Annotated in this window: 87 protein-coding genes and 1 tRNA gene (1 of these 88 running past the window's edge); 38 read left to right on the top strand and 50 right to left on the bottom strand. The window is 69.7% G+C overall.

Translation table 11 applies throughout. The features are described 5' to 3' along the window. The 4 genes in view from GGD89_RS10255 to GGD89_RS10240 are tightly spaced (each overlapping or abutting the next) and all read right to left on the bottom strand, a layout consistent with a single transcriptional unit that may run on beyond the window. Nucleotides 1-749 carry the beginning of a glycosyltransferase gene (locus tag GGD89_RS10255; protein ID WP_184044852.1) on the bottom strand. The gene continues 2035 nt to the left of window position 1, outside the view, so only the first 749 of its 2784 coding nucleotides appear in the window; its start codon is at nucleotides 747-749; the stop codon falls past the left edge of the window. Beyond that, nucleotides 746-1762, bottom strand: a complete 1017-nt coding sequence (locus GGD89_RS10250) for a glycosyltransferase family 2 protein (protein ID WP_184044850.1) — start codon at nucleotides 1760-1762, stop codon at nucleotides 746-748. The genes GGD89_RS10255 and GGD89_RS10250 overlap by 4 nt, the downstream gene beginning before the upstream one ends. After that, a complete protein-coding gene (locus GGD89_RS10245) occupies nucleotides 1759-2670 on the bottom strand; it encodes a hypothetical protein (RefSeq protein ID WP_184044848.1) in 912 nt (303 codons plus the stop codon). The genes GGD89_RS10250 and GGD89_RS10245 overlap by 4 nt, the downstream gene beginning before the upstream one ends. After that, nucleotides 2667-7277 (bottom strand): FkbM family methyltransferase, encoded by a 4611-nt coding sequence (locus GGD89_RS10240; protein ID WP_184044846.1) that lies wholly within the window; start codon nucleotides 7275-7277, stop codon nucleotides 2667-2669. The genes GGD89_RS10245 and GGD89_RS10240 overlap by 4 nt, the downstream gene beginning before the upstream one ends. Nucleotides 7278-7378: 101 nt before the next feature. Here GGD89_RS10240 and GGD89_RS10235 point away from each other — a divergent pair, with 101 nt between their 5' ends. Further along, nucleotides 7379-9523 (top strand): tetratricopeptide repeat protein, encoded by a 2145-nt coding sequence (locus GGD89_RS10235; protein ID WP_184044843.1) that lies wholly within the window; start codon nucleotides 7379-7381, stop codon nucleotides 9521-9523. A 58-nt stretch (nucleotides 9524-9581) separates the two neighbouring features. Here the strand turns inward: GGD89_RS10235 and GGD89_RS10230 are convergent, their stop codons facing one another. Then, entirely contained in the window at nucleotides 9582-10151 is a 570-nt protein-coding gene (locus GGD89_RS10230) for a TetR/AcrR family transcriptional regulator (RefSeq protein WP_425503030.1), read from the bottom strand. Nucleotides 10152-10418: 267 nt separating this feature from the next. Between GGD89_RS10230 and GGD89_RS10225 the strand changes: the two genes are divergently transcribed. Beyond that, nucleotides 10419-10802: a flagellar biosynthetic protein FliO gene (locus tag GGD89_RS10225; RefSeq protein ID WP_184044839.1), complete on the top strand. Its 384-nt coding sequence runs from the start codon at nucleotides 10419-10421 to the stop codon at nucleotides 10800-10802. Between the two features lie 4 nt (nucleotides 10803-10806). Continuing rightward, nucleotides 10807-11592: a flagellar type III secretion system pore protein FliP gene (fliP, locus tag GGD89_RS10220; RefSeq protein WP_184044837.1), complete on the top strand. Its 786-nt coding sequence runs from the start codon at nucleotides 10807-10809 to the stop codon at nucleotides 11590-11592. A gap of 25 nt (nucleotides 11593-11617) precedes the next feature. Here fliP and GGD89_RS10215 read toward each other — a convergent pair whose 3' ends face one another. The 3 genes from GGD89_RS10215 to GGD89_RS10205 form a co-directional block, all read right to left on the bottom strand. Next, complete coding sequence (locus tag GGD89_RS10215; protein ID WP_184044835.1) at nucleotides 11618-12265, bottom strand: protein-methionine-sulfoxide reductase heme-binding subunit MsrQ; 648 nt, start codon at nucleotides 12263-12265, stop codon at nucleotides 11618-11620. 29 nt (nucleotides 12266-12294) lie between these two features. Continuing rightward, nucleotides 12295-13257 carry a protein-methionine-sulfoxide reductase catalytic subunit MsrP gene (msrP, locus tag GGD89_RS10210; protein ID WP_184044833.1) on the bottom strand — a complete coding sequence of 321 codons (963 nt, stop codon included), beginning with the start codon at nucleotides 13255-13257 and terminating at the stop codon, nucleotides 12295-12297. 110 nt (nucleotides 13258-13367) lie between these two features. Then, entirely contained in the window at nucleotides 13368-16637 is a 3270-nt protein-coding gene (locus GGD89_RS10205; protein WP_184044831.1) for a PAS domain-containing protein, read from the bottom strand. A gap of 576 nt (nucleotides 16638-17213) precedes the next feature. On the opposite strand from GGD89_RS10205, the gene rpmI reads away from it, so the two are divergent. The 5 genes from rpmI (at nucleotide 17214) to GGD89_RS10180 (ending at nucleotide 22044) form a co-directional block, all read left to right on the top strand. Next, nucleotides 17214-17417: a 50S ribosomal protein L35 gene (gene rpmI, locus GGD89_RS10200; protein WP_184044829.1), complete on the top strand. Its 204-nt coding sequence runs from the start codon at nucleotides 17214-17216 to the stop codon at nucleotides 17415-17417. A gap of 78 nt (nucleotides 17418-17495) precedes the next feature. Continuing rightward, the gene (rplT, locus tag GGD89_RS10195; protein ID WP_184044827.1) at nucleotides 17496-17852 is read left to right on the top strand and encodes a 50S ribosomal protein L20; all 357 of its coding nucleotides are present in this window, start codon (nucleotides 17496-17498) and stop codon (nucleotides 17850-17852) included. A gap of 248 nt (nucleotides 17853-18100) precedes the next feature. Continuing rightward, nucleotides 18101-19177, top strand: coding sequence for a phenylalanine--tRNA ligase subunit alpha (gene pheS / locus GGD89_RS10190; protein WP_184044824.1), 1077 nt, complete (start codon nucleotides 18101-18103; stop codon nucleotides 19175-19177). Continuing rightward, nucleotides 19174-21582, top strand: a complete 2409-nt coding sequence (pheT, locus tag GGD89_RS10185; protein WP_184044821.1) for a phenylalanine--tRNA ligase subunit beta — start codon at nucleotides 19174-19176, stop codon at nucleotides 21580-21582. The genes pheS and pheT overlap by 4 nt, the downstream gene beginning before the upstream one ends. A 51-nt stretch (nucleotides 21583-21633) precedes the next feature. Continuing rightward, the gene (locus tag GGD89_RS10180) at nucleotides 21634-22044 is read left to right on the top strand and encodes a carboxymuconolactone decarboxylase family protein (protein WP_184044818.1); all 411 of its coding nucleotides are present in this window, start codon (nucleotides 21634-21636) and stop codon (nucleotides 22042-22044) included. Here GGD89_RS10180 and GGD89_RS10175 read toward each other — a convergent pair. Both GGD89_RS10175 and pncA read right to left on the bottom strand, forming a co-directional pair. After that, entirely contained in the window at nucleotides 22020-22553 is a 534-nt protein-coding gene (locus GGD89_RS10175) for a GNAT family N-acetyltransferase (RefSeq protein WP_184044815.1), read from the bottom strand. The genes GGD89_RS10180 and GGD89_RS10175 overlap by 25 nt on opposite strands. A 2-nt stretch (nucleotides 22554-22555) precedes the next feature. Then, complete coding sequence (pncA, locus tag GGD89_RS10170; protein WP_184044812.1) at nucleotides 22556-23188, bottom strand: bifunctional nicotinamidase/pyrazinamidase; 633 nt, start codon at nucleotides 23186-23188, stop codon at nucleotides 22556-22558. A 1132-nt stretch (nucleotides 23189-24320) separates the two neighbouring features. Between pncA and GGD89_RS10165 the strand changes: the two genes are divergently transcribed. Continuing rightward, nucleotides 24321-28928, top strand: coding sequence for a 2-oxoacid:acceptor oxidoreductase family protein (locus GGD89_RS10165; RefSeq protein ID WP_184044809.1), 4608 nt, complete (start codon nucleotides 24321-24323; stop codon nucleotides 28926-28928). A gap of 145 nt (nucleotides 28929-29073) precedes the next feature. Here GGD89_RS10165 and GGD89_RS10160 read toward each other — a convergent pair whose 3' ends face one another. From GGD89_RS10160 to GGD89_RS10125, 8 genes are all read right to left on the bottom strand, one after another. Further along, the gene (locus tag GGD89_RS10160; RefSeq protein WP_221238406.1) at nucleotides 29074-29766 is read right to left on the bottom strand and encodes a phosphoadenylyl-sulfate reductase; all 693 of its coding nucleotides are present in this window, start codon (nucleotides 29764-29766) and stop codon (nucleotides 29074-29076) included. Between the two features lie 71 nt (nucleotides 29767-29837). Then, on the bottom strand, nucleotides 29838-30368 hold the full coding sequence (locus tag GGD89_RS10155) for a DUF934 domain-containing protein (RefSeq protein ID WP_184044804.1): 531 nt from the start codon (nucleotides 30366-30368) through the stop codon (nucleotides 29838-29840). Then, nucleotides 30355-32007 (bottom strand): nitrite/sulfite reductase, encoded by a 1653-nt coding sequence (locus tag GGD89_RS10150; RefSeq protein WP_184044800.1) that lies wholly within the window; start codon nucleotides 32005-32007, stop codon nucleotides 30355-30357. Before GGD89_RS10150 ends, GGD89_RS10155 begins: the two co-directional genes overlap by 14 nt. A 20-nt stretch (nucleotides 32008-32027) precedes the next feature. Next, nucleotides 32028-32363, bottom strand: coding sequence for a DUF2849 domain-containing protein (locus tag GGD89_RS10145; RefSeq protein WP_184044797.1), 336 nt, complete (start codon nucleotides 32361-32363; stop codon nucleotides 32028-32030). A 4-nt stretch (nucleotides 32364-32367) separates the two neighbouring features. Then, nucleotides 32368-33789: a siroheme synthase CysG gene (gene cysG, locus GGD89_RS10140; protein WP_184044794.1), complete on the bottom strand. Its 1422-nt coding sequence runs from the start codon at nucleotides 33787-33789 to the stop codon at nucleotides 32368-32370. A 189-nt stretch (nucleotides 33790-33978) separates the two neighbouring features. Next, nucleotides 33979-34686 (bottom strand): SDR family NAD(P)-dependent oxidoreductase, encoded by a 708-nt coding sequence (locus tag GGD89_RS10135; protein ID WP_184044791.1) that lies wholly within the window; start codon nucleotides 34684-34686, stop codon nucleotides 33979-33981. A 206-nt stretch (nucleotides 34687-34892) separates the two neighbouring features. Next, entirely contained in the window at nucleotides 34893-36110 is a 1218-nt protein-coding gene (gene hemA, locus GGD89_RS10130; RefSeq protein WP_184044789.1) for a 5-aminolevulinate synthase, read from the bottom strand. Nucleotides 36111-36351: 241 nt separating this feature from the next. Beyond that, the gene (locus GGD89_RS10125) at nucleotides 36352-37743 is read right to left on the bottom strand and encodes an aspartate aminotransferase family protein (protein ID WP_221238405.1); all 1392 of its coding nucleotides are present in this window, start codon (nucleotides 37741-37743) and stop codon (nucleotides 36352-36354) included. A gap of 326 nt (nucleotides 37744-38069) precedes the next feature. Between GGD89_RS10125 and GGD89_RS10120 the strand changes: the two genes are divergently transcribed. After that, nucleotides 38070-39110 (top strand): Fe(3+) ABC transporter substrate-binding protein, encoded by a 1041-nt coding sequence (locus tag GGD89_RS10120; RefSeq protein ID WP_184044786.1) that lies wholly within the window; start codon nucleotides 38070-38072, stop codon nucleotides 39108-39110. 154 nt (nucleotides 39111-39264) lie between these two features. Then, nucleotides 39265-41355, top strand: coding sequence for an aminopeptidase P family protein (locus tag GGD89_RS10115; protein WP_343058579.1), 2091 nt, complete (start codon nucleotides 39265-39267; stop codon nucleotides 41353-41355). Between the two features lie 15 nt (nucleotides 41356-41370). Here GGD89_RS10115 and GGD89_RS10110 read toward each other — a convergent pair whose 3' ends face one another. The 4 genes from GGD89_RS10110 to GGD89_RS10095 all read right to left on the bottom strand — a co-directional run bounded on the left by GGD89_RS10110 (nucleotide 41371) and on the right by GGD89_RS10095 (nucleotide 43708). Beyond that, nucleotides 41371-41634, bottom strand: a complete 264-nt coding sequence (locus GGD89_RS10110; RefSeq protein ID WP_184044783.1) for a hypothetical protein — start codon at nucleotides 41632-41634, stop codon at nucleotides 41371-41373. A gap of 92 nt (nucleotides 41635-41726) precedes the next feature. Further along, nucleotides 41727-42551: an alpha/beta fold hydrolase gene (locus GGD89_RS10105; protein ID WP_184044781.1), complete on the bottom strand. Its 825-nt coding sequence runs from the start codon at nucleotides 42549-42551 to the stop codon at nucleotides 41727-41729. A 42-nt stretch (nucleotides 42552-42593) separates the two neighbouring features. After that, nucleotides 42594-42932 (bottom strand): AzlD domain-containing protein, encoded by a 339-nt coding sequence (locus GGD89_RS10100; RefSeq protein ID WP_246423031.1) that lies wholly within the window; start codon nucleotides 42930-42932, stop codon nucleotides 42594-42596. Then, the gene (locus GGD89_RS10095; RefSeq protein WP_184044778.1) at nucleotides 42932-43708 is read right to left on the bottom strand and encodes an AzlC family ABC transporter permease; all 777 of its coding nucleotides are present in this window, start codon (nucleotides 43706-43708) and stop codon (nucleotides 42932-42934) included. The genes GGD89_RS10100 and GGD89_RS10095 overlap by 1 nt, the downstream gene beginning before the upstream one ends. Nucleotides 43709-43958: 250 nt before the next feature. On the opposite strand from GGD89_RS10095, the gene GGD89_RS10090 reads away from it, so the two are divergent. Continuing rightward, nucleotides 43959-44597 (top strand): MBL fold metallo-hydrolase, encoded by a 639-nt coding sequence (locus GGD89_RS10090; protein ID WP_184044774.1) that lies wholly within the window; start codon nucleotides 43959-43961, stop codon nucleotides 44595-44597. 32 nt (nucleotides 44598-44629) lie between these two features. Here GGD89_RS10090 and parA read toward each other — a convergent pair whose 3' ends face one another. The 4 genes from parA to GGD89_RS10070 all read right to left on the bottom strand — a co-directional run bounded on the left by parA (nucleotide 44630) and on the right by GGD89_RS10070 (nucleotide 48418). Then, nucleotides 44630-45283, bottom strand: a complete 654-nt coding sequence (gene parA, locus GGD89_RS10085) for a ParA family partition ATPase (RefSeq protein WP_184044771.1) — start codon at nucleotides 45281-45283, stop codon at nucleotides 44630-44632. A 290-nt stretch (nucleotides 45284-45573) separates the two neighbouring features. Then, complete coding sequence (locus tag GGD89_RS10080) at nucleotides 45574-46491, bottom strand: DUF1848 family protein (protein ID WP_184044768.1); 918 nt, start codon at nucleotides 46489-46491, stop codon at nucleotides 45574-45576. Next, nucleotides 46488-47801, bottom strand: a complete 1314-nt coding sequence (locus tag GGD89_RS10075) for an MFS transporter (protein WP_184044765.1) — start codon at nucleotides 47799-47801, stop codon at nucleotides 46488-46490. Before GGD89_RS10075 ends, GGD89_RS10080 begins: the two co-directional genes overlap by 4 nt. Further along, a complete protein-coding gene (locus GGD89_RS10070) occupies nucleotides 47798-48418 on the bottom strand; it encodes an SH3 domain-containing protein (protein ID WP_246423025.1) in 621 nt (206 codons plus the stop codon). Before GGD89_RS10070 ends, GGD89_RS10075 begins: the two co-directional genes overlap by 4 nt. A gap of 382 nt (nucleotides 48419-48800) precedes the next feature. Between GGD89_RS10070 and GGD89_RS10065 the strand changes: the two genes are divergently transcribed. Beyond that, nucleotides 48801-49787 carry a 2-hydroxyacid dehydrogenase gene (locus GGD89_RS10065; protein WP_184044762.1) on the top strand — a complete coding sequence of 329 codons (987 nt, stop codon included), beginning with the start codon at nucleotides 48801-48803 and terminating at the stop codon, nucleotides 49785-49787. A 69-nt stretch (nucleotides 49788-49856) separates the two neighbouring features. Here the strand turns inward: GGD89_RS10065 and GGD89_RS10060 are convergent, their stop codons facing one another. From GGD89_RS10060 to GGD89_RS10040, 5 genes are all read right to left on the bottom strand, one after another. After that, complete coding sequence (locus GGD89_RS10060) at nucleotides 49857-50723, bottom strand: ABC transporter permease subunit (RefSeq protein WP_184044760.1); 867 nt, start codon at nucleotides 50721-50723, stop codon at nucleotides 49857-49859. 1 nt (nucleotide 50724) lies between these two features. Then, nucleotides 50725-51639 (bottom strand): ABC transporter permease subunit, encoded by a 915-nt coding sequence (locus GGD89_RS10055; protein WP_221238411.1) that lies wholly within the window; start codon nucleotides 51637-51639, stop codon nucleotides 50725-50727. Between the two features lie 92 nt (nucleotides 51640-51731). Beyond that, nucleotides 51732-52841 (bottom strand): ABC transporter ATP-binding protein, encoded by a 1110-nt coding sequence (locus GGD89_RS10050; protein ID WP_184044908.1) that lies wholly within the window; start codon nucleotides 52839-52841, stop codon nucleotides 51732-51734. Between the two features lie 183 nt (nucleotides 52842-53024). Continuing rightward, entirely contained in the window at nucleotides 53025-54143 is a 1119-nt protein-coding gene (locus GGD89_RS10045; RefSeq protein ID WP_184044757.1) for a polyamine ABC transporter substrate-binding protein, read from the bottom strand. 70 nt (nucleotides 54144-54213) lie between these two features. After that, nucleotides 54214-55659 carry an aspartate aminotransferase family protein gene (locus GGD89_RS10040; RefSeq protein ID WP_184044754.1) on the bottom strand — a complete coding sequence of 482 codons (1446 nt, stop codon included), beginning with the start codon at nucleotides 55657-55659 and terminating at the stop codon, nucleotides 54214-54216. A 210-nt stretch (nucleotides 55660-55869) separates the two neighbouring features. Between GGD89_RS10040 and GGD89_RS10035 the strand changes: the two genes are divergently transcribed. The 4 genes from GGD89_RS10035 (at nucleotide 55870) to GGD89_RS10020 (ending at nucleotide 60647) form a co-directional block, all read left to right on the top strand. Continuing rightward, nucleotides 55870-56826, top strand: coding sequence for a DMT family transporter (locus GGD89_RS10035; protein WP_246423024.1), 957 nt, complete (start codon nucleotides 55870-55872; stop codon nucleotides 56824-56826). Continuing rightward, entirely contained in the window at nucleotides 56823-57992 is a 1170-nt protein-coding gene (gene ada, locus GGD89_RS10030; RefSeq protein WP_184044751.1) for a bifunctional DNA-binding transcriptional regulator/O6-methylguanine-DNA methyltransferase Ada, read from the top strand. The genes GGD89_RS10035 and ada overlap by 4 nt, the downstream gene beginning before the upstream one ends. Nucleotides 57993-58030: 38 nt before the next feature. After that, entirely contained in the window at nucleotides 58031-59353 is a 1323-nt protein-coding gene (locus GGD89_RS10025) for a phenylacetate--CoA ligase family protein (protein ID WP_184044749.1), read from the top strand. Nucleotides 59354-59609: 256 nt separating this feature from the next. Then, nucleotides 59610-60647: a LacI family DNA-binding transcriptional regulator gene (locus GGD89_RS10020; protein ID WP_184044746.1), complete on the top strand. Its 1038-nt coding sequence runs from the start codon at nucleotides 59610-59612 to the stop codon at nucleotides 60645-60647. A 26-nt stretch (nucleotides 60648-60673) separates the two neighbouring features. On the opposite strand, the gene GGD89_RS10015 is transcribed toward GGD89_RS10020, so the two are convergent. From GGD89_RS10015 to GGD89_RS09990, 6 genes are all read right to left on the bottom strand, one after another. After that, on the bottom strand, nucleotides 60674-61507 hold the full coding sequence (locus GGD89_RS10015) for a class II fructose-bisphosphate aldolase (RefSeq protein ID WP_184044743.1): 834 nt from the start codon (nucleotides 61505-61507) through the stop codon (nucleotides 60674-60676). Nucleotides 61508-61610: 103 nt separating this feature from the next. After that, the gene (locus tag GGD89_RS10010) at nucleotides 61611-62570 is read right to left on the bottom strand and encodes an ABC transporter permease (protein WP_221238403.1); all 960 of its coding nucleotides are present in this window, start codon (nucleotides 62568-62570) and stop codon (nucleotides 61611-61613) included. Further along, nucleotides 62570-64180, bottom strand: a complete 1611-nt coding sequence (locus GGD89_RS20535; RefSeq protein ID WP_184044741.1) for an ATP-binding cassette domain-containing protein — start codon at nucleotides 64178-64180, stop codon at nucleotides 62570-62572. The genes GGD89_RS10010 and GGD89_RS20535 overlap by 1 nt, the downstream gene beginning before the upstream one ends. After that, complete coding sequence (locus GGD89_RS10000; RefSeq protein WP_184044738.1) at nucleotides 64170-65459, bottom strand: D-tagatose-bisphosphate aldolase, class II, non-catalytic subunit; 1290 nt, start codon at nucleotides 65457-65459, stop codon at nucleotides 64170-64172. The genes GGD89_RS20535 and GGD89_RS10000 overlap by 11 nt, the downstream gene beginning before the upstream one ends. A 211-nt stretch (nucleotides 65460-65670) precedes the next feature. Beyond that, complete coding sequence (locus GGD89_RS09995) at nucleotides 65671-66672, bottom strand: alcohol dehydrogenase catalytic domain-containing protein (protein WP_184044735.1); 1002 nt, start codon at nucleotides 66670-66672, stop codon at nucleotides 65671-65673. 101 nt (nucleotides 66673-66773) lie between these two features. Beyond that, a complete protein-coding gene (locus tag GGD89_RS09990; RefSeq protein ID WP_221238402.1) occupies nucleotides 66774-67757 on the bottom strand; it encodes a substrate-binding domain-containing protein in 984 nt (327 codons plus the stop codon). Between the two features lie 606 nt (nucleotides 67758-68363). Here GGD89_RS09990 and GGD89_RS09985 point away from each other — a divergent pair. The 3 genes from GGD89_RS09985 to GGD89_RS09975 all read left to right on the top strand — a co-directional run bounded on the left by GGD89_RS09985 (nucleotide 68364) and on the right by GGD89_RS09975 (nucleotide 71211). Then, nucleotides 68364-69356: a tagatose kinase gene (locus GGD89_RS09985; RefSeq protein ID WP_184044732.1), complete on the top strand. Its 993-nt coding sequence runs from the start codon at nucleotides 68364-68366 to the stop codon at nucleotides 69354-69356. Beyond that, entirely contained in the window at nucleotides 69353-70360 is a 1008-nt protein-coding gene (locus tag GGD89_RS09980; protein ID WP_184044730.1) for an aldose epimerase family protein, read from the top strand. Before GGD89_RS09985 ends, GGD89_RS09980 begins: the two co-directional genes overlap by 4 nt. Nucleotides 70361-70440: 80 nt before the next feature. Beyond that, nucleotides 70441-71211, top strand: coding sequence for an L-iditol 2-dehydrogenase (locus GGD89_RS09975; RefSeq protein ID WP_184044728.1), 771 nt, complete (start codon nucleotides 70441-70443; stop codon nucleotides 71209-71211). 46 nt (nucleotides 71212-71257) lie between these two features. Here the strand turns inward: GGD89_RS09975 and GGD89_RS09970 are convergent, their stop codons facing one another. Next, on the bottom strand, nucleotides 71258-74632 hold the full coding sequence (locus GGD89_RS09970) for a PAS domain S-box protein (protein WP_184044725.1): 3375 nt from the start codon (nucleotides 74630-74632) through the stop codon (nucleotides 71258-71260). A 732-nt stretch (nucleotides 74633-75364) separates the two neighbouring features. Between GGD89_RS09970 and leuA the strand changes: the two genes are divergently transcribed. After that, complete coding sequence (gene leuA / locus GGD89_RS09965; RefSeq protein WP_184044722.1) at nucleotides 75365-77059, top strand: 2-isopropylmalate synthase; 1695 nt, start codon at nucleotides 75365-75367, stop codon at nucleotides 77057-77059. A 60-nt stretch (nucleotides 77060-77119) separates the two neighbouring features. Here the strand turns inward: leuA and GGD89_RS09960 are convergent. Both GGD89_RS09960 and gph read right to left on the bottom strand, forming a co-directional pair. Further along, nucleotides 77120-77194: transfer RNA gene (locus GGD89_RS09960), tRNA-Val, on the bottom strand. A 71-nt stretch (nucleotides 77195-77265) separates the two neighbouring features. Then, on the bottom strand, nucleotides 77266-77976 hold the full coding sequence (gene gph / locus GGD89_RS09955) for a phosphoglycolate phosphatase (RefSeq protein WP_221238401.1): 711 nt from the start codon (nucleotides 77974-77976) through the stop codon (nucleotides 77266-77268). Nucleotides 77977-78154: 178 nt separating this feature from the next. On the opposite strand from gph, the gene glmU reads away from it, so the two are divergent. Both glmU and glmS read left to right on the top strand, forming a co-directional pair. Then, nucleotides 78155-79519, top strand: coding sequence for a bifunctional UDP-N-acetylglucosamine diphosphorylase/glucosamine-1-phosphate N-acetyltransferase GlmU (gene glmU / locus GGD89_RS09950; protein ID WP_184044717.1), 1365 nt, complete (start codon nucleotides 78155-78157; stop codon nucleotides 79517-79519). Between the two features lie 20 nt (nucleotides 79520-79539). Next, nucleotides 79540-81366: a glutamine--fructose-6-phosphate transaminase (isomerizing) gene (gene glmS, locus GGD89_RS09945; protein WP_184044714.1), complete on the top strand. Its 1827-nt coding sequence runs from the start codon at nucleotides 79540-79542 to the stop codon at nucleotides 81364-81366. Between the two features lie 76 nt (nucleotides 81367-81442). Here the strand turns inward: glmS and GGD89_RS09940 are convergent, their stop codons facing one another. Then, nucleotides 81443-82045 carry a class I SAM-dependent DNA methyltransferase gene (locus GGD89_RS09940; protein ID WP_184044710.1) on the bottom strand — a complete coding sequence of 201 codons (603 nt, stop codon included), beginning with the start codon at nucleotides 82043-82045 and terminating at the stop codon, nucleotides 81443-81445. Between the two features lie 294 nt (nucleotides 82046-82339). On the opposite strand from GGD89_RS09940, the gene GGD89_RS09935 reads away from it, so the two are divergent. The 5 genes from GGD89_RS09935 (at nucleotide 82340) to GGD89_RS09915 (ending at nucleotide 92508) form a co-directional block, all read left to right on the top strand. Next, on the top strand, nucleotides 82340-82996 hold the full coding sequence (locus GGD89_RS09935; protein WP_184044707.1) for a CC0125/CC1285 family lipoprotein: 657 nt from the start codon (nucleotides 82340-82342) through the stop codon (nucleotides 82994-82996). Nucleotides 82997-83286: 290 nt separating this feature from the next. After that, entirely contained in the window at nucleotides 83287-85533 is a 2247-nt protein-coding gene (glgX, locus tag GGD89_RS09930; RefSeq protein WP_246423023.1) for a glycogen debranching protein GlgX, read from the top strand. A 135-nt stretch (nucleotides 85534-85668) separates the two neighbouring features. Then, a complete protein-coding gene (gene treZ, locus GGD89_RS09925) occupies nucleotides 85669-87516 on the top strand; it encodes a malto-oligosyltrehalose trehalohydrolase (RefSeq protein WP_221238400.1) in 1848 nt (615 codons plus the stop codon). A gap of 125 nt (nucleotides 87517-87641) precedes the next feature. After that, nucleotides 87642-90773: a malto-oligosyltrehalose synthase gene (treY, locus tag GGD89_RS09920; protein ID WP_184044701.1), complete on the top strand. Its 3132-nt coding sequence runs from the start codon at nucleotides 87642-87644 to the stop codon at nucleotides 90771-90773. 118 nt (nucleotides 90774-90891) lie between these two features. Next, on the top strand, nucleotides 90892-92508 hold the full coding sequence (locus tag GGD89_RS09915; protein ID WP_184044699.1) for a diguanylate cyclase: 1617 nt from the start codon (nucleotides 90892-90894) through the stop codon (nucleotides 92506-92508). Nucleotides 92509-92555: 47 nt separating this feature from the next. On the opposite strand, the gene GGD89_RS09910 is transcribed toward GGD89_RS09915, so the two are convergent. Continuing rightward, on the bottom strand, nucleotides 92556-93506 hold the full coding sequence (locus GGD89_RS09910; RefSeq protein WP_184044697.1) for a DMT family transporter: 951 nt from the start codon (nucleotides 93504-93506) through the stop codon (nucleotides 92556-92558). Nucleotides 93507-93768: 262 nt separating this feature from the next. On the opposite strand from GGD89_RS09910, the gene trpB reads away from it, so the two are divergent. From trpB to GGD89_RS09890, 4 genes are read left to right on the top strand one after another with little or no spacing between them, the layout of a single operon-like run. Continuing rightward, entirely contained in the window at nucleotides 93769-95022 is a 1254-nt protein-coding gene (gene trpB / locus GGD89_RS09905) for a tryptophan synthase subunit beta (protein WP_184044694.1), read from the top strand. Next, nucleotides 95022-95855: a tryptophan synthase subunit alpha gene (trpA, locus tag GGD89_RS09900; RefSeq protein WP_184044690.1), complete on the top strand. Its 834-nt coding sequence runs from the start codon at nucleotides 95022-95024 to the stop codon at nucleotides 95853-95855. The genes trpB and trpA overlap by 1 nt, the downstream gene beginning before the upstream one ends. A 57-nt stretch (nucleotides 95856-95912) precedes the next feature. Next, the gene (gene accD / locus GGD89_RS09895) at nucleotides 95913-97025 is read left to right on the top strand and encodes an acetyl-CoA carboxylase, carboxyltransferase subunit beta (RefSeq protein ID WP_184044687.1); all 1113 of its coding nucleotides are present in this window, start codon (nucleotides 95913-95915) and stop codon (nucleotides 97023-97025) included. Then, complete coding sequence (locus GGD89_RS09890; RefSeq protein WP_425503028.1) at nucleotides 97022-98353, top strand: bifunctional folylpolyglutamate synthase/dihydrofolate synthase; 1332 nt, start codon at nucleotides 97022-97024, stop codon at nucleotides 98351-98353. The genes accD and GGD89_RS09890 overlap by 4 nt, the downstream gene beginning before the upstream one ends. Before the next feature lie 19 nt (nucleotides 98354-98372). On the opposite strand, the gene GGD89_RS09885 is transcribed toward GGD89_RS09890, so the two are convergent. From GGD89_RS09885 to GGD89_RS09865, 5 genes are all read right to left on the bottom strand, one after another. Then, nucleotides 98373-98702: a hypothetical protein gene (locus tag GGD89_RS09885; RefSeq protein ID WP_184044684.1), complete on the bottom strand. Its 330-nt coding sequence runs from the start codon at nucleotides 98700-98702 to the stop codon at nucleotides 98373-98375. Between the two features lie 101 nt (nucleotides 98703-98803). Beyond that, nucleotides 98804-100297, bottom strand: a complete 1494-nt coding sequence (locus GGD89_RS09880) for a TadE/TadG family type IV pilus assembly protein (protein WP_184044681.1) — start codon at nucleotides 100295-100297, stop codon at nucleotides 98804-98806. After that, nucleotides 100294-100839, bottom strand: coding sequence for a TadE/TadG family type IV pilus assembly protein (locus GGD89_RS09875; protein WP_184044679.1), 546 nt, complete (start codon nucleotides 100837-100839; stop codon nucleotides 100294-100296). The genes GGD89_RS09880 and GGD89_RS09875 overlap by 4 nt, the downstream gene beginning before the upstream one ends. After that, nucleotides 100830-101378: a TadE/TadG family type IV pilus assembly protein gene (locus tag GGD89_RS09870; protein WP_184044676.1), complete on the bottom strand. Its 549-nt coding sequence runs from the start codon at nucleotides 101376-101378 to the stop codon at nucleotides 100830-100832. The genes GGD89_RS09875 and GGD89_RS09870 overlap by 10 nt, the downstream gene beginning before the upstream one ends. 340 nt (nucleotides 101379-101718) lie before the next feature. Continuing rightward, nucleotides 101719-103107: a glutamine synthetase family protein gene (locus GGD89_RS09865; protein ID WP_184044673.1), complete on the bottom strand. Its 1389-nt coding sequence runs from the start codon at nucleotides 103105-103107 to the stop codon at nucleotides 101719-101721. A gap of 179 nt (nucleotides 103108-103286) precedes the next feature. Between GGD89_RS09865 and GGD89_RS09860 the strand changes: the two genes are divergently transcribed. The 3 genes from GGD89_RS09860 (at nucleotide 103287) to GGD89_RS09850 (ending at nucleotide 106998) form a co-directional block, all read left to right on the top strand. Continuing rightward, complete coding sequence (locus tag GGD89_RS09860; protein WP_184044671.1) at nucleotides 103287-103817, top strand: hypothetical protein; 531 nt, start codon at nucleotides 103287-103289, stop codon at nucleotides 103815-103817. 86 nt (nucleotides 103818-103903) lie between these two features. Beyond that, a complete protein-coding gene (locus tag GGD89_RS09855) occupies nucleotides 103904-104785 on the top strand; it encodes a transporter substrate-binding domain-containing protein (protein WP_184044669.1) in 882 nt (293 codons plus the stop codon). Then, the gene (locus GGD89_RS09850; protein WP_184044667.1) at nucleotides 104782-106998 is read left to right on the top strand and encodes a hypothetical protein; all 2217 of its coding nucleotides are present in this window, start codon (nucleotides 104782-104784) and stop codon (nucleotides 106996-106998) included. The genes GGD89_RS09855 and GGD89_RS09850 overlap by 4 nt, the downstream gene beginning before the upstream one ends. 47 nt (nucleotides 106999-107045) lie before the next feature. Here GGD89_RS09850 and GGD89_RS09845 read toward each other — a convergent pair whose 3' ends face one another. Then, the gene (locus tag GGD89_RS09845; RefSeq protein ID WP_184044665.1) at nucleotides 107046-107930 is read right to left on the bottom strand and encodes a thermonuclease family protein; all 885 of its coding nucleotides are present in this window, start codon (nucleotides 107928-107930) and stop codon (nucleotides 107046-107048) included. Further along, nucleotides 107917-109857 (bottom strand): ATP-binding protein, encoded by a 1941-nt coding sequence (locus GGD89_RS09840; protein ID WP_184044663.1) that lies wholly within the window; start codon nucleotides 109855-109857, stop codon nucleotides 107917-107919. Before GGD89_RS09840 ends, GGD89_RS09845 begins: the two co-directional genes overlap by 14 nt. A gap of 291 nt (nucleotides 109858-110148) precedes the next feature. On the opposite strand from GGD89_RS09840, the gene GGD89_RS09835 reads away from it, so the two are divergent. Together GGD89_RS09835 and GGD89_RS09830 are read left to right on the top strand one after the other, a co-directional pair. Further along, the gene (locus GGD89_RS09835) at nucleotides 110149-110988 is read left to right on the top strand and encodes a dienelactone hydrolase family protein (protein ID WP_281396700.1); all 840 of its coding nucleotides are present in this window, start codon (nucleotides 110149-110151) and stop codon (nucleotides 110986-110988) included. A 121-nt stretch (nucleotides 110989-111109) separates the two neighbouring features. Next, the gene (locus GGD89_RS09830) at nucleotides 111110-112600 is read left to right on the top strand and encodes a BCCT family transporter (protein ID WP_184044661.1); all 1491 of its coding nucleotides are present in this window, start codon (nucleotides 111110-111112) and stop codon (nucleotides 112598-112600) included. Nucleotides 112601-112728: 128 nt separating this feature from the next. Here GGD89_RS09830 and recG read toward each other — a convergent pair whose 3' ends face one another. Then, on the bottom strand, nucleotides 112729-114825 hold the full coding sequence (gene recG / locus GGD89_RS09825) for an ATP-dependent DNA helicase RecG (RefSeq protein ID WP_184044658.1): 2097 nt from the start codon (nucleotides 114823-114825) through the stop codon (nucleotides 112729-112731). A gap of 182 nt (nucleotides 114826-115007) precedes the next feature. Here recG and GGD89_RS09820 point away from each other — a divergent pair, with 182 nt between their 5' ends. Further along, nucleotides 115008-115262: a hypothetical protein gene (locus GGD89_RS09820; protein ID WP_184044655.1), complete on the top strand. Its 255-nt coding sequence runs from the start codon at nucleotides 115008-115010 to the stop codon at nucleotides 115260-115262. Nucleotides 115263-115343 lie beyond the last annotated feature (81 nt).

Raw genomic sequence — 115343 nt, 5'->3', positions numbered from 1 at the left:
CGGTCCGGGGCCAGGTTGCGCAGGCCCGCCACCGCGCGCGGCACGCCCAGCACCGCCGCCGCCGTGGCCGCCAGGATCGCCGTGCCCTCCAGCCAGCCGTGCACGGCGCGCGGCCTTAGGGCGGCGATCCAGCCGGCGAGCCCCAGCAGGTCCGCCGCCAGGGCATCGGGCAGGCCGGCCGTGGCGCGCTCCAGGGCGGCCAGCGCGGGCGTGTCCTGGGGGGGCGGGTCCGTCCAGACGTGCACCAGCACGCCCAAACGCTCGACGTCGGGTCGCAACGCCGCTGCGCCCGGCCGGTCGTGGAGATGCTTGACCAGCACGTGCACCGGCCAGCCGCGCGCCCGCAACCCGGCGATCAGCGCCAGGGCCTGACGCTCCGCGCCGTTGCCGGCCAGCGAGGGCAGCGCCAGCACCAGCGGTCCCTCGGCGCGTCCGGCCGGTGGCAGGGGCGTCGCCAGCACCCGCGCCCAAGCCCGGTCCGCCGCCTCCGGGGCCACGGCCGCCAGCCGCCGCCGCAGGCGCGCCAGAAGCAGGACGGCCGGCGTGGTCTCCCGCCAGCCGCCGCCCGCGTCACGCACGGCCACCGTCCGCACCCCCTGGCGCAGCGCCGCCCAGAGCACCGAGGCCGTCAGCGACCGCTCCTCTCCCGGGGCTTCCAGCCGGTTCCCCGGCGGCAGCCGCAAGGCCCAGTCGCGCGGGTCGCCGGGCCGGTGGTGGATATCCCGGCCCAGGATCAGGGGGCGGCTCATGGTGGGCGGATCCGGTCGCGGCGCGGCGCGCGGGCCAGAAAGCGGCGCGGGTCCCAGGTCATGGCCGCCGCCAGCCGCCACCATGGCGCGGTTCGGGCGCGCTGGACGGCCCGGCGCTGGCGCCAGACCCGGGGCAGGCCGGCCAGCCCGGCGACCAGTCCGCGTACCTCGATCCGCCCCCGCCCGCGCGCCATGCCCCGCGCCAGCAGCAGCAGACCCGTCGCCACGAACGCCGGCAGCATCCCCCAGAACAGCGGCCCGGGCATGGCCTTCACGTACAGCCAGAGGCGGTTGCGCGCCGTGTGAAAGCGGATGAAGTCGCTGTCCTCGCCATTGGTGGCGGAGCCCACGTGGTGGACCCGGGCACCGGGCACGAACACCACCGACCCGCCCCGCAGGCGCAGGCGAAAGCACAGATCCACGTCATCCAGGTAGCAGAAGAACGCGCCGTCGAAGCCGCCCACGGTGTCCCAGGCGGCGCGGCGATACAGCGCGGCGGCGGCGCAGGCGGAGAAGCACGGTCCCTCCACCAGCCGGTCCCGGGGCGGCACCGGGTGGCGGATGCCGCCGCGCCAAACCAGGCAGACCGGCGCCATCTCGTCGCCCAGGCCGTCACACAGGGCCGGGGCGCGATCCAGCACCTGAAGGCTGGCGAAGGCGCTGGCTTCTGAATGGCGGCGAACGGCGGTCTTCAACGCCACCAGCCAGTCGGGGTCCGGGAAGGCGTCCGGGTTCAGGGTGGCGATGAAGGCCGGGGGCGGGCGCCCGGTCTCATGGTTGGCGCCGACGTTGTTCGCGGCGGAATAGCCGATGTTGGTGGGCAGGCGGAGCACATGGACGCGGGGGTCGTCGGGCAGCACGGGGTCGAGGATCGCCGGGTCGGCGCCGTTGGCCACCACCACCACCTCGAACGCCGGGTCCGTCTGAGCCAGCAGGGCGCCCAGGCACCGTCCCAGCAACGGTCCTTCGGTCATGGTGACCACGACCACCCGGACCCATGGCGTTGTCGTCATTCCGCCGCGACCTCCGGCGTGGCCAGGGCGCGCCTGCGGGCGAAGGCGCGGTCGCAGGCCTCGGTGCAGGCGGTGTCGCAGCGGCTCTCGCCGGTCCGCCAGGCGAAGGTGCCGTCGAACAGGGTGCCCAGCGACAGTCGGTCGCGGGAGCAGCGCCAGGCGGCGCCCATGGGGTCGATATGGCAATAGAACCGCCCGGCGTCACACAGCTTGGGGTGGTTGGTGGCGTGGACGTCCTGGCCGGCCCGGTCATGGCTCATGGGGATGCCGCTGGCCCGCAGGCGCGCCAGCTCACGGGCCGTGTAGGTGGGCGCCGGGTCGCCGGCCGGCCGGTTCAGGTATTGCCCCCGGGCCTCCAGCCCCAGGGCACGCAGGCGGGCAATCCAGCCGGGCAGGGCGTCGATCCAGCGGGGATCGGCGACGATGGTGCAGGTCAGGCGCGGGCGCAGCGCCGGCCGGCGGTCGAACAGCGCGCGCAGGCGGGCGGCCCGATCCGCGAAGCCGGCGAAATCCGTATGGTCCGGGTGAAAGGATAGGGTGACGTACTCGAACCGCTCCCAGAAGCCGGGCGGCCAGTCCTCGGGCGGGCGCCACAGGTTGGTGGTCATGCGCAGCGGCGCCGGATAGCCCAGCACGAAGTCGGCGAAGCCCTTCAGGACCGTCGGTTCGCCCCCCGCCACGTGGACCAGCGGCACGCCGATGGCCATGAGGGCGTCGCGCCAGTCGGACAGGGGGCGCTCACCGGGCTGGCGGCGCTTGGCCTTGATGCGGCAATAGGGGCAGTCATACTGGCACAGCAGCGACGGCAGGATCACCGCCAGCCGTCGCCCCCTCGGACCGATGGGCTCGACAGGACGGCCTTGGAGAGGACGGCCCTGGGGACCGTGGTGTTGGGGCGCGCGGGTCATCGGATGGCATCCCGGCGCAGGACCGCCGTGCCCCAGTCGTCGCCCAGCAGGGTGACGCCCGGGGTGCGCGCGGCCACGTGGGCGACGAAGGGCGCCACATCGGGCCAGGCGGCGGCGCCGTGGTCGTCGATCAGGGCCAGCCCGCCGGGGCGCAGCAGGGGGGCGTAATGGGTCCAGTCGGCGGTCAGGCCGGCGTGGTCGTGGCGGCCGTCCAGGATCAGCAGGCCCAGGCCCGCCGGTCCCGCCCAGCGGCGGGCGCGGGCCACGGCCAGCGGGTCGGCGCTGGACCGGCGGATCAGGGTGACCGCGCGGCGCGGCAGGCCCAGGCGCGCCAGGATGCGCCGCACCCGCGCCGGGGTCACGCGGGCGCCGGTGACGGGATCGTCGGGTGCGCCATAGGCGCCGCCGTCCAGGGGATCGATGCCCAGCAGGCGGGGGCGGCGGCCCGGCTGATCCTCGATGGCGACCGCCAGCACGCCCAGGCCGAGGCCGAACAGCACCCCCACCTCCAGCGCCCTCAAGGTGTCCGCCCCGGGTGCCGCGCGGGCCGCCAGTGCCCGCAGCAGCGCCGCCGGCAGGGAGCAGGCCAGCCGCCCGCCGCCCTGGCGCTCCAGCGCGAGCAGGCGGTCGGCCAGATGCCCGAGGGCGCGGGGGTCCAGCGCCGGCAGGCCCAGGGTCGGCGGCCATCGAGTCCGCAGGCGGTCCATGTCGGCGTCGGTCAGGGCGCGGGCGAAGGGCTGGAAGCGGTCGGCGCCCAGGGCGCCGGCGCGGATCAGGCGGTCTTCCAGTGTGTCCAGGCGATGGCCCGGCGGCGGCTCGCCCAGCCCCCCGCGCAGGTGCGCGAGGGAGGCGGCGGCGCGCTGGCGGTCCTCGGCGAGGCGCTGGGTCAGCGTGGCGGACAGGGCACGGTCGGCCCGGGCCGCCGTCCGCTCGGCGTCGTCCACGGCGGCCTGCCAGGCGGCATCACGGGCGGCGTTCTCCCGGGACAGGTCGGCGCGCAGTTCCGCCACGGTCTCGGCCAGCCCTCGGGTATCGCGCGCGAGGCGATCGGCCAGGGTGTCGGCGCGGGTGGCGAGGTCGGCCGACAGCCGGTCCAGCGCTTGTCCATGCGCCGCGACCCGGGTGTCCGCCAAGGCCAGCCGTCGCGTTGTTTCGGCGAGATCCGTGGCGGTCCGGTCCAGGGTCGCGGCGGTGTCGTCCAGGCGCCGGGTCAGCGCCGTTTCCTGGGCGGTCGCGGCGGCCACGCGGGCGCTGTGTTCCTCGCCGAGGGCGGCGCGCAGGGCCGCGGCGTCCGCGTCGAGCGTGCGCAGGCGGGCCGCGAGGTCATCGCCCAGGGCCGCCATGTCGCCGCGCACCCAGCCGATGTGGCGCTTGAAGCGGGCTTCCAGGGCGTGTTTGCGGATATCCTCGGCCTCGGCGGCCAGGCGCAGGGCGCGCACCGGGGCGTAGGCCGCCAGAGCCAGCAGCCCGGCGGTCAGCAGGAGCAGTCCCAGAGAGGATCCCGGCGCCGGCAGCCAGGGCAGGGCGGCGGCCAGGGCCAGCAAGCCCAGGGCCACGGGCGCCCGCCAGCCGCTGAGCATCGCCAGCATGGCCCGGGCCAGGCGCAGTCCGCGCGCGAGCCGGCTGTCGCGCGGTGGCGCCGGCGGCGGGGGGGCGGGGGGTGGCGCCGGGTCGGGGGCGGACGGCGCCGGTCGCGCCGCCGGGCGGGGCGGGGTGGCTGGCTCGGGTGCATCGCGGGGGGCCACCGTCAGGGCCGCGCGCGCCATGGCCGCCAGCGCGTCATCGTTCGGGAGGCCGGCCTCCGGGTCCAGGGCGATCAGGTTGCCCCAGCCGTCCGGATCGTGCAGCGGCTCGTCGTCGCCCGGTGGCCAGCCGGTCAGGCGGCGCCAGTCGTGGCGGCTGCCGTAGCGCAGCACCGGATGCCATTCGCTGACCCAGACGACATAGCCGCGCCCCTCCAGCAGGGCCACCAGATCGCCCATGGAGTGGCCCAGCCGCAGGGTCTTGGCGTTCTCGAACTCCACCATCACCAGGCGCGGGCGCCAGCGGCCCCAGTCCAGGCCCAGCAGCACCCGCAGGTCCCAGCCCTCGGTGTCCACCTTCAGCACGTCGACGGTGTCGAGGCCGTGACGGTCGAGGACGTCGGTCAGGGTGTCCACGCGCACCCGGTCGGTCTCCCGGTGGCTGTCCAGGAAGGGCGACAGGGCGGCGACGCCCGTGCTGTCCGGCGCGGTGAACAGGGCGGCACCCTCGGCCGGGGCATCGGACAGCGCCAGGCGCTCCACCGTCACCAGCGGCCAGGCGGCGGCGCGGCCGGCCAGGGCGGCGTGGTTGGCGGCCTCGGGCTCCAGCGCCAGCACCGACCAGCCGGCCTCGGCGAAGGGGGCCAGAAAGCCGCCCCGATGCGCGCCCACGTCCACCAGGCGCCCGGGGGCGGTGGTCTGGAAGCGGGCCAGGGCCAGCAACAGGGCCGATTCGTCCAGGCGGGCGCCATCGGCGCGCGAGTGATCGGCGGAGATCACGGAGCGTTCGGCGGCGGCCGTGCGCACAAGGGCCTCCAGGCGGCGTTGGCGCGGCGCCAGGGCGAAGGCATTGAGCGCGTATGCTCGCCCGCGCGCGCCCAGGCGCGCCGCCAGGGCCGGGTCGCCGGCAAGCCGCGCGAGGGCGGTCCCGAGGGCCGCCGGATCGGGCTCGGTGACCAGCATGGCGACGTCGCCCGCCGCCGCCAGCGTGGCCAGGGTCGCCTGCTCCTCCGGGCCGTGGGCCAGTATGGCGGCGCCACTGGCCAGGGCCTCGGGGAGGGTGTTGGCGATCGAGTGGCGCGTATGCCGACGGCTGTCCGGCTCGAACCCGACGGCCAGCAGTACCCCGTCGGCGCGGCGCAGCCGGGCGCGATAGGCCGCCGGGTCGGGATCGTCGGCGATACTGACCGCGACGCCCGACAGGCCCTCGGCCAGGTCGCGGGCGGCCTTGGTCCAGGGGGGAAGCACCCACAGCGTCAGGGCCATGCGCGGCCCGTCCGGTGATCGGTTCAGCGCATCCACCGCGCGCGCCACGGCGGCCACCGCGTCGCGGTTCATGGTGGCCGACAGGGACCCGGCGTACACGAGGTCGAAGGACCGGGTGGGGCAGCCGGCGCCCGCCGGGCTGTCGCGGTCGGGCCAGTCGGTCGGGTCGATGCCGTTGGCCAGCGCCTGCCAGGTGCCGCCACCGTAGCGGTCCGAGAGGGTTGAGGCCATGCTGTCGCCGATGCCCAGGCGCACGCCCGCCCGCCTGGCCAGCCAGCGCAGGTCCTGGTCCCAGACCCCGTGGGCGAGGGGATCGGTCCGGGCCAGCAGCGCCGGCCAGTCGTCCAGCAGATGCAGGATCAAGGGCCACCGGCCATGGTGGATCAGGTCCAGGGCGAGGGGGTGGAGGTGGCCGCGCGACGGTTGTGGGCGGTAGTACACCGCCTCGGGGGCGAAGGCCCGCGCCCGCGCGGCGGCGGTGCCGGCATCCACGTCCGCCTCGACGCGTCCGTCGGGATGATGGACCACGAAACGGTCCGGCGCGGCCTCCGGACAGACGGCCATCAGCCGTCCGCCCCGCCAGGGCGCCATCAGGGCGGCTTTCATCTGGCCGCTGGCCGACAGCCCGCCTACCGGGGTCAGGTCCAGCACCAGCAGGCGCGGCGGCGGCGCGCTCTCGCCCGCCAGCACCGCCGCCAGCGGGCGGCGCGGCACCAGGTCCAGGCGCCCGCCCGGGGTGGCGTTGATCAGCCGCACGCCCATGGCGCCCAGCACGTCCCGGGCGCTGGCGAAGGCCCGGCCCATGTTGTCCACCTGGGGATCGTGCCAGCGCTTGCCCTTGCCGAAGTAGTCGGGGTGGAAGTGGTTTGGGTCGTCGCTGGCCATGTCCAGGACGCCGACTCCCCCGCCGTGGGGCTTCTGGCGGGTCACGTCGGCGGGCAGGCGATAGTCCAGGTCGATCCCCAGGAGCACGATCTCCCGCGCGCCCAGGAAGACCGCGAGCTGGAGGCAGGTGAAGGCCACCGTGCAGCCGGCGTAGGTGACCGCCAGCGCGTCCAGGGAGACATCGAAGCGGTCCGGATAGCCCGGCCGGGGCCGGTGGTCGAACCAGACGACACCCGGTCCCTCGTCCAGGACATAGGCGAGGTTGATGGGAAACAGTCGAGTGATGCCCGGCGGCAGGGCGTTGATCTCGGCGGCCCGGTCCTCGGCGACCAGGTGGTCCTCGACCACATGGTACGTGGGTCGGAACCGCGTTTCCGGAAAGGCCAGGAACAGGCCGTTGACGCCCACGGTGATCTCGCCGGCCAGGGTGTCCAGGTCCACCCGGCCCAGGCTGGGGCCGTTGCCCAGGATGAAGATGCGCCGGCCCTTGTGGCGGTCGCGCAAGGCGGCCAGGCGGGAGCGGTGCTCGGCGGCCCAGCGACCCTCGTACAGGGCGAGCACCCGACGCAAGCCCGCCACGCGATCGGCCAGGGGCTGGCGGTCGGTGGGCAGGAAGATGGGCGCCGGCAGGGGGTGGCGACGGATCAGGGCCCGTTCCTCCGCCTCCAGGGCGTCGACCAGATCCGTCTTCCGTGCCGCCGCCGCGCCCGTCATGGCTTCGCCCTGGTCTCTTCCCGTCCGCAATGGTATACCCGAACATTGAGTGCAGAGGCCAGGGTTTTGCACGTATTATGACGATCGGTGAGGGGGCGATCATGCGCGGCGTCCCGCGAGGGAGGTGTGCGGGTCTGGCCATCCCGACGGCGACCCAGGTCGAACGTCCGGGGGCGATCGGGCGCGCGCTGGCCCCCGTTCTGGCCGTTCTCATCCTGGCCGGATGTTCCGGGGCGCCGGACGGCTTCGTGGCGCGGGGTTTGTCGGGGTACCACTACCTTCAGGGCTCGCGGCACAAGCTGCACGGCGACATGACGGCCGCCGTCGATGCCTGGACCAGGGCCGCCGCCGCCGGCCATGTGAAGGCGCAGTATCAGCTTGCGCATGTGCACGGCTCCGACCTGCTGGGGCCGCGCGACCAGGAGGCGGCGCTGGCGCTCGCGCGGCGCGCGGCGGCGGCGGGTTACGCGCCGGCGGCGCACTACGTGGGCATGTCGCTTCTGTACGGCTGGGGCGGGATCGACCGCGATCCGGCGACGGCGGAGCGCTATCTCCGGCAGGCGGTGGCGGACGACGTGCCCCGGGCGCGGGCCGACCTGGGAACGCTGCTGCTGCGCCGGGCCAGGGATCGGGAGGGCCGCCCCGGGGCGGTGGCCGCCGGGGCCGAGGGGTGGGTGCTGCTGGAGGCGGCGGCCGACGATGGCGAGCCGCTGGCCCGGCTGCGCCTGGGCGAGGCGCTGCTGGACGAGGATCACGGTCGCCACGACCCCGACCGCGCCGCCGTGCTGTTGGCCGAGGCCCTGGACGACGGCGAGATCGCCGCCGCCCTGCCCCTGGCCCGCCTGATGCTGACGCCCGGTCTGGGACGGCCCGTGGACCGGGCCGGGGCCGAGGCGCTGCTGGACCGGATCGAACGCCAGGCGCCGGCCCATGTGCTGGTGGACCTGGGGCTCGCCCTGCTGGACGCGGACGCCGAACCGCCGTTGCCGGGAGGCGTGATCCGGGCGCGCCGCGTTCTGGAGCGCGGGGCGGAGGCCGGCCGGGCGCGGGCGCACACGGCGCTGGGAAAGCTGCTGGCCGAGGGCCGGTCCGGCGAGATGCCGCCCGATCCGGCGGCGGCCGTCGCCCACCTGCGCGCCGCCGCCGAGGCCGGCCACGGCGAGGCCACCCGGGCCATGGGGCTCCTGCTGCGGGATCAGGGGCGCGCCGGCGATGCTCTGGACTGGTTCGTCAAGGCCGCCGCCCAGGGGCACGCCCAGGCCGCCGTGGAGGCCGCGCGGCTGCTGGTGGCGCGCGGTGACCCGGCGTCGGTGGCGCGGGCCATCGCCCTGTTGCGGGCCGAGGCGGAGCACCATGTGCCGGCGGCCATCGACCTCGCGCGGCTGGCGCGGGACGGCGTGCCCGGGGTGATGGCGGCGGACCCGGCGCGGGCGCGCCAGTGGCTGCGCCATGCCGTCGAGCATGGATCCGGGCTGGCGGCGGCCCAGGCGGCCACCGACCTCGCGCGGTTGCTGGCGCGCGGCCAGGGTGGCGCGGCCGATCCCGGCGCGGCCCGGGCGTTGCTGGAGCGGGCGGCGGCCGGCGGCCATGCCTGGGCCGCGCTTGATCTGGCGCGTCTGTACGAACGGGGCGCCGGTGCCGCGATGCCGCCGGATCCGGCGCGGGCCTGGCGGTGGTACGGGGTCGCGGCATCCCGGGACCTGGCCCAGGCGCACACGGCGCTGGGGCGCATGACGGTGGCCCGGGGGCAGGGGGTTGGAGCGATCCACCGGGCCTTCGAGCACTTCTCACGGGCCGCCGCGATGGGGCACGACCAGGCGCTCTATGAGGCCGGACGGGTCGCGGAAAAGGGGGCCGCCGGTCTGCACGGCGATCCGCGGGCGGCCCTGGCCTGGTACCGCCGGGCCGCCGCCCAGGGCGTCCCGGCCGCCCATGGCGCCATCGCCAGCCTGTACGAACGGGGCCTGGGAGTCCCGCGCGATCCCGTCCGGGCGCTGGCGTTCTACCGGCTGGGCGCCGAGGCCGGCAACGCCTGGGCTGCCTACAAGGTCGGGCGGGCGCTGGCCGAGGGCCGGGGCACGATGGCCGATCCCCGGGCCGCGCGGCCCTGGCTGGCGCGCGCCCGGGCCGAGGGCGTGGATCAGGCCGTCGAGGTCCTGGCGCGCCTGGACGCGGCGGCGGTCGAGGCCGGCACCGGCGGCCCCTTGCGCATCGAAGTGCGCCCCCTGGGGGTCGGCGAACCCTGACCGGGCGCGGGTGGCGATATCCTCGGCGGGCGGGACGTGTCCACCCGCGCCGCGCCGGTCACCGGCCACACCCCCCCAGCAGGATCGCGGTGATCCTATCTTTCTGGCGCTCGGCCTCGGCGGCGTTGGTGCTGGGCGACAGCAGGTTCTGACCGAACACATAGGCGTAGAACAGGCGGGCGCGGGCCTGCGCCTCGTCGACGTCCAGGCCGAGGGCCTCGAACAGCGGCACCACACGGCTCAGGCGCTCGTGATCCACGGCGGCCACGGCCTCGGCGGCCTCGGCGTCGTGACGCGCCCAGTCACGCACTCCCATCTCGATGGCCGCGCCACGCGGGTTGGGGTGGTTCAGGTAGCGCGCCAGGAGGCGCCGCAGCACGTCTTCGGCGGTTTCGTCCGGCCCCGGTTGGGCATGTCGGGTGATGACCTCGGCGCGTCCGTCGCGCCAGCGGACCAGCATCACCGCCAGCAGGTCGGCGCGGTCCTTGAAGTGCCAGTAGAACCCCCCCTTGGTCACCTTCAGACGTCGCGCCAGCGGCTCGACGCGAACATTGTCCACGCCGCCCTCGGCCAGCATGGCGAAGGCGGCGTCAAGCCAGGCGTCCCGGTGTGTCTTGGCTTCGCGCAGGGGAGGGATCCGTGGCGAGGTGAGGGGTGGCGAGGGTGTCCCGGCCTGATCCGGGGACGGTGTTCTGCCCTCGGGGGAGCGGACGAGCCGCAATCTAGCCCAAAAGCCCGGCCGAGGGAAACAGGGCTTGGGACGCCGGCGGGGCACGGGCGCCGGCATGGGGTCGCCATTAAGCCAAAGTTAGGCGATGCGGTGCTATCCAGGTCCGTCGTCGGGCGGTTCCGTGGCCGTGGCCCTCCTGCCCCACCTCGCCGGGATCCGCGGTCCATGGACATCGACAGCTACATACGCCTGGTGCTCTCCCTGGTCCTGGTGATCGGGTTGATCCTGCTGCTGGCGGTGGGCCTGCGGCGCTGGGGCGCGCGCCTGGGCGTGCCCGCCGCCGCCGGGGGGCGCGCGCGACGCCTGCGGGTGGTCGAGGCGACGGTGGTCGATACCCGCCGCCGGCTGGTGCTGGTGCGGCGCGACGAAACCGAACACCTGTTGCTGGTGGGGGGCCTGAACGACGTGGTCGTGGAACAGGACATTCCCGTGCCGCCGGACACCGACCCGCCGGCGGAACCGCTGGCGCCGGGATCGTTCCGGTCGGTCCTGAAGCGCCGGGGCGGCACGGCGAAGGACGGCGCGGCCGGCGATGAGACGAGGCGGTGATACCATGAGGACCACGCACGCGATCCGGGTCCTGGTGGCGATGGCGGCGGCCGGGGCGCTGGTCATGCTGGCCGGGCCGGCCCTCGCGCAGACCTTCAGCCTCGACCTGGGCGGCGGCGAGGGCACGGTCACCGGGCGCATCATCCAGATGGTGGCGCTGATCACCGTGCTGTCCGTGGCCCCCAGCATCTTGTTGATGGCCACCTCGTTCACGCGTCTTGTGGTGGTCTTCTCGATCCTGCGTCACGCCATGGGCACGCAGTCCACGCCGCCCAACATGGTCCTGATCAGCCTGTCCATGTTCATGACGGCGTTCATCATGGCGCCCACGGTCCAGCAGTCCTGGGAGGCGGGCATCGCGCCCCTGATCAACGAGCAGGTCGAGGAGCTGGAGGCGTTCGAACGGGCGGTCGAGCCGTTCCGGGCCTTCATGCTGCGCCACACCCGGGGCAAGGACCTCGAACTGATGCTGACCCTGTCGGAGGCCCCGGTCGAGACCTCGTCGGAGGACGCCTCGCTGCTCGCCGTGGTGCCGGCCTTCATGATCAGCGAGTTGCGGCGCGCCTTCGAGATCGGCTTCCTGATCTACGTGCCGTTCATCGTCATCGACATGGTGATCGCCTCGGTGCTCATGTCGATGGGCATGATGATGCTGCCACCGATGATGCTGGCCTTGCCCTTCAAGCTGGTGTTCTTCGTGCTGGTGGACGGCTGGTACCTGGTGGTGGGTAGCCTGGTGCAAAGCTTCGGCGAGGGTGGCGAGGTGGTCGTGGTGCCCAGCGGCGGGTAGCGGGGCGGGGCAGTGGCCGGTGCCGTTACACCGGACGGCCGGTCAGCCAGCGCGTGACGCGGGCCCCCAGAAGCACCACCAGCAGGAAGATGTAGACCATCGGGTCGGTGATGTCCGCCTTGACCATCATCAGGTAGTGGGTCGCGGCCAGGATCCCTGCCAGGTAGACCAGCCGGTGCAGGCGTCGCCAGGCCCGGCCCCCCAGGCGGCGCACCATGCCTTGGGTGGAGGTGACCGCCAGGGGAATCAGCGTCAGTAGCGCGCCCATGCCGACCATGATGTAGGGGCGCTTGGTCAGGTCGTCGATCAGCGTCGGGCCGTGCAGGCCGACGTCCAGCACCGCATAGGCGCTCACGTGCAGGACGGCATAGGCGAAGGCCCACAGGCCGACCATGCGGCGGTGGCGCACCCAGCGCGTGGACCCGGTCAGATGCCGAAGCGGCGTCAGCGCCAGGGTCAGCACCAGCAGCCGTAAGGCCCAGTCGCCCAGGTGGCGCACGATGGTCTCGATGGGATTGACGCCCAGGTCGCCGGTGACCGTCCAGGCCGCCAGGGTCAGCAGCGGCAGGGCGCAGGCCAGGAACACGCCGACCCGCCAGACGCGGTCCCGCCGGCGCCCGCCGGAGGGAGACCGGACGCGCGGGCGTGTGGACGCGGATGGGGCGACGGTCATGGCGGGGTCATGAGTCGGATCGGCCACGGTCAGAACCGCTTCCGCAAGTCCATCCCGGCGTACAGCGACGCCACCTGCTCGGCGTAGCCGTTGAACATCAGCGTGTCGCGCCGGCCCCACTCGCCGATGCGCCGCTCGCGCGCCTGACTCCAGCGGGGATGGTCCACCGTCGGATTGACGTTGGCATAAAAGCCGTACTCATGGGCCGCCGACTGGTTCCAACTCGTGGGCGGTTCGTCGGGGGTGAAGGTGATGCGCACGATCGACTTGATGGACTTGAAGCCGTACTTCCAGGGCACCACCAGGCGGACCGGCGCGCCGTTCTGGTTGGGCATCACCCGGCCGTAAAGGCCCACCGCCAGGATGGTCAGGGGATGCAGGGCCTCGTCGAGGCGCAGGCCCTCGCGATATGGCCAGTCGAGCACGCGGCTGCGCTGTCCCGGCATCTGGCGGGGATCGTGCAGCGTCTCGAAGGCCACGTAGCGGGCGTCGCCGGTGGGCTCGAATCGTGACAGCACGGTGGACAGCGGGATCCCCACCCAGGGCACCACCATGGACCATGCCTCGACGCAACGCAGGCGATAGATCCGCTCTTCCAGGTCGGAGCGGGTGGTCAGGGTCCCGGCATCCAAGGTTCCGGGCTTGGCGCAGGCGCCGTCCACCCGAACGGTCCACGGGTCCGTGACCAGCGCCTTGGCGGCGTGGGCCGGGTCGTCCTTGCCGGTGCCGAACTCATAGAAGTTGTTGTAGGTGGTGATCTGCTTGAAGGAGTTGGGGTCCTCGGCGGTGGACAGCGCGCTCGGCCGCGCCGGCGGCAGTGGCGCGAACGCGTCCGGGGACGCGGCGCCGGCCGCGCGCGGTGCCGCCCCCATAAGTCCGGCCAGGGCCAGACCGGCGCCACCCGCCAGGAACCGGCGGCGATCGTGCCATGTGGCCTCGGGCGTGATCTCCGAGGGGCGGGGCGCGGTGGGGTCGCGAAACCGGATCAGCATGGCTGGACCTCGGGACTCGGAGTGGGCGGGACTCGGAGTGGGCGAATCAAGGAGTGGGAAGGGTGGGGCCGGAACCGTGCGCCACCCCGGCCTGGCCGGGACCTGCGGTCTCACGCGCGCTCGCCACGCCCACCATGTTTTTCCTTGAATGTGTCCAAATTGCGGGACGCCGGCCGTTGATGCGGACCGGTCGGCCACAGCCGATCGGCGGGCAGCGTCAGGATCACGCGCGTGCCCCGGCCTTTCTCGCTCTCGATGGTCAGGGCGCCGCCGTGCAGGGTCATCAGCGCCCGCGACAGCGGCAACCCCAGGCCGGTGCCCTCCTGACGGCGGGTGAGGCCGGTCTCCACCTGTCCGAAGGGTGTCAGGGCGAGGGCGACCTCGTCCGGCGCCATGCCGATCCCCGTGTCGGAGACGGTCAGCATCATCGATCGGTCGGATCGCACACGGCCGGTGACCGTGATGCGGCCGCCGCGTGGCGTGAACTTCACGGCGTTGGACAGCAGGTTGAGCAGCACCTGTTTGATGCGGCGTCCGTCCGCGTGAATCGGCGGCAGCGCCGCCAGGTCGGCGACGTCGAGGGTGATGCCGGCCAGATCGGCGCGTTCGCGGATCAGACGCACGGAGGCATCCAGGAGGTCGGCGACGCTGGCCGGTTCCTCGACCAGATCCAGGCGCCCGGCCTCGATCTTGGAGACGTCGAGGATGTCGTTGATGATGTCCAGCAGATGCCGTCCGGAGGCATGGATGTCGCCCAGGTAGTCCTTGTAGGTGGGATTGGGGATGGGTCCCAGCACCTCCTGCAGCATCACATCGGAGAAGCCGATGATGGCGTTCAATGGCGTGCGCAGTTCATGACTCATGTTGGCCAGGAACTCGCTCTTGGTGCGGTTGGCGGTTTCGGCCTGCTCCTTGGCCAGACGCAGTTCCTCGGCGCTCCGGTCCCGTGACAGGAGGCCCGCGACCCACTGGGCCATCAGCTTCAGGAGTTCCTGCTCGGTGGTGCCGAAGGTCGGCATGCCGGGCGCCGGCGAGAAGAACGCCAGGATCAGCGTATGGCCCATCACCTCCAGGCGTTCGGCCACAAGCGCGGTGATGGGCCGGGTGTCGCCATGGGCCGACATCGCGGCCGGTCGGAACAGGTCGCGCCCGTCCTGGACCACCAGGGGTTCCTCGCCCTTCAGGGCGGCTTCCAGCGGCGAGCCTTGTAGCGGCAGCACCGCGCCCGGGGGTGGTCCCCAGCCGGGGTGAACGCTGTCGTCCACCACCAGCGCCTGGCCCCGGACCCGCATCAGCGCGCCGCCCCCGAGTCCGAAATGCTCGGCGCCGAACCGCAGCATCGCGGATACCTGGGCTCGCGCGTCCCGTCGCGGGTCGGCGGTGATGCGATGCAACTCCCGCAGTCCCGTCGCGCTCTTGCGCAGCGCCAGTTCGGTGCGCTTGCGGTGGGTGATGTCGGTGAACAGGGTGGCCGTGCCACCGTCCTGGGTGCGCCGTTCGGTGATCATCAGCCAGAAATCGTTGGCCGGATCGTGCAACTCCATCACACAGGCGGTCCTTCGGTGGGCCTCGAGGCGACGCTCTCTCAGGGCATCGGTGTCGCCGGTGATCCGTTCGCCGTCCAGGTACATGGTCATGGCGGGCAACAGGGGCGAGGCGTTGATGACGTCCTCGAACGTGTTGCCGGGGATCAGCCAGGCGTCGAGCTTGGAGAATCCGGGCAGCGACGCCGTGTTCTTCAGAACCAGCCGGTCATTGGCGTCCCACAAGGTCAATCCGTCGGCGATGCTGTCCAGGGCCGCCATCAGGTGGGTTTCCGCCTGCTGGGCGCGGGCCTCGGTGGCCTTCTGGGCGGTGACGTCGGCGGCGACGCCCCGATAGCCCAGAAACCGTCCATCATCGTCGAAGATGGGCTTGCCGGAGGTCTTGACGGCCAGGCGCTGGCCCGTCCGCGTGTCCGTCCAGGCGTACTCCAGGTCGCGGAACGGGCGCCGGGCCAGCAGGTCGTCCTGGTGGCGATCGGCCAGCGCCGGGTCGCCGCGGGCGACGATCTCGTGCCGGGTCCGTCCCATGGACTGCGCCAGATCAATTCCCGACATGTCGGAGGTGCGGCGATCCAGCGAAACCCAGGCCATGCGCAGGTCGGAGTCGCATTCCCAGAACCAGTCGGAACTGGCCTCGGCGAAATCGCGGAACCGCTGTTCGCTGGCCTGAAGTTCTCGTGTGCGCACCTCCACCAGGTGTTCGGTGCGGGCCTGCGTCTCGCGAAGCTTTCGCTCCAGGCCCTTCAGGTCCGAGATATCGTTGGCCAGCGACACGTATCCGCGCACGGCGCCGGTCTCGTCACGGTCCGGGGTGAAGTCCAGCCGGACATGACGCGGCCCGCCGAGGGTTTCCAATGTGGCCTCGAAGGTGAGGGCCTCGCCGGCCAGGACCCGGTCGATCTGGTCGCGCAGGGCCGCGAAGTTGCGTTCTCCTATCAACTCCGGGACCCGGCGTCCGGGAATGTCCGTGCGCGGGACGCCGTACCAGTCCTCATAGCGCGCGTTGTTGAACCGGTACCGAAGGTCCCGGTCGACGTAGGTCAACAGCGCCGGCAGGCTGTCGGTCACGATACGCAACAGGCGCTCGCGGTCCGCCAGTTCGGCGGCGATGCTGCGGCGCCGCTCCACCTCGGCGCGGACACGGGCCTGCTCCGCGCGGACCCGCGCCTGTTCCTGGTCCACCAGCAGGGACGCACGACGCACGGCCACATGGAGCATCAGGTAGATCAGGCCCAGGACGGAGGTGCCGGCCAGCAGGAACGCGCCGTGGCGGCGCGTCACGTCGGCCAGCATTGCCCGCGTATCCAGGGACAGGCCGAGGACGCCGATCACGGCGCCGTCGGGCGCGCGCAAGGGAACCCGCACCGCATGGCGCGTGGGTCCGGTCAGCGGCCCCAGCGGCTGGGTGCCGTCCGGCCCACCGCCGCCTTCATGCCACGTTTGCCCGGACAGGGCTTCGCTCAGGCCGGCGCGGGTGGCGATGGGCATGCCGATCTCTTGCTGGTCGACCGAGGCCAGGATTCGGCCCTGACGGTCCAGCACGCGGATCTCGGCGACCGGCAGGTCGTCGACCAGGCGCGTCACCTTGCCCTGAAGGGCGTGGATCACCGGGCTGCTCAACAAGGTGTGCCGGTCGGTGTCCGCCAGATCCGGAAGGTGCGGGAGGTCCATCTCCAGCATGTTGATCAGGGCCTGCGCCATCACCTCGGCCTGCGCGCGGGCGGCGTCGCCAAGGTCGGCCAGACCGAAGACGCGATGCGCGACGCCGAAGACCAGCGCCGCGACGACGATGATGGCCAGGCTGGTGACGGAGACGAGGCGACGGGTGGTCTTCACGGTCGAGCCTGGGGTCCGGGTGTGGGGTGGACCGGGCGAGCACGCCGATGATGTCCTGGGGCGGGGTCGGCCGGATCGCGAAGTCTAACCATGGTCGGGGGAGATTGACCATTGTCTTAGCACTGGCGTAGGCCCGATCCCCTGGGTTACTGGACGGCGATTGCCTGTTATTCGAACCAGGATCCTTAACGTCTTGCGCATAACTCAGGAAAATTTATTCAACTTATAGTGCTTTTATCCCTAAGAATACGGCGCTCTCGCGAGGGGCGGACCCACATCCGGTGGCAGGATGGCCCCGCATGCCGGCGGACGGGGAAACAACAGGGATCCATGGAGCCTGACCCGCTGGCGCCTTGCGTCGCGGCCGCCGTGTTGGCCTTGCGTCCCATCCCGCGAGCCGCTATAAGCCCAGGCTTCACCGTCAAGGAACGGCGTGGCGCGGCGCGTTCGCACCCGGGTCCCACCGGGAGGCGCGCCAGGGCATGCCCGACCGTTTCAGGAACTCCCCGCCGGGTGACGGGGCGCGGTCTCTGGAGCGCGCCGCGAGTCGGCCCGGCCCGCACAAGGACCAATCAAATGCCCAAGATGAAGACCAAGAGCGCGGCGAAGAAGCGCTTTCGGCTGACCGGCACCGGCAAGGTGCGGGCCAATGTGGCCTACAAGCGGCACATGCTCCGCAACAAGCCGCAGAAGATGAAGCGGCAGGCGCGCGGCACGATGATTCTGTGCGACGCGGACACGACCATCATCAAGCGCAACTTCCTGCCGTACGGCCGCTAAGCGCGCGTTGATCCGACCGACGGCGCCCCGCGCCTCGGTCCCGTTCCGGTTTGTTCGTTTCGTCAGGAGTAGAGCGCCATGTCCCGCGTCAAGGGCGGCACCACCAGCCATGCCCGCCACAAGAAGATCCTGAAGCTGGCCAAGGGCTACCGCGGCCGCCATTCCACCAACTACCGCATCGCCATCGAGAAGGTCGAAAAGGGCCTTCAGTACGCCTATCGCGACCGCCGCCAGAAGAAGCGTGACTTCCGCAGCCTGTGGATCCAGCGCATCAATGCCGGCGCGCGCCAGCATGGCATGACCTACAGCCGCTTGATCGACGGTCTCAAGAAGGCCGGCATCGATCTCGACCGCAAGGTTCTGGCCGACCTGGCGGTGCACGAGCCGGACGCGTTTGGCAAGCTGTGTGAGCAGGCCCAGGCGGCGCGCGACTGACGCAGTCCCCCCTTCGGAGCAGCCCGGCCCTGTCGTGACGGGGCCAGGGTCGCCCGCCGTTTCGCGAGGGCCGCCCCGGTGACGAGGCGGCCTTCATGCGTCCGATGCATCTCTCTCATGCGAAGGGCGCGGCACGGCTCGGCGCCGCGCCTTGTTCTCGGCGAGGGCCGAGTGCTATCCGACGCCCGGGTCCGGGTCTCGCGCGACCCGTATCCCCCGCACCCCTATCGCCGTTGACGGGAGTATCCATGGAAGACCTGGAGACATTGCGCGCCGAGGTGGTCGCCGCCATCGCCGCCGCGCCCGACCTGGCCGCCCTGGAGGAGACCCGTGTCGCGGCCCTTGGCAAGAAGGGGCGCGTCACCGCCCTGATGAAGTCCCTGGGCGGCATGGATCCGGAAACCCGCAAGGCGGCCGGACAGCAGATGAACCGGGTCAAGGACGCCATCGTCCAGACCATCGAGGGCCGCCGCGCCGCCCTGGAGGCGGCCGAGCTGGAGGCCCGCCTGGGCCGCGAGCGCGTCGATGTCACACTGCCCGCGCGGCCGGCGCGGAGCGGGGCCGTCCATCCCATCAGCCAGACCTGGGACGAGGTCGTGGCCATCTTCGGACAGATGGGCTTCGCGGTGGCCGAGGGACCGGACATCGAGGATGACTTCCACAACTTCACCGCCCTGAACTTTCCGCCCGGCCATCCGGCGCGGGAGATGCACGACACCTTCTTCCTGCCGGAGCGGGCGGATGGCACGCGTCACGTGCTCCGCACCCACACTTCTCCGGTGCAGGTGCGCACCATGCTCAACCAGGCGCCGCCGATCCGTATCCTGGCGCCGGGGCGCACCTACCGCAGCGATTCCGACATGACGCACACGCCCATGTTCCATCAGTTCGAGGGTCTGGTGCTCGACCAGACCACGCACATGGGGCACCTGAAGGGCTGCCTGCAAGAGTTCGTGCAGGCGTACTTCGAGGTCGATGACGTCCCCATGCGCTTCCGGCCGTCGTTCTTTCCGTTCACGGAGCCCTCCGCGGAGGTGGACATTCGCTGTTCCCGCAAGGGTGGCGAACTGCGCATCGGCGTCGGCGACGACTGGCTGGAGATCCTGGGGTGCGGGATGGTGCATCCCAATGTGTTGCGCGCCTGTGGGCTGGACCCGGAGGAGGTGCAGGGCTTCGCCTTCGGCGTCGGCCTGGAACGCATCGCCATGCTGAAGTACGGCATTCCCGACCTGCGGACCTTCTTCGACTCCGATCTTCGGTGGTTGCGCCATTACGGGTTCGCGGCGCTCGACGTGCCGACGTTGCATGGAGGGCTGGCCCGATGAAGTTCACCCTGTCCTGGCTCAAGGAGCATCTGGAAACCGACGCGCCGCTGGAGGCCATCGCCGACCGCCTCACCATGCTGGGCCTGGAGGTGGAGGAGGTCACCGACCTGCGCACCGTGCTCGCGCCGTTCACGGTGGCCGAGGTGGTGACCGCCGAGAAGCATCCCGACGCCGACCGGCTGAAGGTGTGCACCGTGCGCACCGGCGATGGCGGCCGGGACCTGCGCATCGTCTGCGGGGCGCCCAACGCCCGCGCCGGCCTCAAGGGGGTGCTGGCGCGCCCGGGCATGACCATCCCCGAGAGCGGCCAGGTGCTGAAGACCGGCCGCATCCGGGGCGTGGACAGCGAGGGCATGCTGTGTTCGTCCCGGGAACTGGGCCTGGGAGACGATCACAGCGGCATCATCGAACTGCCCGCCGACGCGCCCCTGGGCATGAGTGTCGCCGACGTGCTGCCGCTGGACCCGGTCATCGACATCGCCATCACCCCCAACCGGGCCGACTGCCTGGGGGTGCGCGGTGTGGCCCGGGATCTCGCGGCCTCCGGCCTGGGCACCCTGAAACCGCTGACCGTCGAGCCCGTGCCCGGAACCTTCGACAGCCCGGTGCGGATCAGCCATGGCTTTGACAAGGCCGATCGCGAGGCCTGTCCGCTGTTCGTGGGGCGCTTCATCCGGGGCGTGACGAACGGCGAGAGCCCGCAGTGGGTCAAGGACCGGCTGACGGCCGTCGGCCTGCGGCCCATCTCGGCGCTGGTGGATGTGACCAACCTCATCTCCTTGCAGTTCGGCCGGCCGCTGCATGTGTTCGACGCCGACAGGCTGACCGGCGACATGCATCCCCGCTTCGCGCGGTCCGGCGAGACCATGGTGGCGCTGGACGAGAAGACGTACTCGCTGACGTCCGCCGACGTGGTCATCGCCGACGACGCCGGTCCCCAGGCCCTTGGTGGTGTCATGGGCGGCCTGCACAGCGGTTGCACCGGGGAGACCGTCAATGTCTTCCTGGAGAGCGCCCTGTTCGACGCTCGCCGCGTCGCCGCCACCGGCCGCCGCTTGGGGCTGGAGAGCGATGCCCGCTACCGGTTCGAGCGTGGCGTGGACCCGGAAAGCGCCATCATGGGCGCCGAGATGGGCACGCGCTTGATCCTGGACTGGTGTGGCGGTGAGGCGTCGCATCTGGTGATCGAGGGCGCCGTGCCGGCCTGGCGCACCGAGGTGTCGCTGAATCCCATGCGGGTGCGGCGGCTGTGCGGGCTGTCGGTGACCGGGGCCGAGTGCCGGCGGATCCTCGAGGACCTCGGCTGCGAGGTCCTGGCCGAGAACGAGGATGGCGCGCTGACCGTGATCGTGCCCTCTTGGCGGATGGACATCACCGGCGAGCACGACTTGGTGGAGGAGGTGGCCCGCGTCTACGGGTTCGACCGCATTTCCACCGTGTCGCTGCCCCGTGATCCCATGCCCAAGCCGGTGCTGACCGGGGCGCAGGTCCGGCGCGTGGCCACCCGGCGGACGCTGGCCGCGCGCGGCCTGGACGAATGCGTGACCTGGTCGTTCTTGCCCAGGGGCCACGCGGCGGCGTTCGGGGGCGGCCAGCCGGCGCTGGACCTGGCCAATCCCATCAGCAGCGAGTTGGACGCCATGCGGCCGTCGATGCTGCCCAATCTGGCGACGGCGGCGCAGCGCAACGCCGATCGCGGTATCCCCAACGCTGCGCTGTTCGAGGTGGGGCCGCAGTTCCACGGCGGTGAGCCGGGCGAGCAGGCCATGGTCGCCGCCGGCCTGCGCGCCGGGGTCAGCGGCCCGCGTCACTGGGACGTGGCGCCGCGCGCCGTGGACGCCTTCGACGCCAAGGCCGACGCCCTGGCCGCGCTGGAGGCGGCGGGCGCGCCGGTGGCCAGCCTGCAATGCGTGGCGGAGGCGCCGGCCTGGTACCATCCGGGACGGTCCGGCGCGTTGAAGCTGGGACCGACGGTGCTGGCCTGGTTCGGCGACCTGCATCCCGGCGTGCTCAAGACGCTGGACGTGAAGGGGCCGATGACCGCGTTCGAGGTGTTCCTGGAGGCCGTGCCCGAGCCCAAGGCCCGGCCCACCAAGGCCCGGCCGCTGCTGAAGGCCAGCGCCTTCCAGCCGGTGGAGCGCGATTTCGCCTTCCTGATGGACGAGGACGTTGCCGCCCAGGCCCTGGTGCGCGCCGCCAGGGGCGCCGACAAGACCCTGATCGCCGACGTGTCGGTGTTCGACGTCTACCAGGGCGAACGGCTGGAGCCCGGGCGCAAGTCCGTCGCTCTGTGCGTCACCTTGCAGCCCCGCGACCGCACCCTGACCGACGACGAGATCGAGGCCGCGGGCAAGAAGGTCGTGGCCGCCGTCGCCAAGGCCACCGGCGCGGAACTACGCGGATAGGGGGCGGTCCCACCGCCCGACCGCCGTCCTTCGATCATGGGAGATCCCCTCATGGCCACTGTCCGTCCGCCCGAAGACCCCGAGCGCGATCCGCGCGTCAAGGCGGTCTTCGATGACATCCGCGCCACTCGAGGCACGGACTTCATCAACAACGTCTGGCGCTATCTGGCCTTCGACCCGGCGCTGCTGGAGCAGGTGTGGGCGGACATCAAGGCGGTGATGGCCACGCCCTCGGCGCTGGACCCGAAGACCAAGGAGATGGTCTATGTGGCCGTCTCCATCGCCAACGGCTGCGACTACTGCACCCACTCGCACACGGCGGCGGCCCGGGCCAAGGGCATGACCGAGGCCGAACACGCCGACCTGCTGCGGGTTGTGGGGACCGCCTCGCGCCTGAACGCCCTGTTGAACGGCCTGCACATTCCGGTGGACGCGGTCTACGAGGCCGATCGGCCAGACTGAGGGTCGGTCGGGCTCAGCGCTTTGCGCATCGGCCGGGCCGGCACACCGAAACACCCGACCGCCGGCCCGGTCTGAACGTAGCCATGGGCCTGGTAGAAGCCGTGGCCTGTCTCGGTGCTCTCCAGGGTCACCGCGTCATGGCCGGCGGCGATCGCGGCCCGTTCCAGGATCTGGAGCAACAGGCCGCCGACACCCTGGCCGACGAACGCTGGATGAACATAGACGGCACGGATGATGCCCTCCGGACCCAGCAGGCCCACGCCGGCGATCGCGCCGGATGGGCCGTGCCGCGCCGCCCGCCACGTCAGCGTGGGATCGGTAAAGGCAGCCGACAGATGCTCTGGAGTCTTGTTTTCGGTCCAGGCTCGCAGGATGTCCGGGCGCCCCTGGTGATCCCGCACACACAGGCGTTCGATCGACGCACACCACAGCACCGACACCTCGGGAGCATCGGTCGCGCACGGCGCGATGATCTCGAACGGGCCGTCGTGCCTGGGCGTCTCGGTCATGATCACCCGACCAGAGCGTCGGCGGTGGCGATGGCGACACCCGCGCCGCGCATCTCGGCCATGGCCGCGTCCCGCGAGCCGTCCAGGTCGATGGCCCGGCAGGCGTCCTCCACCAGGGTCACGGCCAGGCCGACCGCGCGCCCGTCCAGGGCGGAGTAGCGGACGCAGAAGTCGGTCGCCAGGCCGCCCAGGACGACGTGGCGGATGCCGCGATCCGCCAGGTATCCGGCGAGGCCGGTGGCGGTCGCGCGGTCGTTTTCGAAAAAGGCCGAGTAGGAATCGATGTCCGGGCGGAAGCCCTTGCGCACGATCATCTGCGCCCGGGTCACGTCCAGGTCGGGGTGGAAGGCCGCGCCGGGCGTGCCCTGGACGCAGTGGTCCGGCCATAGCACCTGCGGGCCGTAGGGCATCGCGGTCATGGAGAACGGCGCCGCGCCCGGGTGGCCCGACGCGAACGAGGCGTGGCCCGCCGGGTGCCAGTCCTGCGTCAGGACCACCGTGCCGAACAGGGCGGACAGGCGGTTGAGGATGGGCACCACCGCGTCCCCGTCGGCGACGGCGAGGGCGCCACCGGGGCAGAAGTCGGTCTGGACGTCGATGATGACCAGGGCGGTGTCGTCGGCAAGGGCGGGCATCGCGGGACTCCTGGATCGGGGCGGGTGCGGATGCGGAGTGTGCCCGCGCCGGGGCTCGGGTGTCAAAGCTCGGTAGGACGGGGCGGCGCGCGTGAGGGGGGATCGACGCCGGCCTCATGCGCGGCTTCCTCCGGACATGATCCGGCGGCCCCGATCCCGCCCCCTGTCGGTTCGGCCGGCGTGTTCGAAACGGAACCATCCGATACGAGACGCGACGGTCTTTGTCGGATGGCCGACGTGGTCCCGGCACCGCCCCTTTCGTTTCGCGGGTGGTGATGGGTGTCGTGCCCGACCCTCGCGACCAAAGGCGGCTGGCATGGAACGTGCCAGGGGTGAAGGGAGGCGACGATCGCGCCGATCGGATCCGCGGCACCGGGCGCCCCCGACGGAAGACGCACAGCCGAGAAATCGCCGAAGAGCTCACGTCTCCCGAGAGTCAAGTCGCCCTGGAGTCAAATCGCCCTGGAGTCGAATCGCCCTGGAGTCGAATCGCATTGCATCCCGGACCCGACGAGCGTACGCAAAAAAGGGATGGAATCGGGTACACTGACGCTTCGTATGGGCGAAGTATGGCAGGATCGGCCGGTCCAACCCGACGCCAGGGCAGAGGGCGGACTGGACGCTGGGCACCGACGGGACGTGATGGCGTCCGGACGACCGTTGTCGGCGCGCGAGAGGCGGACCCTGATCGAGTCGCCGACTCGAACCACAAACAACAAGACCCGAAGTGACCCGGCCAAGAGTCACCATGGCGATGCCAACCCGTTGCGCCGGGGCGATCCGTGGCTCACGCGGGTCGGCCCGATACCGGAATGGTGCGGCGCACCTATAGGATGGCGAGGTCGATCAATGGCGCCGCAATAACGAAGAAATCCTTCCTGATCGGCCGAAATTCGACACTATTATTATCAGGGGCATTCGGCTACACGTAACATCATGATTTCGCATCGCAGCATCCCCGCCGACCGCGCCACCTGTGGATGACGCGTCCGGGTGTGATGATGTCCCCTGCGGGCATCCGGGGCGGGGCGCTGGATCGCGACCAACCATCAGCCGATCGGGCACCACACATGCCGGGGCCGGGACCGGACCGCCGAGTCGCCGCCCCCTGAACCAAATGGGATAGACAAGGATGAGCACGACATTTCCAGGGATCCCCACCGTCATCAACGGCAACGGGGCCGTCGCCCATGTCATGTCCCATGTCTGTGGTGGCGTCATCGGCTATCCCATCACGCCCTCGACCGAGATTTCCGAGATCTACGAGGAATTTCGGGCGAAGGGTGGCTGTAACGTCTGGGGCCATCACCCGTTCTTCTTCGAGCCCGAGGGCGAGCACTCGGCGCAGAGCGGAGCGCTCGGCGCGTCCCTGACCGGCGGCAAGTACATCTCCAATGCCTCGTCCAGCCAGGGCATCCTGTACGGCCTGGAATCCCACTATGTGACCGTGGGCAAGAAGGTCGGCGGGTTCGTGCTGCAGGTGGCGGCGCGGGTGGTGTCCCGCCACTCGCTGAACGTCATGGCCGGCCATGACGACGTCTATGCCCTGCTGCCGTCGGGCTACACCATTCTGTTCGGTTCCACGCCGCAGGAGGCCGCCGACCTCGCCGCCATCGCCTACAAGGTCGCCGCCGACTCGCTGATTCCGGTGGCCAACGCCATGGATGGATTCGCCACCAGCCACATGATGAGCGAGGCGGTGCTCCCCGAACCGGACCTGTTGAAGGCCTTCCTGGGCGATCCCGCCGGCCGCATGCCGGCGCCCACCGTGGCACAGGAGATCCTGTTCGGCGCCAAGGGTCGCGTGCATCAGATGACCGCCTGGCTGGAGCGGCACCGCGAGGCCATGTCGGCCGAGGGACTGGCGGCGCTGGAGGCGTTCCTGGCCGACAACGCCGAGGCCGTCGAGACCGATGCCCAGGGCGCCCTGCTGTCCCGGACCCTGGATCACCTGCCCGAGGATCTGCGCGGCCGCTGGCGGCGCCAGTGGCTGAACGCCTGGGAGAAGGGCACCCGCCAGCGCGTCCCCGCCCTGGTGGACGTCAACAACCCCGGCCTGACCGGCCCGGTGCAGAACCAGCCGGATTTCCAGGCCGGCGCGGCCGACCACTTCACCCACTTCGCCGCCGATGTGCCGCGTCTGGCGCGTGCCGCCATGGCCGCCTATGGCGAGATGACCGGCCGCCACTACGGCCCCATCATGTGCTACCGCGCCGATGACGCCGAGACCGTGCTGATCGGCCTGGGCTCCGTCACCCAGGACGTCGAGGCCGTGGTCGATCACCTGCGCAAGCAGGGCCGCAAGGTCGGCTCCATCTCCGTCAAGCTGTTGCAGCCGTTCCCGGAGGCCGAGATCGCCGCCGCCCTGGCCGGCAAGCGCGGCGTCATGGTGCTGGAGCGGTCCGACGTCACCGCCCTGACCGGCCTCGTCACCCGGGCGCTGGCCAAGGCGCGCGAGAACGCCCATGGCGCCCAGCACGCCGACATCCCGGCGGTGGCCGAGCCGCCGCGCCTGACCACCGCCATCTTCGGCCTCGGCGGCCATGACCTGCAGCCGCGCCACCTGGTGGCCGCCTTCGATGCCATGGACGCCCCCGAGCGCGCGCCCCTGGTCTACCTGGGCTCCCAGTTCTTCTACAAGAACCCGCCGCAGCGTCTGGCGCAGGCCCAGGCGCGCCTCAAGGCCGCCTATCCGCAGACCGAGATGATGGCCCTGGACACCGGCGAGAACCCGCACCTGTTGCCGGACGACGCCTTCCGCATCCGTTTCCACTCGGTGGGGGGCTACGGCACGGTGGCCACCGGCAAGCTGCTGACCGACATCCTGGCCGGCGTGCTGGACCTGTATTCCAAGGCGGCGCCCAAGTACGGCTCGGAAAAGAGCGGCGCGCCCACCAACTACTACATCACCCTCAGCCCCGAGCCGGTGAAGATCACCAACGCCGAGATCGAGGACGTGGAGATCGTCCTGTCGCCGGACCACAAGGTCTTCGCCCACACCAACCCGCTGCGGGGCCTGGTGAAGGGGGGCACGTTCATCCTTCAGTCCAACCTGTCGCCGCTTGAGGTTTGGCGCGGCCTGTCGGACGTCGCCCGCCGCGACATCCGCGCCAAGGGCATTCACTTCCACGTCGTGGACGCCTTCGCCGTGGCGCGCCGTCACGCGCCCTCGGCCGAACTGGAAACCCGCATGATGGGCATCGCCTTCATCGGCGCCCTGTGCGGCCATGAGGCGCGGGTCAGCCATGGGGCCGACGAGGCCACCTTGCTGGAGCGGGTCCGCGAACAGATCGTCAAGAAGTTCGGCAGCAAGGGCGCGGCGGTCGTCGAGGGCAACATGGCGGTGATCCGCGACGGCATGACCGCGACCGTCGAGGTGCCCTACGACGAGCCGGCCTTCCTGGACGCCGAGCAGGCCAACGAGGCGGCGGACGCCCGCACCGTGGCGCTGTCGGCGCTGCCGTGCGGGCTGGGTGGGGGCTGCTCGCCGAGCGCCCTGTTCGACCCCGCGTACTTCGAGGACATGGCCGGGCGTCCGTTCCGCGAGGGCACCATCGGTGAGTCGCCGGTGATGCCCGGCGCCGGCCTGTTCGTGCCGCCGGGCAGCGGCGCCATGAAGGACAAGGGCCTGTTCCGCCGCCAGGTGCCGGTGTTCGACGCCGACAAGTGCACCGGCTGCCTGGAGTGCACCCTGGTCTGCCCCGACGCCGCCATGCCGGCCACCGTGCATGATATCGAGGACCTGATGGCCCGGGGCCTGCGCGCGCTGGATCCCGCCGCGCCCGAAACCATCGCCTTGAGCGAGCATATGGACGCCCTGTGCGCCGGCATCCGCGACGTCTTCAAGGCGGCCGGCAACAAGCCCAAGGCGCTGGATGTGGCGTTCGTGGAAGCCGCCGCCGCCGTCATCCCGGCCGACGCCGGGCTGGCCGATGCCGTGGCCCGGGTCACGGACGCCCTGGCCGCCTATCCGGTGTCCAAGACGGCCGTGTTCTACTCGCAGATCGAGCGCAGCAAGCCCGGCGCCGGCGGTCTGTTCTCGGTCGCCCTGGATCCCTGGAAGTGCAGCGGCTGCCTGGAATGCGTGACCGTCTGTGCCCCGGGCGCCCTGGAGCAGCGCGAACAGGACGAACCGCTGGTGGAGATGCTGCGCGACCGGTTCGAGACCTGGGCCGAGCTGCCCAACACCGCGTCGCGCTTCACCGGGACCCTGACCGGTGCGCAGGCCAAGCGCCTGATCCTGGACCGGGACACCTACTACTCCACCACCGGCGGCCATGGCGCCTGTCGCGGCTGCGGCGAGGCCACCGCCATCCGTCTGGTGATGGCCGCCAGCCACGCCCTGCACCAGAAGGAGCGCACGGCGCAGATCGCCGAGATCGAGGGCCTGCTCGATGGCCTGACGGCCAAGCTGGAGACGGTGCCGGCCGACGACGCGGCACGGCGCGCCCGCATCGAGTCCGCCCTGGGTACCCTGGAGACCACCCTCTACCGCCTGGAGTGCGGCCCCACGGGCAACGGTCCGGCCAGCAACCTGGTCGCCAACGCCACCGGCTGTTCCAGCGTGTACTCCTCGACCTTCCCCTTCACCCAGTACCGCGATCCCTGGGTCAACAGCCTGTTCCAGGACACGCCGGCGGTGGCCAAGGGCCTGTTCGAGGGCGTCAGCGCCGACGTCACCGTGGAATACAAGGCCATGCGCATCGCCGAACTGGAACTGGCCGATGCCTACGATCCGGCGGAGCATGACACGCTGTTCCGTCACTTCGGGTGGGACGGGTTCTCGGTCACCGAGCGGCAGCGCATGCCCGCCGTCTTCAGCGTCGGCGGCGACGGCGCCACCTACGACATCGGCTTCGGTGCCCTGTCCCGAGTGCTGGCCACGCGCACGCCCATCAAGATGGTGGTGCTCAACACCGGGTCCTACTCCAACACCGGCGGCCAGGCGTCCACGGCCAGTCTGACGGCGCAGGACTCCGACCTGTCCCGGGTGGGCGCGGCCCACGCCGGCAAGGAGGACGGGCGCAAGGAACTGGCGCTGTTGGCGGTCTTCCACCCCCGGGTGATGGTGGTGCAGACCGCCATCGGTCTCCAGGCACACTTCCTGAAGAGCATCCTGGCGGCGCTCACCCACACCTCGTCCCCGGCGATCATGGATATCTACACGCCGTGCCAGGGCGAACAGGGCATCGGCGACGCCGTCGCCAGCGAGCATGCCCGCCTGGCGGTGCGCGCGCGTGTGTGCCCGGTGTTCGTGCACGATCCCGAGGCCGGCGACTCGCTGGCCGAGCGTCTGTCGCTGGCCGGCAACCCGGATGTGGATCGGGACTGGTCCACCCATATCCTGACCTACACCGACGCCGACGGTCAGCCCCAGACCCTGAAGGTGCCGGTGACGCCCGCCGACTTCGCCCGCCAGGAGGGCCGCTTCCGCAAGCAGGTTTCGGCCCGGCCGCTGGCCGACGCCGTGGACGGCGTGCCGGTGCACGAGTACATCGACCTGACCGAGGACGAGCGCGTGGGCAAGACGCCGTTCACCTGGGACGTCCAGGCGGACACCCTGGTGCGCCTGCCGGTGTCGGCGCCGATCGTGCAACTGGTCGAGGAGCGCCGTCGGCACTGGCGTTTGCTCCAGGCGCTGGCCGGTCAGGACCTCGCGCGGCTGGAAGCGAGCCACCGCAAGGAGATCGAGGCCTTCAAGGCTCAGGCCACCAAGGACGGCCTTCTGGAGACGGTGTAAACGCCGATGCGCCCGACCCCGCCGGAACCGGTGGGGTCGGGTGGCCAGGATGTCGGGCGGGTGGCTGGTGACGCCATCCGCCCGTTCTTTTTGGTGTCGTCACGTCATGGACGGTCGGGGTTGGTGGCGATCGCGGACCGGCCTCCTACCCCAGGGATTGCCCCGCTGCCTCCCGCCGCAGGTTGTGGGGGGCGCGGTGAATGCCGCACTCGGTCTTCTCCCGTCCCCGCCAGCGGCCGGCCCGCGCGTCCTCGCCGGGCGCGACGCGGTCGGAGCAGGGCATGCAGCCCACCGAGGCGAAGCCGTCGGCCTCCAGCGGGTGGCGCGGCAGGGCGTGCGCCTCGAAGTAGCGCTCGATCTCCGCGCGGCCCCAGCCGGCCAGGGGGTTCAGCTTGACGCGGCCGTCCACGACCTCCACCGACGAGAGCCCTTGCCGCAGGCCCCCATGATGGCGCTTGCGGCCGTTGATCCAGGCCGCGAAGCCGGTCAGGCCGCGCTCCAGCGGCACCACCTTGCGGTGGTGGCAGCAGGCGTCCGGGCCGCGCGCCCACAGGGCGCCATCGGCGTCGGCCTCGGCCAGATCGTCGGGATCGGGGCGCAGGGCGCGCACGTCGCGCAAGCCCAGATGGTCCACGAGCTGGTCGCGGTAGCGCAGGGTCTCGCCGAACAGCTTGCCGGTGTCCAGGAACAGGATCGGCGTCGCCGGGTTCACCTGGGCCACCATGTGCAGCATCACAGCCGATTCCGTGCCGAACGAGGAGACCACGGCGATCTCGCCGGGGAACCAGCGACGGAGCGCGTGCTCCAGCAACGCCGGGGCCGAAAGGCTTTCGGCCATGCGGAGCGCCTCCCGCGCGGGTCCGGGCGCGGGCTCGGGTCGAAGGTGGGGCACATGGATTGGTGTGGGGCTCATGCGGCGTCCTCCCGGCGGGCGGGGCTGATGTGCCGGCGCAAGGCCGGAATGGGGGTGCGGCCGTCGCCGGTGGGCTGATAGACCGCGTCGATCTCGCCGACGGCGGCGCGCCACAGGGCTTCGGCGTCCGGGTGGTCGATCTCGACGGCGTCGACGCCACAGCGGGCCAGGAACGCCAGCTGGTCGCGCAGCACCTCGCCCACGGCCCGCAGGCGGCCCCGGTAGCCGTGCGTCTCGCGCAACTGGCGGGCCTGGGAATAGGCGCGGCCGTCCTTGAACGCCGGCAGCGTCAGGGTGATCAGGTCCAGGCGGTTGACGTCGCCGTCCAGGAGCGCGATCAGGTCCGAGACCTCGGCATCATTGGGCAGGGCGACGCCCAGGGGCGCGCCGCGCGCGGTCAGGGCCGCGTTTTCGGCCCGCAGGCGCTCCAGGGGCACCAGCACGGGTCCGGTGTCCGGAACGGGTTGGCCGTCGGTCCCGGCGATCCAGGGATCGGCCACCGACCGGCCGTCCTCAAGCAGCGGCATGGAAGGTCTCCTTGAACGGGGCTGTTCCCACGCGGGCCACGGTGTCGATGAAGCGCTCGCCGGGGTGGCGGATGGCAAGGTAGGTCTCGACGAAGCCGGCGATCAGGTCGACGGCGCGCTCGGCGCTCACCGCCGGGCCGACCACGGTGCCCAGGGTGGCGTCGGTGTCGGCGCGGCCGCCCAGGGTGACCTGGTACAGCTCCTCGCCGCGCCGATCGACGCCCAGGATGCCGATGTGCCCGACGTGGTGATGGGCGCAGGCGTTGATGCAGCCGGAGATGTTGACGTGCAGTTCGCCCACCTCCTGCGCCCGGTCCATGTCGGCGAAGCGCCGGGTCAGCGCCTGGGCCAGGGGGATCGAACGGGCGTTGGCCAGCGCGCAGTAGTCCAGGCCCGGGCAGGCGATAATGTCGCTGATCAGGCCGATGTTGGGGGTACCCAGCCCGGCGGCGTCCAGCGCCGCCCACAGCGCCGGCAGGTCGGCCAGGCGCACGTGGGGCAGCACCAGATTCTGTTCCCGGGTGACGCGGATCTCGCCCAGGCTGAAGCGGTCCGCCAGGTCGGCCAACAGGTCCATCTGGCTGGCGGTGGCATCGCCCGGGGGCTGGTCCGTGGCCTTCAGCGAGACATTGACGATGCCGTATCCGGGCACCTTGTGAGGGGCCACGTTGGCGCGGATCCAGCGGGCCAGGGCCGGATCCGGGGCCGCCTCGATGGCGTCGGCGACGCTGCCCGCGCCGGCCTCATGGGCCGGTGGCGCGAAGTGGGCGGCGATGGCCGCCACGACGTCGTCGGGCAGGGCGAGGGCGCCCTCGCGCACGGTGGCCCACTCGGCCTCCACCTGCTGGCGGAAGACGTCGATGCCCAGGGCGTCCACCAGGATCTTGATGCGCGCCTTGTAGATGTTGTCGCGCCGGCCGTGCAGGTTGTAGACGCGCAGGATCGCTTCCAGGTAGCTCAGCAGGTCCTGACGCGGCACGAAGGCGCGGATGGTCTTGCCGATCACCGGCGTGCGGCCCAGGCCGCCGCCCACCAGCACCTCGTAGCCGATCGCCCCGTCCTCGGCCCGGTGCAGCCGCAGGCCGATGTCATGCACCTTGATCGCCGCGCGGTCGCTGGCCGCGCCGGTCACGGCGATCTTGAACTTGCGGGGGAGGAAGCTGAACTCCGGGTGCAGCGTCGACCACTGGCGCAGGATCTCGGCGGTGATGCGCGGATCCTCCACCTCGTCGGCGGCCACCCCGGCCCAGGGGTCGGCGGTGACGTTGCGGATGCAGTTGCCGCTGGTCTGGATGGCGTGCATCCCCACCGTGGCCAGGTCGGCCAGGATGTCGGGCGCGTCGGCCAGCCGGATCCAGTTGTACTGGATGTTCTGGCGGGTCGTGAAATGGCCGTAGCCCCGGTCGTAGCGGCGGGCGATGTGCGCCAGCACGCGCATCTGCGGCGCCGACAGCGTGCCGTAGGGGATGGCCACCCGAAGCATGTAGGCGTGCAGTTGCAGGTACAGGCCGTTCATCAGCCGCAGCGGCTTGAACTGGTCCTCGGTCAGCTCCCCGGCCAGGCGGCGGTCCACCTGGTCGCGGAACTGGGCGACGCGCTGATCGACCAGGGCCTGGTCATGGGTGTCGTACTGGTACATGCGGGGCTCCCGGCGGGGGCTCAGAACAGGGGGGCGGCGGTGGGGACCGGGCGGTCCACCGGCAGGGCGATGGTCGGGCCGGCGGCGCGGATGGCCTCGCGCTGGCTGATCGCGCGCGGCCCGGCGGCCGGATCGGGCTGGACCGGGATCACCTGAAGGTCCACCACCTCGCAGCCGGTGACGTCGCCGCGACAGACCGCCAGCAGCCGGTCGACGGCGGCCTGCTCGCGGACCACCAGGGCGCGGTGCAGACGCGGCGACCAGATGCCGCCCGCGGTGCGGTAGACGACCACGCCGTCCACCAGACGGTTGGCGGTGACGACGCGCGGGGTATCGGCGGCAAGCTTGCGGGCCATGGGGTCAGATCCTCGCGATGGAACGGGTGGGAGGGGCGTGGGAGACGTCGGGCGTGCGCGCGCGCCAGGCCGGGGCCAGCCGGACGACGTCGCCGATCACGATCAGGGACGGTCCGGCGCCGGTGCGCGCCGCCAGGGCGGGCAGGGCGATCAACCGGCCGACATGGACCCGCTGGTCCGGGCGGGTGCCGTTCTCGATCACGGCGACGGGGGTGTCGGCGGTAAGGCCGGCGTCGATCAGGCGCCGTGTCAGGCCGGGGGCCTGGGACCGGCCCATGTAGACCGCTAGGGTCCGGTCGCCGCCGGCCAGGGCGGCCGGATCCACGTCGTCGTCGCCGTCCTGGACATGCCCGGTCATCAGGGTCACGGCCGAGGCATGGTTCCGGTGCGTCAAGGGGATGCCGGCCGAGGCGGCGCAGCCGAGGGCGGCGGTGATGCCCGGCGTCAGGTGGACGTCGATCCCGGCGCGCGCCAGCACCGCCATTTCCTCGCCGCCGCGCCCGAACACCAGGGGGTCGCCGCCTTTCAGGCGCACCACCCGCTGGCCGGCCGAGGCGGCCTCGATCATCAGGCCGTGGATCGCCGCCTGACCCACGCCGGGGGCACCGCGCCGCTTGCCCACCGGGATGCGGGTGGCGTCGCGGCGAGCCAGGTCGAGAACGCGCGGGTCCACCAGACTGTCGTACAGCACGACATCGGCGGCCTGGAGAAGGCGCTGGGCCTTCAGGGTCAGCAACTCGGGGTCGCCCGGCCCGGCGCCGACGATATGCACCACGCCCGGTCCGGCGATGGCCTCGGTCTCGGCCGGGCGGTTGATCAGCGCGATCATGCGCTCGGCCGCGCCGGCCTCGTCGCCGGCCAGCACGCGCTCGCCGATGTCGCCCTGGAACACCCGGTCCCACAGCAGGCGGCGCGAGCGGCCGGCGGGCACCGTGGCCTTGACGGCATCGCGGAAGCGCCGGGCGAACAGGGTCAGCGCGCCCAGGCGCTCTGGCAGCGCGGCCTCGATGCGCGAGCGCACCAGCCGCGCCAGCGCCGGCGCGGCGCCGCCGCTGGCGATGCCCACCTCCAGGGGACCCCGGCGGACCAGGGCGGGCACGGAGAAGTCGGACAGGGCGGGGCGGTCCACGGCGTTGACCCAGACCCGGGCGGCGCGCGCCCAGTCGACCAGGCGGCGGGCCTCGGCGTCGTCCTCCACCGCGACGATGACCACGGCGCGGCCCACCATGTCGCAGGGCGCGGCGGCGCGTCGCGTCAGGCGCAGCGCCCCGGCGTCGGCCATGGCGATCAGGTCGGCGGCCGGGGACTCGGCGACGACGGTCACGTGGGCGCCGGCCTCGGTCAGCAGGCGCGCCTTGGCGGCGGCGGCGGCGCCGTCCCCCAGAACCAGGGCGGGGCGGTTGGTGAAGTCCAGGGACACGAGCATGGGGCGTCTTCCGGGGTCGGCATGAACACGTCCCGACCATTCCACACTCAAAATGTGGAGTCAACGATATTTTAACACAGTGAAAATGGTGTTTAATGTAAAAATACAAAAGTTAAATGTTTTATTTGGCGGACCCACGCCCGGTCCGCCTGCACCGAACCCGTGTTCCCCCGCCACCGGCCGACCGCGTCATCCGCGCCCGGTCACCGGCAGCGCCACCCCGGTCACGGCGCGGGCGGCGTCGGACACGAGGAAGGCGATGACGGCGGCGATGGCGTCCGGCGCCACCCAGGTTGACCGGTCGGCGTTCGGCATGGCCTGCCGGTTCCGCGCGGTGTCGATGATGCTGGGCAGGACGGCGTTGACGCGGATACCCTCGGCCTTGACCTCCTCCGACAGGCTTTCCGTCAGCCGCAAGAGGGCCGCCTTGGACGCGCCGTAGGCCGCCAGGCCGGCCCGCCCGGACAACGCCGCGCCCGCCGACACGGTCACGATCGCGCCGCCGCCCTGATCGCGCATCGTCGGCAGAACGGCGCGACAGGCGATCACGGCCGTGCGCAGGTTCAGGGACATCATGGCGTCCCAGGTGGACAGGTCGTCCTCCTGCACCGTGTCGCCGCCGTGAAAGCCGCCCACGGTGTGCACCAGGGCGTCGATCCGGTCGAAGCGGTCCATCACGGCGGTGACCATGTCGCGGGCGGCGCCCTCCGACGTCAGGTCCACGCCCTCCAGAAGCAGGCGGGTCGCGCCGGCATCGCGGGTCTGGCGCAGGCGATCCGGGGCGCGATCCACCAGCGCGGTGGTGGCGCCGGCGGCCTCGCATGCCTCGGCGACCGCCGCGCCCAGGGTGCCGGCGGCACCGGTGATGACCATCACGGTGTTGGACAGGTCCGTCATGGGGCCGACTCCTTGTTCACCTGGAACCCGATTCACCGGGCTCAGGTGGGGGCGCGGCCCGCGCGTGGCCAGGGGGGGCGGCGATGATCGTCCCGGTTCCGGCCGGTGACCGGTGTCAGGCACCGTGACCACAACGAAACAGGACCCGCCACATGCCGTGACGGGTCCTGTTTCGTGCGAGTCTCGATCTCGATCGTGCGAGTCGCTCAGGCGGCCTGCCGCGTGGTGATGCCCAGCGTGCTCCACACGTCCAGCAACGACGCGACCAGATGATCCATCAGGTCATCATCATGCAGGGGCGTCGGCGTGATGCGCAGCCGTTCGGCGCCCTTGGGAACCGTGGGATAGTTGATCGGCTGCACATAGATGTGGTGCCGCGTGAGCAGCAGGTCGGACGCCTGCTTGCACAGCGACGCATCGCCCACCAGCACCGGCACGATGTGGCTGACCGAGTCCATCACCGGCAGGCCGAGGTCGCGCAGGCGGCGCTTCAAGGTGGCGGCGCGTTCCTGGTGGCGGATGCGCAGCTCGTTGTGCGCGCGCAAGTGGCGGATGCTGGCCAGGGCGCCGGCGGCCACGCCCGGCGGCAGCGAGGTGGTAAAGATGAAGCCGGCGCCGAAGCTGCGCACGAAGTCCACCAGGTCGGCCGAGCCGGCGATGTAGCCGCCGATGCAGCCCAGGGCCTTGCCCATGGTGGCCTGGATGATGTCGATGCGGTCCACCACGCCGTCCCGCTCGGCGACGCCGGAGCCCTGCTCGCCGTACATGCCGACGGCATGGACCTCATCGAGGAAGGTCAGGGCGTTGTGCTTCTCGGCGACGTCGCAGATCTCGGCGATGGGGGCGATGTCGCCGTCCATGGAGTAGACGGACTCGAAGGCCACCAGCTTGGGCGTGTCGCGATCGTACTGGGACAGCAGTTCGTCCAGATGCTCCGGGTCGTTGTGCCGGAAGATCTGCTTGGGGGCGCGGGAATGGCGCACGCCCTCGATCATGCTGTTGTGGTTCAGGGCGTCGGAGAAGATCACCAGGTCCGGAATCTGCTGGCCCAGGGTCATCAGCGTGGTCAGGTTGGCCACATAGCCGCTGGTGAACAGCAGGGCGGCGTCCTTGTTGTGCCAGGAGGACAGCTCCTGTTCCAGCAGCACATGGAAGTGGGTGGTGCCGGAGATGTTGCGGGTGCCGCCGGCGCCGGCGCCGCTGCGACGCACCGTCTCGGAGATCGCATCCGTGACCACCGGATGCATGCCCATGCCCATGTAGTCGTTGGAACACCAGATGGTGACCTCATGGGTGTCCCCATCCCGATGGTTGATGGCCTTCGGGAACTTGCCGACCTGACGTTCCAGGTCGCAGAACACGCGGTACCGCCCCTCATCGCGTAGTCCACGCAAACGATCCGCGAAAAAAGTTCTGTAGTCCATGGGTCACGTCCTCTCGATCAGACGATGCCCCGATCCACGCTTCGACCCAATCCCCCGCTTCAGAGACTAACCCGGTCCTCATGACGATGGCAACGACAGGGGGGGAGCACGATGGTCAAAGCGGTCGGCGGACACCTCCGGGTTCAGGTTTGAGGTCAAAGGGTTGGGGGGCAATGCGGGCGGATCCCCGGGATCGTCTTCAACCCTTGATGGCGCGGCCGGACGACCGCCGGAAAAACCGCTACAGCAGCCCCTCGGCGCGGCACCACGCGAGGGTGTCGTCCAGGGCGGACGCCACTCTGTCCACCATGGTGTCGATCTCCGCCATGGAAATAATCAATGGCGGCGAGAAGGCCATGGTTTCGCCGATAACACGGGTGATGACCCCGTGCTTGTGCAGGAACCGTCCCAGGGCGAGACCCGCGCCCTGGGAAGGGTCGAACGGCTGGCGGTTGGCCTTGTCGCGGGCGATTTCCACACCGGCGATGAGGCCCACGCCCCGCACCTCGCCGACCAGGGGATGGTCGGCCAGGGTGCGCAGGCGTGCCTGCAGATGGGGGCCGACCGTCGCGGCATGGGTGAACAGGTCGCGCTCGGCATAGATCGCCAGGGCTTCCAGCGCCACGGCGCAGGAGACCGGGTGCCCCCCGTAGGTGTACCCATGGCCCAGCATGCCGATGCGGCCCGCGTTGTCACGGACGGCGGCATAGATTTTCTCGTTGAGCAGCAACGCCGAGATGGGCATGTAGCCCGACGACATCTGCTTGGCGACGGTGATCATGTCGGGCTCCAGCCCGAAGGTCTGGCAGCCCCAGGGGTTGCCGGTGCGGCCGAAACCGCAGATCACCTCGTCGGCCACGAACAGAATGTCGTGGCGGCGCAACACGGCCTGGATCTTCTCGAAGTAGGTGGGCGGAGGCACGATCACCCCGCCCGCGCCCATCACCGGTTCGGCGAAGAACGCGGCGATGGTGTCCGGCCCCTCGGCCTGGATCATCGCTTCCAGGTCGTCGGCGCACCGGGTGGCGAAGTCCTCTTCGGTCTCGTCCGGGGCCGCGAACCGGTAGTGATGCGGGCAGGTGGTGTGCAGCACGCCCGGGATCGGCAGGTCGAAGTCACGATGATTGAACGGCAGGCCGGTGAGGCTGGCGGTGGCCAGGGTCACGCCGTGATACGCCTTGACGCGGCTGATGACCTTTTTCTTCTCGGGCCGGCCGAGCGCGTTGTTGTAGAATCGAATCAGTTTGAGGGCGGTGTCGTTGGCCTCGGATCCGGAACTGCAGAAGAACACCTTGGACATGGGGACCGGCGCCATGTCCAGCAACCGCTCCGCCAGGGTGATCCCCGGCACGTGGGCCTTGTGCCCGAACGGATGATAGAACGGCAGCGCCTTCATCTGGTCGTAGGCGGCGCGCGCCAGGCGGTCTTCGGCGCTGAAGCCGAGCGCCGTGCACCAGAGGCCGGCCAGTCCCTCAATGTAGCGCTTGCCGTCCTCGTCCTCGACCCAGACGCCGTCACCGCGCGTGATGATCTGCGGACCCTGCGCCTCGTGTGCCACCGGATTGGTGTAGGGGTGCAGTTGCGAGCGGACATCTCGCGCCGCGGTGGAGTTCGGGCGCACGGCCAAGGTCATTGCGCGATCCTTTATCCCGGACCTGGAGGGGCGAGTCGGGGGGAACAGGGAGGAGAGTCCCCGGCGCTGTCCCCGGTATCTGACACCGTATTCAGACCCCGATGGCCCCGGAAATCAAGCCAGGATGACACTCGAATCAAGCAAGATTGACACATTGTAACGCGGGACCACCATATGAGCGAAAAATAACCATATATTTATCGGAAGTATTGAAATAGCATTGAGACGCATTCGCAAATATGCCAGGGTCGGCCATGGGAGTTGACCGTCCCACGACCCATGTCCCTGGTCTTTCCATGTCCATCCACCCGTTCGGAGATCCCCCCATGTGCGTCCGCTTCCCTCGACTCGGCCGCCTGGCCCTCGGTCTGGCCCTGCTTGTCGGGACCCTTGGTCTCGGCGTTGGTCCCTCGCGCGCCGGCGAGGAGGTCAATGTGTACTCCACTCGCCAGGCGTTCCTCATTCAGCCTCTGTTCGATGCATTCACAGAGCGTACCGGCATTCCGGTCAACGTGGTGTTCGCCAAGGAGGGCCTGATCGAGCGGTTGCGGGCCGAGGGCGACAACAGCCCCGCCGACCTGGTGTTCACCGCCGATATCGGCCATCTGACCGACCTTGTCGACCTGGACGTGGTCCAGCCGGTGTCGAACGAGACGCTGGAGTCGGCCATTCCGGCCAGCTTCCGCCATCCGGACGGCAAGTGGTTCGGGCTGACGCTGCGCGGGCGGGTCATCTACGCGTCCAACGAGCGGGTACCGCCAGGCGCGGTCACCACCTACGACGACCTGGCCGATCCGCGCTGGAAGGGCCGGGTGTGCACCCGGCGGGGGGACCATGCCTATCAGGTCGCGCTGCTGGCGGCGATGATCGCCGAGAAAGGCGAGGCCGCCGCGCGCGCCTGGCTTGAGGGCGTGAAGGCCAATCTGGCCCGCAAGCCGCAGGGCAACGACCGGGCCCAGGTGAAGGCCATCAAGGAAGGGCAATGCGACCTGGCGCTGGGCAACACCTACTACATGGGCAAGATGCTTGAGGACCCGGAGCAGCGCGCATGGGCCGAGGCGGTCACCATCGTGTTTCCGGACCAGGACGGGGCGGGCACGCACATGAACCTGTCCGGGGTGGCGATGACCCGGAGCGCGCCGAACCGCGCGATGGCGATTCGCCTTCTGGAGTTCCTGGTGTCCGACGAAGCCCAGCAGATGTACGCCGAGATCAACCACGAGTACCCGATCAAGGCGCGTGTGCCCTGGTCCGACCTGTTGCGGTCATGGGGGACGTTCCGCATGGACACCGTGGACATGGACGCCGTGGCTCGCCACCGCGCCCGGGCGCTGATGATGGTCAACGAGGTGGGATACAACAACTGATCCCATGGACCGTGGGGCGCCATCATGTGGTCCGACGCCGGCGGGCGCGGCCGTGAAGGGGGAGGGCGGCGCACGGCGTTGGGGCGTTCGGGGCTGGACTTTCGCCGGTCGACCCGGTTCCTTGGGGACTTTCCCCAACGCGGAGGATCCCGGTGTGATCGAGGGGCTGCTGGACGATGGCGCCGATCCGGCGCGGATGGAGACCGAGGTGGAGGCGGCCCTGGACGCCCTGTGGTCGCGGCTGCCGAGGGGGGGGGAGCAGGGAGGGCGAAACAAGGATGACCTGCGGGCGCTGATGGCCGGACTCGCCGCCGCTCCGGCGGGGGTGGACGATGCCTGGATGGAGTTGGTGACCCCGGGGCCTCGGGATCCCGACCTCGACGGGATCGTGCGCGCGGCGCGACGGGCCATGGCGGCGCGTCTGGCGACCGCGACGCAGGACCCGGTCGACGGCCGCCTCAAGCGTCTGCGCCGGGCGCTGGACGGCATGGGGATGCATGGCCTGCTGGTGCCCCGGGCCGACGCCCACCAGGGTGAGTTCGTGGCCGGCGATGCCGAGCGGCTGGCCTGGCTGACCGGGTTCACCGGCTCGGCGGGGCTGGCGGTGGTGCTGCGGGATCAGGCCGCCGTGTTCGTCGACGGGCGCTACACCTTGCAGGCGGCGGACCAGGTGGACACCGGTCGCTGGTCGGTGGTGCCATTGGCCCGCACGTCGGTGGGCGAGTGGCTGGGATCCGCCCTGCGCGCGGGCGACCGCCTGGGGTTCGATCCCTGGCTGCATACGCCGGCCGAGGTGGAGCGTCACGGGACGGTGTGTGCCCGGGCGGGGGCGCGGCTGGAACCCCTGGCCGTCAATCCCATCGACACTCTGTGGCGGGCCCGCCCGCCCGCGCCGCTGGGACCGGTGGTGCCCCATCCGTTGGAGATGGCCGGGCGGCCGAGCGCCGACAAGCGCGCCGAGATCGCCGGCCTGTTGCGCCAGAAGGGCATGGCCGCCACGGTGATCACCGATCCGGCGGCGCTGGCCTGGCTGCTGAACATCCGGGGCGCGGATGTGCCGTTCTCGCCGGTGCCGCTGGGGTTCGCGATCCTTCGGGACAGCGGGCGCGTGGACCTGTTCCTGGAGGCCCGCAAGATGACCGCCGCCGCCCGGGCGTCCCTCGACCCGGACGTGACCCTGCGTGAGCCGGGGGCGCTTGGGGCGGCGCTGGACGCGCTGGGGGCGAAAAAGCGGTCGGTGCTGCTGGACAAGGACGGGTGCGCGCAGTGGATCAATCTCCGCCTGACCGCCGCCGGAGCCCGGGTGCGTCTGGACGATGATCCCATCGCCCGCCCCAAGGCCCGCAAGACCGTCGCCGAACTGGACGGCGCGCGCGCTGCCCACCGGCGCGATGGCGTGGCCATGGTCCGCTTCCTGTGCTGGCTGGACGCCGAGGGACCGGCGGGCCGGCAGACCGAGCGCTCGGCCGCCGCGCATCTTCGCGACCTGCGCGCCGAGGGCGCGCGCTATCGCGGACCCAGCTTCGAGACCATCAGCGGCGCCGGCCCGCATGGCGCGGTGGTCCACTACCGGGTCACGGCCGAGACCGACCGGCGTATCGAGCCGGACATGCTCTACCTGGTGGACAGTGGCGCCCAGTACCAGGACGGCACCACCGACGTGACCCGCACCGTGGCCGTCGGCGCGCCCACGGCCGAGCAGGCGCGCCGCTTCACCCAGGTGCTGAAGGGGCACATCGCCATCGCCACCGCCGTCTTCCCCAGGGGCACCACGGGGACCCAACTGGACACGTTGGCGCGGCTTGCCCTGTGGGCCGACGGCGTCGATTTCGAGCACGGCACCGGGCACGGCGTCGGTAGCCACTTGGGCGTCCATGAAGGGCCGCAGCGCATTTCCAAGCGGCCGTCCACCGTGGCCCTGGAGCCGGGGATGATCGTTTCCAACGAACCCGGATACTACAAGACCGGCGCCTTCGGCATTCGCATCGAGACCCTGGTGGTGGTCACCCCTGTGCCGACGCCGGACCAGGGCGAACACCCGCTGTTGGGGTTCGAAACCCTGACCCTGGCGCCCATCGACCGGCGTCTGATCGACCCCGCGCTGCTGACCGGGGCCGAGCGTGATTGGGTGGATGCCTACCATGCCCGCGTGCGGGCCGAGATCGGTCCCCTGGTCGACGATCCGACGCGGGCCTGGCTGACCGAGGCCACCGCGCCGCTGGACGGCGGTCCAGCGGCGGGTTGACCTCGGCCGGTCCGATCAGGACCCGCCGTTGCCGAGGAACACGACGCGATAACAGCCCATCCGGCCGCGCTGCGCGTGCTGGCGGGCCAGGTCGGCCCCTTCCTCGATGGCCGTGCCGGCCATGCCTTCGACGGTGGACTCGTTGGCGACGGAGCGCATCACCTTGGTGGTCGCCGCCTCGCAGGCGTCGAACGAATCGTAGCGGAAAAACATGTAGGCATGGGCCACCACCAGCACGATGACGACGACGCCCACCAACTTCAGCAGGAACGACAGCATGGTTGAGTCTCCCCTCGGACAGTCATGAACACGACCCGGCGCCCGGGCGCCGGAGCCGCTTCACTCTGCTGAGTTTTATGGCGGCATGATGGTCATGCCCGCATCAGCGGACCCTGGAGGAAGGCACGGATGGCCTCGATCACGGTCGGTCGCGCCTGGTGATGGGGCACGTGGCCGCAGGCGGGAATCAGCAGCGGGACGGCCGGACCGCCCGTGCCCTCGGCGATGGCCGTCACTTGGGCCGGGGAGCCGTACTCGTCGTCCGCCCCTTGCACCACCAGCAGCGGACAGTGGATGAACGGCAGGCGGTCGCGCATGTCCCAGGCGGCGAAGGGGGGGGCCAGCCATGTCGCGTTCCAGCCCCAGAACACACCCTCCGTGTTGGGGCCGTGCCAGCGTTCCAGGCGCGGTTTCAATCCCCCCTCCTGGTATGCGACCCGGGCGGCGCGGATGCCGGCGAGGGTGATGTCCTCGACCATCACATGCGCGGCTTCCGTGACCACGCCGCGGAGTCCCGGCGGCCGCGTGGCGGCGTGCAGCAGGGCGATGGAGCCGCCGTCGGAGTGGCCCACATGGATGAAGTGTTCGATCCCGGCCGCGTCCAGGACCTTCGGCAACACCCGTTCGCCCTGCTCCTCCAGGTATTCTACCGGGCGCGGTCCGTGGGGCAGGGGATCGGCGCCGCCATGGCCCTGGCGCTCGTAGACGAAGCCGGGCAGGCCCGTGACCCGGCACAGGGCCTCGGGAAAGTCCTTCCATAGGCCGATGCTGCCCAGGCCCTCGTGCAGGAACACCAGCACCGGCGCATTCGCCGGGGCGCTGACCGGGCGCAGCCACCGGGCCGGCAGGCGAACCCCGTCGATGGTCAGCACCTGGTCCTCGGTTTCCAGGGAAACGATCCCGGCATCTGGTGTCATGAGAACGAAACCTACGTAGGCGTATGGAGTCGCCGCAAGCTATCACGCCAGGGCCGAGAAGATCCACAGGGCCACCATGCCGGCCACCAGGGTCACCACCACCCGGCGGCTGGCCACGGCCACCGCCGCCGCCACCAGTCCGGCGGCGGGCTGGGGCCACGACCACGCCGGGGTGAACAGCACATCGGCGCGCAGCAGGGCGGGGGTCACCAGGGCCGCCAGCACGGCCGGCGGCACGTAGCGCAACGCGCGGCTGAGCCAGTCGGGCACGCTCCATGCCCCGGCGGTCTGGATGAACGACGCACGCAGCACCCAGGTGCCCAGGCCGCAGGCGAGCAGCAGGCCCCACAGGACGGGCGTGGACAGGGGGGAGTCGAACATCACGCGTCGCCCTTCCCGGTGAGCGGGTGGGGGGCGGTGGCGCGCCGGGCCCGCCGCCGTTCGGCGTGCACCCCCCAGGCGATGCCCGACACCGCCGCCACGATCAGGCCCAGGTTGTACGGCAGCCCGGCCAGCAGCACCGCCACCGTACCCCCAACCAGGGCGGCCTCGCCCGTCGGGCGGTCGCGCACAGCCGGCACCAGCAGCACCAGGAACACCAGCGGCACGGTGAACTCCAGTCCCCATTCCGGCGGCACCCGCGCCCCCACCAGCAGGCCGACCAGCGTCATCCCCTGCCACACCACCCACAGCGGGATGGCGGTGCCGAAAAAGAACCACGCCCGATGCGGCTGCTCCGGGGCCTCGGTGAAGCGCGTGACGGACAGCGCGAAGGCTTGATCCGTCAGGATGTAACTGGCCAGGGCGCGCCGCCAGGCCGGCTCGCCGCGCAGGTGCGGGGCCAGGGTGGCGCTGTACATCACCATGCGCAGGTTGATGACCAGCACCGTCAGCAGGATCACCGGCGCCACCGCGCCGCTGCCCAGCAACTGGGCGAAGGCGATCTGCGAGGCGCCGGCGAACACGATGGTGGCCAGGCCCATGGCCTCCACCAGCGACATGCCGGCCTCGCGCGCCGCGAAGGCCGAGACCAGCGCGAACGGGATGACCCCCGGCATCATGGGCATCACCGCGCGCACGCCGCGCAGGGCCACGGCCCGGCGCGAAAGGCGCGGCGTGTCGGCGGGGCTGGCGGGGGCGGGCGAGGGGACTGTCATGGGGCGCGCGATCCGGTGGTGACCGGGGCGCCGGACACGGATCGGCCAGCCCCCCAGACTGCGGACGTGTAGAGGCCGGCGGCGCCCCGCACAACCAAACTCTTTTCATGGCAGGGATGAGGGGGGTTTGGTCTCGCGCCCTGTCACGGGGTCCGCGCCCTCTTGCCCCCGGCCGATACTCGCGCTAGAGGGGCCTTGGCGGGCCGCCATTCCGCGGGCCCGACGACCGGATACGAGGAAAGGAACCCCCATGGCCCTTGGCGTCGTCGTCATCCCGGTCACCCCGTTTCAGCAGAACTGTTCCCTCGTCTGGGACGACGCGACCATGACCGGGGTCCTGGTCGATCCCGGGGGCGAGGTGGATCGCCTGACCGCCGTGGCCGCCGACAAGGGCGTCACCCTGGAGAAGATCCTGCTGACCCACGGCCATATCGACCACATCGCCGGGGCCGGCGCGCTGGCCCGGGATCTGGGGGTGCCCATCGAGGGGCCGCACCGCGAGGACGCCTTCTGGATCGATCAGTTGCAACCCCAGGCGCGCTTTTTCGGGTGGCCGGACACACCGGAACCCGTCCGCCCCACCCGCTGGCTGGATCAGGGCGAGACCGTCACGGTGGGTCGCCTGACGCTGGACGTCCTGCATTGCCCGGGGCACACGCCCGGTCATGTGGTGTTCTTCGAACCAGAGGCGCGGGTGGCGTTCGTCGGCGACGTGTTGTTCGCCGGATCGGTGGGGCGGACGGACTTCCCGCGCTCCGATCCGCCGGCCCTGATCGAGGCCATCAAGACACGGCTGCTGCCGCTGGGAGATGATGTGACCTTCGTGCCGGGGCACGGGCCGACCTCGACCCTGGGGCACGAGCGCCTGACCAACCCCTATCTGCGCTGACCGCCGTCGGCGCCGGTGGTGCCGCCCGGTGTTCACCGCCGCTTGTCGCGGCCCTTCAGGGTGGCGATCACCTCGGTCGCCAGCGCGTTGATCTCGCTGGCGGCCGTGGAGCGGGGCTGATGCTCGACCACGCCCTTACCCTCCATCATGCTGGCGGCGAAGGCCACCCGGTTGCCCAGGCGCGTGTGGGCGACGGGCAGGCCCTCCTCCAGCAGCTTCTCCAGCATCGCCTCTTGCAGGCGCCCGCGTGGCGGCATGCGGTTGAGCACGATTAGGGCGGTGGTCTTTTCCTTCTCCGCCATGTCCACCGTGGGCCGGGTGGCCCACAGGTCCATGGGGCTTGGCTGCACCGGCAGCAGCACCATGTCGCCGGCGCGCACGGCGGCGCGGGCCTCGGTCTCGGCATGGGGCGGCGTGTCGACGACCACCATGTCGAAGCGACCGCGCAGGCGATCCAGTTCCGTCCCCAACCGCCAGCCCGCCACGTCCGACAGGTGCAGGTCGGCGCCGTTGGGATGGGCCTCGCGGCGCAGCGCGTGCCAGGCGGCGAGGCTGCGTTGCGGATCGATGTCCACCAGCGCGACGCTCATCTTGCGCCGCGCCCAGGCCACGGCCAGGTGAGCGGCGAGGGTGGTCTTGCCGGCGCCCCCCTTCTGCTGGGCTACGGTGATGATGCGCGCCGCCATGGGACGGTCCTCCCTGGATTGAGGAAACCTGGGTCACTCTCGCGGGAAATGGTAGTCCGAACGACGCGGGGCGGGAAGGGTGCGTGCCCCGACTGTCAACAGGAAATCATACCAGCGGCGGATGAGTGTGACTCATCCGCCCCCGGGCGCCTTGCAGGCGCCCGGATGGTCCAGATCTTGGCACCGGCCCACTCCCCCACCCGGCCACCCACAGCAGTATACTTGGGGTGGCCGGGTGGGGGAGTGGGCCGGCCACGGACTGCTACGGTCATTCTCAATGACCGTTGGTATCAGATCAGGCGCGGCGGGCCGGGTTCGGGTGGGGGATCGCGCCGGTCCAGGAAGGCGCTGGCCGGATCGTGGGCCGCGTGCCGCCGTTTCGCCAGGTCCTGGTCGCGGGTGGCGTAGCAATAGGCGCAGCCGTGCGGGCAGGTGTCGTAGGCGCCGATGTCGCGGCTTTCGGCGCAGCCACAGGGGCGGTGCGGCCGGGGACGCGCGGCGATGGGCCGGCCGGCGATGTCCGACAGCCGGGCGGCGTCCACGCAGGCGGCGGGATCCAGGCCCGGCATGTTCCGGCCCAGATCGGCCTGACCGCAGAGCGAGACCCGCATCCCCTCGGTCGCGGCAGTGGCCGCCAGATCGGCCAACAGCGCGCGTTTCTCATCGTCGGGGGGATCGCGCCAGGTGAAGCCGTGCCGGGCGGCCCGGTGGTCCAGGGTTCGGCGGCTCTTGGCGTAGACTTGCAAGACGGAAACCACCACCTCGTCCACCACGCCCCGCAACGCCCGGGCGTGCCGGGCAAAAGCCGCCCGGTGCCACTCCGGCGGCGTCAGGCTGGAGAACACGATCGGGTCGTGGCGCCAGACCACCGCCCGGGGGCCGTACCGGTCCCGCAAGGCGGCCATGGCGGCCAGCGCGCGGTCGGGCGGGATCACCGCGACGTCCAGGGCGCGGGGGTGGCCGAGAACGGTCATCTGCACCACGAACGGCTCGCCGCGCGCCGCCACGGCCTCCAGGGCATCGGCGAAGGGCAGGGGGTTGCGAGTCCAGAACACCCAGCCGTCCACCGCGCCCGGGGCCAGCGATACCCGTGCAGGCCGGCCACCGTAGGGATTGGTCACCCACGCGCACCCCGCCGCCAGCCGCGCCTGGAACCAGCGGGCGTAGAACGCCGGGATGTCGGTGCGGTAGCTGGCCGAGACGATCACGACGGTGGGCCGGCCGTGCTGTCGACCGGCCTCTCCTTGACGGTCAGCATCAGCAGCAGGCCGGGCACCAGGAACAGCAGGATCGACGCCATGCCCCAGCGCTGGCTGCCGGTCAGCAGCACGACCCAGCCCAGCACCAAGGGTCCCAGGAAGGCGGTGATGCGGCCGGACAGGGCGAACAGGCCGAACATCTCGGCGCGCAGGTCCTCGGGGGCGAGCCGGGCCATCAGGGTGCGGCTGGGCGCCTGCACCGGGCCGAAGAACACGCCCAGCGACAGGCCGAACACCCAGAACCAGAGCGCGGAGTCGACCAGCAGGATGGCGGTGCCGAAGGCGGTCATGCCCGTCAGCCCGATGAGCACCGTGTTGCGTGAGCCGATGCGGTCGTCCACCCAGGCGAAGGCCGTGGCGCCCAGGCCGGCGGCGACGTTCATGGCGATGCCGAAGAGGATGATGTCGTCGAAGCTCATGCCGAAGGTGCCGGCGGCGTAGATGCCGCCGAAGGCGAACAGGGTGTTGAGGCCGTCGGTATAGAGCATGCGCGCGATCAGAAAGCGCAGCAGGTTGGGGTCGCGGGTGGGCAGGGTGCGCACCGTCCGCCACAGGGTCGCGAGCCCCTCGCGGGCGGCGGTCGACATGGCGGTCGGCGCGGCGGGGCGGTACCGGTCGGGCACGAACAGGAACAACGGCCAGGCGAAGGCGGCGTACCAGACGGCGACCAGCAGGGCGGTGGCGCGCACCGGCTCCAGGGCATCGGGGCCGCCGTCCAGTCCGAAGGGGGCCGGGTCGGCCCGCACCAGCCCGAACAGGGCGACCACCAGCGCGCTCAGCCCGCCGGCGTAGCCCAGTCCCCAGGCCCAGCCCGAGACCCGCCCCAGCCATCGGGGCGGCGCCACGTCCGGCAGCAGCGCGTTGTAGAAGACGATGCCGACCTCGAACCCGGTGTTGGCGATCACCACCAGCACCAGTGCCAGCAAGGCGAAGGCGGGATCGGGTTCGATCAGGAACAGCAGCCCGGAGGCGACGATGGTTACCACCGAGAACACCGCCAGCCAGGGCTTGCGGCCTCCACCCCGATCGGCGATGGCCCCCAGCAGCGGGCTCAAGAGGGCGATCAGCAGCCCCGACAGCGCCGTCGCCCAGGCCCAGAGCGTGGTGCCTTGCTCGGGCGTCTCGGCCACCGCCTTGGTGAAGTAGGCGGAAAAGACAAAGGTGGCGATGACCGTCGGAAAGGCCGAGTTGGCCCAGTCGTAGAGGCACCAAGCGGCGGCCGGGAGCAGGCGGGGCCGCGCGGTGCCTGGCGAGGTCATCGGTCCACGTACTCCCCGGGATAGACACCCCAGAGCGTCATGCGCGGCAGCCAGCCCTGGAAGCGCGCCGCCTCCACCCGGCAGTGCTCGTGCTCCAGCGGGCATTGCAACAGCTTGACGACCACCCGGGGCTCCACCTCGGCGATGCCGTCCGCGGTGGCGTCCGGACCGCGTAGCAGGATCTGGTTGGTCTGTCCCATGACCACCGCCATGCGCTGCCCCGACAGCATCGCCCGATGCACCCAGCCCTCGGTGCCGTCGGGATCGCGGACACGCCGCCAGTCCTCGGTTTCCTGGGTGATCTCCATGGGCAGGTGGCGGCGCTGGTATACCCAGGACACGGGATACCGGGTGCCGGGTCCGGTGCGCAGGTTCACTTGATCCGATTTCAGCGACACGAAGCGCGGCAGCGGACGTCCGCTGGCCCCGACCATCGGCGCGCCGTCGGCGGCCGCCGGCACGTCGCCGGCCACGTCCTGGGGCGGGTCGGCCGTCTGGGCCAGGGCGGGCGCCGTCGCCAGGGCCAGGATCAGCAGCATCGCAGCCGCCGCCCGCCGGCCGCCTCCGAAGGTCGGCGCCACGCCGCCGGCGGCGCGTCGCGATGATCGGCAGGTCATTCCTCGCGCACCCGAGTCAGTGATGGATCCGGAAGGCTCTCCACCCAAGGACCAGCGAGACTGGTCGGTGAAGCCCAGTGCAGCCCCGGCACCGCCTCGCGACGCCGGGTGGTGACATCCGGGCCCCCGCAAGGCACCCGGCGGCGGATGGAGCACACCCGCCTACCGCTGGTATTATAGGGTTGTCCGCCGACCGGCGGTCAAGCGCCGTGCGGTCCTCCGAGGAGCGCCGCTCCCGGGGCCGGAGGCATGCGCCCCCCCTGGACATCCGGGCGGGGAAGTCGGTACACAGGGGGCCGAGGGAGGGAGGGTTCGTGCCGGTACCAGGGCAGGCCGCCGCTCGCCTTAAGACCCGAGAGATCGCTGGGAGAGGACTGTCAGCATGCCCAAGCCCAAACCCCTGGTGGTGGTGACCCGCAAGCTTCCTGACGTCATTGAAACCCGCATGGCGGAATTGTTTCAGGTCCGGCTGAACGAGGACGACCACCCGTTTTCTCGGGACGAGCTGTTGGCCGCCATGGCGGAGGCCGACGTCCTGGTGCCGACGGTCACCGATCGACTCGATGCCTCCGTCCTCTCCCAGGCCGGCGCCCAACTGCGGTTGATCGCCAACTTCGGCACCGGGGTGGACCATATCGACGTGGCCACCGCCCACCAACGCGGCGTTACCGTGACCAACACCCCCGACGTGCTGACCGAGGACACCGCCGACATGACCATGGCGCTGATCCTGGCGGTGCCGCGCCGGCTGGTGGAGGGCGAGCGCCTGTTGCACAGCGGCGACTGGGCCGGCTGGTCGCCGACCCACATGCTGGGCCATCGCATCTGGGGCAAGCGGCTGGGCATCCTGGGCATGGGCCGCATCGGCCAGGCGGTGGCGCGGCGCGCCAAGGGCTTCGGCATGGCCATCCACTACCACAACCGCCATCGCCTGCACGAGAGCATCGAGACGGAGCTGGAAGCCACGTACTGGGAGAGCCTGGACCAGATGCTGGCCCGGGTGGATGTGATTTCGGTGCACTGCCCGCACACCCCGGCGACCTATCACCTGTTGTCGGCGCGGCGTCTCAAGCTGATGCAACCGCATGCCTATATCGTCAACACCGCGCGCGGCGAGGTGATCGACGAGAATGCCCTGGTGCGCTTGCTGGCCGCGGGCGCGCTGGCCGGCGCCGGCCTGGACGTGTTCGAGCACGCCCCGGCGGTAAACCCCAAGCTGCTGGGGTTCCCGAATGTGGTGGCGATCCCGCACATGGGCTCGGCGACCATCGAGGGGCGTGTCGACATGGGCGACAAGGTGCTGATCAACATCAAGACCTTCGCCGACGGCCATCGTCCGCCGGACCGGGTGCTGCCGAATCTGCTGTAGGCCGGGAGAGGGCCTGGCCGGGCGCCCCCGTCCGGCGAGCGATCGACGCCCAGGGATGCGCGCGCGCCGTCAGGCGCGGCGCCCGGTCGCGTGTCGTCCCTTGTCCTCCGCCAGGGCCTGACTCACGGCCCGGTCGCGCTCGCGCTCCTGACGCCACAGGATCCAGGCGGCGATCAGGATCGTGACCGTCGCCAGAATCACCAGCAGCGTGGCCAGGGCGTTGATCTTGGGCGAGATGCCCAGGCGCACCGACGAGAACACCACCATCGGCAGGGTGGTGGACGACGGTCCGGCGACGAAGCTGGCGATCACCAGGTCGTCCAGGGACAGGGTGAACCCCAGCAGCCAGCCGGACACCAGCGCCGGCATCAGCATGGGCAGGGTGATCACCAGGAACGCCTTCAGGGGCCGCGCCCCCAGGTCCATGGCCGCCTCCTCCACGCTGCGGTCGAGCCCGGCCAGACGCGCCCGCACCACCACGGTGACGTAGGCCATGCAGAAGGTGGTGTGGGCGATGGTGATGGTGTCCACGCCGCGCCCGGCGGGCCAGCCGATGGCGGTTTCCAGCGCCACGAACAGCAACAGCAGCGACAGGCCGGTGATGACCTCGGGCATGACCAGGGGCGCGGTGATCATGCCGGTGAACAGCAGCCGACCCCGGAACCGCCCGAAGCGCACCATCATCAGCGCCGACAGGGTGCCCAGCACGGTGGCGATGGTGGCGGAGAACACGCCGACGCGCAGGCTGACCAGGGCGGCGTCCAGGATCTGCTCGTCCCGGAACAGCTCGGCGTACCATTTTGTCGAGAACCCGCCCCACACCGTGACCAGCCGGCTTTCGTTGAAGGAGTACAGGATGAGCAGCAGGATCGGCCCGTAAAGGAACGCGAAGCCGAAGGCCAGGGTCGCGATCAGGAAGGGGGAGCGTCGCTGCATCCTACCCGGCCTCCGTCCGGTCCGCGTGTTGCTGCTGGTGGTGCTGGAAGATGACGATGGGCACCACCAGGAAGACCAGCATGGCGATGGCCACCGCCGAGGCCACCGGCCAGTCCCGGTTGCTGAAGAACTCGCTCCAGAGGACCTTGCCGATCATCAGGGTGTCGGCGCCGCCCAGAAGGTCGGGGATGACGAACTCGCCCACCGCCGGGATGAACACCAGCATGGATCCGGCGACGATTCCCGGCAGGGACAGCGGCAAGGTCACCGTCAGGAAGGTCTTGAACGGCCGGCTGCCCAGGTCGGCGGCGGCCTCCAGCAGGGAGACGTCCAGCTTCTCCAGCGTCGCATAGAGCGGCAGGACCATGAACGGCAGGTAGGAATAGACGATGCCGACGTAGAGCGAGACCTCGGTGTTGAGAAGCGGCAGCGGTTCGTCGATCACGCCCAGCGCCATGAGGGCATTGTTGATGAGGCCGTTGTTCTTGAGGATGCCGATCCAGGCATAGACGCGGATCAGGAACGAGGTCCAGAACGGCAGGATCACCAGCAGCAGGAACACCGACCGCCACGGCGGCGTCGAGCGGGCGATGGCGTAGGCCATGGGGTAGCCGATCAGCAGGGCGATGACCGTGGACACCAGGGCCACCTTCAGGGAGGTCAGGTAGGCCGTGATGTACAGCGGATCGTCCAGCAGGAACAGGTAGTTGCCCAGGGCCAGCTTGAGATGCAGGTAGCCGCCCTCCAGCCAGGTCACCAGTGGCGTGTAGGGGGGCACGCCGAGGCGGAACTCGGCGAAGCTGATCTTCAGGACGATGATGAAGGGCAGCAGGAAGAACAGCAGCAGCCATCCATAGGGTGTGGCGATCACCAGGCCCCGGCCGAAGCGCGCGACCAGACGCTGGATCGGGGTCAGCGGCCGGTCCCGGTCCGGGCCCCCGGGGCTTGCCCCGGGGCTTGCCCAGGTGCGTTCGGCCTGTTCGCGGGCTTCGGGGCCGGCCGCGCCGGTCACGACGTCACCACCACGATGTTGTCGTGACGCCACGACAGGTACACGCGGTCGTCCCAGGTGATCTCCGGCGCCGCCATGCGCTCCAGGTTCTGCATGGTGACCCGGGCCAGGGCGCCGCCGTCCATGCGCACGTGGAAGGTGGAGATGCCGCCCAGGTAGACGATGTCCTCGACGATGCCGCTGTCCCAGTTGTGGGGGGTGTCGGGTGCCTGCTTGGAAATGGCGATCTTCTCGGGCCGCAAGGCGACCCAGACGGTGGCCGCCTCGCGGGCGCTGATGCCATGGCCCACGTAGACCGGGCGCGCCAGGGCGTCCGAGCGGATCAGCACGTGGTCGGGTTCGTCCTCCACCAGCACGCCCTGGAACAGGTTCACCGTGCCGAAGAACTCCGCCACGAAGCGGGTGTTGGGATACTCGTAGAGGGCATGCGGGGTGTCCACCTGGACGATGCGGCCCGTGTCCATGATGGCCACGCGGTCGGCCATGGTCATGGCCTCTTCCTGGTCGTGGGTGACGACCACGAAGGTGGTGCCCACGCGTTCCTGGATGCACACCAGCTCCAGTTGGGTCTCCTCGCGCAGCTTCTTGTCCAGCGCGGCCAGCGGCTCGTCCAGCAGCAGCACCTTGGGATGCTTGGCCAGCGACCGGGCGAGCGCGACCCGCTGGCGCTGGCCGCCCGACAGGTGATGCGGCTTGCGCTTGGCGAAGGGGGCCAACTGCACCAGGTCCAGCATCTCGCGTACCCGCTCGCGGATCCGCGCCCGGGGCAGGCGGCCGTCCTGGCGCAGGCCGAAGGCCACGTTGGCCTCCACCGTCATGTGCGGGAACAGGGCGTAGCTCTGGAACATCATGTTGACGGGCCGGTCGTAGGGGGCCGTCCTGGTCATGTCCTGGCCGCCGATCAGGATCCGCCCGGCGGTGGGCTGCTCGAACCCGGCCAGCATGCGCAGCAGCGTGGTCTTGCCACAGCCCGACCCCCCCAGCAGGGCGAACAACTCGCCCTCGCGGATGGTCAGCGAGACGTGATCGACGGCGACGAAATCGCCGAAGGTCTTGACCACGTCCTGGATGTCGATGATCGGGGGCGCCTCCGCCCGGCGCTGCATGGCGCCCGGGCGGCTGCCCTCGGGCCGGGCGGCGGGGCCTTGGGGCACGACGGTGTCGATCATGTCACGTCGCCCTTCCGGCCGGTGTCATGGTTCGCCCCCCTCCCGACCTCCCCCATGAATGGGGGAGGTGTCCCGTTGCGTCCGTGGCTGGGGCGGCGCCGGGATCCATCCGGCGTGCCGTCAGATCCCGGTCTTGAAGCGGTTCCACAGGCGGGTGCGCATCCGGTCCGCCGTCTGCGACGAGGCCCGGTCCGGGAACAGCCGCCCCAGTACGTCGTCGGGCGGGTAGATGCGCGGGTCGTTCAGGATCTCGTCATCCAGGAAGGGCTTGGCGGCGTCGTTGGCGCTGGCATAGGCCACGTAGTTGGAGATCGTGGCGGCGACCTCGGGCTCCAGCAGGTAATTGATCATGGCGTGGGCCGCGTCCGGATTGGGCGCGTCGGCCGGCACCGCCAGCGTGTCGAACCACATCAGCGTGCCTTCCTTGGGGATCACGTAGTCCACCACGACGCCGTTGTCGGCCTCGGCGGCGCGATCGGCGGCCTGGAGCACGTCGCCGGACCAGCCCAGCGCCAGGCAGATGTCGCCGTTGGCCAGGGCGTTCACGTACTCCGAGGAGTGGAACTTGGTGATATGCGGGCGGATGGGCCCGATCAGCTGTTCCACCGCCGCGAAGTCGTCGCGGGACTCGCTGTTGGGGTCCAGGTCCAGGTAGTGGAGCGCGATGGGGATCAGTTCGGTGGGCGCGTCCAGCACGTGTACGCCGCAATCGGCCAGCTTGGACAGGTACTCCGGATTGAAGAGGATCTCGTAGCTGTCCAGCGGCGCGTCCGCGCCCAGGCGCTCGGTCACCATGTCCACGTTCATGCCGAGCCCGGTGGTGCCCCACATGTAGATCACGGCGTGGTCGTTGCCCGGATCCAGCTGGGCCAGGTAGTCCATCAACTGCGGGTTCAGATTCGCCAGGTTGGGGATCTTGTCCTTGTCCAGCGGCTGGAACACGCCGGCGCGCACCTGGCGTTCCATGAAGATGCCCGTCGGCACCACCAGGTCGTAGCCGGTGCTGCCGGCCAGCAGCTTCGCTTCCAGGACCTCGTTGGAATCGAACACGTCATAGGTGACGTCGATGCCGGTCTCGGCCTCGAAGGCGGGAATGGTGTCCTCGCCGATGTAGTCCGACCAGTTGTAGAAGTGCAGCGTGCCCTCGGCGGCGGCGGCGCCACTGACGCCGATGCTCAGGGCGACGGCGAGGCCGGCCACGACGGGGCCGCCCACCAGGGCGGTGCGATACGGAGCCATGGGATCCCTCCATCCGGGGCGTGGTCTTCTGGGAGGCGCCGGACGGGACGGGAAGGGGGCGGACCGCCCGTCAGTCCAGCAAACGGGGTAGGTCCTGGTGGGTTTGGTCCAGGGCATGGGACAGGGTGTCCACCAGGATGTCGATCTCGTCGCGGCCGATGACCAGCGGCGGCGCCATCACCATGGTGTCGTACACGGCCCGCACCACGGCGTTGTTGCGGAAGCAGTGGTCCCGGCAGCGGGCGCCGACCCGGCCGACGGGCGAGAAGAACGTGTGATGGGCTTTGTCGCGGATCAACTCGACCCCGGCGAGCAGGCCCTGGCCGCGTACCTCGCCCACCAGCGGGTGATCGCGCAGCGTCTCCAGCCTGGACATGAGGTAGGGACCGATGTCCTCGCGCACGCGATCCACCAGCCCCTCGCGCTCCAGGATGCTAATGTTTTCCAGCGCCACCGCGCAAGCGGTTGGATGACCGGAAGAGGTGAACCCGTGCAGGAACTCGCCGCCACGGTCGATCAGCGTGGCGGCCACCCGGTCCCCCACCATCGCGGCGGCCACCGGCATGTATCCCGAGGACAGCCCCTTGGCCAGCGTCATCATGTCCGGGCGGATCCGGTAGGTGTCGCTGCCGAACCACTGGCCGGTGCGGCCGAATCCGCAGATCACCTCGTCGGCGATCAACAGGACATCGTATTTGGTGCAGATGCGTTGGATCTCGGCCCAGTAGCCCGGTGGTGGCACGATTAGCCCGCCGGCGCCCTGGATGGGTTCGCCGATGAACGCGGCCACCCGGCCGGGTCCGATGGACAGGATCGCCTCTTCCAGCCAGCCGGCGGCCTCGTGGGCGAACGCCTCGGGAGGGGTGTTGGGCGCGACCTTGAACCGGTGTGGTTCGCGGATGTGCGCGAAGTCCGGCAGCGGCAGGCCGCCCTGCTTGTGCATCGCCGTCATGCCGCTCATGGACGCCACGGCCAGGGTGGAGCCATGGTAGCCGTTGTCGCGCGCGATGATCACCCGCCGCTCCGGCTGTCCCTCCAGCGCCCAGAAGTGGCGCACCATGCGGATGATGGTATCGTTGGCCTCCGAGCCGCTGTTGACCAGGAAGACGTGATTCAGGCCGGGCGGCGTCAGTTCGACCAGCTTGCGCGACAGCTCGATGGCCGGCGGCGTGGCGGTCTTGAAGAACAGGTTGTAGTAGGGCAACTCGGTCATCTGCCGGGCGGCGGTCTGCACCAGTTCCGGACGGCCATAGCCGACGTTGACGCACCACAGACCGGCCATGCCGTCCAGGACGCGGGTGCCGTCCGAGTCCCACAGCCAGACCCCCTCGGCGCGGGTGATCACGCGGCTGCCCTCGGTGGCCAGGGCCTTGTGGTCGGAGAACGGATGCAGGTTGTGCGCCGCGTCCAGGGCGCGCCAGTCGGCGGACGACTGGGCGCCGGATTCCCAGCAGGTGCGGGAGGCGGCATCGGGCAGCGGACGGTCATGGTCCGGGATGGGTGGAGTCGCGGTCATGGCGGCGCGGACGCTCCCTGCTCGACCTGGAGACCAACACCGACGGGGTCCTGGCGGTACCGTCGATCACGCACCTTTTCTGACCCAGCCGGAGGGTTTTGGGAAGGGGGAATGGGGGCCGGCTGTGATCGCAGGAACCGGAGTGCCGGGACGGCGGCGTCGGACTACGGTCGCGGCCAGACGTTTCCTCCAAGCCGAAAGGACGATCCGATGCCTTCCATGCGATCGACCATCACGCCGGCCATGAGCGCGCGCGACTGGAGCCTGCTGTTGACCCTGTCCCTGTTGTGGGGCGGCTCCTTCTTTTTTGTCGGCGTGGCCGTGCAGGCGTTGCCGCCGCTGACCATCGTCGCCGTCCGCGTCGGTCTGGCCGCGCCGGTGCTGTGGCTGGCGATTCGCGCCTTGCGCATCCCGATTCCCCGCGATCCCCGCGTGTGGGCCGCCTTCGTGGTCATGGGGATCCTGAACAATGTGATTCCCTTTACCCTCATCGTCTGGGGGCAGACGCAGATCGCCTCCGGGCTGGCCTCGATCCTGAACGCCACCACGCCGCTGTTCACGGTCCTGGTGGCCGGTCTGCTGCTGTCGGACGAGCGTTTGTCGGCGCGCAAGGGGGCGGGCGTGGCGATCGGCTTCGCCGGCGCCGTGGTGCTGATCGGCGGCGATGCCCTGGGGCTGGCAGATGGCGCGCCGGTGCTGGCGCAGGCGGCGATCCTGGCGGCCTCGCTCTCCTATGCCGTCGCGGGCACCTTCGGGCGGCGATTCGCGCGTCTGGGGGTGGCGCCCATGGTGACGGCCGCCGGGCAGGTGACGGGGTCGTCGCTGGTGCTGGTGCCGCTGGCGCTGCTGGTGGACCAGCCCTGGACGCTGCCGGCGCCGGACCTTTCGGTGGTGGCCGCCCTGGTGGCGCTGGCGGTGGTCTCCACGGCGCTGGCCTACGGCCTGTACTTCCGTATCCTGGGAACGGCGGGGGCGACCAACCTGCTGCTGGTCACCTTCCTGATCCCGGTGACGGCCAACCTGCTGGGGATCCTGGTGCTGGGCGAGACTCTGGGCGTCGAGCACCTGGTGGGCATGGCGTTGATCGGCCTGGGGCTGGCGGTGATGGACGGGCGGCCCGGGCGGTGGCTTCGCGGGGCCTTGGGACGGACGGAGGCCGGGGTATGACGACGACGGTGGCGACGGTGGCGACGGCGGTGGCGCCCGTGGCGCCGGACGAGGCGGAGGAGCTGTGGCGGGCGGTCGTCGAGCGCCGGCCGCTGGACGACCGTTCCTTCTTCTATGGCGTCACCAGCACCCGGATCGTCTGCCGCCCGGGATGCCCCTCGCGGCGGCCCGCCCGGGCCAACGTGCGCTTTTTCGACACGGTGGACGCGGCGCGGACGGCGGGCTACCGGCCGTGCAAGCGCTGCCGGCCCGATGAGCCGGCCGGCCAGGGGGTGCGGGCATGTCTGGAGCGCGCGTGCCACCGCCTGGCCACCGAGGAGGAGGAACCTTCCCTGGCCGCGCTGGCGGCCGAGGCGGGCCTGAGCCCGGCGCACTTCCAGCGTGTGTTCAAGGCCGGGGTGGGTGTGTCGCCCAAGGGCTACGCCCGGGCGGCGCGGGCGACCCGCCTGAAGGCGGCCCTGAACCGGGGGGAGCGGGTGACCGACGCGATCTACGAGGCCGGCTTCGGCGGCCCGGCCCCGGCGCACGCGGTGGCGCGCGAGCACCTGGGCATGCCCCCCTCCGCCTGGCGGGCCGGCGGCGCGGGCCAGGTGATCCGCCATGCCCAGGCCGACAGCGACCTTGGCCGGGTGCTGGTGGCGGCGACAGCGCGCGGCCTGTGCGACATCGCCTTCGGCGACGACGACGAGGCCTTGCGGGCGGGGCTGCGGGCGCGCTTTCCGAAGGCCACCCTGGAGCCGGCGGACGATAGCTTCGCCGAGGCCGTGGCGGCGGTGCTGGCGCTGATCGAGCAGCCGGCGCGCGGCCTGGACCTGCCCCTTGATGTCCAGGGCACGCTATTCCAGCGCCGGGTGTGGGACGCGCTCCGGGCCATCCCGGCCGGCGAGACCGTCAGCTATGCCGAGGTCGCGGCACGCATCGGCCGGCCGAACGCGACGCGCGCGGTCGCCGGGGCCTGTGCCGCCAACCGCCTTGCCGTGGCCGTGCCCTGCCATCGAGTGGTCGCGGCCGATGGCGGCCTGTCCGGCTACCGCTGGGGCCCGGACCGCAAGCGGGCGTTGCTGGACCGGGAAGCGGAGGGGCGGGATGCGGAGAACATGGACTCCGCGCCCGCCGGCGAGGGCGTGCATCGTGGATCCCTACACCCCTCCGCGAAAGTGGGCTAGAACGGCCGCCGACGCGAGGATACTGAGAGGGAAGCACGATGACCATGATGGCGCCACGGGCCTGGATGTTCGATCCGGCGGTCGAGACCATGAGCCGCTCGGCCTTGGCCGAGCGTCAGTACGAGCGCCTGTGCCGGACCCTGCGCCACGTCTACGCCCATGTGCCCCACTATCGGCGGGCCTTCGATGATCTGGGGGTGTGTCCGGACGACCTGCGGGACCTTGCCGACCTGCGCCGGTTTCCGTTCACCGTGAAGGCGGATTTGCGCGACACCTATCCCTATGGGCTGCTGGCCGTGCCGCGGGAGCAGGTGGTGCGGATTCATGCCTCCTCCGGCACCACCGGCAAGCCGACGGTGGTTGGTTATACCGCCGGAGACATCGACCGCTGGTCCGACCTGATGGCCCGGGCGATGGCCACCGCCGGAACCCGTCCCGGGGACGTGGTTCACAATGCCTACGGCTACGGTTTGTTCACCGGCGGCATGGGGTTCCACTACGGCGCCGAGCGCCTGGGCTGCACCGTCGTGCCGATCTCCGGCGGCAACACCGAGCGTCAGGTTCACATGATGCTGGATCTGGACGCGGGCATTCTGTGCGCGACGCCGTCCTACGCCCTGAACCTCGCCGAGGTCGCCGAACGCATGGGGGTCGACCTGCGGGAGTCCTCGCTTCGCATCGGCCTTTTCGGCGGGGAGCCGTGGAGCGATGGCCTGCGCCGGGACATCGATGCGCGTCTGGGCATCCAGTCCACCGATTCCTACGGCCTGTCGGAGATCATGGGGCCGGGCGTCGCCATGGAATGCCCCGAACGCAACGGGCTGCATGGGTGGGAGGACCATTTCCTGTTCGAGGTGATCGACCCTGACACCCTGGAGCCGTTGCCGATGGGCGCGACCGGCGAACTGGTCATCACCACGCTGACCAAGGACGCGCTGCCCATGATCCGCTACCGCACCCGCGACATCACCCGGTTGTGCGACGAGCCTTGCGCCTGTGGCCGCACCCATGTGCGCATCATGCGGGTGACGGGGCGCAACGACGACATGATGATCATCCGGGGGGTCAACGTCTATCCGTCCCAGATCGAGTCCGTGATGGTCGGGTTCCCGGGCACGGCACCGCATTATCTGCTGGTCGTCCAGCGTCAGGGGGTGCTCGATACCCTGGATGTCCAGGTGGAGGCCACGCCCGATCTGGCTGCTGATGCCTACCCGGCGGTGGCGGACAAGATCCGGCGGCACATCAAGTCCATCGTCGGTGTCACCTGTGGCGTCACCATCCTGCCCCCGGGCGCCTTGCCCCGCTCCGAGGGCAAGGCCGCGCGGGTCAAGGACCTGCGGACGGCGAAGGCGGGGTAGGGCGAGAGGCGGCCCCGCGTCGCCGCGCCGATCGGGTCGGCGGTGCCTCGAGGGGGTACCGCTTCTTGCCTTTGCTGCGCGGTGGCACGCGGCGACACCCGCGTGATCGCCAGGGCCGGGTCGAGAAATATACGCATGGAAAATTTGGGGCCGCGTTCTATAATGCCAATGTCAACGTTAGCTCGTCATTCTGAAAAGAAACACAAAAGCCGCCCCCGGGCCATCGGCCTTGCGGCGCCATGTCTGATTGACCCCGATGACCACCAAGAAAATCCGCAATATGGAGGACTTCGCGCTCGCGACCGGGATCTCCCGGCCGACGATCTCGAAGTACTTCAATGATCCAGGGTCGGTCAGACGCTCGACCCGGGAAAAGATAGAGCGAGCCCTGAGTGAGTTCGACTACCGGCCGAACATGTTCGCCGTGAACATGAACAGGCAGAAGTCAAAAAACATCGGCGTGATCGTCCCCAGTCTCAGCGATCCCTTTTATGCGGAGATCGTGCGTCAGATCGAAATCATGAGCCTGCGCGAGGGATACTGGGCCATCAATCTCAGCTCCCACGGTGAACAGAGCCTGGAAGCCAAGGCCATCGAGACCTTCCTGGCGCTCAAACTGTCCGGGGCGATCATCGCCGCCCTGGGTTATGAGTCCGATCTGTCCCTGATCGACGGGCTGGGGCGGAACATGCCGCTGGTCTTCCTGGACTCGCGGATTGCCAACACCCTGCCGTTCGTCGGGACCGACAACACCCAGAGCATCTCGCTGATCGTCGAGTACCTGTGTCGCACCGGCGAACAACCGGTCTTCCTGGAAATGCCGGCCCTCAACTCGAACGCGGCGAGCCGGCGCGAGGCCTATCAGGCCGCCATGACCCGCCTCGGGCTGGAGCCGAGGGTGCTGCCGGTTCAGGACAAGTCCTGGAACTTCGAACAGGTCGGCTTCGACGAAACCAACCGCATCCTTGACGCCGGCGGTTTTCCCACGCGCACCGTCCTGTGCGCCAACGACCGTCTCGCCTTTGGCGTCATGGCGGCCGCCTATCAACGCGGCCTGCGGGTGGGGCGCAAACAGGACGCCGATCTGCGGGTCGCCGCGCACGACGACCATCCGCTCAGCCGGTACACGTGCCCCGCCCTGACGACGGTGGCGCAGGACTACTCCCAGCTCGCGCGCAGCTGCCTCGACCTGCTGCTGGACAGGATCGGGGATACCGCCCAGACCCTGGCGCCCCGGTCGAACAGCCCGCTCACCCTGCTGGAAACCAAGCTGATGATGCGGGACTCCGCCTGAGGCCGGCCGGGGCGTGACCCGGCGCGTCAACAGCGGTTCGCGCTGCCCAGAAGCTCCATGATCATCGTCGCCTCGCGGATCGTCGCCTCATGGGCGCGCATCACGAAGGCGATATGGTCGCTGCCGGTGTAGGTGGCGGCCTCTTCACCGAGGGCGCGGATGAAGACCGTGCGCAGGCGGGTGGCGATGTTCACCTTGCACACCGCCGAGCGCGCCACCGTCGGCAACTCCGCGTCCGACACGCCGCTGGACCCGTGCAGCACCAGCGGCACCTCGACCGCCGCGCTGAGGGCGTCCAGGGCGTCGAGACGCAAGGGCGCGTCCTGCGTCTGCATGCCATGCCGGGTGCCGACCGCGACCGCCAGGGCGTCCACGCGGGTCGCCGCCAGGAACCGCAGCGCGTCGTCGGGCGCGGTCAGCACCTCGGCGTCTCCGGCGCCCTTCACGACATGGCCGATTTCCGCCTCCACCGACACCCCATACGCCTCGGCCACCGCCTTGATGATACGGGTGTTCTCGATGTTGGTGTCGACGGGCAGCTTTGAGCCGTCGTACATGACGGAATCGTATCCCATGTGGATGGCGTCGCAGATCAGGCGTCGGTCCTCGCCGTGGTCCAGGTGGACGGCGACCGGAACCTTGGCCGACCGCACGGCCTTCTTGACCATCTGGAAGGAGAGCGCCAGGCCGTTGTGGCGGATGCAGGTGCCCGACGTCTGCACGATGAGGGGCGAGCGCGCCCGCTCGGCGGCGGCCACCAGGGCCAGGGCATCCTGGTAGGTCCAGGCGTTGAAGGCGGGCACGGCGTAGCGGCGCGCGCGGGCGTCCTGAAGGATGTCCGCGAAGGGGGTCTGGGACACGATCGAACCTCACTCAACGCGGGGGCCGGACCGAGCGACGGTGTCGCCGCCGGCTGTCCCCCGCGATATCCAACATGGTCAACACCGGCGCGCCCCGGCCGCGTTACCGGTCGATCAGCCGCCGCTTCGCGCTTTCCATCAGCACCGCGAGCACGATGATGACGCCCTTCACCACCTGCTGGTGATATCCGGGAATATCCATCAGATTCATAAGGTTGGAGATGATGGAAAGGATCAGGGCGCCGATCAGCGTGTTGATCACGGTGCCGCGCCCGCCGGCCAGGCTGGCGCCCCCCACGACCACGGCGGCGATCGCGTCCAGTTCGAACCCGATGGCCAGGATCGGTGACCCGACGCCCGTGCGCGTCGCCGAGATGATGCCGGCGATGGCACAGGTGAATCCCGAGAGCGCATAGACCGCGACCTTGATCGTCGGGATGTTGATGCCGGCGAAGCGGGTCGCGACCTCGTTGGAGCCGACCGCGATCACCAGCCGCCCGAACACGGTCTGGCGGTACAGCAGGGCCGCCAGCAGGGTGACGCCGATCAGCACAAGGAACAGCGACGGCACGCCCAGGAACGACGAACTGCCGAAGCTCATGAAGGTGTCGTTGTCGACGAAGATCGGCTGGCCCCGCGAAACGATCAGCGCCACGCCCCGGGCGATGGTCATGATCGCCAGCGTCGCGATGAACGGCGCGATGCCGAAGTAGGCCACCAGCGAGCCGCTCACCAACCCGGCGCAGGTGCCGACGGCCAGAGAGACGATGATCGCGCCGGTCAGGCCCAGGTCGGGCAAGGTCAGGGCCACGACCACGGAGACCAGGGCCATGACGGAGCCGACCGAGAGATCGATGCCCCCCGTCAGGATGACGTAGAGGAGACCGATCGAGACGACGCCCAGCGGAACGCTCTGCCGCAGGATGTTGGTCACATTGTCCGGCGTGAAGAACCGGTCGGACAGGAAGTAGGCCGCAATCAACATGACCACGAAGAAGACTAATGTCGATTGGCTGAGAGCCAGCCTTAGCAAGGCCGATGATTTCATCTTCAGGCCGGGCATTAGTGTTTCCTACGCTTGGGTATTGAAAGCCGCATGATGGTTTCTTCGCAGATGTCCCCTCCGGACAACTCGCCAGTGATCTCGCCTTCGCTCATCACGTAGACGCGATGACAAAGGCCGATCAGCTCCATCATTTCGGACGAGATCACGAGGATGCCGTAGCCCTGCCGGGCCAGGTCGGCGACAATCGCGTACAGTTCCATCTTGGCGCCCACGTCGACGCCGCGCGTGGGCTCATCCAGGATCAGGACCGTGCCGGCGGCATTCAGCCACTTGGCGACGACCACCTTCTGCTGGTTGCCGCCGCTCAGCGAGGACAGGGGATCGCACAGCGCCCCGAGCCGGATGCGAAGGCTGTCCTTGGACCGCTCGGCCACCCGCCGCTCGGCGGCCGCGTTGCACAGGCCGAAGCGGCTGACCTCCCGCAGGTTGGTCAGGGTCAGGTTCTCGGAGATGGTCATGGGCAGGATGCCGCCCTGACGCTTGCGGTCCTCGGGCACCAGGCCGATCCCGAAGCGCATGGCGTGGGCGGGTCGTCCGATCCGACGGGCCACGCCGTCGATCTCGATGGTGCCGCTGTCGACGCGGTCGATGCCGAAGATGCAGCGCGCGAGTTCGGAGCGTCCGGACCCGACCAGGCCCGCCAGGCCAAGGATCTCGCCCCGATGCAGCGTCAGCGACACGTCGTGAAGAACCCGCCCCCGCGTGAGGTGGTCCACCCGCAGGACGACATCGCTGGTCGCGCCGGGGTCCGGCTTGGGCGGGAACAACGCGCCCATCCGGCGCCCGACCATGTTGGCGATGATGTCGTCTTCGGTGCAGGTCTTGGGATCGAGGTCGGTTACCGTCTGGCCATCCTTGAAGACGGTGATGGCATCGGCGATCCGGAACAGCTCTTCCAGGCGATGGGAGATGTAGATGATGGTGACGCCCTGGTCGCGAAGCTGCTTCAGGTTGGCGAACAGGACGTCGATTTCCGGATCGGCGAGGACGGCGCTGGGCTCGTCCATGATCAGGATGCGGCAGTCGTGCAGGACCAGGGCGGTGGTGATCTCGACGATCTGCTGGTAGGCCACGCTGAGGTCGCCGACCCGGGTGGTCGGCGCGATGTCGAACCCGAACTGCCGCAGGGCCTCGCCGGCGCGCCGGTTCAACGCGCGCCAGTTCACGAACAGGCCGCCTTGACCGAGATTGCCGAGAAACATGTTCTCGGCCACGCTGAGATCCTGCGCCAGCGCCAGTTCCTGGTGGATGATGGCGATGCCGGCGCGCTGGCTCTCCTGCGGCTTGCCGAAGGTCACCTCGTCCCCGAAGATCCGCACCGACCCGGAGTCCTTGCGAAGGATGCCCGCCAGGACGTTCATCAACGTGGATTTGCCGGCGCCGTTCTCGCCGACCAGGGCGTGGATCGTGCCGGGGGCGACCCGCAGGGTGACGTCCTTGAGCGCCTGAACCCCGCCGAATGCCTTGCTGACGCGCGCGACATCGACCGCGTACTCGACCGTCTCCGCCCTCCCGGCACCGCCTTCGGTTCCGGAGTCCGGGGGACGCTGGCCTCGGCTCTCCGCCGGCCGGCCGTCCCGGGGCGCGAGGGCGCCGTCAGCCGGCACGTCGCGTCGCTCCGCCGGAGTCCGCGTCGCCCCAGCAGGCGTGGCGGTAGTCCTCGAGAACCTGCATGATCTTGTCGAGGATGATCGTCTCGGCCGTCAGGGGGCGCCCCGGCCGGCGGGCGCGCTCGTGTCCGGCGAACTGCCGAACCAGGCCGTCGGTGGGCGGAACCGCCGCCAGGTTGGCGAACAGGCGGTCCACCGCCGCCGACACCTCGGGGTGCGTCCAGTAGTAGCGGATGCGGTCCGACTTGCTGTACGACCGCAGCAGCTTCCGCTGCTGATGGCCGCCCTGGTAGTACTTGGCCCAGGCGTCCGGCTCGTCGAGCATCACCCGGTCGACCACGGCGCGAAGGCAGGACCGCCGTTCCACCGGAATCGTTTCGTCCTCCATGGCGGCCAGGGCGAACAGGCCCTCGCGCAGGGCGAAGGTGACCGCCGGGCCGACCTTCAGAATGGCGAAGTGGTCCCGCACCAGGTCGCGCAGCTTCTCGCGCGGCTGGAAGTCGGTCGAGTGGGCCTCGTAGACCAGTCCGGGGTGACCCTCGATGAAGCGGGCCAGCCCGAACGCCTTGGTGCGGTCGTAGGCGATGATCCCGGTGTGATCGAAGTCGACGCCCGGCTGAACCACGACGCCGACCACGCGCGCGAAGGCCGCGTCCAGCCCGCGCGCGGCGAACGCCCGGCGATGCAGGTCGAGGGTTTGGGCGACATTGGCGGGATCCGTGATCTGGATGCCCGACAGTCCGTCGGTTTCGCCCCCGGGCACCGGCACTTCGGTGCCGATGATGTAGAGGGGCGGGGCGCCGTCCGTCACGGCGGCTTCGGCCGCCGCGCACAGGTCGGCGGCGCGCTCGGCCGCGACGCCGGGGTCGATCGGGTCGACGTCGCCGGCCACCGCCATCGAGGCATCGAGGTGGATTTTCGAGAACCCGGCCGCGACGTAGTCGGCGACGAGGGTGCGCGACAGGGCCATGGCCTCGTCCGGGGTACGGTCCCGCCAGGCGTTCGGCCCCAGGTGGTCGCCGCCCAGGCACAGGCGCTTCAGTGGAAAACCGACCTCCGCCGCGATGCCGGCGACGAAGTCCCGGAACTTGACAGGCGTCATGCCGGTATAGCCGCCGAACTGGTTGACCTGGTTCGAGGTCGCCTCGATCAGGACCGTCCGGTCGGTGTCGAGGTCGAACAACAACGCCGCGCGAATGGCGATCGGATGGGCGGAACATACCGAGCAGATGCCGACGGCCTCGCCTTTGACATGCCGTAGAACCACATCCTTCATGACGGCCTCGATCTTGCTGGTATGCCCGCGCGGCGGGTTTGAAGGGGGGCGCGCCTCGGACTCGCGGCGACGCTTCGGGAAAGGGACGGGGATCGCCTCGCGCGTGGTCGCGGCACACCGGAGCCCGCGGCGGGGCCGTTCGATCCGGGCGGGCGTGTCGACCCGGGGGGGGTGCGCCGCTCGCCCGGGTCAAAACACCCGGATCAGGACCCTAGGTGGCGAAGTCGGTCACGGTGACCTTGCGCATGTCGCCGTCTCCCGCCTGCATCCGGCGAATGAAGTCCGGGCAGTCCGACAGGTTGATCTTGTGCGAAATGATGTCGTGCACGTCGATGACCTCGTTGGCCATGATGTCGACGGCCTGAATGCTGTTCTTCAGGGACGTGAAGCTTGCAATGAGCTGGACCTCTTCCCGATAGAACCGGAAGTGATCAATTTCGATCTTCGCCGTCTGCGACGGAACGCCGAACACCAGCACCCGACCTCGCGGCCGGACCAGCCGGTTGACCGCCTCGGACACCAGGGCCGACACACCGGTCGCGTCGGCGGCCGCGTCGTACGCCTTGTCCGGGATCGCGTCGGTCGTGTCGTAGACGTGCCCCAGCCCCATGCGCGCGGCATAGTCCCGCCGGTCGGGATTGCGTTCCAGGTAGTCCACGCGGGCGGCGCCCCGGGCCCGGATCATGCGGCCCATGAGCAGGCCGATCGGACCGGCGCCCATCACCAGCACGCGCTCGCCAACCTGCGGCGCCAGCCGTTCGGCCGCGTGCACGACGCAGGAGAGCGGCTCCACCAGCGCGCCCAGGTCGTAGGGCAGCGTGCCGATGTCGAAGGCCCCGCGCTCCTTGACGAGAACGTATTCCGCCATGCCGCCCGGGCGGTTGACGCCGGGCACCACCATGTTGCGGCAGTAGTGGTGCTCGCCCCGCAGGCATTCCGGACAGTTGTTGCACGGGACGTTGGGTTCGACGGCGACCCGGTCGCCGACCTTGAAGCGGGTGCACGCCGGGCCGACCTCGACCACCGCGCCGGCGAACTCGTGGCCGGGCACCAGGGGATAGTCGCAGGAGAAGCCGCCCTGAAAGATGTGCACGTCGGTGCCGCAGATGCCGCTGGCCTCGACCTTGATCAACACCTCGTCGCCTGTCGGCTCGGGGCGGGGCAGGTCCTCGATCGACATCTGGCCCGGCTGGGCGAACACGAGAGACTTCATGGCGGCACCCTCCGCTGAGGCCGGGCCGTGATGACACGCCCGTCCGCAAGAAAAAGGGCCATCGGGAGGCGACCGACCGCCCCCGATGGCCACGGACCACGCTAGAACAGGGAGTCGGGGTCGTAGATCGACTCGACGTTGTCGGCGTTGATCATCACGGACGGCGTGTAGGAGTAGTCAGGGAAGTTCGTGTTGCCGGCCCGCACGTCCTTGATGATGTCGATGGCCATTTCCGCCATCAGCTTCGGGTTGTTCTCGCCCGTCGCTTCCATCCGGCCCGCCATGATGGCCTTGTAGGCGTTCTTGTTGCCGTCGTAGCTGTAGATGCGCACGTCATCCAGCTTGTCGGCCGCTCGCAGCGCGTGGATGGCGCCCAGCGCCATGTCGTCGTTCTCGGTGTAGACGGCGTTCACCTCGGGGTGCGCGACCAGGACGTCTTCCATGGCCTTCAGGCCGCCCTGCTGGTCCCACTTGCCCCACACCTGGGTGACGATGGAAAAGTTGGTCTTGGCGGCGCTGCGCAACTGTCCATCAATGATGCCCAGGAAGAAGTTCCGGGACCGGGTGTGGCCGACGAGGTTGCCCTGGTTGCCGCTGATCAGCGCCACGTTGATCGGCGTGCTTCCGAACTGCTCGGCGGCATAGGCCCCGATCATCTGGTTGGTCGTCGCGTTGTCGGAGTTGACCCGGGTCACCACGTCGGCGCCGATGGCGAGGTCACTGTCGATGATGACCACCGGAATGCCCTTGCGCCGCACGCTTTCGACGATCCGCTGGCCGGCCGCCGGATCCTGCGGGTTGAGGATCAGCGCGTCGATGCCGCGCGCGACCATGTCCTCGACATCGGCGATCTGCTTGTTCAGGTCGGCGCGCGCGTCGGTGGTGATGACCGTCCAGCCGGCCTCTTGCCCGAAGGTCTTCACGTGCTCGGTGAGCGCGCTGAAGTAGGGGCCGTTCAGGGTCCGGTTGGAGAAGCCGACCATATAGTCGTCGGCGGACACCGGCGACGCCGCCATGGTCACGGATGCCGCGAGCGCCGCCATGGACCCGCCCTTGAGCATCTTCGATACCAAATTCCGAAACATCTCTTCCTCCTGGAACGTATCGCTTTGCGAGTCACGCTCGCGATTGACTGGGGGGGATCCAGTCCGGCTCCGGTGCTCGGCGGCGACCCCCGGGCGATGGCCGGCCACCGTTGAGAAAAGGCCCTCCAGTGCCACGAGTGTGTCATATCAAGATCGCGTGTCAATAATTAAGTTAACTCGCACAAACTTATTTTTTGACATTCAAGCCTCTTAAGATCCCAGCCACTCGCGCGGCGCGCCTATCGATAGGACGATCGCGCGCCCCATGATTGCAGAAATGCTTCGCATTGGGTGTCGAGGCCGGGAATCATACCCATGGCCTCAGAAACCCCGCGCGGTGACATCGGGCGCGACATGCGTCTTGACCCGTGCCGTCCTCCCATGCGCCATGGGTGGACATCATAATTTATCGGACGAAAAATAATTTATTGACACGTGCTCTTTTTGAGTCGCACGGTCACTGCCCTGCGGGAGCCGCGCGGAGGCGATCCGCGGACATGGGCGGGGCTGGCACCGTCCGGACCGTCAGCGCATGGCAGGGCCTGACCGTCGCTCGACCGGGCTCGGCCCGGCGAAACCCCTTACGGTGAGCGAAAGACTGCAGTCATGAAAAAGATCGTCGCGGTCGGCGAAATCGTTGTCGAGATCATGGCCACGGAGCCGGGGGACGGATTCCGGGAGCCGCTGTCGCTCATCGGACCCTATCCCTCGGGGGCGCCGGCGATCTTCATTGATCAGGTGGCGCGTCTCGGCCAGCCGTGCGGGCTCATCAGTTGTGTCGGGCCGGACGACTTCGGCCACCTCAACATGGAGCGGCTCAGGGCCGACGGGGCCGACGTATCCGCCGTCACGGTGGCGCCGGAGGGGGTCACCGGCAGCGCCTTCGTGCGCTATCGCTCCGACGGGGAACGCGACTTCGTCTTCAACATCAAGCACAGCGCCTGCGGGCGGATCACGCGGTCGACGGAGGGCGATCGTCTGCTGGACAGCGCCGATCACCTGCATGTCATGGGGTCGTCGCTGTTCTCGGAGTCCATCGTGGCGTTGATCCGCCACGCCATGGACCGGGTGAAGGCGCGCGGTGGCACCGTCTCCTTCGACCCCAACGTCCGCAAGGAAATGCTGACGCTGTCGGGCATGCGGGCGGCCTTGGAGACAATTCTGGGCGAGTCCGATGTCTTTCTGCCCAGCGGGCCGGAGCTGTTCCTGTTGTCGACGGCCACCGAGGAAGAGGACGCGATCGCCGAGATCCTCGACCTCGGCGTCACGGCCGTCGTCCTGAAGCGCGGCGCGGACGGCGCGAGCTACTACGACGGCGAGTCCACGGTGCACCACCCGGCCTTCGCCGTGACCGAGGTGGATCCGACCGGCGCGGGCGACTGCTTTGGCGCCACCTTCGTGACGGCCTGGCTGCGCGGCCTGGCGCCGGCGCGGGCGTTGCGTCTGGCCGCCGCTGCGGGCGCGCTGGCCGTGACACGCAAGGGGCCGATGGAAGGCACGTCCACGGAACACGACATCGAGACCTTCGCGGCGCGGCGGCACGTTGCCGTCACGACCTCGGGCATGGTCTCGGGCACGGCACGAGGGGACACGGCATGACGGTTCGCGAGACAGGGGCGCCGGACGGCGTGCCCGTGCGGGAGGTTCGCCTGACGACACCGGCGGGCGCGACCGCGTCGATTCTGAACTGGGGCGCCACGGTGCGGGATCTGACGGTCCCCCTGCGCGCCGGCGGGACCCGCCGGGTGGTTCTGGGATACGAGGATCCGAATGCCTACCGTGACAACCCCTGCTACCTCGGGGGAGTCGTGGGGCGGTGCTGCAATCGCATCGCCGACGGGCGGTTCACCCTGGACGGCGTCGGCCACCAGTTGCCGATCAATGGCGACGGCAACGTCCACCTTCACGGTGGTCCGCGCGGGTTCTCGCGCCAGCCCTGGCAGGTGGTCGCCGCCACGGACACATCGGTGCTTCTGGCCCTGACGTCGCCGGACGGCGATCAGGGCTATCCGGGCCGGGTGGACGTCACCTGCCTGTACACCCTGTCCGACCCCGCGACCCTGCGGCTGGAGATGACCGGGCGCACGGACGCGCCGACGGTGCTCAACCTGACCAATCACAGCTATTTCACGCTGGCCGAGGGCGCCGATGCCGGGGACCACCGGCTTCAGGTTCACGCGGGCTTCTATACGCCGGCACACCCGACCCTGATCCCCACGGGCGAGATCCGGGCCGTCGAGGGCACACCGTACGACTTCCGCGCCGCGCGGCGGGTCGCCGACGGGGGCATCGACTACGATATCAACTTCGTGCTCGATGGCCCGGTGGGGGTGACGCGGCCCGTGGCGCGGGTCCTGGCGCCCGACCATGCCCTGGCCCTGGAGGTCGCGACCGACCAGCCCGGTCTTCTGTTTTACAGTGGGTCGGCCCTGTTCCAGGCCGCGCCGGGACTCGAGGGGCAGGCACACGGTCCCCGCGCCGGGTTCTGCCTGGAGTCCTATCGCTTCACCGACTCGGTGAACCGTCCGCATTTCCCCTCGGTCGTCCTCCGGCCGGGCGACACCTACACCCATACCTGCGAGTACCGTTTCACGGCGCCGTGACCCGGACCGCCTCCCATCCCGGCGCCTCCTCCGTCCGGGTTCGCCCCGGAGGCCGCCCCAACACGCAGCGAGGACATGACATGAAGCTCCAGAACAAGGTGGCCCTGATCACCGGCGCGGCGCGCGGCATCGGACTCGCCGTCGCCATGCGGTACGCCGAGGAAGGCGCCAGGGTCGTGCTCGCCGACATCGCCGACAACGCGGTCCACAAGGCGGCGGCGGAGGTCGGACACGGCGCGATCGGCGTCCAGCTCGACGTCACCAGGCCGGAGTCGATCGACGCCGCCATCAAGACGACGGTGGAGACCTTCGGCGCGCTGGACATCCTGGTCAACAACGCCGGTGTTTTCGACCTGGCGCCGATCCTGGAGATCACGCGCGAGAGTTATCGCACGGTGTTCGCCGTCAACGTCGAGGGCCTGTTGTTCACGTTGCAGGCCGCCGCCCGCCAGATGGTGGCCCAGGGCACCGGCGGTCGCATCATCAACTTCAGTTCCCAGGCCGGACGCCGGGGCGAGGGCCTGGTGGGGGTCTACTGCGCCAGCAAGGCGGCGGTGCTCAGCCTCACCCAGTCGGCCGGTCTGGATCTGATCCGCCACGGGATTCGGGTGAACGGCATCGCCCCCGGTGTCGTCGACACGCCGATGTGGGACCATGTCGACGCCAAGTTCGCCGAGTACGAGGGGCGCCCGATCGGCGAGAAGAAACGCCTGGTCGGCGAGGCCGTGCCGTACGGGCGCATGGGCAAGCCGGAGGACTACGCCGGGGCGGCCGTGTTCCTGGCCTCGGACGACGCCGAATACGTCGTCGCCCAGACGCTCAACGTCGATGGCGGCAACTGGATGAGCTGAGGCGCCGACCGCGGGCCGCGCGGGACCGGTTCCGCCGGACTCACGGTCACGGGGCCAGGGGCAGGGTGAAGGCGAAGGTGCTGCCCTGGCCCGGCGCGGAGTCCACCCAGATGCGCCCGCCGTGGCGATCCACGATCCGCTTGCAGACCGCCAGGCCGACGCCGGTGCCGCCGCCGTATGCCTCGCGCCCATGCAGCCGCTGGAAGATGCGGAAGATCTGGTCGTGATATTGGGGGTCGATGCCGATGCCGGTGTCCCGGACGGTGAAGGTCGCGATCTGATCGGATTGGGTGGCGCCGATGCGAATCGTCACCGGCCGGTCCGGCGCGCGGTACTTCAGGGCATTGCCCACCAGGTTCTGGAACACCTGGATCAACTGCGGACCGTCGGCCAGGACCCGGGGCAGGCTGGTGTGGTCGATGGTCGCCGCCGCCTCGGTGATGCGCGGGGCGAGGTTCTCCAGGGCTTCCTTCAACAGGGCGTCCGAGTCCACGGCGGTCATGGCCCGTCCGTGGCTCTGGACCCGGGAGAAGGACAAGAGATCGGTGATCAGCGCGTCCATGCGCTTCGCGCCGTTCACGGCGAAGCCGATGTATTCCCGCGCCCTGTCGTCCAGGCTTTCCGCATAGTTCCGCTCCAGGAGCTGCATGAAGGACGCCACCATTCGCAGGGGTTCTCGCAGGTCGTGAGACGCGATGTGGGCGAATTGCTGGAGATCGTTGTTCGACTCCTCCAGGGTCTTGGTCTTCTCGGCCAGGTCCGTTTCCAGTGCCTTGCGTTTGGTGATGTCCGTGGTCACCCCGCCCATGCGCGTGATCTGGCCATCCGCATCCAGTTCGAAGCTCCTGCGGTCGTCCAGCCAGCGGACCGAGCCGTCGGCCCGCAGGATGCGGTACTGCTGATGCAGCGTTCCCGGAGTGCGCGTCCCACCCAGGTCGGCCTGGACCGCCGCGCGGTCATCGGGATGGATGGCGCGGACCCAGATCGTCGGATCATGCAGGAAGGTTTCCTTGGGATAGCCGAAAATTCGCTCACATGAATTGCTGATGAACTCCAGGTGGTTTTCGCTTCCCAACCAGACGACGTCATCGATGACGTCCAGGAACCATTCAAACGTTTCCTCGCTTTTCCTGAGAGAGTCCTCGGATATCTTGCGGTCCGTGATGTCGCTCGCCACGGCGAACAGGCGATCTTCATTGGTGGCGGCGATAGCCGACCAGACAAGCCAGCGGTACTCTCCCGAGCGGTGCCGATAGCGATTTTCGAACCCGTACGTGATGTCTCCGCGCCTCAGCCTGTCCATTTCCGCCCTGCTCGCGTCAACGTCGTCGGGGTGGACCATATCCATGAAGGCCCGACCGACCAACTGGTCGGGGGGGTAACCCAGCGTGCGTTCCCAGCCCGCGTTGACGCGGTGAATGATGCCGTCCATGCCGGCGATCAGATGCAGGTTCATGGGCTGGTCGAAGAACTTGTTGACCGTCTCCTCGGCCTGCTTGCGTTCGGTGATGTCGTCCACCACCAGGACCAGGCGAGCGGGCCGCTCTCCTGTCTTCCAGGTGGCCGACGCCGTGAGTTTCACCCAGGCGACGGCCTGGTCCCGGCTTTGCAGACGGCCTTCCGTCGTGAACCGGGTGATCTCGCCCGTGACCATGCGCCCCAGGTCGCGGGTCATGGATGGGGCCTCGAAGGCGTCCAGGGTATCCATGAAGGGCTGTTGCCCGGGCGTGTCCGGAGCGCGCTTCAGGATCGCGGCGTAGCGGTCGTTGGCGTTGACAATGCGTCCTGTGGCCACGTCGATCAGCGCGATCCCGACCCCGGCATGCTGGATGATCGCCGCGAACCAGCGTTCTCGCTCCACGAGCTGGCGCACCAGGGGATCGCCGACCGTGACGAACCCGGTGGTCCCGAGCACGATGACCAGGACGCCGATGGCCGCCGTGGTCAGGCCCGCCTCGATGAAGGGGGCCCGGATTTCGTGGATATCCACCTTGGCCACCACGCCCAGGTTCAGGATCGGCACGGGCGCGAAGGCCGCCAGCACGGTGACCCCTCGATAGTCCTTGCCGATCAGGGTACCGGACTGGCCCAGCAGGGCTTGGCGCATTGGCTCGGCCAGATCGGAGTCGAGCGGGATCGGGGATGGCTGGTAGCGGTCCCAGGCGCGCTGGCGCACGATGAAGACGATGCTGTCCTCGACGCGCCGGGCCAGGGTGAACTCGCCGATACCCGGATAGCTGGACAGTCCGGCCCTGATCTGCTGCAACGTGGCCGCGGTCGATCCCCCTGGATAGGTGGCGTGCCTCTCGTCGAACGTGGCCATCGCCTGCATCAGCCGGGCCTGACTTCGCACCATTTCCACCAGGCGTTCCCGCTGCTTCTCGAACGCGACCCCATAGAGAAGCGTGAGCGTCGACCCGGCGATGGCGGCGATGGACAAGACCAGGATGGCGGTCAGGACCAGGCCCAGGCGCCGCAAACGGACTCCCAACGCGCGACCGTCGGTTTCCGAGAAGAAGATCGGATGGGCCGAGGGGCCATGGCGCGCTTTCCAGATCGCGATGGTGACCACCAGTGCCGAGATGATCAGGACGGCGATCCAGGCCACCATGAACAGCGGGGGCTTCCCCCGCCCATCGTCGCCCCACTTTTCCTGAAGCGCGACGTGATCCGCCGAGCCCACGTAGTCGCCGACGACCGCGTCCAGGCGCGCCAGCAAGGCCGGGTCCGTCTTGCGCACCGCGATGGCCCGCTCGACCGTGGCCAGCGGCGGACCGAAGGATCGCACCTGGTCTTGGACGCGAACGGCCCGCGCCAGTTTGAGAAACGCGGGCTCCGGAATCACCAGGACATCGATCCCGCCCTGAAGAAGGGCATCAAGTCCGCGTTTTTCGTCCGTGTAGGGTCGCGTGAACAGCTTGGGGCGCCCGGCCAGGACCGGCACCGCCAACGCCGTCCGCACCACCCCGACCACGCGGCCCGACAGGTCGGACAATCCCGTCAGCTCTGTGTTCTCCACCCGACGGACCATGACCACGTCGTACTGCTCCAGGGGGCGGGTAAACCTGGCGAAGGGCGCGGTCTGGTTCGTGATCTCCATCAGGGGAACGACATCCGCCGTGCCGCTCTCCAGCGCCTCCCGCACGTCATCCCAGCTGTCCAGGACCCGATAGACGACGGTCAGATTGGCGCGTCCGGCGATGTCATTGAACACGTCCACGGCCAAGCCGGCCGCCACCCCGTTCATGGTCCGGCTGTACAGGGGCGGCAGGGCCTTGGGGACGGCGGCGACGATCGGGTCAGGGCGCGGTGGGTCGGAGGCGCCGGCGGTGGCGATGGTCAAACACTGAACAGCACAAAAAAACAACAGACTGATCGCCAGGCAGGCGAAACAGAACGGTGTTGATGCCGTGTTGGACATACTGACTCACGCGCACTGGCAACCCTCAAAACTATTGGATGGTAGCACGAAAACCGCACGGCACCCCAGGAAACATGCACGCGCTACTCTGGCCAGGGCTCCGAACTCGGATTACGGAAAGCTCATGGCGAGGGGATCCGCAAATCCGTGCATAGATGCTTATACTAGCGGCGGATGAGTCACACTCATCCGCCTCCGGTATGACGGGGCGTTGTGGGCTCGGCGGGGGAGGTGTCCGGGACGCGATCGTCGCCAAGCCCGCTCTTGCGTGACGACTCGAGTTTTTGAGGTTGACGGCGCCCGCCCGGCTGCCCCATCGTCACCGAACCATGCAGACCATGCCGCATATGACGTCGATCCTACGACTGGACCTCGCGCTGGCCCTACGGGGCTGATGAGCGCCCCGGCACCGTGCCCGCGTTTCGCGGATCGGTGACCCCCTCGATCCAGTCCAGGGTTCCCCGACGTCATCCCGCAAGGTCACGCGATCCATGGTTGCCCACGATCCCCACAGTCTGCGCGAGATCGATCGCCTCTGTCCGGCCGTCGCGCGTGGTCGGGCGCTGGCCCTGCCGCGGCCGCGACTAAGGGTCGGTCGCCGGCCGCCTCGTGCGTGGCCAGCCGGCGGCCGTAGGACGGCCACGTTGCGACCAACCCTTCGCGATCGAAGATCGCAGTCCCGCTCCCGGCGCGCCCAGGCCGCGCCCCGTGCCGACAATCGGAGACGAGTCCATGCCCGTGGATCCGACGACCAAGTACAAGCCCTTCACTCCCGTTGCCTTGACGGACCGCCGCTGGCCGTCGGCGGTCATCGATCGCGCGCCCATCTGGGCCTCGGTCGATCTCCGCGACGGCAACCAGGCGCTGATCGAGCCCATGGGGATCGAACGCAAGCTGCGCCTGTACAAAGCCCTGGTGGAGATGGGCTTCAAGGAGATCGAGGTGGGCTTTCCGGCCGCCTCGCAGACCGATTTCGACTTCGCCCGCCATCTGATCGAAAACGACATGGTGCCCGAGGACGTGACCCTGCAGGTGCTGGTGCAGGCGCGCGAGCACCTGATCCGGCGGACGTTCGAGGCGCTGAGGGGCGCCCCTCGGGCCATCGTTCACGTCTATAACTCGACCTCCACCCTGCAACGCAGAGTCGTGTTCGGCCTCGACCGCCCGGGCATCATCGAGATCGCCCGCGAGGGCGCGACGCTCATCCACAGGCTGGCCGCCGAGACGGATACCGAAATCCTGTACCAGTACTCGCCGGAGAGCTTCACGGGCACGGAACTCGATTTCGCCGTCGAGATCTGCGAGGCGGTCATGGACGTGTTCGAGCCGACACCCGACAAGCGCATGATCCTCAACCTGCCCAGCACCGTCGAGATGGCCACGCCCAACGTCTATGCCGACCAGATCGAATGGTTCTGCCGGCATGTGCGCAACCGGGACAGCGTCATCATCTCCGTTCACCCGCACAACGACCGGGGCACCGCCGTGGGCGCCACGGAACTCGCGTTGATGGCCGGGGCCGAACGTGTCGAGGGCACCCTGTTCGGCAATGGCGAGCGCACCGGCAACGTGGACCTGATCACGCTTGCCCTGAACCTGCACACCCAGGGCATCGACCCGGGGCTGGACTGCTCCAACATGCCTGACCTGGTGACCATGTCGGAATACTGCACCCGCCTGCCGGTGCATCCGCGTCACCCCTACGCGGGCGAGCTGGTGTTCACCGCCTTCTCGGGGTCGCATCAGGACGCCATCAACAAGGGCCTGCGCGCCATGCGCCAGTCCAACAGCGGTGTGTGGGAGGTGCCCTACCTGCCCATCGATCCGGCCGACGTGGGCCGCACCTACGAGGCGGTCATCCGCATCAACAGCCAGTCGGGCAAGGGGGGCGTGGCCCATATCCTGGAGCGTGACCAGGGCCTTCAGATGCCGCGCGGCCTGCAGATGGAATTCGCCGGGGTGGTCCAGCAGATCACCGACGAGTCCGAGGCGGAGATCACCGCCCGGCACCTGTGGGAGATCTTCGAGCGCGAGTATCTGGCGGTGCGGCCCGGCGACATCGTGCTCAAGGAATACCGCACGGTGCCCGACACCCATGCCACGGATGTGCGCGTGTTGGATGCCGTGTTGGTCGAGACGGACGAGGACCGGGCCATTCGCGGCACCGGCAACGGGCCGCTGGATGCCTTCGTCGATGCCCTGCGCCGGCACCTGGGCACGGGGCTGGAGGTGGTCGGCTACTCCGAGCATGCGCTCGGCGTTGGTGCCAACGCCCATGCCTACGCGTACGTCGAGATGAAGGCGGGCGACGGGACCCTGCTGTACGGGGTCGGGCGCCACACCAACATCGTTCAGGCGTCGCTGAACGCCATCCTCTCGGCCGTCAACCGGTCGCGGCGGGGACAGGCGCGGGCGGCGGCGGAATAGGGCACAAAAAACCCCGGATGCCATGTGCATCCGGGGTTTTGGGCTTGAAAAAGCCGGTGCTGGTGGGCGCGGCTGGGATTGAACCAGCGACCCCTCGCGTGTGAAGCGAGTGCTCTCCCGCTGAGCTACGCGCCCGCCGGGCGCGGCCCGGATCGGGGCCGCGTCTTGCGCGGAGGGCGGCTTATAGCGCCGTCCGGGACGGGCCGTCAAGCCCGTTTGCGCGTCTCGCCCAGGGCGGCCAGCGCCGCCGGCACATCCGCCAGACGGGAGATCAGGCGGTCGGCCCCGGCCTCCGCCGGCGGTACCGGGCTATAGCCGAAGTCGACCATCACCACGGCCACGCCGGCCGCGTGGGCGGCATCGACATCATAGGGGGTGTCGCCGACCATGGCGGCGCGTCCGGGCGCCACGCCCATGCGCTCCAGCGCCAGCAGCAGCGGGCGGGGATGGGGCTTGCGTTCGGGGATCAGGCCGGCGCCGATCACGGCGTCGAACAGGCCGTCCAGGCCCAGGGCCTTGACCACGCCCTCGGTGGGACCCTGCGGCTTGTTGGTGCAGATGCCCAGGCGGATTCCGGCGTCACGCAGGGCGCGCAACAGATCCTCGGCGCCGTCGTAGGGGCGGGTGCCGACCAGCGGCTTGGCCTCGTACAGCGCCACGAAGCGGTCGTGCAGACGCTCCAGGCGGGCCGTCTCGTCGGCGCCGGCGCCGATGGGGCGCCCGGTGGCGGCCATGGCCTTGCTGACCAGGATGCGGGCGCCCTGGCCGACCATGGCCGGCACCTGGTCGGGACGCAGGTGCGCGAGCCCTTCCTCGTCCATCAGGGCGTTCAGGGCCAGGGCCAGGTCGGGCACGCTGTCGATCAGGGTGCCGTCCAGGTCGAACACCACACCGTCGAAAGGCAAGTCGGTCACCATGAAACCTCGCGCGAAAAGGGGGCGGATCGATCCGGACAAGGAATCGATCTGTAACCAAGCGCAACACTGTGTGAGTTTGCGTGACCGGCAGAGTATGGCAGCGTCCTTGCCCTGACCACCCCACTTCGGGTAGGCGGTCCCCACCCGAACCGACACCCGCAGGACAGACACGCCGCCGATGAACGCCCAGACCCCCGCCGCCACCGATGTGGCGGCCATTGTTCTCGCCGCGGGCATGGGGACGCGCATGCGCTCCACCCGCCCCAAGGTGGCCCATGTCCTGGCCGGCCGGCCGCTGCTGGGCCATGTGCTGGACACCCTCGACATGCTGGGCGCGCCGCCGGAGGCCACGGTGGTGGTGGCCGGCCCGCACATGCCCGAGGTGGAACGGCTCGCCGCCCCCCGGCCCACCGTGCTTCAGGCCGAGCGCCTGGGCACCGCCCACGCCGCCCTGCAAGCCCGCCCGGCATTGCCGACGCCGCCGGCGACCGTGCTGATCCTGTTCGGCGACTCTCCCCTGGTCCGCGTGGAGACGCTGCGAGCCATGGTGGCCCGGCGGGGCGAGGGCGCGGATGTGGTGGTGCTGGGTTTCCAGGCCGCCGACCCCACCGGCTACGGACGCCTGGTCACCGATGGCCGGGGTGCTCTGGAGGCGATTGTCGAGCACAAGGACGCGACGGAGGATCAGCGTGCGATCACCCTGTGCAATGCCGGGGTGATGGCGGTGGACGGGGCGCGGCTGTTCGGCCTGCTGGAGCGGATCGGCAACGCCAACGCCAAGGGCGAGCACTACCTGACCGACATTGTCGCCCTGGCCCGCGCCGACGGGCTGGTCTGCGCGGTGGTGGAGGGCGACGAGGCGGAGATGCTGGGCATCAATGACCGCGCGCAACTCGCCACCGCCGAGCGGGTGGTGCAGGGCCGCCTGCGCCGGGCGGCCATGGAGGGCGGCGCCACCCTGACCGATCCGGATACCGTGTTCCTGTCCATGGACACCCGCCTGGGCCGGGACGTGACCGTCGGCCCATTCTGCGTCTTCGGTCCCGGGGTGACGATCGGCGATGGCGTGGAGATCAAGGGCTTCTGCCATTTCGAGGGCTGCACGGTCGAGGCGGGCGCCACCCTCGGCCCCTACGCGCGGCTGCGGCCCGGTGCGACCATCGCGCAGGGGGCGCACATCGGCAACTTCGTCGAGATCAAGAAGGCCACCGTGGAACCCGGCGCCAAGGTCAATCACCTGACCTACATCGGCGACGCCCGGGTGGGCGCCGCGGCGAACGTCGGCGCGGGCACCATCACCTGCAACTACGACGGCTTCGCCAAGCATCACACCGATATCGGCGCGGGGGCCTTCATCGGCTCCAACACGGCGCTGGTGGCGCCGGTCCGTGTCGGTGACGGCGCCATCGTCGGCGCCGGCAGCACCATCACCCACGACGTGCCGGCCGATGCCCTGGCCGTCACCCGCGCGGCGCTCACCCAACGTGACGGCTGGGCGGCCAAGTTCCGCGCCCACATGAAGCGCCTGACGGGCAAGGGCTGAGGAAAAAGGGACAGCAGACCATGTGTGGCATCGTCGGCATCATCGGCACCCAAGAGGTGGCCCCGCGCCTGATCGAGGGGCTGCGGCGGCTGGAGTATCGCGGCTATGATTCCGCCGGGGTGGCCACCCTGGACGGCGACGCCATCGAACGCCGCCGCGCGACCGGCAAGATTTCCGCCTTGGAGGCGCGTCTCGCCGCCGAGCCCCTGGGTGGCGCCACCGGCATCGGCCACACCCGCTGGGCCACCCACGGGATTCCCAACGAGACCAACGCCCATCCCCACGCCAACGGCCGGGTGGCGGTGGTGCACAACGGCATCATCGAGAATTTCCAGGACCTGCGCGCCGACCTGGCGGCCAAGGGGCACGCGTTCGCCTCGGACACCGACACCGAGGTGGTGGTGCACCTGATCAGCCAGTTCATCGCCGAGGGCGTCGATCCGGTGGAGGCCGCGCGCCGCGCGTTCGGCCGTCTTCAGGGCGCGTTCGCCCTGGGCATCCTGGTGCGCGACAGGCCGGACGTGCTGATCGCCGCCCGTCAGGGGAGCCCCCTGGCCATCGGCCACGGCGACGGCGAGATGTTCCTGGGCTCCGATGCCCTGGCGCTGGCGCCCATGACCCGGCGGATCACCTACCTGGAGGACGGCGACTGGGCGGTGCTGAGCACCGGCGGCGCCACCATTCGCGACCTGGAGGGCCGTCTGGTCAACCGACCCGAACAGTTGAGCAACCTGTCCGGCGCCATGATCGGCAAGGGTGGCCATCGCCACTTCATGGCCAAGGAGATCTTCGAGCAGCCCCAGGTGATCGGCGACACCCTGAACGCCATGTTCAACCCGGCCGCGCGCACCATCACCCTGCCGGCGCTGCCGTTCGACCTGGCCGCCGTGCCGCGCATCACCATGATCGCCTGCGGCACCGCCTCGCTGGCCGGCATGGTCGGCCGCTACTGGCTGGAGCGCGTCGCCCGCGTGCCCGTGGACTGGGACCTGGCCAGCGAGTTCCGCTACCGCGCGCCGGTGATGGCCGACGGCGGGCTGGCCGTGTTCATCAGCCAGTCGGGGGAAACCGCCGATACGCTGGCGGCCCTCCGCTATTGCAAGGCGCATGGCCAGCACTGCCTGTCCATCGTCAACGCTCCCGAAAGCACCATCGCCCGCGAGAGCCATGCCGTGCTGCCCACCCTGGCCGGGCCGGAGATCGGGGTGGCGTCGACCAAGGCGTTCACCACCCAGCTTGTGGTGTTGGCCTGCCTGACCATCGCCCTGGCGAAGATGCGCGGCGCCATCGATCATGAGACCGAGGCGCGGCTGTCCTCGGCCCTGACGGAGGTGCCGGCCCGCGCCGCCGAGGTGCTGAACCACGACGAGCGCATTCGCGCCATCGCCCAGTCCATGCTGACTCCGGCCCGCGACGTGCTCTACCTGGGGCGCGGCAGCAGCTATCCCCTGGCCCTGGAGGGGGCGTTGAAGCTGAAGGAAATCAGCTACATTCACGCCGAGGGCTACGCGGCCGGCGAGATGAAGCACGGCCCCATCGCGCTGATCGACGAGTCCGTGCCGGTGGTGGTGATCGCGCCGAGCGACCCGCTGTTCGACAAGACCGCCTCCAACGTCCAGGAGGTGGTGGCGCGCGGCGGCAAGGTGGTGGTGTTCTCGGACCCCGAGGGCGTGGCGCGGCTGCGTGACCTGGCGCTCGACGCCATCGCCCTGCCGGCCGTCGATCCTTTCGTCGCGCCCATCCTTTACGCCATCCCGGTGCAGCAGCTCGCCTATCACACCGCCGTGGACAAGGGCACCGACGTGGACCAGCCGCGCAACCTGGCCAAGGCGGTGACGGTGGAGTGAGGGGCGTTGTTCAGCGGCAGAGTCCAAGATCGAAGGCGGAAGAGGGGCCCAAGGGGCCCCTCTTCCTGGTCCCTGGCTAGTTCACCTGGAACATGTCGTAGATGATGGTCTTGTTGTCCCCGAAGTCCTTGTGACCCGGGATGTAGGGCTGTGGGTCGGAATGGTGGATGTGGGTCCACAGGCCGTCGTCCACGAGGCCCTTCAGCACGCTTGTGAACGTGTCATCGTACAGGTCGAGCCGGTGGGTGAGGGACACGATCCCGCCCGAGCGCACGACACGCTGGAACTCCCGCATCACGCCGGTCATGTTTTTGAGGTATGTCAGCGTGCCGATGCATTGCGCCGCCATGAAATGGTTGTCCGGGAAGGCGAGCGGGTTATTCATGTCCATTTGTTTGAGATCGGTGTAGCACCCTTTCTGCCGGGCCTTGTCCAGCGACGCCGTCGAGTAGTCGATCCCGGTGATGTCCGAAAACCCGAGCTTGTTCAGATGCAGGCCCGTCAGACCCGTACCGCAGCCCGCGTCCAGAACCGGGTGCCCGGTGTCGAGTCCCTGTTTGCGCAGCGCCTCGGCGGCCTGCCGCGGGGCGTCATATCCCATGCCCAACAGATCTTCCTCATAGGAAGAAGACCAGCGGTCGTAATATTCCTCAAGTTGTTCAAGATTAGCGTCAGTCATCTTGTCAAGTTCAGACGAATCCCCGGAGGAATTCGCAGTGTTTGGGCGGATGGCAGACGTATCTGTCACAATGACCTCTTCAATGCTGTTTCACCAAAAACGCACAGAATGTGCACCCTTCTACTGAACATATATTAGGCACCGGTTCAATGCCGACGCGAAAAAATTTCACATAAAAATCCAGCGAAATACCCAGGCACGGCTGTCCTCGGTCCCGTCGCCCCAGAATCCCCGCAATACCCTGCTGGGATCAATGGTCCGCATCACGAGGATGGGGAGGATCCGGCGGTGGTCATGATCACGCGACGTTCTGGATGGCCTGTCGCCCTTGCTGTCGCCTTGCTGGTTGCAGCCTGCGCGACGGGACCCGCGACCACCCCCTATCAGGCCGCGCGGGAGACCGGCTACGGCTACGGCGGTCAGCAGATCGGCGACGCGCGATTCCGCGTTACCTTCTCGGGCAACAGCCGGACCCCCCGCGAGACCGTCGAGTCCTACCTTCTCTATCGCGCCGCCGAGGTGACGTTGCAACGCGGCTACGATGCTTTCGTGGTGGTGGACAAGGATACCGAGCGCTTTACGCGCACCACCATGACAGGGCCGCGCGTCGGGGTCGGGTATGGCCGTGGCTGGGGCTATCCCCACGCCCGCTATCGTCCCTACCGTCACCCCTACCATTACCGGGGCTCCTCCCTCGGCCTCGCCTGGCACCATGGCGCCTACGGCCCCACCACCACCAAGTCCGATCATCGCTACACCGCCTCGGCCACCATCGTCATGCGCCGGGGCCGTGGCCCCTGGTGGGACCCGGCCGTGCACGACGCGCGGTCGGTGGTGCGCCATGTCGGCCCGGGCGTCGTCTTGCCGGCGGATGCCGGCCCGGCCGGAGTCGCGCCGGTGCGAGGAGCGCTTCCCGGCGCGCGCGCATCGGCCGATGGGCCGGTTGGGTAGGCCGATCGCCAGAAACCCGTTGTTGAGCCGTACGAGTTCGGGAGTCGCGCGAGAGGTGTGCGATTGGGCCACCGCACGGGTGGGCCGCCCCCATGGATGGAAAGTTCCGGACTTGGAACACATTAAAGCGGTGTCTTCTGAGTCCAAGGGAGGTAGCGACCTCCGCCTTTCGGCGGAAGCCGTTTGGTCCGGGCGGGCAAAGGGTCTAGAGTGATCGCTCCCGAACCATGGGGAGGCCCGCCGCTCTGGCGGTGCGGCACAGCCCTCGCGTGTCCGTCCGGAGGTTCTGTTTGAATACGCTCGCCACGCCCTACCTCGCCGGCGACGGCAAGGTCGCCGGCCGCTTTCGGGTCTGGCCTGGGTCGCCCCACGAACTGGGGGCCACCTGGGATGGGTCCGGTACCAATTTCGCGTTGTTTTCCGCTCATGCCGAGGCGGTTGAGCTGTGTCTGTTCGATGACACGGGAACGCGGGAGATCGCCCGCATTCGGCTTCCCGAACATACCCACGAGGTGTGGCACGGTTACCTGCCGGATGTACGCATCGGACAACTCTATGGCTTTCGCGTCTACGGCCCCTACGCGCCGGAACAGGGCGACCGCTTCAATCCCCACAAGCTGCTTCTGGACCCTTACGCCAAGGGCCTCGTGGGTGAAGTGAAGTGGCATGACGCGCTGTTCGGCTACCAGGTGGGGCACGACGATGGCGACCTGTCGTTCTCCGACGTCGACAGCGCCCCCTACATGCCGAAGTGCCAGGTGGTGGACACCGCCTATACCTGGGGCGGCGAGACGTTCCATCCCAATCCCTGGCACGACACCATCCTTTACGAGATGCACGCGCGCGGCTTCACCATGCGCCACCCGGGCGTGCCGCCGGACCGGCGCGGCACCTTCGCCGGGCTGGCCGAGGCTCCGGTGGTGGAGTACCTGAAGGGCCTGGGCATCACGGCCGTCGAGTTGCTGCCGGTGCACGCCTTCCTGCATGATCGCCACCTGATCGAGCGCGGGGTGCGCAATTACTGGGGCTACAACAGCATCGGCTTCTTTGCCCCCCACCCGGAGTACCTTGGAAAAGGCGGCCTGAACGAGTTCAAGATTTTCGTCCAGGTCATGCACGATGCCGGCATCGAGGTGATCCTGGACGTGGTCTACAACCACACCGCCGAGGGGAACCACCTGGGGCCGACGCTGTCCTTCCGGGGTATCGACAACCGGTCATACTATCACCTGATGGGGGATAACCCCCGCTACTACAACGACTTCACCGGGACCGGCAACGCGCTGGAACTGCGCCATCGCAACGTCCTGCGGATGGTCACCGACTCCTTGCGCTACTGGGTCGAGGAGATGCGGGTGGACGGCTTCCGCTTCGACCTGGCGACCACGCTGGCGCGGGTGAACGGCACCTATGATCAGCACGCCGGCTTCCTGGACGCCGTCGCCCAGGATCCGGTGCTGTCCCGCGCCAAACTGATCGCCGAGCCCTGGGATACCGGCATGGGGGGCTACCAGGTGGGCCGCTTCCCGCCCGGCTGGGCTGAGTGGAACGACCGCTATCGCGACACCGTGCGCAAGTTCTGGAAGGGCGACGACGGACAGATGGCGGAACTGGCCTCGCGCCTGTCCGGGTCCGCCGATATCTTCGGCCACCAGGGGCGCAAGCCCTGGGCCAGCATCAACTTCGTGACCGCCCACGACGGCTTCACGCTGAACGACCTGGTCAGCTACAACGAGAAGCACAACGAGGCGAACGGCGAGGACAATCGCGACGGCCACTCCGACAATCGCTCGTGGAACCACGGCGCGGAAGGCCCCACGGATGACCCGGGGATCGTGGCCTTGCGGCGGCGGCAGCGCCGCAATTTCCTGTTGACGCTGCTCATGTCCCAGGGCGTGCCAATGCTGGTGGCGGGGGATGAGTTCGGCCGCTCGCAGCAGGGCAACAACAACGCCTACTGCCAGGACAATCCGCTGAGCTGGCTGGACTGGCAACGCATCGACGAGTCGGGACAGGAACTGCTGTCCTTCACCAAGGCGCTCATCAAGCTGCGTCGCTCCCACCTGGTGTTCCACCGCTCGCGGTTCTTCCAGGGGGACGTGATCCCGGGCACCTCCGTGAAGGATGTCACCTGGTTGCGGCCGGACGGCGAGGAGATGAGCGAGCAGGACTGGGGAGACGGCAACGCGCGCACGCTGGGCATGCTGCTGTCCGGCGAGGCCGGCCAGATGCACTTGACCGAAAGCGGCGAGCCGGAGCCGGACCAGACCTTCCTGGTGTGGCTGAATGCCTCGCACCTGGACATGACCTGCCGCACGCCGCCGCTGCCGGCGGGCGTCCGCTGGCATGTGGTTGCCGATACCCTGGCGGCCGGACCCAAGCACAATGCCGCCGGCGCGCGCACCATGGGCGGCAAGGCGGCGACCTCCTCCAAGAAGGGGCGAGTGTTCCTGGCGGCCCGCTCTGCCCTGATCCTGGAACGGCGGGAGGTGGGCAAGATGGAGCGGGAGGGGACCGCCTCGCGTCCCAAGGTCTAAGGACTCGGGGCGTGCCCCGGCGCGGGGCGCGCCGCCCCCGCGCCCGCCCGGCGTGCCTTGCCCAGGCGCCACCCCGGCGCACCTCAAGGACCCCTGTCCGGGGGACCTATCCCATTGATACGCAGGAGACCGGTCATGTCGATAGACCGCGCGTGCCATGCCATGCCGTTTGGCGCCCGACCCCTGGACGACGACGGGGTGCGGTTTGATCTATGGGCACCGGACGTGGATACGGTGACCCTGGAACTGGTGGAGGGCGCGTCGCCGCACGCGCTGACCGTCACCCAAAGCCAGCCCATGACGGCCGTCGGTGACGGCTGGTGGCGGGCCGAGGCCGCCTCGGCCGGTCCCGGAACCCTGTACCGCTATCGTCTGCCCAATGACCTGGCGGTACCCGACCCGTGTTCCCGGTACCAGCCCTTCGACGTGCATGGGCCGAGCCAGGTGGTGGATCCGGGCACCTATGCGTGGCGCGCCACCGACTGGCGCGGCCGGCCGTGGCACGAGACCGTCCTGTACGAACTCCATCCCGGCACCTTCAGCCCCGAGGGCACCTTCGAGGGGATCGCGCGGCGCCTGGATCACCTGGTGGACCTGGGGATCACGGCCGTGGAACTGATGCCCGTGGCCGACTTCCCGGGCCGCTGGAACTGGGGCTACGACGGCGTGCTGCTGTTCGCGCCGGACTCCACCTACGGCACGCCCGACGACCTCAAGCGGCTGATCGACGCGGCCCACGACCGGGGCCTGATGGTGTTCCTGGACGTGGTCTATAACCACTTCGGACCTGAGGGGAACTACCTCCACGTCCATTCCGAGCAGTTCTTCGACGCGGCGCAGCACACCCCCTGGGGCGCGGCCATCGACTTCTCGCGCCCCGAGGTGCGCGCCTTCTTCGTGCACAACGCGCTGTTCTGGCTGGAGGAATACCGGTTCGACGGGCTGCGTCTGGACGCTGTGCACGCCATTCTCGACAGCCAGCCGGAGCATATCCTCGACGAGATCGCGCGCCGGGTGCGGGCGCACTTCGAGGGCTCCGGGCGTCATGTGCACCTGGTGCTGGAGAACGACGACAACGCGGCGCGCTTCCTGGGAGCGCCGGGCGTGCGCTATGACGCGCAGTGGAACGACGACTACCACCACATCGTCCATCATCTGCTGACCGGAGAGGGCTACGGATATTACGAGGACTACGTGGATGACCCCATGGATCGGCTGGCGCGGGCGCTGACCGAGGGCTTCGACTACCAGGGGACACCCTCGGCCCATCGCGGCGGTCAGCCGCGCGGCGAGCCCAGCGCCGACCTGCCGGCCACCGCCACCGTCAACTTCATCCAGAACCACGACCAGGTGGGCAACCGGGCGTTCGGCGAGCGGCTCACCGTCCTGGCGCCGTCCGAGGCCGTGGAGGCGGCCCTGGTGCTGCTGCTTCTGGCGCCGCAGCCGCCGATGCTGTTCATGGGCGAGGAATGGGGGTGCCGACGACCGTTCCTGTTCCATGTGGACTTCGGCGAGGATCTTCGCGAGCCCGTGCGGGAGGGGCGCCGGTCTGAATTCGCCCGCTTCCCGGCCTTCGCCGACGCCGATGCCCGGGCGCGCATTCCCGATCCGTTTCACACCGAGACCCGGACCGAAAGCCGCCTGGACTGGGACGAGGCCGCCGCCGGCGACGCCGCTGACCGACTGGCATGGATCAAGAGGTTGCTGGCCATCCGCCGCACCGTCATCATGCCGCTGGTCCCCGGTCTGCGGCCGGGGCAGGTGGTTCGCTTCGGTGGCCGTGGGCTGTGTATCACGTGGCGTGGGTCCGGTGGTCCCGACCTCGTCGTGGTCATGAACCTGGGGCCGGAGCCCTGCGCGGCCCCCGTGCCCGTGGCCCTCACCCGGCCGGCCCTGGCCGCCACGCCCCCCGCGGCCCCCGCGGCCCTGGGCGAGGGACGGCCGCTACCGCCCTGGACGGTCCTTTGGGGGCAGGCGGGTTAGGGTATCGATGCCGGTGTCGTATCCACGACGCGTCGCCGCCGCTTGGTGCCGATTGTGGGCGCCGATCATGGGCGCCGATCATGACAACCGTCCAGGTCGTGACGAAGCAGAGAGAGAGTCGCCCGATGATGTCTGACACCGCCCCCGCTCCGACGCGCCCGGTCCGTGCCGACGGGGCCGGCCCGTCACCCTTTCCCCGGGCCACCCTGCGCCTGCAACTCACCCCGGACTTCGGCTTTGACCGGGCGGCCGCCGTGGTGCCCACGCTGGCCGCCCTGGGGGTGAGCCACGTCTATCTGTCGCCGATTCACATGGCGCGGCCGGGGTCCACCCATGGCTATGACATCATCGACCATGGACGTCTGAACCCGGACCTGGGCGGCGAGGCCGCGTTTCGCCGCTTCAGCGATACCTTGCAGGTGCACGGTCTCGGGCTGATCGTCGACGTCGTGCCCAACCACATGGGCATCGGCGTGGGGGAGAACCAATGGTGGCGTGACGTGCTGGAGTGGGGCCGCGACAGCCCCTACGCGGACTGGTTCGACATCGACTGGGAGCCCGCCGAGCCCTCGCTCTCGGGCCGTATCCTGCTGCCGGTGCTGGGCGACCATTTCGGCGCGATCCTGGACCGGGGTGAACTGCGCCTGGGTCACGACGCCGATCAGGGCGGGTTCGTGGTGCGGTACTACGAGCACGCCTTCCCCGTGGCCGTGCGGGACTACGGCGACATCCTGCGCCGGGGGCTCACCGCCGGCGGGATCGAGAAGACCGTGCTGGCCCTGGTCATCGCCGGGGCCGACTCCCTGAAGGTGGCGGCCGATGACGACGCCGCCCGCATCGCGCGGCGTCAGGTGGCCGCGGTGGTCAAGAGCCGCCTCGTCGAGTTGTTGAGCGAAAGCGAGGAGGCGCGCGCGGTGGTGGCCGCCGCCGAGAACGCCTTCGCCGGCGAGCCCGGGCGCCCGGCCAGCTTCGACGCCCTGGACGCGCTGATGGAGCGGCAGGCCTATCGCCCCGCCTTCTGGCGCGTGGCGGCGCACGAGATCAACTATCGCCGCTTTTTCGAGATCAATGATCTGGCCGCGCTGCGCATGGAGCGCGATGACCTGTTCGTCACCACCCATCGCCTGCTGCTGGACCTGGTCGCCGAGGGACGCGTGCAAGGCGTGCGCCTGGACCATGTGGACGGCCTGTGGGATCCGGCCACCTACTTCCGGCGCCTGCAGGCGGACCTGGGTCAGGCCCTGGCGCGGGGCGTGGTCGGCGGTCGGGTCACGCCTTACGCCGACGCCGACGTCGCGCCGGACCCGGACGCCGCGCCGGGCGCGATCCTGGGCGTGTCTCCGTTCGGGGCCGACCAGCCGATGTACGTGGTGGTCGAGAAGATCCTGGCCCCCCACGAGCGGCTGCGCGCGGACTGGCCCATCGCCGGCTCGACCGGCTACGAGTTCATGAACCATGTCCTCGGCCTGTTCATCGACCCCGCCGGGGAGGAGCCGTTGGACCACGAGTACGCCCGCGTGCTGGGCGCACCCCCCGACTTCGAGACGGTCGTGCGCGCCGCCAAGCGGCAGGTGATGGAAGAGTCCCTCACCAGCGAGGTGGGCGTGATGGCCAACCGGCTCACGCGTCTGGCCAAGACCGCGCGCGGCACGCGGGATTACTCACGGCTGGCGTTGCGCTCGGCCCTGATCAACGTGGTCACCCATTTCCCGGTCTACCGTACCTACGTCAGTCCGGACGCGCTGACCGAGACCCTCGCCCTGGCCGGCGGCACGCCCGCCGAGGCGGCCGGCGGCGGCGCCACCGAGGCGCGGGCGCGCATCGACGACCAGGACCGGCGCGACCTGCAATGGGCCATCGGCCGCGCCCGCAAGATGGCGCGCGCGCCGGACCTGTCGATCTACGACTTCCTGCATGACGTGCTGACCGCGGATCTGGCCCTGGCCGGCGCCGGTCACGCGGCCAGTGAGGTTCTGGAAGTGGCGATGCGGGTGCAGCAGTTGACGGGACCCGTGATGGCCAAGGCGATGGAGGATACCGCCTTCTACCGCTATGTCCGGCTGGCGGCGATCAATGAGGTCGGGGGCGAGCCGGAGCGTTTCGGCCTGTCACCGGCGGCGTTCCACCATGCCAACCAGGAACGCCGCCAGGACTGGCCGTTCGCCATGCTGGCCAGCGCCACCCACGACCACAAGCGCGGCGAGGACGCGCGGGTGCGCCTGGCGGTGATCTCGGAGTGCCCGGACCTCTGGGCGCAGCGGGTGCGGCGCTGGCAGGATCTGAACCAGCGGCGCGTGAGCCTGTTGTCGGAGCAGCGGCGCGCGCCCAGCGCCAACGACGAGTACCTGTTCTACCAGACCCTGCTGGCCAGCTGGCCGTTGGACCTTGCCCGTCTGGGGGACGCGGGGGAGGTGCTGGCGCCCGACCCGGAGGCCCTGGTCGCCTATGTCGAGCGAGTCGCGGCCTACATGAACAAGGCCGTGCGCGAGGCCAAGGAGGAAACCGCCTGGACGGCTCCAGACGCCGAATACGAGGCGGCGCTGGACGACTTCGTGCGGAGCGTGCTGTCGCCGGCGCTGGGCACCGCCTTCCTGGCCGACATGGCCACCTTCGTGGCCCGCCTGGCGCCGGTGGGCGCCGTCAACGGGCTGGCGCAGACGACACTGAAGCTGACCGTGCCGGGGGTGCCGGACCTGTACCAGGGCACCGACTTCTGGGACTTCAGCCTGGTGGACCCCGACAACCGGCGCCCGGTGGACTTCGCGACCCGGGCGGACGCCCTGGCGGCCGGCCGGCGGCCCAAGGACCTGCTGGCCTGCTGGCGCGATGGCCGCGTCAAGCAGGCGCTGATCGCGGCCCTGTTGGACTTGCGGCGGCGCTGGCCGCGCCTGTTCGCGGCGGGGGAGTACCGGCCGCTTGAGATCGAGGGTCCCCAGGCCGACCGCCTGGTGGCCTTTGCGCGCCTGCCGTCGAGCGAGGACCGGGGCGACACGTCCTTGCCGGCGGCCCTGGTGGTGGTCGTGCCGCGCCTGGTGTGGCCGCTGATGGAGAGCCGTCCGATGCCCCTGCCCGACGCCTGGGATGGAACGCGGGTGCGCGTGCCGGAGGACGATGCCTGGGCGGGGGGGACGATCCGCGACGGCCTCGACGGACTGCGCGTCCTGGGGGATGCCGAGGGTGTGGGGTCGGACGCCCTGGCTGTCGACCGGTTGTTGGCGAGCCTGCCTGTTTCGGTCGTGGTCGTCGAGACGGCGTGAGTCGATGGCGCCGACGCCCCTCAGGCGGGTGTCCAGGCCAATGTGTCTCGCATATCCGGGAAGTCTCCATCGATCTTGTGGTATTGGTTGGTCTGGGTCGGGACTGGAGACGGCGGGTATGGCGAGACGAAGTACGTCGTGGAGACCGTTCTGGACGGCGTTCCCGATCCTGGCCCTGATCCCCATCATCGCGATCTCCGGCCACGCCATATGGTCGTTCTCGACCCGCCTTGAGGAGGTTCGCCGTAGCGAGCGGTTCGCCGTGAACCTGCAACGCGAGGCGGTGGCGCGCGGCCTGTTCCAGGTGGCCGCCGATGTCTGCATCCTGGCCGATCAGAACGAACTGGCGGCGTTCCTGGCCGACGGGGAGTCCGGCGCGCGCGCGGGCATGGCGCGGGAGTATCTGGCCCTGTCGCGTAATGCCCGTATCTACGACCAGATTCGCTACCTCGACGACGCCGGCAGGGAGGTCGTGCGCGTCAACGCCAACGACGGGGTGCCCTCGGTGGTGCCCGAGGCCGAGCTTCAGGACAAGGCGGGCCGGTATTACTTCGCCGAGGCGCTCGCCGTCGATCCGGGGCAGATCTATGTCTCGCCGCTGGACCTGAACATTGAACGGGGTGTTATCGAGGTTCCCCACAAGCCGATGATTCGCGTCGGCACGTCCGTCGTCGACGGAAGTGGGCGCACGCGCGGCGTGGTGCTCATCAACTTCCTGGCCCAGACCATGCTGGGCGGGGTGGAGGCGGCAGGCGCGGTCTCGGCGGGTCATGCGATGATGATGAACAACGAGGGCTACTGGTTCGTGACCCCGAATCCGCCACCGCGATGGGGGTTCATGTTTCCCGAACAGTCGGATGATCGCATGCCCGACCTGTTTCCGGCCGCCTGGGACTACATGAACAAGCACCCGCGCGGCGATGTGCGGACCGAGCACGGCCTGTTCACCTACGACACCTACTTCCCCCTGGAGGGGCTCAGCGACTGTCCCGGCCCGTCCGGCGAGGCGGAAACCTCGGTGGCGCGGCACAATGACGGGTATCGCTGGGTGCTGGCCTCACGGGTGCCTGAATCGACGCTGGCGCGATGGCGGCGGGGGGCCATCGTGAACGCCCTGATCATCGGTGTGCCCGTGTTGATCCTGCTGGCGGTCGGCACGCGCGCGGTTTCCGTGGTGGTGGTGGAGCGGCGGCGTCACCGCCAGCATCTGGAGTCGCTGGCCCGGTTCGATTCCCTGACCGGCCTCGCCAATCGCGTCACGTTCACCGAACACCTGGACGAGGAGGTCCTGCGCGCGAAGCGCTACGATCGCCGGTTCGCCGTCCTGTACATGGACCTCGATGGCTTCAAGACCATCAACGACACCCTGGGCCACGAGGTTGGCGACCAGGTGCTGATCGATGTCGCGGCGGTGCTGACCGAGACCTGTCGCGCGGTCGATGTGCCGGCCCGCTATGGCGGCGACGAATTCGTCGTCCTGCTTTCGGAGGTTACCGACGTTCAGGTCGCGCGAGGCGTGGCCACCAAGGTCCTGGACAACGTGCGGGCACTGTCATGGGCCGGGCGGGCCGTGGGGGCCAGCATCGGACTGGCCCTGTGGCCGGAGGACTCGTACGACGCGGCCACCGTGGTGCGTCTGGCGGACGAGGCCATGTATGCCGCCAAGGCCGCCGGCAAGAACCGCATCTGCCTGGCCCGGGACCTCGCGCCGGACGAGCCGGTGTCGGGCGGTTGAGCCGAACCGGACTCGGACCGTGACGCGTGGTCGTCAGAGGCCGGGCGTCAGCGGTCCGGGACGGCGGCGCGGCGCTTTCTCGTCCCCGCGAACAGCAGCCCATACAGGCTGGCCGCGATCACGCATAGGGTGACCACCTGGTACCCCTCGACGGTCTCGCCCAGCAGGGGAACGGCCAGCACCATGGTCAGCGCCGGCCAGGGGACGGTGACGGAACTGGCCACGGACACGTCGATGGAGCGCACGGCGTAGAACCAGACGATCAGTTCCAGGTAGTAGACGACGCCCATGACGAGGGCGAAGACCTGGAACTCGATCGTCCGAAGGTCGGCCAGGATCCGCGCGGGTCCCAGGATGGCCGTGAGCAAGACCCCGAGGATCGCCACCGACACCAGCACCCGAAGGAACGTGACCTGCGCGGGCGTGATCGGGGTGCGGTCCAGCACCTCCTTGATGATGACGTGGGCGACGCTCCACAGGAAGGGAACCCCCAGGGCCACGGCAAACCAGGGCGAGAACCCGGCGATCCGCCCGGTTCCCTCCGTCGCCAGGGCATAGAGCGCGGCCACCATCATGACCGTGAACAGCAGTTCCAGGGTGGTCTTGCGGCGCTTCAGGAACAGTGTTTCCCACAGGATCGCGAACAGGGGATACGCCTGGATGGCGATCGCGGCGCTCACCGCCCCGGCCTTTTCGACCGCCAGCACGTAGACATAGGTCGACAGGCCAAAGATCGCCCCGGTCAGCAGGATGATGGCCAGGGTACGGCGCCTCAGGGCCGGGGTGAGGTGGGCCTGGAAGAGACCCGTGTTCGCCGATCGCAGTTCCCACACCAGCAGGGGGAGGGAGGCCAGGAGCTGCCAGATCGACAGGAAGAAGGCGAAGCTGAGCGCGTCGAAGGCGGCCGGGCGGCTGTTGGCGACGATCGGCATCACCCCCAGGATCACCAGGCAGACGAACGCGAGCGCGATTCCAGCTCTTGGTGGCGGATGTGCCATCGGCGACCTCGATACAATCGGGACAACAAGATCAGATTGCACCGATGTCTGCGGCGTATCAATCGTAACATTGTCACCCTGACAATGCGATGCCCTCCGCTGGGCCGCCGGCCCGCCCGTGGGCGCGGGCCGGTCAGGGGCCTCGGCACCAGGACGACGCGCTGGTGCCCTTGCCGCCCCGCGTCGCCCTGCCGCACTTTGCTCTAGGCCCGGTCCGTCACGACAGGCTATAACCCCGGCGCGAAGAAAGGTGACGGACTCGATGACCCAGACTGCGACGCCTCCCCCCAACAGCTATCGCGCCGGACCCGACGAAGGGGGCCACTTCGGCCATTTCGGCGGTCGCTTCGTGGCCGAGACCTTGATGCCGCTGATCCTGGAGGTGGACGCGGCCTATCGGGCGGCGCGGGCCGATCCCGCCTTCCAGCAGGAGTTGGACGGCTATCTGCGGCACTACGTCGGGCGTCCCAGCCCGTTGTACTTCGCCCGTCGCATGACCGAACACCTGGGCGGCGCCAAGATCTACTTCAAGCGCGAGGATCTGAACCACACCGGCGCGCACAAGGTGAACAGCTGCATGGGCCAGATCCTGCTGGCCCGGCGCATGGGCAAGACCCGCATCATCGCCGAGACCGGCGCCGGTCAGCACGGCGTGGCCGTGGCCACGGTGTGCGCGCTGTTCGGCTTGCAGTGCGTGGTCTACATGGGGCAGACGGATATCGAGCGGCAGGCCCCCAATGTCTTCCGCATGAAGCTGCTGGGGGCCGAGGTAAAGCCGGTCACCAGCGGCTCCGCCACCCTCAAGGACGCCATGAACGACGCCATGCGCGACTGGGTGGCCAACGTCCACGACACCTACTACCTGATCGGTACCGTGGCCGGGCCGCATCCGTATCCGGCCATGGTGCGGGACTTCCAGTCGGTGATCGGCGAGGAAACGCGCGAGCAGATCCTGGAACTGGAAGGCCGCCTGCCCGACAGCCTGGTGGCCTGCATCGGCGGTGGCTCCAACGCCATGGGCCTGTTCCATCCGTTCCTGGACGAACCCGACGTGCGCATTGTCGGCGTGGAGGCGGCCGGCGACGGGGTCGAGACCGGGCGGCACGCGGCCTCCATGACCGGGGGGCGCCCGGGGGTGCTGCACGGCAACCGGACCTACCTGTTGCAGACCGACGACGGCCAGATCACCGAGGCCCATTCCGTTTCCGCCGGCCTGGATTATCCAGGCGTGGGGCCGGAACACGCCTGGCTGAAGGACCAAGGCCGGGTGGAGTACGTGCCCGTCACCGATGCCGAGGCCCTGGCGGCCTTTCAGGCGACCACGCGCCTGGAGGGCATCATTCCGGCGCTGGAAAGCGCCCACGCGGTGGCGCAGGTGATGAAGATGGCGCCGGAGCTGTCCCGGGATCACCTCATGGTCCTGAACATGTCGGGGCGCGGTGACAAGGACGTCAACACGGTCGCCAAGGTCCTGGGGACCGGGGCCGGCGGGATGGACCTGGAGGGAGTCCTGTGATGACAGCACCGGTCGCGCCCACCGCCCAGGGGCCGGGTCTCGTGGTCAACCGTCTGGACCGCCGCTTCGCCGCCCTGCGCGCGGCCGGTCGCGGCGGGCTGGTGACCTATGTCATGGCCGGCGATCCGGATCGCGAGACCGGCCGGCGCATCCTGGACGGCCTGCCCGGGGCCGGCGCCGACGTCATCGAACTGGGCATGCCGTTCTCGGACCCGATGGCCGACGGTCCGACCATCCAGGCCGCCGCCCAGCGGGCCTTGGCGGCGGGTCAGACCCTGCGGGCCACCCTGGACATGCTGGCCGACTTCCGGCGCCGGGAGACCGAGACGCCGGTGGTGCTGATGGGGTACTACAATCCCATCCATAGCCATGGGGTCGACCGGTTCGCGGCCGATGCCGCCGCCGCCGGTGCCGACGGGGTGATCATCGTCGATCTGCCCCCGGAGGAAGCCTCGGAACTGGCCGATCCGCTGGCGCGGCATGGCCTGCATCTCATCCTGCTGGCCGCGCCCACCACGGATGCGTCGCGGCTGGCCGCCATCCTGGTCAAGGCCGGTGGTTTCCTGTATTACGTGTCCATCACTGGCATCACCGGGACACGGGCGGCCGATCAGACGCAGGTGGCCGACGCCGTGGCCCGCGTGCGCGAGCGGACGGACCTGCCGATCGCCGTGGGCTTCGGCATCCGCACGCCGGAGCAGGCGGCGGCCATGGCCCGCATCGCCGACGCCGCCGTGGTCGGCTCCGCCGTTGTCGAGCGGGTGGCGGCCGGTGACGATCCGCTGGTTCTGGTGCGGGACCTGGCGGCGGCGGTCCGCGCCGCCAGATCCTGAGCCGCTCCGTGAGTCCGTCCTGTCCGTGATCCGTGTCCGTTGCCTTCGGGAGCATCCATGAACTGGCTGTCCGACTACGTCCGCCCCAAGATCCGCAGCCTGGTGGGCACCACCCGCGAGGTTCCGGACAACCTGTGGCACAAGTGCCCCGACTGCGGCCACATGATCTTCCACAAGGAGCTGGACAAGGCGCGCCGGGTCTGTCCGCAGTGCGGGCACCACATGCGCCTGCCGGTCAAGCGGCGCCTGGCCATGCTGTTCGATGACAGCGTGCACGACCGCGTGCCGCTGCCCAAGGTGCCGGCCGATCCGCTCAAGTTTCGCGACATCAAGCGCTATACCGATCGCCTGCGGGATGCCCAGGCCCGCACCAGCGAAAGCGACGCCATCATCGTCGCCAAGGGGCCGATCGAGGCGCGGACCACGGTGGTCGCGGCCTTCGATTTCGAGTTCATGGGCGGCTCCATGGGCATGGCCGTGGGCGAGGGCGTGGTGGTCGCCGCCGAACTGGCGGTCGCCGAGAAGGCGCCGCTGGTGCTCATTCCCGCCTCGGGCGGCGCCCGCATGCAGGAAGGCATCCTGTCGCTGATGCAGATGGCGCGGGTGACCGTGGCCGTGGACATGGTCAAGGACGCGGGCCTGCCCTACATCGTCGTGCTGACCGACCCGACCACGGGGGGGGTGACGGCATCGCTGGCCATGCTGGGCGACATCGCCATCGCCGAGCCGGGCGCCATCGTCGGCTTCGCCGGCGCCCGGGTGATCGAGCAGACCATTCACGAGAAGCTGCCCAAGGGCTTCCAGCGGGCCGAGTACCTGCTGGAGCACGGCATGGTGGACATGGTCGTGCCCCGTGACCAGTTGAAGGCGACGCTGGCCAGGGTGATCCGCTTGCTGATGCAGCCGCACCTGCCGGGCGATGCGCCGCTGCCGGTGCCCACGGAAGACGTCGGCTCTCCCTCCGGCGGCCATCGGGAGACCGAGCCCACCGGACCGGTGGATGACAGCGACACGCCCCATCCCGACGTGGAAACACCCGAGGACGACCCGGCGCGCGAGGGCAAGGCGCACGGATCGCGTGGAACCAAGGCGGCCCGATCCGGCGAGACCATCGTCGAGAACAGCGAGGCCGCCTCCACCGCCGCCGACCGCCCCCCGCCCGGGGCGTGAGCGTCGGGACGCCCGCGCCGCCGCCCGCCGATCGGGTGCTGGCGCGGCTGATGACCCTGCACCCAAAGGTCATCGACCTGGTGCTTGATCGGGTCTGGCGGCTGCTGGCCGATCTGGGGCATCCGGAGCGACGGTTGCCGCCGGTGGTGCATGTGGCCGGGACCAACGGCAAGGGCTCGGTGGTGGCGGTCCTGCGGGCCATCCTGGAAGCGGCCGGGCTGAGGGTGCATGTGTACACCTCGCCGCACCTGGTGCGCTTCGCCGAGCGGATCCGCCTGGCACGGGCCGGCGGAGGACGCCTGATCGACGAGGATCATCTGGCGGCCCTGCTGGAGGAATGCGAGCGGACCAACGCGGGCCGGCCGATCACCTTCTTCGAGATCACCACCTGTGCCGCCCTGCTGGCCTTCGCGCGGGCGCCGGCCGATGTGGTTTTGCTGGAAACCGGCCTGGGCGGGCGCCTGGACGCCACCAACGTGGTCGAGCGGCCGGCGGTGACGGTAATCACGCCGTTGTCGATGGATCATCAGCAGTTCCTCGGCGAGACGCTGGCCGCCATCGCCTTCGAGAAGGCCGGCATCCTCAAGCCCGGGGTGCCCTGTGTCGCCGCCGCCCAGGCGCCCGATGCGGCGACGGTGCTGACGCGGCGGGCGGCCGAGGTGGGTGCGCCCCTGGTCTTGGGCGGCCGGGACTGGCGTTGGAAAACCGCCGGCGACGGCGGGGTGCATGTGGCCGGCGCGTCCTGGCCGGCGCCGGCGCTGCTCGGCGTGCACCAACGGGCCAACGCGGCGCTGGCGATCCAGGTGGCGCGCGCGCTGCCGTCCGGCCTGACTCCCGGCGACGCCGCCATCCGCGCCGGGCTGACGGGCGTGATCTGGCCGGGCCGCCTGCATCGGCTGGAGCGGGGCGCCCTGGCCGGTCGGCTTCCGGCGGGCTGGGACCTGTGGCTTGATGGCGGGCACAATCCCGACGCCGGCCGTGCCCTGGCGGTGGTGCTCGCGGATTGGGACGACCGGCCGCTGCATCTGATCGCCGGCATGCTGGACACCAAGGATCAGGCCGGCTTCCTGGCCCCCCTGCTGGCGCGGGCGACGAGTTTTCATGCCGTGCCGGTGCCCGGGACCCAGGCCGGCGTGCCCCCGGCGGTGCTGGCGGACCGGGCGCGGGCGGTGGCGCCGGCGGGCTGTTCCGTTGACGAGGAGGGGGATGTATCTCAGGCCCTGGCGGGCATCACGACCCGTGCCGCGCGGCCCGGCCGTGTGCTGGTCTGCGGGTCGCTCTATCTGGCCGGCGCGGTTCTGGGCGAGAACGGCACGCCGCCAGCATAGGGCGGCATGGGGTGCGACCCTACTTCGGTGTGTATCCCAGGGCCAGCATGCACTCTCTGTAATATCGCCGGAAGGCGTCGCCGGCTTTCGCCCGGTCGGCCTGGATCATGGGGCTGTTGCCGGCGTGGCCGGTGTCGGCGCCGACGCGGCCGGGGGAGATCACCCGGCGCATCGCATAGTCGTCGGCCTTGCGCTTGCAGGTCCGGTCATCGACGTCCTGTCGCGCGGGCGTCACCCCGGCGGGGGCGGCCCAGCGGTTGGCGCTGCCACCGCCCGACGTGCCGCAGGCGGCGAGAGGGGCGGCGAGCAGCAGGATGGCGACGGCGCGGCGGGTGACAGGGCGAGGCACGGGGGACGGCTCCGGTGGCGGGGACGGGAAGAATGACGGCGAGGGGACCTCGCGCGGGGTCCCGTCATGCGACCTGTTCTTGCGTAGGGGATCGGCTTGGATCAGCGGCTGACCCGCAGCTTGGACAGTTCGACGGCGATGGCCTTGAACGAGTTCTTCAGGTCCTCCTGCGACGGACTGTCGAACCACTTGGTCAGGTCGGTGGCGCAATCCTTGTATATCTGCTTTGTCGTGGCGTTGATGCTGGAGGTGAATGTGACGGTGTAGACGACGATACCCTGTTGCTTGATCGACTCACAGACGGCGGCAAGATTGGCGTTGATGATATTCTTGGCCTTGCTCTTGCTGTTCGTTCCAAGACGCGGGTTGCTGGCCTCCAGTCGATCGTAGCCCGTGTAGTCCGAGTAGACTTCATTGTTATATTTATTGTACGTGCCGTTGTAATTCTTGCTAGGACTGTAGAACTGATTATCCCCGTCGGTCATCAGCACGATCGCCTTGATCCAGTTCGGCTCATCCCAGGGCTCTCCCTCGGTGAACGGGGCCGCCGGCGACAGCACGCGGCGTCCCCAGGCCATGCCCAGGTCGCTCATGGTGCCGCCCCGGTTCCAGGCCTCCAGTTTGGCGATGTTGTTGATCAACGTGCTCTTCACGTTGGTCAGGGGCACAATGCGCGAGGGACAGCCCAGGTTCGGACCACCGGCATCATTGCCATACTCGGATGGGTCATAGCGCACCGTGTTCATCATGTCGGTGATGTCGTAATTGTTCGACACCTCCGGTTCCCAGGCGTATGGCTCCCATCCGCTAGCGTTGTCATCGCCCATCAGGTCGGCGCCGGTGCGCTCAATGACACATCCCTTCCAACCCTGGCCGTTCAGGGGATCGAGGATGTTGTCCAGGTTCGCGGGTGTGTGGTTGAACGGTACATACCCCTCATCACCGGGCTCTGGCCACCAGGAGGGGGGAGTCGGTGACGTGAGGCCGCCGAGGGCCGCCGGGCCCGGGTTGACGGAGGCGGCATAGGGCACGATGGACACGAACAGGTTGGGGTGGGTGGTTTCGGTCCCGAACAGGATGTCCACCATATCCTTGGATGCGGTCCGCAAGGCGCCGATGTTGTTGTTGCTGTGCATCGAGCCCGTGTTGTCCAACACCAGGGCCACCTCCAGACCCCGGATGGCGCGGACCACCTGGGCGTCGGCATGCACGGTGATGGTGTCCCGCTCGACGATCTTCATGAAGAACGTGTCGAAGGTGGCCGAGGCCGACACCGTGATGGTGTTCCCCTGCGTCGAGACCAGAATGTCGTGAACGGACCCGATCCCACCGTCGGGGTAGTTGGCGTCGAAGAAGTTCTCCGCGCGTTCGTCCAGGTCCACATCGCTGGCGATGGTCGAGCCCACGGCGAGGGCGGCGGCGTCGACGGCGTAGGCCAGGCGTGCCTTCACGTAGTAGGCGACGCCCAGGTCGATCGCCATTCCGGCGGCGATCGCCAGCGGGATGGCCATGAGGCCGAAGATCACGGCGGTCACGCCGCGCGTGTCGCGCCACACGGACGGGAGGTGGTCTTGGGTGCGGTCGTTATCGATCATGGATTATGGTCCACTGACCCGTTGAGGGCGATGCGTCGCGCGATGCGAGGCCTGGCAAAGGACATCTGGTCCAGGAGACGGGGCTCCTTGATGATGTACTTCAGGAAGCTTTCGTAGTCATGCTGAACGACCGCGATGATCACGCTTTCTCCGGCGTCGCTCAGCCCATCGGCAAGGGCCGGATCGATCGTCACGGAGCCGTTCCCGGAGTTGTGCTGCCACAGGATCCGCAGGTCCTTGCCGGCGTCGAAGCCGACACTGGCCACGGCCATGGTGAGTTTGTCGGGGTCCGTGGCCAGGGGTTGCATCATCAGGACGGCGGCGGTGCGGATATCCGCGATGGACGCGTCGTCGTGGACGGCTTGCTGGGCGACCAGATCGGCGACCGTCTGCGCGGTGATCGTCGCCTTGCGCGACGCCTCCAGGTAGTGCGTGATCTCGACCATGCCCAGCAGCATGGTCACCAAGACCGGGAAGATCAGGGCCGATTCAATCGCCACGGTGCCGCGGTGGCAACGGAGAAGGCGACGAATCAGTCCCATGGTTCGCCTTTCACGATCATCGTGTACATCAGAAGTCGGCCGTTAACGTCGTCGTCATTGAAGAACTTCCCAAGAAATGGTGTCACGAACTTGTGTTGGCTGTAAATACGGACGGTGGTAATATCCGTGGCTCCGCCCGGATCGAAAACCGTGCCTTTCGGCATACCGTCCGATCCTGTCCCCAGGTCGTCCAGTTCGACGTCGTCATATTTTTTGAAGGTCCGCACGTCATAGGCAATGTCGCTACAGTCTACTAAATCGAATAGATTGTCGCACACGATCTCCGTGAATTTTTCTTCCGCCTTTTCGTCGTTGTACGTCTCGCCGGTGTTCTGCACCACGCCGGTGCGCAGCTGCCGGGCGCCTTCGTACATCGCGCCGTACAGCACCGCTTCCCTGGTGAGCATCACGCCCAGTTCGAAAATGGGGATGATCATCAGGAACAGCGGCCACGCCGCCAGGGCAAACTCAATGGACACGCTGCCACGGCGGTTGCGGGCAAGGCGTGCCCCTGACATGCGTATGCGTCGCGCCAGCATGCGTGACCCCTTTTCGATCTTCGGGCCGGTTTTGATCAGATCGCCGAACGGTGTCCGTTTGTCCCGACTCCCCGCCATCCTGACCCATGACACAGGCACGCGCCCCCCGTCTGTAACGCGGGTCACAGGCCCCGGCGCTCGGGGCATGCCCGTAACCGAAACGAGGATGCCCAAACCGCCACGACCTCAGGACCCGACGGGATGCGAGGTGCCCCCGATCCCTGATCGGCCATCGTATGGGCAAGACACTTGAGAGCATCGAAAGTTTAGCGAAAATTGCCGCGAAAAGAAAGAGGGTGTCTCCATAGGATGCCGTTCGCGAGCCCCCGGCGGGCACCGCTCACAGGTACCAGTCGTACTCGTGCGGGGCGATGACCGCCTGGAACTTCTCCATCTCGGTCCATTTCGTGGCCTTGTACAGGTCCACGTAGGCTTCGGTGAGGGCGGGTCGAAGGATGCGTCCGGTGCCCAGCGCCTCCAGGGCGCGGCGCCAGGTCCAGGGGATGGTCCGATCCACCTGTTCACAGGCGTTGCCGTGGACGGCCGGACCCGGGTCCAGCGTCCGCGCGATGCCGTGATGGGCGGCCGCCAGGATGGCCGCCAGCACCAGGTACGGGTTGGCGTCCGCGCCCGGCACGCGGTGTTCGATGCGCCGGCCGCCGCCATCCCCGGCGGGCACGCGGAAGGCGACCGAACGGTTGTTGATGCCCCAGCTCGCGTTGACCGGAACATACAGATTGGGCGCGAACCGCCGGTAACTGTTGGCGTTGGGGGCGAACACCGCCATGCTTTCGGCCATGGCGGCGGCCATGCCGCCGACCGCGTGGCGCAGCACCGCCGATCCGGCATCCGTGCCGTCGTCGAACAGGTTGACGCCGGCCGCGTCGGCGAGGCTCATGTGTACGTGCATGCCGTTGCCGGCGTGATGCGGATAGGGCTTGGCCATGAAGGTGGCCTCGAAGCCATGCCGCTCGGCCACCCACTCCACCACCCGGCGCAGCAACAGCGCATGGTCGGCCGCCCGCAAGGCGCTGTCCACGTGCTTGAGGTTGATCTCGAACTGCCCCGGGGCGAACTCCGAACTGGCGGTGAAGGCCGGCACGCCCTGCAGCAGGCAGGCGTGCTCGATGGCCCGGAGCACGACCTGGAAGTCGTCGAGGTCGGCCATGCCGTACACTTGGGTGCGCAGGTCGCGGCGCCGGGTGACCGGCGAGATGGGCGGGCGCGGGGCGCCGCCCGCGCCGCGCTCCGGATCGATCAGGTAGAACTCCAGTTCCATGGCCACCCGGGGGAACAGCCCGTCGGCCCTCAGCCGTGCCTCGACCCGGTCCAGGACGGTGCGCGGGTCCACCAGGGCCGGCGATCCGTCCTGGGCGCGCAGCGTCAGCATGACCTGGGCGCTGGGCACGTCGCCCCAGGGAATGACGGCCAGGGTGCCCGGGATGGGCATCGCCACGCAGTCCGGATCGCCGTCCGAGAAGCCCCGCCCCAGGGGGTCGTTGCAGTCTCCGGTCACGTCCAGCAGGGCGATGGATTCCGGGATCTGCATGCCTTTCACGAACAGGTCGTCGGCGTCGGCCACCGGATAGCGCTTGCCCCGCACCACGCAGCACAGGTCGAAGAACAGGCCGTCGACGTAGACGGTGTCGGGATGCGCCGCCAGGAACGTCCGGACCTCGGCGAGCAGGGACTCGTCCGTCGACAGGCTGTCGGAAGGGGCGTGGGCCATGACGATCGGGCCTTTCTGTCACCTTGGGTTGACCGACGGTGATCAGATTTTCTCGGGGCGCGGTCCGTGTCAATCGCCGGCGCCGATCCGGGGCCGAAACCGGCGCGGCGTCGTTGGCAAGGCCCGCGATCGGCTGATAAGCTGCGCCCAGGACAACCTCTGTTGGGTGAGCTGACGCCATGTCGCGAATTTCTGTGTCCCTGGAGACCCGACGGACCGTGTTGAGCGTCACCGGTGTCTTTGCTGTGGTGCTGACCGGGGCCGTGCTGCTGGCCACCGTGCCCGACGCCATGGGCCAGTCGGACGCCCCGGGGCGCGTGCCCGATGCCGCCGCCTCGTCGGACGCGGGGTCCGAGGACACCGGGGCATCCGGGGCCGCGGCGGCGGTGCCGCAGATGCAGCCCGCCGACACGCTGACCGCCATGGCCGGGCACAGCACCCGGCTGGGCAAGTGGCACATCCATCGCATTCCGGATCTGCGGCTTGGCCAGCCGACGCTGGACCCCAAGAGCGGCGCGATCTACCACCCCGTGTCGGTCTCGGGGACCGCCATTTCGTTCTACGTGATCGGGTCCGGCGAACAGGAGCTGTGGGAGGTGCCGATCATCTGGGCGGGGCAACCCACCGGGCCGCGCTATCACAAGCTGAACTACTTCGGCATCCTCGAGGAAACCGGAACCCTCTATATCTATAGCCGTGACACCGAGTAAGCGTGAAACCAAAAGGGTCTGACACTGCATCCGCGCCGGGTCGGCCGCCGCGCGGGGTTTGGGGACGGGCTGGCCTGACGGTCAGTGTGCTGGTGGTCGCCGGCCTGGGGCTGGCGGCCGCGATCATGGCTACCGGCGGCGATCGGACCCGGGACGGCGCGGTCCCGTCGCCCCTGGCGCCGGGGCGATCGCTGACCGTGGCCACGGTGGAGGGTGCCTTGCCGTTGTCCGGTACCCGTCCGGACGGACGCCTTGGCGGCTTCCATGTGGCCGTGGCCCGCGCCGTCTGCGCGCGCCTGGGGGCGGAGTGCCGCTTCGCCATGATGGCGCCGGCGGAGCTGATGCGGGCGCTGAAGACCGGCGCCGTGGACATGGTGGCCGCCGATGTCGTGGCATGGCCCGACGAGACGGCCGGGGTCGTCCTGGCGCCGCCGCACGCGCGCCGGTCGTCCCTGGTCGTCGCCCGCGCCGCCCTGGTGGACGAGGCCGCGCCCGCTGGCGACGACGCGCCGCCGGCCGGCGCGGAGCCTGCCAACCTGGCGGTCCTGTCCGGGCGCGTGGTGGCGGCCGTGGCCGGCTCCGATCAGGCGGCGGCCCTGCGCGGGCTGGCGCCGGCCGAGGCCTCGGTGGTTCTGGCCGAACGGCAGGCCGAGGTGTTGCGGGCCCTGCGTGAGGGTGACGCCGACGTCGCCGTGTTGCCGCTGTCCGTGGCCGTGGCCTTCCTGATGCGCGGGGAGGGCGCCGGCTTCCGTGTGCTGGGCGGGCCGGTGCGGGCCGCGCGGGCGGGCGGTCCGGTGTCGCTGGCCGTGGATCCCGGAGACGCGGCGCTGGCGCGGGCGGTGGGCCGGGCGGTGATCGACCTGCGTCGCGAGGGACGACTCATGGCCATGGCCAGGGACATGCTGCCGCTGCCGGAAGCCGCCGCGCCGCTGGCGACCGTCGCCCGGCCAAGGGCGGCCCGGCCATGATCCTGCAAGGACCCCGCGTGGAGGCCGCCGACGCCGGTGGTGGTGGCGTGGCGCCGGGAGAGGCGGCGGCCCCGCCCGATGACGCCCCTCGGACCGCCACCGAACAGGACGGCGCCGCCGAGCCGTCGAGCACGACGGGACCGGATCCCGCCGCCACGCCCAGGCCGCCCCCGGCCCGGCGCCGATGGGCGAACTCGGGACCGGGCCTGATCCTGGGCCTGATGGCCGCGTTGGTGCTGCTGGCGATGATGGGCGCGGCCGTGCTGATCGAGACGCGGTTGCGAGAGACACGGGGCGCGCTGGAGGCCGTGCGCGTCGCCCAGGCGGTGCGCGGTGACCGAAGCGCCGCCGCTCGCCAGCTGGACGTGGCGCGGGCCATGGCGCGACAGGTCCGCCATGCGCCGACCGGGCCCGCCGGGGCCGAGTCCCGACGGACCGCGATGGTGCAGGCCACCGTTCTGCTGGGGGATCCCATCCTGCGTCCCTGGCTCACGCCGGCCCGGCGTGCCGACCTCGACCAGGCCCGCGCGGCCCTGGACACGCTGGCCGCCGCGCGGGCGCGGCCGGGGGCCGTCGATGGCGTGACGATCGCCGCGCGGCTCGATGCCCTGGCGCGGCTCGCGGCGCCTCCCGAGGCCCCGCGCGACTCGTCCCGCGCGAGCCTGCTGCGCGGCCTTCACGACGTATTGACGCGGGCGGCGCGGGCCGACGGGCCGGCGTTGGCGGTGCTGGAGCAGGAGGCCCGGCTCCTTGCCGCGCGGGCCATCGCCGTTGGGCCGGATCCCGCCGCCACCCCCGATGGGGCGGTGGATCCGGTGTTCGCGGCCATTGAGGCGGCCTTGTCGATCCCCGCCCTGCGGACGGCCGAGAGGGCCTCCGCCGAACAGGCGGACGCCCTGTGGCGTCAGGTCGACGCGACGGTGGCGGGCGCAGCCGAAGACCTGCTGGCGGCCGGTGACACGGTCATGCTGACGGCGCTTGATCGACAGCGGATGCGCCTCGATCACCTGTCCAGGGGATGGCTGGCGGTGCTGCTGGGGGCGCTGGCGGTGGCCGTGGCGGGTGCCCTGGTGATCGGGGCAAGTACCGTGGCGCCGCTGGTCCGCCTGGGGCGTCGGGCGCGCGGGCTGGGGTTCGGCGATGCCGGACAAGGACAGGCGCTGGCCGAGGCATTGACGGCGATGGAGGGGCTGCGGGCGCGCACGACCGAGGCCGAGGCGGACGCACGGGCGGCGCGTGCCGACGCGCGCGTGCTGCGGTCGGCGCTGCTGGGCGCGGCGCCGGAGGCGGCCCTGGGGCGTAGCCTGACGACGGTGGCCCAGGAACTGCAATCGGTGCTTGGGGACATCCGCGCCCACGCCACCCTGGCGCGCCACGAATGCGAGGACCTGGTGCCCCCGGACGACGCGCCGCGCGGCCGGGTGCCCCGCCCGCTACCCCCTACCCAGGACCGGGCCGCGCGCCTGATCGTGGAGGCCTGCGCGGCCTTGCGGGATCACTGTGAGTTCGCCGCGCATCTGGTTGGCGCGTTGCGCCATCTGGCGGGCGCCGACGCGGATCGGCCCCGGTCCATCGACCTGACCCGCACGCTGGAGGAAACGTTGTCGGTGCTGGCGCCACGGCTGCGGGCGCTGGGGGCCAGCGTGCGCCTGTCGTGCAACGAGTCGGTGGTGGTGCGCGGTGATCCGGTGGCCTTGGGGGCGGTGCTGTTCTACGTGGTGGAAGGCGCGGTGTTGCGCGCCGAGGGCGCCTTGCCTCGACACCGGTCGCCGGCTCTCGCCGAGGCGCAGGAACCGGACACCGACGCACCGGACGGGGGGCGGCGGTCCTCGGGCGGACCTCTGTTCGACCGGATGTCGGCTGGACCGGATGCCGCGGACCGGCGGGCGCCGCATCCGGGCCTGAACGGCGTGTCGGTGGCGGCGGTGCTGGAAAGCGGGGGGCGCGTGCGCCTGAGCATCGCCGACGACGGTCCGGCGCCCGGACCCGCGATCCGCGCGCTGGTGCGCAACCTGGATCCGTCACGGCCGGAGGGGGGCGCCGCCGATCTGGCCCCGGCCCTGCGGGAGGCACCGGAGGCCGCGGCCCTGATCCTGGCCGACGCCCTGGCGCGGGCCGGCCTGGGATGCGGCCTGGACGTCCTGGTGGGCGAGGATTGGGGCCTGACCGTGCGCCTGTATCTGCCGCTGCATGCCATCGAGGATGACGCCTGATCCGATGGGACGCGCCCGCCACCACGGCCGGGGTGATGATGGCGGGGTCAGTCCAGCCAGACCCGCGTTTCCAGGGGCGCGGCGTGGTCCAGCGCGATCATCGGTCCGTTCGTGGGAAACAGCCAGCCACGCACCTGGACCAGCTGCGCGCGCAGATCCCGCAGGCGGGTCGGGTCCAGGTCGGTGCGCCGGGGTCGCTCCACCATGACCGTGAAGTCCCGGCGCCAGTCGGGGCCGAAGTTGAGGTAGAGACGCCCGCGCACCAAGGCGACATCGCGCACGACGCCGCGCACGATCTGGAAGGTACCGATCCAGGGCCATGTCTGGTCATGGTGGCGCGGATGGTAGAGGGCGTCGGCCCACAGGCCCCGGCGGGCGCGCCGCGCCCGGGCCTCCAGGCTCAGCAAGCGATCGGCCCCGGCGGCGGCCCCGGCCATGGTCTCCACCCGCGCCAGCCCGGCGGCGATCAGGTCCGCCTGAAGCCAGCGGCCGTTCGACCCGCCGGGGGCCGCCCCGGACGGGGGGAGCACCTCGACCTGGGCCAGCAGGCGGCCGTGCCGGTCGCGTCCGACGGCGGGCACCCACGGTCGCGCGACGGCCGTCCGGCAAGCCGCCCGGATCCGGGTCAGCGCCTCGGCTCGCACGGCCTGAACCCGCGCGGCCTCCCCCGCGCCATGGCGGTTCCGGGGCAGATCGGCGGCTTGCGGCAGGCGCACGGCGGTCAGGGCCAGGGTCTCGCCTCCGGCCAGAACCAGGGTGCCGTCGTCCCGTACGCCGGCGACGGGGACGGGCTCCGCCGGGCTGAGGCCGGGGGCCGGCGGGGTCGCGCGTGCCCCGGCGCCCGGGCCCGTGCCGAGCAGCGGAGTCGCCAGGCCGGCCGTGGTCCCCAGGGCCAGGACCCGCCGGCGGGTTGGGGTCCTAGGGCGGCGCATCGCCGTCGGGCACGACCGGGAAGAGCACCGTGAAGGTGGTGCCCTGGCCCTCCTCGGACTCCACGAGAATATGGCCCTGGCAGCGGTTGACGACCTTGCGGGCGATGGCCAGGCCGATCCCCGTGCCGGGGTATGTCTCCCGCGTATGCAGGCGGTGGAAGATCATGAAGATGCGGTCGCGCTGGCCGGCGGGAATGCCGATGCCGTTGTCGGCGATGGCGATTCCGGTGAACGGGCGGCCGCCGTGGTTCACCCGGGTGTGACTGAGACGGATGCGCACCGGCCGGTCCACGTGGCGGTACTTCAGGGCGTTACCGATCAGGTTGATGAACAGGCAGGTCAACTGGTTGGCGTCGCCCCGGACGCGCGGCCAGGGATCGGGGGCCAGGGTGACGGCGGCGCCGGTCTCGGCAATCTGCGCGGACAGCGTGCCCAGGGCCTCCTCCAGGAGGGGGCGGCTGGGCAGGAGGGACAGGGGCCGAACATCCCGGCCGGCCCGGGCGTAGTCCAGCAGATCGACAATCAGGGCGTCGAGGTCTGTGGCGCCCGTCATGGCGAAGTCCAGGAACGCGCGGGCGTCGTCGGGCAGGCTGTCGGCATGGCGTCGCGAGACCATGCCGAGCGACGTGGTGATCATGCGCAGGGGTTCGCGCAGATCATGGGAAACCACATGGGCGAAGTGCTCCAGTTCGGCATTGGCGCGCTCCACGTTGGCCATCAGGGTCTCGCGCTGGGTTTCGGCCTGGATGCGGTCGCCGATATCATGGACGACGGCATAGATCAGGGGGCGGCCGTTCACCGATACCGGCCCGGCGTGCGTCTCCACGTCACGCACTGTGCCCGAGGCCAGGCGATGGCGTTCCCGGACGACGGACTGGACGTGTTCCGTGGCCCGGCGCGTCGCCGCGAGGCCATCCTCCGGCCGCGCGACGGTGATGTCGTCCAGGGACAGGGCGGTCAACGTGTCGCGCGCATATCCGTAATACCGGCAGGCCGCGTCGTTGCACTCCACGATGCCGCCCGTGTCGGGGGCGATCAGAAGCTGCACCGAGCGGCTTCCCTGGAACAGAGCGCGATAGCGCTCCTCGCTTTCCTCAAGCGCCAGGGCCCGCAGCTTTTCGTCGGTGATGTCGGCGCGCAGCCCGACGAACGAGCCGTCGGCCGTGCGTCGCTCCGTGAACCGATACCAGCGGCCGTTGCTGAGCAGGTGCTCGCTGGAGGAACTGGGGTTGCCGTGTTCCCGGCTGCGCTCGACCAGCCAGGCTTCCTCGCGCCCGCGCGCCGCCACGAACACGCCGGCGTTCACGCAATGGTGCAGGAAGTCCTGAAACGGGATGCCGACGCGGATATGCGGCCGGACGGCGGCATACATGTCCTCGAACCGGCGATTCCACAACTCCAGGCGATCCTGGGGATCCCACAGGGCGAACGCCTCCCCCATGGCGGCGATGCCCGCCTCCAGCCGGCGCCGGGCGGTCTCGGCGGCCTCCCGGGCGATTTCCCGCTGCCGCGCGTGATCGACAAGCTCGGTGACGTCCACCACCGTGCCCCGGATCACCAGGGGCTGACCGTTCGCGCCCACCTGGGGGATGCGCACGCGAGTGCGCAGGTGCAGGATGCGGTTGTCGGGGCCGAACAGCCGAAACACGGTATCGTTGGGCGGGTCCCCGGCCTGGCAGCGCTGGAAGAAGCACTGGTAGGGCTCCCGGTCCTCGGGGACGATCAGGCTCGGAAGATCGTCCAGGGTCAGGCGGACGGAGGGATCAATGCCCAGCAACGCGAACAGGCCCGGCGACCAGCGGACCCGGCCCAGGTCCAGCCGCCACTCCCAGACCCCGACGCGGCCGTCCCGTTCGGTTTCCAGGGCGAGCGTGGCCAGCGGGCCGGCGTCCCTGTAGGCGGGCAGCACGCTCGGCCCATCGGGCACGGCCAAGGTCTGACCGCCGTCGTCCCATGCGGAGGGCCGGTCTGATGTCTTGGGGATCATGGTACGCGATGCCTTGTCGTCCGGAGGCGTATCGACGCCCTGGCTCCAGGGGATCCCGGAAACCACCATTGTGTGCCAAACCGGTGCGCAAGAAAAGACTGCGCAACCGAACCGGTGCGATCGAGTCGGGCGTTGGTCTTGATCCATCGTCACTTGGAACCATGTCAAAAGCGTGGGCGGCATCGGAGTGATCGCCGGTCGTGGTTCATGGCAACCAGGGAGGAACGCGGAATGCGTGATGAGGCTCTTCACGGCGGGGTGGCCGCCACGGATCCGCCGCCGACGTCGGCACCGATGATGCCGATGGGACGCCGCGCCATGGTGAAGGGGCTGGCGGGGGTGTCCTTCGCCGCCATCCTGGCCGATCCGGTGCTGGCGCGGGCGGCCGCCGAGGAGACGGACGAGGTGAGCCTTACCCTGCCCTCGGGTCGCACGGTGTCGGCGGCGCTGGCCCTGCCGGAGACGCTGCCGGCGCCGACGGTGATGCTGATCCACGAGTGGTGGGGGCTCAACGACCAGATCAAGGCGGCGGCGCGTGAATATGCCCAGGCCGGTTATGTGGCGCTGGCCATCGACCTGATGGGCGGGGCGGTGGCCTCGACCCCGGACGCGGCGCGCGCGCAGATGCAGGCGGTGGACGCGGCCGAGGCGACCGAGACCTGCGCCGCGTGGATGGACTGGCTGCGGAGCCACGAGGCCGGCACCGGTCGCCTGGGCACCGTGGGCTGGTGTTTCGGGGGCGCGTGGTCGCTGAACGCGTCCGTGGCCGCGCCGGTCGATGCCACCGTGATCTATTACGGCCGCCTGATCCAGGAGGCCGAGCCGCTGAAAGCCCTGCAAGGACCGGTACTGGGCCACTTCGCGACCCAGGATGGGTTCATCGACCAGGCCATGGTGAAGGGCTTTCAGGCGGCCATGGCCGAGGCCGGCAAGGCCGACAGCCTGACCCTGCACTGGTACGAGGCCGACCACGCCTTCGCCAATCCGTCCGGCAGCCGCTACGACGAGGACGACGCGCGCCTGGCCTGGGAGCGGACCATGGCCTTCTTCGACGCGCATCTGAAGGGATAGGGGCGCTTCGTCGACGGCGGTGTGATCGGCCCCGCGGGCCTCCACGCGGGGTCCGTTTTTAACGGCGCGGTCCTGTCCTCTGGTGTACCGTCACCCGCCACCAGAGGCGGAGCGTCCTGTTGTGTTCAAGAATCCCCTGATGCTGGTCGCCCTGAGCATGACCACCGTGATCGCCGTGTGGGGCGTGGTGGACACGGACGGGCTGTCCGCGCTGGCGTCGTCGGCGACGTCCACCCTGTTCACCAGTCGCGGTTGGTTCATCATGCTGACGACCAGCGTGATGCTGCTGCTGATCGTGGCCCTCGCCCTGTCTCCCTACGGCCGGATCAAGCTCGGGCAGGACTGGGACAAACCCGAGTTCAGCACCGTGAGTTGGCTGACCATGATGTTCGCGGCCGGCATGGGCGTGGGACTGCTGTACTACGGGGCCGCCGAGCCGCTGACCCACTTCGCGCTGCTGAGCGACTACGTCGACCCGGCGGAAGCGGCCACCATCGCCCACTTCGTCACCACGTTCCATTGGGGCCTGCATGCCTGGGCGATCTACGGCATGGTGGCGCTGGTCATCGCCTACTTCGGCTTTCGCAAGGGGACGCCGAAGCTGATGAGCGCCCCCTTGATCGCCGTGTTCGGGCGGACGCGGGCGACCGTGTCGGTGGGCTGGGTCACCGATCTGGCGGCCATCGTCGCCATCGCCATCGGGGTCGCCGGCTCCCTGGCCATGGGGGTGTTCCAGTTGGAGGCCGGGGTGGTCGCGCTGTTCGGCCTTACCGATCCCGCGCCGTGGCTTCCGCTGGCCCTGTATGCCGGCATGTGCGCGACCTTCCTACCGCCGCTGCTGGTCGATCTCGGTCGGGGCATGGCCGTGTTGTCCAACACCGCCATGGTCCTGGCGGTTGGTCTGATGGTGTTCGTGCTGCTGGCCGGCCCGACCTCCTACGTGATGAGCAGCATTGTCGGCAGTATCGGCGAGTACATCGCCGGCGTGGTGCCGCACGGGTTCCGCACCTTCACCTTCTTCGACGCCCGGATCGAGGGCTGGTTCCGGGACTGGACCCTCAGCTACATGGCCTGGTGGCTGGCCTGGGGGCCGTTCGTGGGGGTGTTCGTCGCGCGCATCTCGCGGGGTCGCACCATCCGGGAATTCGTCTTCGGGGTTCTGTTGGCGCCGACCCTGTTTTCGATCGTCTGGTTCGGCGTCTTCAGCAGCGTCGGGTTCTTCGGTGCCCTGCGGACGGAGCTGCCCGTTCTGGAGGTCGTCGCCGAGGACTTCAATCGATCGACGTTCTACCTGCTGGAGCAGTTGCCGCTGTCCGCCCTGACCACGCTGGCGGTGGTTCTCGCGGCCTTCCTGTTCATCGTCACCAGCGTGGTCAGCGCCGCCTTTGTCCTGGGCATGTTCTCGTCCGGCGGTGACGCCAACCCGGCCGGGCGGGTGAAGGTGATCTGGGGGGTGATCCTGGCGGCGCTGGGGCTGGTGATGATCCTGTCGGACAGCATCGGCGCGGTGCGGTCCATCATCGCCCTGGGCGCCATGCCCTTCCTGTTCATCGTGCATCTGCTGATGGTCAGCCTGGTGCGGTTCCTGGCGCGGGAGGAGGTGCCCCGATGATCGTCCATCCCCTTGTGGATACCCTTCTGAACGTTTTCGTGTTCGTGTTCATGGGGGTGGTGGCCTGGCTGTACACCGGGGCGCCGACGAAACTGGACGATTAGGGATGCCCCGCGCCGGCGCGGCCCTCAGCCCGACCCGAGCGTCCGCACCGCCGCGTCGCGTTCGAACAGATACAGCAGCACGCGCAGCGCCTGACCGCGTGCCCCCTCCAGACGGGGATCGCGGTGCGCGATCAGCTTGGCGTCGTCGCGGGCCATGGCCAGAAGGTCCGTGTGCGTCGCCAGGTCGGCCAGCCGGAACGCGGGCAGGCCGCTTTGCCGGGTGCCCAGAACCTCGCCGCCGCCGCGCAGGCGCAGATCCTCCTCGGCGATGAAGAAGCCGTCCTCGCTGTCGCGGATGACCTTGAGGCGCTCCCGCGCCACCTCGCCCAGGGGACCCTGATAGAGCAGCAGGCAGGTGGACTGGCCCGTGCCCCGGCCGATGCGTCCACGCAACTGATGCAACTGGGCCAGGCCGAAGCGCTCGGCGTGCTCGATCACCATGACCGTGGCGGCGGGCACGTTCACGCCGACCTCGATGACCGTGGTGGCGACCAGCACGTCCACGCCCTCGCGGGTGAACCGCTCCATCACCGCGTCCTTCTCGGCCGCCGTCATGCGGCCGTGCACCAGCCCCACGCGTCCGCCCAGCACGCCGCGCAGGTCCTCGTACCGGCTTTCGGCGGCGGCCAGGTCCGAGGTCTCCAACTCCTCCACCAGCGGGCACACCCAGTACACCTTGTTGCCGGTGGCGATGGCCCGCTGGATGGCCTCGATCACCTGGGGCAGGCGATCCTGGGGCAACACGCGGGTGTCCACCGGCTGGCGGCCGGGGGGCTTCTCGTCCAGGCGGGAGATGTCCATGTCGCCGTAGTGGGTGAGGGTGAGCGTGCGCGGGATGGGGGTCGCGGTCATCACCAGCACGTCGGTCGCCCGCCCCTTGGAGGACAGGCCGAGCCGCTGGTCCACGCCGAAGCGGTGCTGTTCGTCGATCACCACCAGTCCCAGGTCGTGGAAGGCGACGTCGGCCTGGAACAGGGCATGGGTGCCGATCAGCACCCGGACGTCACCGGCGGCCACGGCGGCCACGAGGTCCTCCCGCGCCTTGCCCTTGTCGCGCCCCGTCAGCAGGGCGATGCGCACCCCGACGGCCTCGGCCAGGGGGGCGATGGTCTCCAGGTGCTGGCGGGCGAGGATCTCGGTGGGCGCCATCAAGGCCGCCTGGGCGCCGGCCTCCAGCGCCACCAGCATCGCCAGCCAGGCAACCACCGTCTTGCCGCTGCCCACGTCGCCCTGCAACAGGCGCATCATGCGGGCCGGGCGGGCCATGTCGGCGGCGATCTCGTCCACCGCGCGCCGCTGGGCGCCGGTCAGGGCGAAGGGCAGGGCGGCCAGGGCCGTGTCGCGCAACCCGCCGTCCCCCGTCAGCGACCGTCCGGCGCGCTCGCGCAGGCTGGCGCGCACCAGGATCAACGCAAGCTGGCTGGCCAGCAACTCGTCATAGGCCAGACGCGCCCGCGCCGGGGACAGCGGTTCCAGCGCGGCATGGTCCGCCGGGTGGTGCGCGGCCTGGAGCGCCTCGCCCCAACTTGGCCAGCCCTCGCGCGCCACCACGGTCGGATCCAGCCATTCCGGGGCCGTGCGGGCGACCGTCAGGCCGAAGTCGAGCGCCGCCCCCACGACCTTGCCCAGTATCTTGGGGGTGAGGCCCTGGGTGAGGGGGTGCACCGGCTCCACGGTCTGGATCGACGCCAGGTCCGAGACCGGCACCACATGGTCGGGGTGCGCCATCTGCGGCAGGTCGTTGTAGACCTCGATCCGGCCGCTGACGACGCGCTGCTCGCCCACGGGCAACAGCCGTTCCAGGTAGTCGCGCTTGGCGCGGAAGAACACCAGGGTGAGCGTGCCGGTCTCGTCCGAGGCCGCCACCCGGTACGGCGCGCGGCTGCCCGGCGGCGCCGGGCGGTGCTCGTCCACGGTCAGCACCAGGGTGGCCACCGTGCCGGGCATGGCCTCGGTCACCTTGGGCCGGTTGCGGCGGTCGATGATCCCCGTGGGCAGGTGCCAGAGCGCGTCCACCACCTTCGGCCCCATCAGTTTCTTCACCAGCGGGGCGATACGCGGACCCACTCCCTTCAGGGAGTCGATGGGCTGGAACAATGGGTAGAGCAGTTCTGGGCGCATTTTATTTTATACCGAGTGTTTTGGTTCCAAGAGATCTTGAATTCCCTAAATTATTTTGCCGCAATGTTTCTATTCATCATTTTGATGTGTCTTCTCTTTTTATCATCTATTTTTCGTCGCTTCAAGTTCGTGTGCACTAAATTTTAGGTTGCATGTTTGTACAAAAAATGATAGTTTTTCTCTTGAACGTTTTCAAAATGCCGAAAGGTTGCGAGCTTATGTTTAAAAAAACGATAAAATTTTTTGCAATACTCTCTTTGGTTTCTGGATGTGCATCATCAATTACTGTAAAGCCAGTTGATACTCATGCGTTTACTCAGAAAGCTGTAAAAAATTATGAAGTTGGAGTTGTTCAAGAGGCTTATGTTGGCGATGCCATGATTCGTGTCACGAAGAGTCATGTATACAATAATGTAGCTGGAGGCTTATCCCTTTGAGTCCGGGACCACATCATGTGGTGACAGGTGGTCCGGAATCGCGTAGAACGAAGAGTGAACAACCGCCGTTTCCGGAGCCCG

Origin of the sequence: Roseospira visakhapatnamensis, from assembly GCF_014197915.1 — a bacterium.
GTDB classification, from domain to species: Bacteria; Pseudomonadota; Alphaproteobacteria; order Rhodospirillales; family Rhodospirillaceae; genus Rhodospira; species Rhodospira visakhapatnamensis.
The sequence above is the reverse complement of the archived record's forward strand: the minus strand, read 5'-3'. Positions and strand labels throughout refer to the sequence as shown.

Bases quoted from the DNA above. Each gene is read 5' to 3' on its own strand.
- treY (WP_184044701.1), top strand. From the start codon at position 87,642: ATGATGTCTGACACCGCCCCCGCTCCGACGCGCCCGGTCCGTGCCGAC.
- GGD89_RS09940 (WP_184044710.1), bottom strand. From the start codon at position 82,045: ATGACTGACGCTAATCTTGAACAACTTGAGGAATATTACGACCGCTGG.
- recG (WP_184044658.1), bottom strand. From the start codon at position 114,825: ATGCGCCCAGAACTGCTCTACCCATTGTTCCAGCCCATCGACTCCCTG.
- pheS (WP_184044824.1), top strand. From the start codon at position 18,101: ATGGAAGACCTGGAGACATTGCGCGCCGAGGTGGTCGCCGCCATCGCC.
- GGD89_RS09935 (WP_184044707.1), top strand. From the start codon at position 82,340: ATGATCACGCGACGTTCTGGATGGCCTGTCGCCCTTGCTGTCGCCTTG.
- trpB (WP_184044694.1), top strand. From the start codon at position 93,769: ATGACCCAGACTGCGACGCCTCCCCCCAACAGCTATCGCGCCGGACCC.
- GGD89_RS10235 (WP_184044843.1), top strand. From the start codon at position 7,379: ATGCGCGGCGTCCCGCGAGGGAGGTGTGCGGGTCTGGCCATCCCGACG.
- trpA (WP_184044690.1), top strand. From the start codon at position 95,022: ATGACAGCACCGGTCGCGCCCACCGCCCAGGGGCCGGGTCTCGTGGTC.
- GGD89_RS09985 (WP_184044732.1), top strand. From the start codon at position 68,364: ATGAAAAAGATCGTCGCGGTCGGCGAAATCGTTGTCGAGATCATGGCC.
- GGD89_RS09990 (WP_221238402.1), bottom strand. From the start codon at position 67,757: ATGTTTCGGAATTTGGTATCGAAGATGCTCAAGGGCGGGTCCATGGCG.
- cysG (WP_184044794.1), bottom strand. From the start codon at position 33,789: ATGCTCGTGTCCCTGGACTTCACCAACCGCCCCGCCCTGGTTCTGGGG.
- GGD89_RS10070 (WP_246423025.1), bottom strand. From the start codon at position 48,418: ATGACCTGCCGATCATCGCGACGCGCCGCCGGCGGCGTGGCGCCGACC.
- GGD89_RS10105 (WP_184044781.1), bottom strand. From the start codon at position 42,551: ATGACACCAGATGCCGGGATCGTTTCCCTGGAAACCGAGGACCAGGTG.
- GGD89_RS10000 (WP_184044738.1), bottom strand. From the start codon at position 65,459: ATGAAGGATGTGGTTCTACGGCATGTCAAAGGCGAGGCCGTCGGCATC.
- GGD89_RS10245 (WP_184044848.1), bottom strand. From the start codon at position 2,670: ATGACCCGCGCGCCCCAACACCACGGTCCCCAGGGCCGTCCTCTCCAA.
- GGD89_RS09970 (WP_184044725.1), bottom strand. From the start codon at position 74,632: ATGTCCAACACGGCATCAACACCGTTCTGTTTCGCCTGCCTGGCGATC.
- GGD89_RS10110 (WP_184044783.1), bottom strand. From the start codon at position 41,634: ATGCTGTCGTTCCTGCTGAAGTTGGTGGGCGTCGTCGTCATCGTGCTG.
- GGD89_RS10180 (WP_184044818.1), top strand. From the start codon at position 21,634: ATGGCCACTGTCCGTCCGCCCGAAGACCCCGAGCGCGATCCGCGCGTC.
- GGD89_RS10125 (WP_221238405.1), bottom strand. From the start codon at position 37,743: ATGACCTTGGCCGTGCGCCCGAACTCCACCGCGGCGCGAGATGTCCGC.
- GGD89_RS09845 (WP_184044665.1), bottom strand. From the start codon at position 107,930: ATGCGCCGCCCTAGGACCCCAACCCGCCGGCGGGTCCTGGCCCTGGGG.
- GGD89_RS09850 (WP_184044667.1), top strand. From the start codon at position 104,782: ATGATCCTGCAAGGACCCCGCGTGGAGGCCGCCGACGCCGGTGGTGGT.
- GGD89_RS09980 (WP_184044730.1), top strand. From the start codon at position 69,353: ATGACGGTTCGCGAGACAGGGGCGCCGGACGGCGTGCCCGTGCGGGAG.
- GGD89_RS10060 (WP_184044760.1), bottom strand. From the start codon at position 50,723: ATGCAGCGACGCTCCCCCTTCCTGATCGCGACCCTGGCCTTCGGCTTC.
- GGD89_RS10165 (WP_184044809.1), top strand. From the start codon at position 24,321: ATGAGCACGACATTTCCAGGGATCCCCACCGTCATCAACGGCAACGGG.
- GGD89_RS10250 (WP_184044850.1), bottom strand. From the start codon at position 1,762: ATGACGACAACGCCATGGGTCCGGGTGGTCGTGGTCACCATGACCGAA.
- GGD89_RS10120 (WP_184044786.1), top strand. From the start codon at position 38,070: ATGTGCGTCCGCTTCCCTCGACTCGGCCGCCTGGCCCTCGGTCTGGCC.
- GGD89_RS10025 (WP_184044749.1), top strand. From the start codon at position 58,031: ATGACCATGATGGCGCCACGGGCCTGGATGTTCGATCCGGCGGTCGAG.
- GGD89_RS10010 (WP_221238403.1), bottom strand. From the start codon at position 62,570: ATGCCCGGCCTGAAGATGAAATCATCGGCCTTGCTAAGGCTGGCTCTC.
- GGD89_RS09865 (WP_184044673.1), bottom strand. From the start codon at position 103,107: ATGGCCCACGCCCCTTCCGACAGCCTGTCGACGGACGAGTCCCTGCTC.
- pncA (WP_184044812.1), bottom strand. From the start codon at position 23,188: ATGCCCGCCCTTGCCGACGACACCGCCCTGGTCATCATCGACGTCCAG.
- GGD89_RS09875 (WP_184044679.1), bottom strand. From the start codon at position 100,839: ATGGGACTGATTCGTCGCCTTCTCCGTTGCCACCGCGGCACCGTGGCG.
- GGD89_RS10175 (WP_184044815.1), bottom strand. From the start codon at position 22,553: ATGACCGAGACGCCCAGGCACGACGGCCCGTTCGAGATCATCGCGCCG.
- GGD89_RS09835 (WP_281396700.1), top strand. From the start codon at position 110,149: ATGCGTGATGAGGCTCTTCACGGCGGGGTGGCCGCCACGGATCCGCCG.
- GGD89_RS10020 (WP_184044746.1), top strand. From the start codon at position 59,610: ATGACCACCAAGAAAATCCGCAATATGGAGGACTTCGCGCTCGCGACC.
- GGD89_RS10225 (WP_184044839.1), top strand. From the start codon at position 10,419: ATGGACATCGACAGCTACATACGCCTGGTGCTCTCCCTGGTCCTGGTG.
- rplT (WP_184044827.1), top strand. From the start codon at position 17,496: ATGTCCCGCGTCAAGGGCGGCACCACCAGCCATGCCCGCCACAAGAAG.
- gph (WP_221238401.1), bottom strand. From the start codon at position 77,976: ATGGTGACCGACTTGCCTTTCGACGGTGTGGTGTTCGACCTGGACGGC.
- GGD89_RS09995 (WP_184044735.1), bottom strand. From the start codon at position 66,672: ATGAAGTCTCTCGTGTTCGCCCAGCCGGGCCAGATGTCGATCGAGGAC.
- GGD89_RS10240 (WP_184044846.1), bottom strand. From the start codon at position 7,277: ATGACGGGCGCGGCGGCGGCACGGAAGACGGATCTGGTCGACGCCCTG.
- leuA (WP_184044722.1), top strand. From the start codon at position 75,365: ATGCCCGTGGATCCGACGACCAAGTACAAGCCCTTCACTCCCGTTGCC.
- treZ (WP_221238400.1), top strand. From the start codon at position 85,669: ATGTCGATAGACCGCGCGTGCCATGCCATGCCGTTTGGCGCCCGACCC.
- GGD89_RS09910 (WP_184044697.1), bottom strand. From the start codon at position 93,506: ATGGCACATCCGCCACCAAGAGCTGGAATCGCGCTCGCGTTCGTCTGC.
- GGD89_RS09860 (WP_184044671.1), top strand. From the start codon at position 103,287: ATGTCGCGAATTTCTGTGTCCCTGGAGACCCGACGGACCGTGTTGAGC.
- GGD89_RS10160 (WP_221238406.1), bottom strand. From the start codon at position 29,766: ATGGCCGAAAGCCTTTCGGCCCCGGCGTTGCTGGAGCACGCGCTCCGT.
- GGD89_RS09975 (WP_184044728.1), top strand. From the start codon at position 70,441: ATGAAGCTCCAGAACAAGGTGGCCCTGATCACCGGCGCGGCGCGCGGC.
- rpmI (WP_184044829.1), top strand. From the start codon at position 17,214: ATGCCCAAGATGAAGACCAAGAGCGCGGCGAAGAAGCGCTTTCGGCTG.
- glmS (WP_184044714.1), top strand. From the start codon at position 79,540: ATGTGTGGCATCGTCGGCATCATCGGCACCCAAGAGGTGGCCCCGCGC.
- GGD89_RS10135 (WP_184044791.1), bottom strand. From the start codon at position 34,686: ATGACGGACCTGTCCAACACCGTGATGGTCATCACCGGTGCCGCCGGC.
- GGD89_RS10065 (WP_184044762.1), top strand. From the start codon at position 48,801: ATGCCCAAGCCCAAACCCCTGGTGGTGGTGACCCGCAAGCTTCCTGAC.
- GGD89_RS09915 (WP_184044699.1), top strand. From the start codon at position 90,892: ATGGCGAGACGAAGTACGTCGTGGAGACCGTTCTGGACGGCGTTCCCG.
- GGD89_RS10145 (WP_184044797.1), bottom strand. From the start codon at position 32,363: ATGGCCCGCAAGCTTGCCGCCGATACCCCGCGCGTCGTCACCGCCAAC.
- GGD89_RS10035 (WP_246423024.1), top strand. From the start codon at position 55,870: ATGCCTTCCATGCGATCGACCATCACGCCGGCCATGAGCGCGCGCGAC.
- GGD89_RS10090 (WP_184044774.1), top strand. From the start codon at position 43,959: ATGGCCCTTGGCGTCGTCGTCATCCCGGTCACCCCGTTTCAGCAGAAC.
- GGD89_RS10155 (WP_184044804.1), bottom strand. From the start codon at position 30,368: ATGCCGCTGCTTGAGGACGGCCGGTCGGTGGCCGATCCCTGGATCGCC.
- accD (WP_184044687.1), top strand. From the start codon at position 95,913: ATGAACTGGCTGTCCGACTACGTCCGCCCCAAGATCCGCAGCCTGGTG.
- parA (WP_184044771.1), bottom strand. From the start codon at position 45,283: ATGGCGGCGCGCATCATCACCGTAGCCCAGCAGAAGGGGGGCGCCGGC.
- pheT (WP_184044821.1), top strand. From the start codon at position 19,174: ATGAAGTTCACCCTGTCCTGGCTCAAGGAGCATCTGGAAACCGACGCG.
- GGD89_RS10100 (WP_246423031.1), bottom strand. From the start codon at position 42,932: ATGTTCGACTCCCCCCTGTCCACGCCCGTCCTGTGGGGCCTGCTGCTC.
- msrP (WP_184044833.1), bottom strand. From the start codon at position 13,257: ATGCTGATCCGGTTTCGCGACCCCACCGCGCCCCGCCCCTCGGAGATC.
- GGD89_RS10045 (WP_184044757.1), bottom strand. From the start codon at position 54,143: ATGGCTCCGTATCGCACCGCCCTGGTGGGCGGCCCCGTCGTGGCCGGC.
- GGD89_RS09880 (WP_184044681.1), bottom strand. From the start codon at position 100,297: ATGATCGATAACGACCGCACCCAAGACCACCTCCCGTCCGTGTGGCGC.
- GGD89_RS10040 (WP_184044754.1), bottom strand. From the start codon at position 55,659: ATGACCGCGACTCCACCCATCCCGGACCATGACCGTCCGCTGCCCGAT.
- GGD89_RS10215 (WP_184044835.1), bottom strand. From the start codon at position 12,265: ATGACCGTCGCCCCATCCGCGTCCACACGCCCGCGCGTCCGGTCTCCC.
- GGD89_RS09870 (WP_184044676.1), bottom strand. From the start codon at position 101,378: ATGCTGGCGCGACGCATACGCATGTCAGGGGCACGCCTTGCCCGCAAC.
- GGD89_RS10075 (WP_184044765.1), bottom strand. From the start codon at position 47,801: ATGACCTCGCCAGGCACCGCGCGGCCCCGCCTGCTCCCGGCCGCCGCT.
- GGD89_RS10050 (WP_184044908.1), bottom strand. From the start codon at position 52,841: ATGCAGCGCCGGGCGGAGGCGCCCCCGATCATCGACATCCAGGACGTG.
- GGD89_RS10150 (WP_184044800.1), bottom strand. From the start codon at position 32,007: ATGTACCAGTACGACACCCATGACCAGGCCCTGGTCGATCAGCGCGTC.
- glmU (WP_184044717.1), top strand. From the start codon at position 78,155: ATGAACGCCCAGACCCCCGCCGCCACCGATGTGGCGGCCATTGTTCTC.
- ada (WP_184044751.1), top strand. From the start codon at position 56,823: ATGACGACGACGGTGGCGACGGTGGCGACGGCGGTGGCGCCCGTGGCG.
- fliP (WP_184044837.1), top strand. From the start codon at position 10,807: ATGAGGACCACGCACGCGATCCGGGTCCTGGTGGCGATGGCGGCGGCC.
- GGD89_RS10095 (WP_184044778.1), bottom strand. From the start codon at position 43,708: ATGACAGTCCCCTCGCCCGCCCCCGCCAGCCCCGCCGACACGCCGCGC.
- hemA (WP_184044789.1), bottom strand. From the start codon at position 36,110: ATGGACTACAGAACTTTTTTCGCGGATCGTTTGCGTGGACTACGCGAT.